115 protein-coding genes and 1 tRNA gene (2 of these 116 cut by a window edge) are annotated in these 115,343 nt (G+C 45.0%); 36 read left to right on the plus strand and 80 right to left on the minus strand.

Annotated features, from left to right (window positions below):
- Together LMH68_RS03610 and LMH68_RS03615 are read left to right on the plus strand one after the other, a co-directional pair.
- Positions 1-609 carry the final stretch of an outer membrane protein transport protein gene (locus tag LMH68_RS03610; RefSeq protein ID WP_069597167.1) on the plus strand. The gene continues 660 nt to the left of window position 1, outside the view, so only the last 609 of its 1,269 coding nucleotides appear in the window; its start codon lies beyond the left edge, outside the window; the stop codon is at positions 607-609.
- 296 nt (positions 610-905) lie between these two features.
- A complete protein-coding gene (locus LMH68_RS03615) occupies positions 906-2,198 on the plus strand; it encodes an outer membrane protein transport protein (RefSeq protein WP_229647697.1) in 1,293 nt (430 codons plus the stop codon).
- Positions 2,199-2,287: 89 nt separating this feature from the next.
- Here the strand turns inward: LMH68_RS03615 and LMH68_RS03620 are convergent, their stop codons facing one another.
- The 60 genes from LMH68_RS03620 to LMH68_RS03915 all read right to left on the minus strand — a co-directional run bounded on the left by LMH68_RS03620 (position 2,288) and on the right by LMH68_RS03915 (position 63,412).
- Entirely contained in the window at positions 2,288-3,073 is a 786-nt protein-coding gene (locus LMH68_RS03620; protein ID WP_229647696.1) for a VacJ family lipoprotein, read from the minus strand.
- 124 nt (positions 3,074-3,197) lie between these two features.
- Positions 3,198-4,418, minus strand: a complete 1,221-nt coding sequence (gene ccmI, locus LMH68_RS03625) for a c-type cytochrome biogenesis protein CcmI (RefSeq protein ID WP_017071950.1) — start codon at positions 4,416-4,418, stop codon at positions 3,198-3,200.
- Positions 4,418-4,909 carry a cytochrome c-type biogenesis protein gene (locus tag LMH68_RS03630; protein ID WP_229647695.1) on the minus strand — a complete coding sequence of 164 codons (492 nt, stop codon included), beginning with the start codon at positions 4,907-4,909 and terminating at the stop codon, positions 4,418-4,420. Before LMH68_RS03630 ends, ccmI begins: the two co-directional genes overlap by 1 nt.
- A complete protein-coding gene (locus tag LMH68_RS03635) occupies positions 4,906-5,457 on the minus strand; it encodes a DsbE family thiol:disulfide interchange protein (RefSeq protein WP_017060653.1) in 552 nt (183 codons plus the stop codon). The genes LMH68_RS03630 and LMH68_RS03635 overlap by 4 nt, the downstream gene beginning before the upstream one ends.
- A gap of 5 nt (positions 5,458-5,462) precedes the next feature.
- The gene (locus LMH68_RS03640) at positions 5,463-7,433 is read right to left on the minus strand and encodes a heme lyase CcmF/NrfE family subunit (RefSeq protein ID WP_136979573.1); all 1,971 of its coding nucleotides are present in this window, start codon (positions 7,431-7,433) and stop codon (positions 5,463-5,465) included.
- Positions 7,430-7,912 (minus strand): cytochrome c maturation protein CcmE, encoded by a 483-nt coding sequence (gene ccmE / locus LMH68_RS03645; RefSeq protein WP_017060655.1) that lies wholly within the window; start codon positions 7,910-7,912, stop codon positions 7,430-7,432. Before ccmE ends, LMH68_RS03640 begins: the two co-directional genes overlap by 4 nt.
- Positions 7,909-8,115: a heme exporter protein CcmD gene (ccmD, locus tag LMH68_RS03650; protein WP_017060656.1), complete on the minus strand. Its 207-nt coding sequence runs from the start codon at positions 8,113-8,115 to the stop codon at positions 7,909-7,911. Before ccmD ends, ccmE begins: the two co-directional genes overlap by 4 nt.
- Positions 8,116-8,129: 14 nt before the next feature.
- Entirely contained in the window at positions 8,130-8,870 is a 741-nt protein-coding gene (locus LMH68_RS03655; RefSeq protein ID WP_017068974.1) for a heme ABC transporter permease, read from the minus strand.
- A gap of 148 nt (positions 8,871-9,018) precedes the next feature.
- Positions 9,019-9,687 carry a heme exporter protein CcmB gene (ccmB, locus tag LMH68_RS03660; protein ID WP_017060658.1) on the minus strand — a complete coding sequence of 223 codons (669 nt, stop codon included), beginning with the start codon at positions 9,685-9,687 and terminating at the stop codon, positions 9,019-9,021.
- A gap of 1 nt (position 9,688) precedes the next feature.
- Positions 9,689-10,306 (minus strand): cytochrome c biogenesis heme-transporting ATPase CcmA, encoded by a 618-nt coding sequence (ccmA, locus tag LMH68_RS03665; protein WP_229647694.1) that lies wholly within the window; start codon positions 10,304-10,306, stop codon positions 9,689-9,691.
- A gap of 278 nt (positions 10,307-10,584) precedes the next feature.
- On the minus strand, positions 10,585-11,097 hold the full coding sequence (locus LMH68_RS03670; RefSeq protein ID WP_229647693.1) for a DUF2802 domain-containing protein: 513 nt from the start codon (positions 11,095-11,097) through the stop codon (positions 10,585-10,587).
- A complete protein-coding gene (locus LMH68_RS03675) occupies positions 11,097-11,591 on the minus strand; it encodes a chemotaxis protein CheW (RefSeq protein ID WP_017064109.1) in 495 nt (164 codons plus the stop codon). The genes LMH68_RS03670 and LMH68_RS03675 overlap by 1 nt, the downstream gene beginning before the upstream one ends.
- Positions 11,592-11,663: 72 nt before the next feature.
- The gene (locus LMH68_RS03680; RefSeq protein WP_413755528.1) at positions 11,664-12,866 is read right to left on the minus strand and encodes a chemotaxis protein CheW; all 1,203 of its coding nucleotides are present in this window, start codon (positions 12,864-12,866) and stop codon (positions 11,664-11,666) included.
- Positions 12,853-13,635, minus strand: coding sequence for a ParA family protein (locus LMH68_RS03685; protein WP_017064111.1), 783 nt, complete (start codon positions 13,633-13,635; stop codon positions 12,853-12,855). Before LMH68_RS03685 ends, LMH68_RS03680 begins: the two co-directional genes overlap by 14 nt.
- A gap of 10 nt (positions 13,636-13,645) precedes the next feature.
- Positions 13,646-14,770 (minus strand): protein-glutamate methylesterase/protein-glutamine glutaminase, encoded by a 1,125-nt coding sequence (locus tag LMH68_RS03690; RefSeq protein ID WP_229647691.1) that lies wholly within the window; start codon positions 14,768-14,770, stop codon positions 13,646-13,648.
- A 13-nt stretch (positions 14,771-14,783) separates the two neighbouring features.
- Entirely contained in the window at positions 14,784-16,976 is a 2,193-nt protein-coding gene (locus tag LMH68_RS03695) for a chemotaxis protein CheA (protein WP_017064112.1), read from the minus strand.
- A gap of 9 nt (positions 16,977-16,985) precedes the next feature.
- Positions 16,986-17,717, minus strand: a complete 732-nt coding sequence (locus tag LMH68_RS03700) for a protein phosphatase CheZ (RefSeq protein ID WP_017064113.1) — start codon at positions 17,715-17,717, stop codon at positions 16,986-16,988.
- Positions 17,718-17,822: 105 nt separating this feature from the next.
- Entirely contained in the window at positions 17,823-18,191 is a 369-nt protein-coding gene (gene cheY / locus LMH68_RS03705) for a chemotaxis response regulator CheY (RefSeq protein ID WP_016767062.1), read from the minus strand.
- Between the two features lie 42 nt (positions 18,192-18,233).
- Positions 18,234-18,968, minus strand: coding sequence for an RNA polymerase sigma factor FliA (locus tag LMH68_RS03710; RefSeq protein WP_017060667.1), 735 nt, complete (start codon positions 18,966-18,968; stop codon positions 18,234-18,236).
- Entirely contained in the window at positions 18,961-19,848 is an 888-nt protein-coding gene (locus tag LMH68_RS03715; protein WP_017060668.1) for a MinD/ParA family protein, read from the minus strand. The genes LMH68_RS03710 and LMH68_RS03715 overlap by 8 nt, the downstream gene beginning before the upstream one ends.
- Before the next feature lie 13 nt (positions 19,849-19,861).
- Positions 19,862-21,424, minus strand: a complete 1,563-nt coding sequence (flhF, locus tag LMH68_RS03720) for a flagellar biosynthesis protein FlhF (protein ID WP_029235190.1) — start codon at positions 21,422-21,424, stop codon at positions 19,862-19,864.
- Between the two features lie 27 nt (positions 21,425-21,451).
- Positions 21,452-23,551, minus strand: a complete 2,100-nt coding sequence (gene flhA, locus LMH68_RS03725; RefSeq protein ID WP_017064115.1) for a flagellar biosynthesis protein FlhA — start codon at positions 23,549-23,551, stop codon at positions 21,452-21,454.
- 210 nt (positions 23,552-23,761) lie between these two features.
- Positions 23,762-24,892 carry a flagellar biosynthesis protein FlhB gene (flhB, locus tag LMH68_RS03730; RefSeq protein ID WP_017064116.1) on the minus strand — a complete coding sequence of 377 codons (1,131 nt, stop codon included), beginning with the start codon at positions 24,890-24,892 and terminating at the stop codon, positions 23,762-23,764.
- Between the two features lie 9 nt (positions 24,893-24,901).
- Positions 24,902-25,684, minus strand: coding sequence for a flagellar biosynthetic protein FliR (fliR, locus tag LMH68_RS03735; RefSeq protein ID WP_017060672.1), 783 nt, complete (start codon positions 25,682-25,684; stop codon positions 24,902-24,904).
- A 6-nt stretch (positions 25,685-25,690) separates the two neighbouring features.
- On the minus strand, positions 25,691-25,960 hold the full coding sequence (gene fliQ, locus LMH68_RS03740) for a flagellar biosynthesis protein FliQ (protein WP_029235191.1): 270 nt from the start codon (positions 25,958-25,960) through the stop codon (positions 25,691-25,693).
- An 11-nt stretch (positions 25,961-25,971) separates the two neighbouring features.
- Positions 25,972-26,901 carry a flagellar type III secretion system pore protein FliP gene (gene fliP, locus LMH68_RS03745; RefSeq protein ID WP_017064117.1) on the minus strand — a complete coding sequence of 310 codons (930 nt, stop codon included), beginning with the start codon at positions 26,899-26,901 and terminating at the stop codon, positions 25,972-25,974.
- Positions 26,888-27,328, minus strand: coding sequence for a flagellar biosynthetic protein FliO (fliO, locus tag LMH68_RS03750; RefSeq protein WP_017060675.1), 441 nt, complete (start codon positions 27,326-27,328; stop codon positions 26,888-26,890). The genes fliP and fliO overlap by 14 nt, the downstream gene beginning before the upstream one ends.
- Positions 27,328-27,738, minus strand: coding sequence for a flagellar motor switch protein FliN (gene fliN / locus LMH68_RS03755; protein WP_004739851.1), 411 nt, complete (start codon positions 27,736-27,738; stop codon positions 27,328-27,330). Before fliN ends, fliO begins: the two co-directional genes overlap by 1 nt.
- A gap of 29 nt (positions 27,739-27,767) precedes the next feature.
- Positions 27,768-28,814 carry a flagellar motor switch protein FliM gene (fliM, locus tag LMH68_RS03760; protein ID WP_017060676.1) on the minus strand — a complete coding sequence of 349 codons (1,047 nt, stop codon included), beginning with the start codon at positions 28,812-28,814 and terminating at the stop codon, positions 27,768-27,770.
- 7 nt (positions 28,815-28,821) lie between these two features.
- Positions 28,822-29,310, minus strand: coding sequence for a flagellar basal body-associated protein FliL (gene fliL / locus LMH68_RS03765; RefSeq protein WP_229647690.1), 489 nt, complete (start codon positions 29,308-29,310; stop codon positions 28,822-28,824).
- A gap of 90 nt (positions 29,311-29,400) precedes the next feature.
- The gene (locus LMH68_RS03770; protein WP_229647689.1) at positions 29,401-31,530 is read right to left on the minus strand and encodes a flagellar hook-length control protein FliK; all 2,130 of its coding nucleotides are present in this window, start codon (positions 31,528-31,530) and stop codon (positions 29,401-29,403) included.
- Positions 31,531-31,712: 182 nt separating this feature from the next.
- Entirely contained in the window at positions 31,713-32,150 is a 438-nt protein-coding gene (fliJ, locus tag LMH68_RS03775; RefSeq protein WP_102321173.1) for a flagellar export protein FliJ, read from the minus strand.
- 19 nt (positions 32,151-32,169) lie between these two features.
- A complete protein-coding gene (gene fliI, locus LMH68_RS03780; RefSeq protein WP_017060680.1) occupies positions 32,170-33,489 on the minus strand; it encodes a flagellar protein export ATPase FliI in 1,320 nt (439 codons plus the stop codon).
- Positions 33,489-34,289 (minus strand): flagellar assembly protein FliH, encoded by an 801-nt coding sequence (gene fliH, locus LMH68_RS03785; RefSeq protein WP_017060681.1) that lies wholly within the window; start codon positions 34,287-34,289, stop codon positions 33,489-33,491. Before fliH ends, fliI begins: the two co-directional genes overlap by 1 nt.
- Positions 34,290-34,413: 124 nt before the next feature.
- Complete coding sequence (gene fliG / locus LMH68_RS03790; protein ID WP_017060682.1) at positions 34,414-35,475, minus strand: flagellar motor switch protein FliG; 1,062 nt, start codon at positions 35,473-35,475, stop codon at positions 34,414-34,416.
- Positions 35,468-37,210 carry a flagellar basal-body MS-ring/collar protein FliF gene (gene fliF, locus LMH68_RS03795; protein WP_229647688.1) on the minus strand — a complete coding sequence of 581 codons (1,743 nt, stop codon included), beginning with the start codon at positions 37,208-37,210 and terminating at the stop codon, positions 35,468-35,470. The genes fliG and fliF overlap by 8 nt, the downstream gene beginning before the upstream one ends.
- A gap of 16 nt (positions 37,211-37,226) precedes the next feature.
- Positions 37,227-37,538, minus strand: a complete 312-nt coding sequence (gene fliE / locus LMH68_RS03800) for a flagellar hook-basal body complex protein FliE (protein WP_017060684.1) — start codon at positions 37,536-37,538, stop codon at positions 37,227-37,229.
- A 132-nt stretch (positions 37,539-37,670) separates the two neighbouring features.
- Positions 37,671-39,080 (minus strand): sigma-54-dependent transcriptional regulator, encoded by a 1,410-nt coding sequence (locus LMH68_RS03805; RefSeq protein WP_017060685.1) that lies wholly within the window; start codon positions 39,078-39,080, stop codon positions 37,671-37,673.
- A gap of 33 nt (positions 39,081-39,113) precedes the next feature.
- Entirely contained in the window at positions 39,114-40,154 is a 1,041-nt protein-coding gene (locus tag LMH68_RS03810) for a sensor histidine kinase (protein WP_017060686.1), read from the minus strand.
- Positions 40,155-40,338: 184 nt separating this feature from the next.
- Positions 40,339-41,805, minus strand: a complete 1,467-nt coding sequence (locus LMH68_RS03815) for a sigma-54 dependent transcriptional regulator (RefSeq protein ID WP_076651677.1) — start codon at positions 41,803-41,805, stop codon at positions 40,339-40,341.
- Positions 41,806-42,033: 228 nt separating this feature from the next.
- Positions 42,034-42,444 carry a flagellar export chaperone FliS gene (gene fliS / locus LMH68_RS03820; protein WP_004736194.1) on the minus strand — a complete coding sequence of 137 codons (411 nt, stop codon included), beginning with the start codon at positions 42,442-42,444 and terminating at the stop codon, positions 42,034-42,036.
- A 12-nt stretch (positions 42,445-42,456) separates the two neighbouring features.
- Positions 42,457-42,762 (minus strand): flagellar protein FliT, encoded by a 306-nt coding sequence (locus tag LMH68_RS03825; RefSeq protein ID WP_048661524.1) that lies wholly within the window; start codon positions 42,760-42,762, stop codon positions 42,457-42,459.
- Positions 42,763-42,765: 3 nt separating this feature from the next.
- Entirely contained in the window at positions 42,766-44,793 is a 2,028-nt protein-coding gene (fliD, locus tag LMH68_RS03830; protein WP_229647687.1) for a flagellar filament capping protein FliD, read from the minus strand.
- Positions 44,794-44,815: 22 nt separating this feature from the next.
- Entirely contained in the window at positions 44,816-45,241 is a 426-nt protein-coding gene (gene flaG / locus LMH68_RS03835; RefSeq protein ID WP_017066380.1) for a flagellar protein FlaG, read from the minus strand.
- 81 nt (positions 45,242-45,322) lie between these two features.
- Complete coding sequence (locus LMH68_RS03840) at positions 45,323-46,453, minus strand: flagellin (RefSeq protein ID WP_102332840.1); 1,131 nt, start codon at positions 46,451-46,453, stop codon at positions 45,323-45,325.
- A 587-nt stretch (positions 46,454-47,040) separates the two neighbouring features.
- Positions 47,041-48,174, minus strand: a complete 1,134-nt coding sequence (locus LMH68_RS03845; protein ID WP_048616124.1) for a flagellin — start codon at positions 48,172-48,174, stop codon at positions 47,041-47,043.
- A 648-nt stretch (positions 48,175-48,822) separates the two neighbouring features.
- Positions 48,823-49,959 (minus strand): flagellin, encoded by a 1,137-nt coding sequence (locus tag LMH68_RS03850; protein ID WP_017064128.1) that lies wholly within the window; start codon positions 49,957-49,959, stop codon positions 48,823-48,825.
- Positions 49,960-50,377: 418 nt separating this feature from the next.
- On the minus strand, positions 50,378-51,568 hold the full coding sequence (flgL, locus tag LMH68_RS03855; RefSeq protein WP_017064129.1) for a flagellar hook-associated protein FlgL: 1,191 nt from the start codon (positions 51,566-51,568) through the stop codon (positions 50,378-50,380).
- 10 nt (positions 51,569-51,578) lie between these two features.
- Complete coding sequence (flgK, locus tag LMH68_RS03860; protein WP_229647686.1) at positions 51,579-53,459, minus strand: flagellar hook-associated protein FlgK; 1,881 nt, start codon at positions 53,457-53,459, stop codon at positions 51,579-51,581.
- A 220-nt stretch (positions 53,460-53,679) separates the two neighbouring features.
- Positions 53,680-54,597 (minus strand): flagellar assembly peptidoglycan hydrolase FlgJ, encoded by a 918-nt coding sequence (gene flgJ / locus LMH68_RS03865; protein WP_017064131.1) that lies wholly within the window; start codon positions 54,595-54,597, stop codon positions 53,680-53,682.
- A gap of 13 nt (positions 54,598-54,610) precedes the next feature.
- Positions 54,611-55,702: a flagellar basal body P-ring protein FlgI gene (locus tag LMH68_RS03870; RefSeq protein ID WP_017062257.1), complete on the minus strand. Its 1,092-nt coding sequence runs from the start codon at positions 55,700-55,702 to the stop codon at positions 54,611-54,613.
- A 94-nt stretch (positions 55,703-55,796) separates the two neighbouring features.
- Positions 55,797-56,573, minus strand: coding sequence for a flagellar basal body L-ring protein FlgH (flgH, locus tag LMH68_RS03875; RefSeq protein ID WP_017076829.1), 777 nt, complete (start codon positions 56,571-56,573; stop codon positions 55,797-55,799).
- 108 nt (positions 56,574-56,681) lie between these two features.
- On the minus strand, positions 56,682-57,470 hold the full coding sequence (gene flgG, locus LMH68_RS03880) for a flagellar basal-body rod protein FlgG (RefSeq protein ID WP_017062259.1): 789 nt from the start codon (positions 57,468-57,470) through the stop codon (positions 56,682-56,684).
- 21 nt (positions 57,471-57,491) lie between these two features.
- Positions 57,492-58,241, minus strand: coding sequence for a flagellar basal-body rod protein FlgF (gene flgF, locus LMH68_RS03885; protein ID WP_017056855.1), 750 nt, complete (start codon positions 58,239-58,241; stop codon positions 57,492-57,494).
- A 251-nt stretch (positions 58,242-58,492) separates the two neighbouring features.
- On the minus strand, positions 58,493-59,797 hold the full coding sequence (flgE, locus tag LMH68_RS03890; RefSeq protein WP_017062260.1) for a flagellar hook protein FlgE: 1,305 nt from the start codon (positions 59,795-59,797) through the stop codon (positions 58,493-58,495).
- A 49-nt stretch (positions 59,798-59,846) separates the two neighbouring features.
- Positions 59,847-60,560: a flagellar hook assembly protein FlgD gene (gene flgD, locus LMH68_RS03895; RefSeq protein ID WP_010439286.1), complete on the minus strand. Its 714-nt coding sequence runs from the start codon at positions 60,558-60,560 to the stop codon at positions 59,847-59,849.
- Between the two features lie 17 nt (positions 60,561-60,577).
- A complete protein-coding gene (gene flgC / locus LMH68_RS03900; RefSeq protein WP_004736176.1) occupies positions 60,578-60,991 on the minus strand; it encodes a flagellar basal body rod protein FlgC in 414 nt (137 codons plus the stop codon).
- 4 nt (positions 60,992-60,995) lie between these two features.
- Entirely contained in the window at positions 60,996-61,391 is a 396-nt protein-coding gene (flgB, locus tag LMH68_RS03905; RefSeq protein WP_004736175.1) for a flagellar basal body rod protein FlgB, read from the minus strand.
- Between the two features lie 255 nt (positions 61,392-61,646).
- Positions 61,647-62,474, minus strand: a complete 828-nt coding sequence (locus tag LMH68_RS03910) for a protein-glutamate O-methyltransferase (protein ID WP_229647685.1) — start codon at positions 62,472-62,474, stop codon at positions 61,647-61,649.
- Between the two features lie 11 nt (positions 62,475-62,485).
- Positions 62,486-63,412 (minus strand): chemotaxis protein CheV, encoded by a 927-nt coding sequence (locus LMH68_RS03915; protein WP_017066180.1) that lies wholly within the window; start codon positions 63,410-63,412, stop codon positions 62,486-62,488.
- Between the two features lie 77 nt (positions 63,413-63,489).
- On the opposite strand from LMH68_RS03915, the gene flgA reads away from it, so the two are divergent.
- The 3 genes from flgA to LMH68_RS03930 all read left to right on the plus strand — a co-directional run bounded on the left by flgA (position 63,490) and on the right by LMH68_RS03930 (position 65,224).
- Positions 63,490-64,236 carry a flagellar basal body P-ring formation chaperone FlgA gene (gene flgA, locus LMH68_RS03920; protein ID WP_017064135.1) on the plus strand — a complete coding sequence of 249 codons (747 nt, stop codon included), beginning with the start codon at positions 63,490-63,492 and terminating at the stop codon, positions 64,234-64,236.
- A 178-nt stretch (positions 64,237-64,414) separates the two neighbouring features.
- Positions 64,415-64,732, plus strand: coding sequence for a flagellar biosynthesis anti-sigma factor FlgM (gene flgM, locus LMH68_RS03925; RefSeq protein ID WP_017062263.1), 318 nt, complete (start codon positions 64,415-64,417; stop codon positions 64,730-64,732).
- A 66-nt stretch (positions 64,733-64,798) separates the two neighbouring features.
- Positions 64,799-65,224, plus strand: coding sequence for a flagella synthesis protein FlgN (locus LMH68_RS03930; protein ID WP_017064136.1), 426 nt, complete (start codon positions 64,799-64,801; stop codon positions 65,222-65,224).
- Between the two features lie 257 nt (positions 65,225-65,481).
- Here LMH68_RS03930 and flgP read toward each other — a convergent pair whose 3' ends face one another.
- The gene (gene flgP / locus LMH68_RS03935) at positions 65,482-65,913 is read right to left on the minus strand and encodes a flagellar assembly lipoprotein FlgP (protein WP_017062265.1); all 432 of its coding nucleotides are present in this window, start codon (positions 65,911-65,913) and stop codon (positions 65,482-65,484) included.
- Between the two features lie 9 nt (positions 65,914-65,922).
- Complete coding sequence (locus LMH68_RS03940; RefSeq protein ID WP_017064137.1) at positions 65,923-66,558, minus strand: FlgO family outer membrane protein; 636 nt, start codon at positions 66,556-66,558, stop codon at positions 65,923-65,925.
- Between the two features lie 192 nt (positions 66,559-66,750).
- Between LMH68_RS03940 and LMH68_RS03945 the strand changes: the two genes are divergently transcribed.
- Both LMH68_RS03945 and LMH68_RS03950 read left to right on the plus strand, forming a co-directional pair.
- Positions 66,751-67,884: a flagellar assembly protein FlgT gene (locus tag LMH68_RS03945; protein ID WP_017064138.1), complete on the plus strand. Its 1,134-nt coding sequence runs from the start codon at positions 66,751-66,753 to the stop codon at positions 67,882-67,884.
- A 139-nt stretch (positions 67,885-68,023) separates the two neighbouring features.
- Positions 68,024-68,530, plus strand: a complete 507-nt coding sequence (locus LMH68_RS03950) for a hypothetical protein (protein ID WP_017062268.1) — start codon at positions 68,024-68,026, stop codon at positions 68,528-68,530.
- 128 nt (positions 68,531-68,658) lie between these two features.
- Here LMH68_RS03950 and LMH68_RS03955 read toward each other — a convergent pair whose 3' ends face one another.
- Genes LMH68_RS03955 through LMH68_RS03965 form a run of 3 tightly spaced genes read right to left on the minus strand, consistent with a single transcriptional unit; the run spans position 68,659 to position 71,415 of the window.
- Positions 68,659-69,900, minus strand: a complete 1,242-nt coding sequence (locus tag LMH68_RS03955; RefSeq protein WP_229647684.1) for an NAD(P)/FAD-dependent oxidoreductase — start codon at positions 69,898-69,900, stop codon at positions 68,659-68,661.
- A gap of 23 nt (positions 69,901-69,923) precedes the next feature.
- Positions 69,924-70,997: a methyltransferase gene (locus LMH68_RS03960; protein WP_017062270.1), complete on the minus strand. Its 1,074-nt coding sequence runs from the start codon at positions 70,995-70,997 to the stop codon at positions 69,924-69,926.
- A gap of 28 nt (positions 70,998-71,025) precedes the next feature.
- Positions 71,026-71,415, minus strand: a complete 390-nt coding sequence (locus LMH68_RS03965) for a hypothetical protein (protein WP_017062271.1) — start codon at positions 71,413-71,415, stop codon at positions 71,026-71,028.
- Between the two features lie 72 nt (positions 71,416-71,487).
- Between LMH68_RS03965 and LMH68_RS03970 the strand changes: the two genes are divergently transcribed.
- From LMH68_RS03970 to LMH68_RS04050, 17 genes are all read left to right on the plus strand, one after another.
- Positions 71,488-72,237 (plus strand): beta-ketoacyl synthase chain length factor, encoded by a 750-nt coding sequence (locus tag LMH68_RS03970; protein WP_170962821.1) that lies wholly within the window; start codon positions 71,488-71,490, stop codon positions 72,235-72,237.
- Positions 72,234-73,004 carry a lysophospholipid acyltransferase family protein gene (locus tag LMH68_RS03975; RefSeq protein ID WP_017064140.1) on the plus strand — a complete coding sequence of 257 codons (771 nt, stop codon included), beginning with the start codon at positions 72,234-72,236 and terminating at the stop codon, positions 73,002-73,004. The genes LMH68_RS03970 and LMH68_RS03975 overlap by 4 nt, the downstream gene beginning before the upstream one ends.
- 105 nt (positions 73,005-73,109) lie before the next feature.
- Positions 73,110-73,370, plus strand: a complete 261-nt coding sequence (locus LMH68_RS03980) for a phosphopantetheine-binding protein (protein ID WP_004736154.1) — start codon at positions 73,110-73,112, stop codon at positions 73,368-73,370.
- A 10-nt stretch (positions 73,371-73,380) separates the two neighbouring features.
- Positions 73,381-73,638 (plus strand): acyl carrier protein, encoded by a 258-nt coding sequence (locus LMH68_RS03985; protein WP_004739745.1) that lies wholly within the window; start codon positions 73,381-73,383, stop codon positions 73,636-73,638.
- Positions 73,638-74,195, plus strand: a complete 558-nt coding sequence (locus LMH68_RS03990) for a septation protein IspZ (protein WP_017062274.1) — start codon at positions 73,638-73,640, stop codon at positions 74,193-74,195. Before LMH68_RS03985 ends, LMH68_RS03990 begins: the two co-directional genes overlap by 1 nt.
- A 6-nt stretch (positions 74,196-74,201) precedes the next feature.
- Positions 74,202-75,590, plus strand: a complete 1,389-nt coding sequence (locus LMH68_RS03995) for an AMP-binding protein (RefSeq protein ID WP_102393642.1) — start codon at positions 74,202-74,204, stop codon at positions 75,588-75,590.
- A gap of 88 nt (positions 75,591-75,678) precedes the next feature.
- On the plus strand, positions 75,679-76,041 hold the full coding sequence (locus LMH68_RS04000) for a 3-hydroxyacyl-ACP dehydratase (RefSeq protein WP_017062276.1): 363 nt from the start codon (positions 75,679-75,681) through the stop codon (positions 76,039-76,041).
- Entirely contained in the window at positions 76,034-77,833 is a 1,800-nt protein-coding gene (locus tag LMH68_RS04005; RefSeq protein ID WP_102428631.1) for a glycosyltransferase family 2 protein, read from the plus strand. Before LMH68_RS04000 ends, LMH68_RS04005 begins: the two co-directional genes overlap by 8 nt.
- A complete protein-coding gene (locus LMH68_RS04010; RefSeq protein ID WP_102428630.1) occupies positions 77,811-79,358 on the plus strand; it encodes an HAL/PAL/TAL family ammonia-lyase in 1,548 nt (515 codons plus the stop codon). Before LMH68_RS04005 ends, LMH68_RS04010 begins: the two co-directional genes overlap by 23 nt.
- 39 nt (positions 79,359-79,397) lie before the next feature.
- The gene (locus LMH68_RS04015) at positions 79,398-79,901 is read left to right on the plus strand and encodes an acyl-CoA thioesterase (protein WP_210473149.1); all 504 of its coding nucleotides are present in this window, start codon (positions 79,398-79,400) and stop codon (positions 79,899-79,901) included.
- On the plus strand, positions 79,888-80,568 hold the full coding sequence (locus LMH68_RS04020; protein ID WP_229647683.1) for a LolA family protein: 681 nt from the start codon (positions 79,888-79,890) through the stop codon (positions 80,566-80,568). The genes LMH68_RS04015 and LMH68_RS04020 overlap by 14 nt, the downstream gene beginning before the upstream one ends.
- Positions 80,540-82,912 carry an MMPL family transporter gene (locus LMH68_RS04025; RefSeq protein ID WP_048659798.1) on the plus strand — a complete coding sequence of 791 codons (2,373 nt, stop codon included), beginning with the start codon at positions 80,540-80,542 and terminating at the stop codon, positions 82,910-82,912. The genes LMH68_RS04020 and LMH68_RS04025 overlap by 29 nt, the downstream gene beginning before the upstream one ends.
- Positions 82,909-83,532: a DUF3261 domain-containing protein gene (locus LMH68_RS04030; protein ID WP_229647682.1), complete on the plus strand. Its 624-nt coding sequence runs from the start codon at positions 82,909-82,911 to the stop codon at positions 83,530-83,532. Before LMH68_RS04025 ends, LMH68_RS04030 begins: the two co-directional genes overlap by 4 nt.
- Before the next feature lie 5 nt (positions 83,533-83,537).
- Entirely contained in the window at positions 83,538-84,737 is a 1,200-nt protein-coding gene (locus LMH68_RS04035; protein ID WP_229647681.1) for a beta-ketoacyl-[acyl-carrier-protein] synthase family protein, read from the plus strand.
- Entirely contained in the window at positions 84,730-85,194 is a 465-nt protein-coding gene (locus LMH68_RS04040; RefSeq protein WP_017062284.1) for a hotdog family protein, read from the plus strand. The genes LMH68_RS04035 and LMH68_RS04040 overlap by 8 nt, the downstream gene beginning before the upstream one ends.
- Complete coding sequence (locus tag LMH68_RS04045; protein WP_017062285.1) at positions 85,191-85,916, plus strand: 3-ketoacyl-ACP reductase FabG2; 726 nt, start codon at positions 85,191-85,193, stop codon at positions 85,914-85,916. Before LMH68_RS04040 ends, LMH68_RS04045 begins: the two co-directional genes overlap by 4 nt.
- On the plus strand, positions 85,913-87,136 hold the full coding sequence (locus LMH68_RS04050) for a beta-ketoacyl-ACP synthase (RefSeq protein ID WP_017062286.1): 1,224 nt from the start codon (positions 85,913-85,915) through the stop codon (positions 87,134-87,136). Before LMH68_RS04045 ends, LMH68_RS04050 begins: the two co-directional genes overlap by 4 nt.
- An 84-nt stretch (positions 87,137-87,220) precedes the next feature.
- On the opposite strand, the gene gltX is transcribed toward LMH68_RS04050, so the two are convergent.
- Positions 87,221-88,648, minus strand: coding sequence for a glutamate--tRNA ligase (gene gltX / locus LMH68_RS04055; RefSeq protein ID WP_017069020.1), 1,428 nt, complete (start codon positions 88,646-88,648; stop codon positions 87,221-87,223).
- Between the two features lie 300 nt (positions 88,649-88,948).
- On the opposite strand from gltX, the gene LMH68_RS04060 reads away from it, so the two are divergent.
- Together LMH68_RS04060 and LMH68_RS04065 are read left to right on the plus strand one after the other, a co-directional pair.
- Complete coding sequence (locus tag LMH68_RS04060) at positions 88,949-91,753, plus strand: heavy metal translocating P-type ATPase (protein ID WP_229647680.1); 2,805 nt, start codon at positions 88,949-88,951, stop codon at positions 91,751-91,753.
- On the plus strand, positions 91,743-92,183 hold the full coding sequence (locus LMH68_RS04065) for a DUF411 domain-containing protein (RefSeq protein WP_017064149.1): 441 nt from the start codon (positions 91,743-91,745) through the stop codon (positions 92,181-92,183). The genes LMH68_RS04060 and LMH68_RS04065 overlap by 11 nt, the downstream gene beginning before the upstream one ends.
- 261 nt (positions 92,184-92,444) lie before the next feature.
- On the opposite strand, the gene LMH68_RS04070 is transcribed toward LMH68_RS04065, so the two are convergent.
- Positions 92,445-93,137, minus strand: a complete 693-nt coding sequence (locus LMH68_RS04070) for an oligogalacturonate-specific porin KdgM family protein (protein WP_017064150.1) — start codon at positions 93,135-93,137, stop codon at positions 92,445-92,447.
- A 533-nt stretch (positions 93,138-93,670) separates the two neighbouring features.
- Positions 93,671-96,322 (minus strand): beta-N-acetylhexosaminidase, encoded by a 2,652-nt coding sequence (locus LMH68_RS04075; RefSeq protein ID WP_017071188.1) that lies wholly within the window; start codon positions 96,320-96,322, stop codon positions 93,671-93,673.
- Between the two features lie 404 nt (positions 96,323-96,726).
- Between LMH68_RS04075 and LMH68_RS04080 the strand changes: the two genes are divergently transcribed.
- Positions 96,727-97,605 carry a TraB/GumN family protein gene (locus tag LMH68_RS04080; RefSeq protein WP_029235194.1) on the plus strand — a complete coding sequence of 293 codons (879 nt, stop codon included), beginning with the start codon at positions 96,727-96,729 and terminating at the stop codon, positions 97,603-97,605.
- Positions 97,606-97,736: 131 nt separating this feature from the next.
- Positions 97,737-98,159, plus strand: a complete 423-nt coding sequence (locus LMH68_RS04085) for a hypothetical protein (RefSeq protein WP_102321503.1) — start codon at positions 97,737-97,739, stop codon at positions 98,157-98,159.
- 84 nt (positions 98,160-98,243) lie between these two features.
- Here the strand turns inward: LMH68_RS04085 and LMH68_RS04090 are convergent, their stop codons facing one another.
- Genes LMH68_RS04090 through LMH68_RS04100 form a run of 3 tightly spaced genes read right to left on the minus strand, consistent with a single transcriptional unit; the run spans position 98,244 to position 99,994 of the window.
- Positions 98,244-99,080, minus strand: a complete 837-nt coding sequence (locus tag LMH68_RS04090) for a CsgG/HfaB family protein (protein WP_102428681.1) — start codon at positions 99,078-99,080, stop codon at positions 98,244-98,246.
- 16 nt (positions 99,081-99,096) lie between these two features.
- Positions 99,097-99,507 (minus strand): curli assembly protein CsgF, encoded by a 411-nt coding sequence (locus LMH68_RS04095; RefSeq protein ID WP_102333662.1) that lies wholly within the window; start codon positions 99,505-99,507, stop codon positions 99,097-99,099.
- 10 nt (positions 99,508-99,517) lie between these two features.
- Positions 99,518-99,994 carry a curli production assembly/transport protein CsgE gene (locus LMH68_RS04100; protein ID WP_017064155.1) on the minus strand — a complete coding sequence of 159 codons (477 nt, stop codon included), beginning with the start codon at positions 99,992-99,994 and terminating at the stop codon, positions 99,518-99,520.
- 313 nt (positions 99,995-100,307) lie between these two features.
- Between LMH68_RS04100 and LMH68_RS04105 the strand changes: the two genes are divergently transcribed.
- From LMH68_RS04105 to LMH68_RS04115, 3 genes are all read left to right on the plus strand, one after another.
- Positions 100,308-100,919 carry a hypothetical protein gene (locus LMH68_RS04105; protein ID WP_017064156.1) on the plus strand — a complete coding sequence of 204 codons (612 nt, stop codon included), beginning with the start codon at positions 100,308-100,310 and terminating at the stop codon, positions 100,917-100,919.
- Positions 100,920-101,004: 85 nt separating this feature from the next.
- Positions 101,005-101,862 (plus strand): curlin, encoded by an 858-nt coding sequence (locus LMH68_RS04110; RefSeq protein WP_102428680.1) that lies wholly within the window; start codon positions 101,005-101,007, stop codon positions 101,860-101,862.
- Positions 101,863-102,356: 494 nt separating this feature from the next.
- Complete coding sequence (locus LMH68_RS04115) at positions 102,357-103,025, plus strand: LuxR C-terminal-related transcriptional regulator (RefSeq protein ID WP_017064159.1); 669 nt, start codon at positions 102,357-102,359, stop codon at positions 103,023-103,025.
- A 102-nt stretch (positions 103,026-103,127) separates the two neighbouring features.
- Here LMH68_RS04115 and LMH68_RS04120 read toward each other — a convergent pair.
- Positions 103,128-103,204: transfer RNA gene (locus LMH68_RS04120), tRNA-Pro, on the minus strand.
- 255 nt (positions 103,205-103,459) lie between these two features.
- On the opposite strand from LMH68_RS04120, the gene LMH68_RS04125 reads away from it, so the two are divergent.
- The 3 genes from LMH68_RS04125 (at position 103,460) to rluF (ending at position 105,662) form a co-directional block, all read left to right on the plus strand.
- On the plus strand, positions 103,460-103,600 hold the full coding sequence (locus tag LMH68_RS04125; protein WP_017062321.1) for a DUF3149 domain-containing protein: 141 nt from the start codon (positions 103,460-103,462) through the stop codon (positions 103,598-103,600).
- A 170-nt stretch (positions 103,601-103,770) separates the two neighbouring features.
- Positions 103,771-104,352: a DNA endonuclease SmrA gene (smrA, locus tag LMH68_RS04130; RefSeq protein WP_017062320.1), complete on the plus strand. Its 582-nt coding sequence runs from the start codon at positions 103,771-103,773 to the stop codon at positions 104,350-104,352.
- 176 nt (positions 104,353-104,528) lie between these two features.
- Positions 104,529-105,662, plus strand: a complete 1,134-nt coding sequence (rluF, locus tag LMH68_RS04135) for a 23S rRNA pseudouridine(2604) synthase RluF (RefSeq protein WP_017064161.1) — start codon at positions 104,529-104,531, stop codon at positions 105,660-105,662.
- Positions 105,663-105,768: 106 nt separating this feature from the next.
- Here the strand turns inward: rluF and ybaK are convergent, their stop codons facing one another.
- The 8 genes from ybaK to hemA form a co-directional block, all read right to left on the minus strand.
- On the minus strand, positions 105,769-106,242 hold the full coding sequence (gene ybaK, locus LMH68_RS04140; RefSeq protein WP_017062318.1) for a Cys-tRNA(Pro) deacylase: 474 nt from the start codon (positions 106,240-106,242) through the stop codon (positions 105,769-105,771).
- Between the two features lie 104 nt (positions 106,243-106,346).
- The gene (gene ushA, locus LMH68_RS04145) at positions 106,347-108,008 is read right to left on the minus strand and encodes a bifunctional UDP-sugar hydrolase/5'-nucleotidase UshA (protein ID WP_229647678.1); all 1,662 of its coding nucleotides are present in this window, start codon (positions 108,006-108,008) and stop codon (positions 106,347-106,349) included.
- Between the two features lie 443 nt (positions 108,009-108,451).
- The gene (kdsA, locus tag LMH68_RS04150) at positions 108,452-109,306 is read right to left on the minus strand and encodes a 3-deoxy-8-phosphooctulonate synthase (RefSeq protein ID WP_017069619.1); all 855 of its coding nucleotides are present in this window, start codon (positions 109,304-109,306) and stop codon (positions 108,452-108,454) included.
- Positions 109,307-109,328: 22 nt separating this feature from the next.
- Positions 109,329-110,138 carry a SirB1 family protein gene (locus LMH68_RS04155; protein WP_017064164.1) on the minus strand — a complete coding sequence of 270 codons (810 nt, stop codon included), beginning with the start codon at positions 110,136-110,138 and terminating at the stop codon, positions 109,329-109,331.
- A 6-nt stretch (positions 110,139-110,144) separates the two neighbouring features.
- Positions 110,145-110,528: a SirB2 family protein gene (locus LMH68_RS04160; RefSeq protein WP_009848726.1), complete on the minus strand. Its 384-nt coding sequence runs from the start codon at positions 110,526-110,528 to the stop codon at positions 110,145-110,147.
- A 194-nt stretch (positions 110,529-110,722) separates the two neighbouring features.
- Entirely contained in the window at positions 110,723-111,583 is an 861-nt protein-coding gene (prmC, locus tag LMH68_RS04165) for a peptide chain release factor N(5)-glutamine methyltransferase (protein ID WP_065675631.1), read from the minus strand.
- Between the two features lie 5 nt (positions 111,584-111,588).
- Positions 111,589-112,677, minus strand: a complete 1,089-nt coding sequence (prfA, locus tag LMH68_RS04170; protein ID WP_017062313.1) for a peptide chain release factor 1 — start codon at positions 112,675-112,677, stop codon at positions 111,589-111,591.
- Positions 112,678-112,705: 28 nt separating this feature from the next.
- On the minus strand, positions 112,706-113,965 hold the full coding sequence (gene hemA, locus LMH68_RS04175) for a glutamyl-tRNA reductase (RefSeq protein ID WP_229647677.1): 1,260 nt from the start codon (positions 113,963-113,965) through the stop codon (positions 112,706-112,708).
- A gap of 160 nt (positions 113,966-114,125) precedes the next feature.
- Here hemA and lolB point away from each other — a divergent pair, with 160 nt between their 5' ends.
- Both lolB and ispE read left to right on the plus strand, forming a co-directional pair.
- Positions 114,126-114,773: a lipoprotein insertase outer membrane protein LolB gene (gene lolB / locus LMH68_RS04180; RefSeq protein WP_017067135.1), complete on the plus strand. Its 648-nt coding sequence runs from the start codon at positions 114,126-114,128 to the stop codon at positions 114,771-114,773.
- Positions 114,770-115,343: the 5' portion of a 4-(cytidine 5'-diphospho)-2-C-methyl-D-erythritol kinase gene (gene ispE / locus LMH68_RS04185; protein ID WP_170962373.1), read on the plus strand. It continues 302 nt past the right edge of the window; only the first 574 of its 876 coding nucleotides appear in the window; its start codon is at positions 114,770-114,772; its stop codon lies off the right edge, out of view. Before lolB ends, ispE begins: the two co-directional genes overlap by 4 nt.

Raw genomic sequence — 115,343 nt, forward strand, 5'->3', positions numbered from 1 at the left:
GGCTTCAATGTTGGTACTGTATATGAACTAGACGAAAACAACCGCTTCGGCTTAGCTTACCGCTACAGTCCAGAGATCACAGCTAAAGATGATAAAGGCCAAGAAATCACCTTACCTTTACCTGATATCGCTGAATTCTCGGGTTACCACAAAATCGAAGATACTAAATTCGCAGTTCACTACTCTGTACAATGGATTGGTTGGGGTGCATTCGATCAAATCGACTTTGAAAACTTACAAGGCTCACCTCTTGGCTCGTCGTATGCGAAACAATACCAATGGCAAGATGGCTGGCACTACGCTATTGGTGGTACATACTACCTAAACTCTGATTGGACTCTTCGTGCAGGTTACATGTACGACACAAGTGCACAGGATGAACTGACTTCAATTTCTGTTCCAGATTCTGATCGTCAATGGTTCTCTGCTGGTTTCACATACCACATTGACACAGTTTCTAATGTTGACTTCGGCTTCACATACCTAATGGGTGATGATGTAGATGTATCAGAAACTACGCCAGTCGCTCCTGGGCTTTCAACCGGTGTTAACGCAACAACACATGCTGATGCAATCCTGATGGGTCTGCAGTACAGCCGTAGCTTCTAATATAAGCTAATAATTTATCCCCAAAGGGTCGCATTATGCGACCCTTTTTTATTACCTAAACCACTGACCCACTTCAATTTAAGCTTACAACTGTAGCCTGCAAGGTCAATATATGACTACAAGTGTACGCTCAAACTTCGCAACACAGCCGAAACATTTAGATTATTTCTCTAATAATTAAACACATTTACTCATTAAATCCCTAAAACACTGTTTTATTCGAATTTCATTTTTAAAGTAATGACTCTAAAAGTAGAATCACGCCACTAAATACTTATGATTCAGCGAACATAATAATGAAAATGAATAAGACTCTTCTATCTGCTGCTGTGGCAGTTGGACTACTTTCGACTTCTACCGTCACTCACGCGGCAGGTTTTCAACTAGCAGAATACTCGGCAACAGGCCTAGGCCGCGCATACGCTGGTGAAGCAGCAATCGCAGACAACGCTGGTTCACAATGGCGTAACCCTGCCCTTCTTACTTATCTAGAAGGCACACAGGTCTCTGTTGGTGCTATCTATGTTGACCCGAACATTGATATCGATGGCACATCAACATCGATGCTAGGTAATAAAACATCATCTAGTTCCAGTGATTTTGCACATAGTGCTGTTATCCCAAATTTTTACATCTCTCATAAGTACAACGATAAGTTTGCATTAGGCTTTGCTGCTGGAACAAACTACGGAATGGAAACTAACTTAGGTACTGACTTTGGCGGTGCAAACCATGGTAATGAAGCTAGCGTTATCAGCATGGAATTAAACCTTAATGCTGCTTACCAAGTATTAGACAATGTGTCTGTTGGCGGCGGTATTCGCTATGTGATGGCGGAAGGTAGCTTTGGTGCTGTTTCTACTAAGAACTCATTAGTACCATCTGTGCCTGCAGGAACAACTTTGAAGTACATGGAAGGCGACGATACCGCCTTAGGTTGGCAGGTTGGTACCGCATGGCAAATTAATGAAAACCACCGCATAGGTTTTGCTTACAAATCTGAAGTGGATTTAACCCTAGAGGGTCATGCTAAAGGTGTGGCATTTGATCAAGAAGCAGCTGTTGTAAAACCTAAATATAAAGGTTCAATGGATCTTGCTCTTCCTGCAACTGCAGAAATTGCAAGCTTTCATAAATTAACAGATAAAGTTGCAGTGCATGCAAGTATCAACTGGACAAACTGGAGCAGCTTTAAAGAACTGGTAGCTGACATCCCTGAGTTTACCGATAGCTCCCAAGATATCAAAGAAGAAAACTGGGAAGATAACTACCGCTTTGCGATTGGTACGACTTACCAAATGACGCCTAAGTTAGCTCTACGCTCTGGTATCGCATACGATACTTCAGCGGTAAGCGATGAGCACCGTACGGCAACGATCCCAGAAACAGACCGCACTTGGTTAAGCATTGGTGCTGGATATCAATGGTCTGAGCAACTAACTCTAGATGCTGGCTTCACTTACATTCTAGCTAAAGACGCAAAAATGGTCGAAGATGACGCAAGTTCTGCGCCATTTGGTGGTGACTTCGAAGGTGAAGTAACTGGTAGCATCTGGCTAGTGGGTATCCAAGCGAACTACCGCTTCTAGTCTACCGCCCTAAAAGTAGAAAATATTAAAAAGGCTCGATGTTGCATCAACATCGAGCCTTTCTTTTATCGGTTCTCTAAATCGTGTTTCTAGTAATCTTCTAGATAACCATCGATGAAATCTTCCTCTTCAAGGTCGACCTCTTCAGGTTCTATCTCGGCTTTGAAATCACGACGTTGAATGTAAACATCACGCGTTAATGCATATGGATCAGGAGAGTTATCCAACAGCGCCTCTTGTGACACTAACTGAGCACGTGTTTCCATGCCTTCAAATGCCCACTTGCCTAAGCTTGCCCAGAAGTTCAAGAAAGACAGAGGCACATACATACCATCAACGGTTTCAGTCACTTCGCGCGTTGTTAGTGGACCATAACCCGGTACCATGAAGTACGGACCGTTCCCTACCCCGTAATGACCAATCGCATCAGAGAACGACTTATCATCGTACTTGGTGATCCCAGCTTCGCTAGCAATATCGATTAAGCCTAACAAACCAATCGTTGAGTTAATCCAAAAACGATTGAAATGGTCGAGTGCTTTTTCACCATTGCCCATAATAAGGTTATTCACCATGCTTGATGGTTCGTCTAAGTTGGCTAGGAAATTGGAGATACCAGAACGCACTGGCACAGGGGTGTAGTCAACATAAGCGAGGGAAACAGGGCGAACTAAGTAAGGATCTAGATATTCGTAGTTGATATTCCACATCGCTCGGTTGAAACCTTCAAAAGGATCATTGGAGTGGGACTCTTCGACGTATTCAGAGGTTTCGAGGTTATCATCGTCAACACTTTCGTCCGGCGCGCTTGAACACCCAACCGTTAAGCTTGCGATAAAAAGTAAACTCGAGAGTCTTAAAACACTGACAGACATATCACCTTTTCCATAAGGAATTCAAATAATAAAAAAGGCCAGCAATCGCTGGCCTCAATTGTTTGGCTAAGTCTATACCGTTTATCTGCAAATCGGAATAGATAACACCTATGCAAAGTGATGATTAATATTGCTTATTGATATCAATGGTAACTGGAGCGCCCAATTCAACCACTTCACTTTCACCGTACCAATCACCTTCGCGAGTTGAAACGTTGCCGTCTGTATCAAGCCTAGCTCTAACCATCAGTGTTTCAAGGCTAGACAGCTCTTGCCCTTCCAGCATGCTGTTGCCGTCATCTAGCACAACCGTACGAGGGAAAGTCCCTAGTGGGTAGCGTGCCGCTGCGATAGGCATTGGAGAACCATCAGCTCTGTGTACTGACACAATTAACACTGAGTTAGGGTCAGCATTCACGTCTGCAGATAGATCGAGCGTTACAGCAACAGTCTTACCTTGGTCGACACCCATAGTGTCGCCCATTTTCTTCTGAGCACTTTCAATACTGCGCGAAAGCATTTCATAGCGACTGTCTTGTGGACCAATCATCTGTTGCATGATGCTCCAGTACTTCACAGCACCCGGGTAGTCTTGACGCTCAAATGCATCGAACGCTAGCAGTGAGAACACACGAAGGTCGACGTAATCGTTTTGAATCAAACGGCTCAAAATCAAACGAGCTTGGTTTTGATCCGCTTCATCAGGTGAAAGCATCAGTGCTTGTGCGAAACCTAACTGAACATCTTCATTCTTAGGTTCAAGCTTGTAAGCTCGCTCCATAGAATCTTTTGCTGTTTCAGCATCACGGTTAGCCAGTGCAATACGACCGAGTAGTAACCAACCTGTTGAATCTTTTGGTTGGTAATGCAGACGAGTACGAAGCGCCAGAGTCAAATCTTCCAGTTCATCATCCGTTAGTGCACCACCTTCCGATGACATTAGCTTTTTAGACAACTCAGGAAGGTTCGAGCTCACTTCTTGCCAGTGTTGAACTTTGTCCAATGCACCGAACTTAAAGTACATACCATAAGTCACAGCCACGACAAGAATGATCGACGGTACAACCACACCAAGCGTAGAGATTTGAGTTTTCTTCATCTCTTCTTGTGCAGGAACATCATCAAGCAGAGACTGTTTCAAATCAGCGATCAGTTCTTGTTGGTTATCAACAAGACCTTCCTCTGCTTCTACTTCTAACTCGACAAGACGGTCTTTATAGAACGCTTTATTCAACTCGTCGCGAAGCATCTCGTCATTGTTTGCCTTCTTGTTAATGAAAGGCAGAACAATTAAGAAAATTGCCGCTAGCGAAAGGATAATGGTAGAAATCCAAAATAGAGTCATTACTTCTTATCTCCGTCGTTCTCTTCATCGAGTAACGCTTTTAAGCGAGCTTCTTTGTCTGCATCCCAGTCTTTCTCTGACTCTACTGCTGCTTTTGATTTTGACTTTCTGCTTCGCAAAATGATCAAGCCAAATCCAAACACAACCACCGCAAACGGACCAATCCAAAGGATCGATGTTGCTAGTGTCAGTGGTGGATTGTAAGTCACAAAGTTACCGTAGCGAGCAATCATGTAATCAATGATATCTTGCTTCGACTTACCGTCTTTTGTCATCTCGTACACTTTTTGACGTAAGTCGACCGCTAACTCAGCGTTCGAATCACCAATCGTGTTGTTCTGACATTTAGGGCAACGTAGCGTATTACTCAACTCTTTGAACTGCTGTTCTTGATCTACGGTATCAAATTCATGGAACTCGATAGGCGCAGCAGAAACAGTCGCTGAAATTGCGAACGTAGCGAATAGAGTAATAAGTGCCTTTCTAATCATTTCGATTCCTCCAACAACTCTTGATACATCGGCTCAAGCGTCGATGCCCAGTTGGTTGGGTTCACGTCACCAACATGGCGGTAGCGAACTACGCCATTAGCATCGATTAGGAAAGTTTCAGGCGCGCCATACACGCCAAGGTCAAGGCCTAGCATGCCATTACCATCAAACAGGCTAATTAGGTACGGGTTACCCAACTCTTTTAGCCAACCAACCGCTTTGTTGCGATCATCTTTGTAGTTAAGACCAATGATCTTAACGCCTTGATCCGCAAGCTTGTTCAGGTAAGAGTGCTCTGCATAACAAGTAGGACACCAAGTCGCCCACACGTTAAGAAGCAGTGGCTCGCCTTTAAAGATCGCTTGATCATGAAACTTACCTGGTTGTTCTAAGTCTTCTAGACCAAACTCAGGAACAGGCTTACCAATCAATACGGATTCTAGCTTAGTTGGGTCATCGCCCGACTGGTTGCGCATTAATTGCGTTGCAAAGATTCCAGCTAGAACCATGAACGCAATCAATGGAATGAATAAAATCTTCTTGTTCATTCGAATTAAGCCTCCTGCTCTTCAGCCGACTTTTTGATTGGCTTACGGAAACGGTAACGACGGTCACTGATAGCAATAGCGCCACCAATCGACATAATCAAAGAACCTGCCCAGATCCAACGTACAAATGGTTTGTAGTAGATACGTACAGCCCAAGATTTGTTGTCGTCTAAACGTTCACCCATTGCAATGTAAAGGTCGCGCGTTACGCCACGGTCAATCGCTGCTTCTGTCATCATAGACTTAGCTGTGGTGTAGAAACGTTTTTCAGCGTGAAGCGTGTTGATGTATTTGCCTTCTTTAGTAATTTCAAAGTCAGCAATGTAACCATCGTAGTTAGGACCATCTTTGTCACGAACCCCTGTAAACAGGAAGCTGTATTCTTCAAGCTGGTAGCTTTCACCTGGCGCCAGACGTACATCACGTTCGATGCTGTAGTTTTGCACCATCGCGATACCAATCACTGTCACGGCTAAACCTATGTGACCACACATCATTGCCCAGTGGCTACGAGGTAGCTTAGTTAGACCTTTCAAGAATGTATGACGGTGAGTCGCACGCTCATGCAGCTCAAAGCCGTGCATGAAGATGATCCAGAACGCCATTACCCAACCAGCAAACGCAGTACCACTGAAGCGGTCAGCCAGTAGAGCAACCATTAGCGCACTCAAGCCAAGTGAGAGTGCACCTGAAATCAGCATTGGTTTAACAAGCTTAGACAGGTTGTCACGTTTCCATCGGATCAGAGGACCGATACCAAGCAGGAACGAGAACGGGATCATTAACCAGAAGAACAACATATCAAAGAATGGTGCACCGATAGATACCGAGCCCAAGCCTAACTGTTTGTGAACTAATGGCAGTAGCGTACCTACTAACACAACGACAAGCGCTGCAATCAGTAAGATGTTGTTACCAAGCAGTGCGTTTTCACGAGAAACCAGATCGAAGTTACCGCGAACACGAACCGATGCGCCTTTAATAGCAAACAACAGCAGTGAACCACCGATAACAAAGACTAGGAAACCTAGAATAAACATACCACGAGCAGGATCCGACGCGAATGCGTGAACCGATACCAAGATGCCCGAACGAACTAAGAATGTCCCTAGTAAGCTTAGCGAGAATGCAGAGATAGCCAGCAGTACTGTCCAAGCTTTAAATGTGCCACGCTTCTCAGTTACCGCTAGTGAGTGCATTAGAGCAGTACCAGCCAACCAAGGCATGAATGAAGCGTTTTCTACTGGATCCCAGAACCACCAGCCACCCCAGCCAAGTTCGTAGTAAGCCCACCATGAACCTAGTGCGATACCTACCGTTAGGAATAACCAAGCTGCGATTGTCCAAGGACGCGACCAACGAGCCCATGCCGTATCAAGACGACCACTCATTAGAGAAGCGATTGCGAAAGAGAACGCAACAGAGAAACCTACATAACCCATGTAAAGCATTGGCGGGTGAATAATCAAACCCGGATCTTGCAGTAGTGGGTTCAGGTCACGGCCATCAACAGGGAAGAAAGGCAATGTACGTAAGAACGGGTTAGACGTCACGATAATGAACAGCAAGAAGCCGACAGTAATCAGACCCATGATAGCCAAAACGCGAGCCACAGACTCTTGAGGCATACCACGACTGAATGTCGCTACTGCTACAGTCCAACCCGCTTGGATGAGAACCCAAAGCAGTAATGAACCTTCGTGCGCACCCCAAACCGCCGTAATTCGGTAGTACCAAGGTAGTTGGCTGTTTGAGTTACTTGCTACGTATTGAATCGTAAAATCATTTGTGTAAAACGCGTAACACAAGATAAAGAACGAAATCGCTAAGAATCCGAACATACCCCACGACAACGGTCGTGCGCTGTTCATCAATAATGTGTTATTTCGAGCGGCTCCATACAATGGGAGCACGCTTAGCAGCAATGCAAGTCCCAAGGACAGGATCATCGCAAAATGGCCGATCTCGGCTATCATTGAGCATTTCCTTCTTTTTGTTCAGTCGTGTATTGCAAAGGCTCATGGGTTTTCTTCATTGCTTCCGCAACTTCAGAAGGCATGTACTCTTCATCGTGCTTTGCCAACACCTCAAACGCTTCGATTGTCGTTGCATTTTTAAGGACACCCTGAGCAACAATACCTTGGCCTTCACGGAAAAGATCAGGAAGGATACCATCGTATAGAATTGTTACTTTAGGGCCTACATCCGCCAAATCGAAGCTTACACGTAGTGATTCGTTGTCACGGCTTACAGAGCCTACGACAACCATGCCACCAATACGTAGGCGTTGGCCAACCTCAGGCTTTTTACCATCTTTGCCGTTGACCAGCTCAGTTGGTGTGTAGAACAGATCCATGTTCTGGTTAAGTGCGTAAACCATCAATCCAACAGTCGCACTGATACCAAAAAAGATCGCTAAGACAATGCCCAGCCTCTTTTTACGTCTTGGGTTCATAGAGTGTTCTCCATATTTTTTGCTGCATCGATACGAGCTTGACGATCAATCTTAGCTTGTACTTCATTTAGTAATTGCTTACCACGACGAACGCTTACGACCAGTAAAATGATCATCGCGAGGAATGTGATTCCAAATGCACTCCAGACATACGAGGCATAACCTCCCATGGCTAAGAAATCACTCAAAGATTCAAAATACATAATTACCTACCCTACTACGCTTTTTCAGCCGCAAGCTTGCGAACCCATGGACGGTGACTTTCTTTACTGATGATTTCGTTACGGAAACGAATCATGGTTAAAGCGCCAAAGAAGAAAGCGAAGCCGAAGATGTTAAGAAGAAGCGGCCATAGCATATCACTTGAGATCGAAGGTTTTGCGAACTTAGTAATGGTCGCGCCTTGATGAAGTGTATTCCACCACTCTACAGAGAAGTGAATGATAGGGAGGTTAATCACGCCAACGATAGCCAAAATGCCTGCCGCTTTCGCTGCTGTTTTTTGGTCGTCAAAAGCGTGGTGTAGTGCGATCACACCCAAGTATAGGAATAGAAGAATCAGCTCTGAGGTTAAACGCGCATCCCAAACCCACCAAGCACCCCACATTGGTTTACCCCAAACTGCGCCAGTTAGTAACGCAATGAAGGTAAACACAGCGCCAATCGGTGCCATCGCCAGTGCGGCCATGTCTGATAGCCTTACCTGCCATACCAAACCGATAAAGGCAGCAATCGCCATCGACATGTAAACGCCCATCGACCAGATTGCAGACGGAACATGGATGTAGATGATACGGAAGCTATCGCCTTGTTGGTAATCAGAAGGCGCAAATGCAAGCCCCCACACGGTACCGACGGATAGACACAATAGCGCTAGGATCGAAAACCATGGCAAAAGTTTACCAGCAAGCTGATAAGAGGTTTCTGCTTTGGCATAGGGATGGAGCCATTTCCACATGTTGTAATCTCACTCTTACTTCATATTGCTTACAGCTATTAAAGCTATAATTATAATAATTTTATTTGTCTTGCTTTCAGTTTTATTGACTCTATGAGTCCAATCGACACATTTGGTTCACATTGGCTATACGATAACGGAACCCCAATCAGTTCACACTTACTCTAAGTGCGGCACTGATCGCAAAAGGCGTCATAGTCATCGCACCCATTAACATTGCCCCAAGCACCGCCAATTGACCGTTGTATGCAACGCCCAAAGCCGCAGCGTCAATTGCTGACGTCGCGAAGATTAAAATGGGGATGTAAAGCGGCAAGATTAACAGGCTTAACAGGACTCCGCCCTTCTGTAACCCAACGGTTAACGCAACACCAATCGCACCAATAAAACTCAATGCGGGTGTTCCTACCAGCAAGGTCAACACAACTGAGAGCCATGTATCAAAATCTAAAGACAACAAAACAGCCAATAATGGGCTGATTAAAATCAATGGTAACCCGGTCAACAACCAGTGTGCTATGACTTTGGACAATACTACCAACTGCAACGGGATTGGCATCAGCATCATCTGTTCAAGGGCGCCATCTTGAAAATCATCACGGAAAAGACGCTCTAAAGAGAGCAATGCAGAGAGCAAAGCGGCCACCCAAACAATACCCGCAGCAATACGCGCAAGTAGGTTTGGCTCTGGACCAATACTCAAAGGGAAAAGCGTGATAACAATGATGAAGAACCACAAAGGGTTAAAGATATCCGCTTGACGTCGAAACGCGATAAGCAGTTCGCGTCGGATAATCGTGGTCATTGAAGAGATCATATTACTCACCCAACTTTATTTTTCTTAGTTTCGGGCTATCAGCAAACATATCTTGGTGTGTGGTTAACAACACAATGCCACCGTTGTCTGCATGCTGAGAAAAAAGAGATTCGAGAACTTTCACGCCCTGCTTATCAATGGCAGTCAGCGGCTCATCAAGAATCCACAACATTTGCTTGCTCAACCAAAGGCGAGCCAACGCAACTCGGCGTTGTTGGCCTGCTGAAAGTTGCCCCGCAGGTACGTCTTCTCTGCCCGCAAGCCCGACTTGAGCCAGCGCGTGATAAAGCTCTTCTTTGCTGGTACCGCCACTGTGAATCGACTGATAAAAGCTCAGATTCTCATAAGCACTAAGCTCGCGCTTTACGCCTGTTTGGTGACCAAGAAAAAGTAAATTTTGATGATAAACATCTCGACTCGATTCAATAGACTCACCGTTCCAAGAGATAGTGCCGTCATCGCGATCGCCTAAGCCAGTAATAATCCTAAGGAGTGTCGTTTTCCCGGTACCGTTACGACCTTCAACTTGAACCAGCTCACCTGGTTTCAATTGAAAAGACAACGATTCAAACAGAATCCTGTCGTCACGAATAGCAGTTAAATTTGAGACTTCTAGCATAGGTAAATTTAGTCGAGTAATGAGAGCGCTATAGTAGCACACCAACATGGTGACAAAACAGGACTAGGCGTTTTCGATAGAACAAAGTCGGTAAGAAACTGTTACCACCTCATCACAATTTACACATTTTCATCAACAAACAAGATATTGTCGTAGATACAAGCACTTATAAACATCGTTCTATATAGATCGGACAGGCATAAAAAAAGAAGCCGAAGCTTCTTTTAAGAGGAATACGTAATAAACATCAATTGCTCAATACGAATTAAGCGCTCAATTTAACGACGTCGAGGCGGGTCTCTGCGATCGCGAGAGGCATCGGGTTGCTGATCGTACGATGAAGGGTCGCTTCGTAATGAAGGAATTTTCTCTTTACCAGCAAGCTTGTTCTGCAGAGACATCATCAGCTCAGCTTCTGCTTTGGGTAATTCACATTCTTCAATTAACTCGTTAATCCCAGCGCCAAGCTGAACCATTTTCGTTGCACGTGTGTACAAACGTCCATCGGTATCCGCATGTTCCAGCTCAACAATACGTTCATTCAAATGTTTGATAAGATCTTGTTGTTCAGTCGCTTTCTGGCCAAGGCCAACCACAACAGAGCGAACCTCAAGTAATTGCTTACTCGATTTTTGAAGCTCTTTGTCCAAGTTACGAACTTGCAGGCGTGACTGATCGAGCTGCTTTTGAATCGCACGTTTTACTTTGCTAATCAAAATCAGGATAAATAACGTAAAAACCCCAACGCCTGATATCAGAGCGACAGGGCTTAAAGGAAGCGCTTCAAACATTACAGGTGAGCCATCTCATCCCATTCGTCTTCGCTTAGTAGTTTGTTTAGATCTACTAAGATAAGTAGCTTGCCATCTCGGTTACTTACACCTTGGATGAACTTAGCACTTTCATCAGTACCAACACTTGGCGTTGTGTCGATTTCAGAAGAACGCAGGTAAACCACTTCAGCAACGCTATCTACTAGAATGCCAATTACTTGACGCTCAGATTCAATAACGATGATACGAGTGTTGTCTGTGATTTCACCTTGCATCAAACCAAAGCGAGAACGAGTGTCGATAACAGTAACAACGTTACCACGTAGGTTAATAATACCTAGAACGTAATCTGGAGCACCCGGTACTGGAGCAATTTCGCTGTAACGTAGTACTTCACGTACTTGCATTACGTTGATGCCGTAAGTTTCTTCTTCTAGCTGGAAAGTCACCCATTGAAGTACTTCATCATTCGTTTGCTCTTTTCTTACTTCAACTTCACTCATATGAGACATAGATAATCCTCTTGCCGTCGTTACCGACCACTATTATTAACTTGATGCTTATTGTTAGCCCAATGCTTATTACTAGCTTAATGCTTTTACATCTAGCCCTGCGTTTAGCATGGCGATTAATGCTTCAACATGAATCAAAGCACACATTTTTTCTTTTACCATACCAGCGAGCCATGGGCGTTTCCCTGCCATTTCTCGCCAACGTACTTTGTCTGTATTAAGTAGCTCGGTGCCTTTGAGCTCTGTGCCCGCCAGGCCCCACAAGCTCTCTCCAAGCATCACTATATATTGATAGTTTTCTTTGTATTCGTCACCTGATAGTTTCTCAGACATCACCCATTTTGCGGTGTCGACCACATCTAGCTGACTATCACGGTTGGTTTGTAAACCCAAATACCAAGCTGGCTTACCAATGATATGACTTAACTCTTCAAGGCGATGGATGCCGCCAAGCTCATCAAGTGGCACCGCAAAGGTCACGCCGTTTACATCAAAATACAAGACTTGAAAGTCTTCTTTGCGAACCGTACTTTCCCAAGAGGTAAACTGGTCAGCACCTCCTGCTTGAGTTTCGGGTTCAATAACTGTCTCGGGATCAGGAACGTCAAGTTCAGGCTCAACAGCCTTAACTTCTACTTGTTCCGTCTCCAACGATTCAGCTTGTAACTCTTCAATTTGCTGCGATTCAACAGGTGGCTCTACAACAATTGATAAATCGGGTTCTGGAAGATTCCAATCCTGAATCTCTGGCTCTTCGAACACTTGAACAGACTCAACCGCGGCATCAAACATTTGCATGTCTGCTTGCTGGGCGATTTTCTGGGTGTTCTGATCCATCAACTCATCAAGGTTCAGTTCATCAACAACATTGGTCGCCTCTAAACGGCTGAGTAGTTTCTGAACATCTTCAAGGTTAGGAACCTCAAACTCAGCCGCGCGTATTTCTGCGTAGCTAGAGTGGTGACTCGAAAATTGGCGCTCTGGCTCTGGCTCTGGCTCTGGCTCTGGCTCTGGCTCTGGCTCTGGCTCTGGCTCTGGCTCTGGCTCTGGCTCTGGCTCTGGCTCTGGCTCTGGCTCTGGCTCTGGCTCTGGCTCTGGCTCTGGCTCTGGCTCTGGCTCTGGCTCTTCAGATTGTGATTCGTCGCTCGACTCGTCAACAAAAAAATCGTCAGATTCAAAGCTTTCATCACCTAACAGCGCAGTAAAATAATCATCCAGTGCTTGTTCACTGGAGAGACTTGGCTGCGCCAATGTTGATTCTTTATTCGCGCTCATTTATCGCCAACCTTTCGAGATAAATAAGCAACTGTTTATAAGCAAATACACCACGGCTACCCGATGCAAAATGAGAGGCTGGCAAGCGCTTTAGGCTCGCATCTCGAAACTTGGTATCAATCGGCACAGCAGACGTCCAAACTTGGTTTGGGTAATCATCTTTGAGCTGCGTTAATGTTTGCAGTGAGGCTTTGGTTCGCTTGTCGTACATCGTCGGGACAATCGTCACCTTAAACGGTGTTTTGCGCGACTTCTGCATAATGGTCAAAGTGCGAATCATGCGCTCTAAGCCCTTCATCGCCAAAAATTCCGTCTGTACCGGAATCAATATACGATCGCTTGCAGCCAATGCATTGACCATCATCACACCAAGAATTGGCGGGCAATCGATCAACACATAGTCGTAGTCATCTTTTAAAGCGGCCAAAGCACGCTTCAAGATCAACCCCATGCCGCTTCGATTTCCCATTACACGGTCTAATGTCGCCAAAGACATATGCGCAGGGATAATATCGATACCTTCGACTTCCGTTTGTAAAAGCAAAGGTCTTACCGTCTGCGCGTTAAATTCACGCAGCTGGAACAGATCAAACAGGCTCGATTCCACCGTATCTGAATCGTAACCCAGATAGGTGGTCAGTGATGCATGTGGGTCAGTATCAACCAACAGAACACGGTGCCCCTTCAACGCAAGTAAACCTGCTAGAGTCACGGTCGTGGTCGTTTTACCAACACCACCTTTTTGGTTTGCAACACTCCAAACAATCATTTCGATTTACCTAAGCTAACCCAACTTCGACCAAGATCCTTTCCGCGATACGGTCTAGAGGGAGGTCTTCAGTAGAAATGCCAGCTTTTGCTACAGCTTGAGGCATACCATATACAACACAGCTATCTTCGTCTTGTGCCCAAATTGTCGAGCCCGCAGTTTTCAACATACGCGAACCTTCTCGACCATCTGCGCCCATACCAGTCAGGATCATAGACAACACTTTGTCGCCGTAGATCTTCGCTGCAGAGCCGAATGTGACATCCACACAAGGCTTGTAGTTCATGCGGTCGCCGCCATCGATAATTCTTAGACGTGCAGACCCTGCGCGGCCATCAACCATCATCTGTTTACCACCTGGAGCAAGATACGCCACGCCAGGTTTTAACACATCACCGTCTTGCGCTTCGCGAACTTCAATCTTACACAAGGTGTTCAAGCGACTAGCAAAAGCCGCTGTGAATGTTGCTGGCATATGCTGAACTAACACAATTGGATGTGGGTAGTGTGCAGGGATGCGAGTCAAAATCTTCTGTAGAGCAACAGGGCCGCCAGTCGACGTACCAATTGCTGTTAATTGATACTTCTTACCTGACGCTCTGAATTTCGCCGTTGATGCAACCGCAGGCTTCGCTGTGGAAGTCGCAGCTGTTGTTGAAATTGGTTGGCGTAATGGCGTAGATGTTGAAGTCGTTGCTGTCGCTCTCGGCACAATAGGAGCACGACGCATAAATGCACGCTTTGCAGCAATCTGAATCACTCGCTGTTGAAGCAATGCAACTGCATCGTCGCGGTTACGTGCAATATCTTCAAACTTCTTAGGTAAGAAGTCGAGAGCACCTGCATCTAACGCATCTAACGTTGCTCTCGCTCCATCATGCGTTAACGATGAAAACATCAAAATAGGCGTTGGAGACGCGGCCATGATCTCACGAACGGCAGTGATACCGTCCATGACAGGCATTTCAATGTCCATAGTGATTACGTCAGGTCTTAGCTGTTTCGCTTTCTCAACGGCTTCTTTACCGTTTACTGCAACATCAATGACTTCTAGGCGAGCCTCTGAGTTGATGATCTCGCTAACGCGACGACGAAAAAAACTCGAATCATCAACGACTAATACTTTAATCGCCATATTTATCCTTAAATTAAATTCTTGACGCTGCTGCGTACTGCTTCAACAAGTCCGGCACATCTAGAATCAATGCAATGTGTCCGTCACTTGTAATTGTCGCGCCTGCCATTCCTGGCGTGCCTTGCAGAAGCTTATCAAGCGGCTTGATGACTACTTCTTCTTGACCGATCAGCGTATCGACAACAAAACCAACACGTTGGCTACCAAGTTGCACGATAACAACATGGCCGTGTCCTTTGCGCAGTTCAACAATACCCGCTTTAGGTGCAAGCCAGTTTTGCAAGTAGAACAACGGAATAGACTTATCGCGAACGATGATCGTCAGCTGACCATCAACCACGTTTGTGCGGCTTAAATCTAGGTGGAAAATCTCGTTAACCGATGCCAATGGCAATGCAAATGGGTGACCTGCAACACCGACCATCAAGGTTGGTAGAATCGCTAGGGTTAGTGGAACCTTGATGGTGATCTTGGTGCCCTGTCCCATTTCTGAATCAATATCAATAGAGCCGTTCAGTGTGTTGATCGCTGTTTTCACAACGTCCATACCCACACCACGACCAGAGATATCCGAGATCTGCTCTTTGCTTGAGAAGCCAGGAGCAAAAATCAGGTTAAAACACTCTTTATTTGATAAGCGAGACGCTGCATCTTCATCCATCAGGCCACGTTTAACCGCGATAGCACGAAGCTTATCAGGGTCCATACCGCCACCGTCATCAACGATAGCCAGTTCAATGTGGTCACCTTCTTGAGAGGCAGACAGAATCACTTTACCCGTTTGTGATTTACCCGCAGCAACACGGTCGTTTGGCATTTCAATACCATGATCGACAGAGTTTCTCACCAAGTGAATCAGGGGATCAGCAAGTGCTTCTACTAAGTTTTTATCAAGGTCCGTTTCTTCGCCACGCATTTCAAGAACGATGTCTTTCTTCAAGCTACGAGCAAGGTCACGGACAACTCGTGGGAAGCGACCAAATACTTTCTTGATCGGCTGCATACGAGTCTTCATTACCGCACCTTGAAGGTCTGCAGTAACAACATCTAAGTTAGAGACAGCTTTCGACATTTCTTCGTCGTTGCTGTTGAGGCCTAGGCTGACTAGTCGGTTACGCACCAATACCAGTTCACCCACCATGTTCATGATGGTGTCCAGTGTTGATGTATCAACACGAACTGTTGCTTCAGCTTGTTGCTTCTTAGCCGGCACTTTAACTTCAGCTTTTGCTGGAGCGCTCGGTTTTGGCTCAGCTTTAACGGCAACTGGCGCAGCAGGTTTAGGCGCAGCTTGAGGTGCTACTGCCTTAACTTCTGCTGGCTTAGTCGCAGCATCCAATTCTTCAATCGAAGGTCCATTACCTGAGCCATGTAGTTGGTCAAGTAACTTCTCGAACTCTTCGTCAGTCATCAGATCATCGCCTTCAGACATCGCCGAAACAGGTGCTGCTGGCGGCGTTGGCGGTGGAGGAGGCGTTGAACTTGCCGCTGTCGGGCTCTTACCCGCACCGTGCAATTCATCTAATAACTTTTCAAATTCGTCATCAGTAATATCACCACTGTCAGCAACAGACTGAGGTGCAGCGGGTGCTGGCGGCGGTGTTGGTGCAGAAGGCGCTGTTGGTGAACCACCTTTACCGTGAAGCTCATCAAGCAAGCGTTCAAACTCATCTTCAGAGATATCATCGACTGAAGATGCATTGATGTTTGAGCTTTCAGCAGTAGGTTCCGGAGCAATAACAGGCTCAGGCGCTGCAACAACAGGTTCAGGGATAATAGGTGCAGGCGCTTCTACTGGTGCCACTTCATCCGCAGACTCTGGTTTACAGAGACGGTGAAGTTCATCCAATAAAGATTGGTCGGCTGGCACTAAAGGTTCCTGATCTTGCACGGCGCGAAACTGTACATTGACTGTATCTAGCGCCTGCAGCATGGTATCCATCAAACCTGATGTTACGCTGCGTTGGCCGTTTCGCAGAATGTCGAACACATTCTCAGCACCATGACAAGTATCCACCAGCTCAGTTAATGCTAGGAAACCAGCACCACCTTTTACTGTATGGAAACCACGGAAAATAGCATTTAATAGGTCTTTGTCGTCAGGGTTATTCTCAAGCTCTACCAGTTGTTCTGATAGGAGTTCAAGGATCTCTCCTGCTTCGACTAAAAAGTCCTGAAGAATATCTTCGTCTAAATCGTAGCTCATACGTTACCTTTAAAATCCAAGACTGGATAACAAATCGTCGACTTCATCTTGAGATGCGACAGCGTCTTCGCGCTCTTCTGGGTTCATAATTGGACCTTCAGGCGCAATCGATGCTTTCTTCTCTGACTCTGGAGTTGGCTCTTTTTGATTCGCACCGAATACCGTGAGAATCTCGACCAAACGTCCTTCCACCTCATTCACCAAGGTAATAACTTTGCTGATTATCTGCCCAGTTAAATCTTGGAAATCCTGAGCCATCAAGATTTCAGTCAATTGTCCGCGTAGTTCAGTACTGTCGCCTTCTACTTGGACAAGCAATCCATCAATGCGGTGACATAAAGCTTTAAATTGTGCCAGCTCAATGCGGCCATGCATCAGTTCATTCCATTGAGGCCTTACTTGAAGTAAACACTCGTGTAGGTTGTCTGCGATTGGCATACAGCGATCGACAGCGTCCATCGTCTTATTTGCCGCAACTTCCGTTTTATCAATGACATACTGAAGGCGATCCCTTGCATCAGGGATTTCGTCATTTGCGATAACGCTGATGCGTTCATCGAAATTGAATTGAGTCAAAGAGTCGTGGAGGTCGCGTGTCAGACTTCCTATTTCTTGAAGCATTGGATTGTCTTGAAGACTAAAGTTATCTTCATAAATGCTTCTCACAAGAGAATCAGCATTTTGCTGCTCATCGTTCTCAAGCAGCTCTACTAATTTTTTTGCTTGTTCTAATGAAATCATCCTGAATTCGGCCTTACTCCGCATACTTTGTGCGCTTAGGCTATCGAGATAAACAGATAACTTATCAGTCAGTGTTTACCTAGAAGTGCCTAAATTTATTGATGCTTATAAGCGATCAAAAATCTTATCAAGTTTCTCTTTCAGCGTTGCAGCAGTGAAAGGCTTCACAATGTAACCATTAACACCCGCTTGCGCAGCTTCGATGATCTGCTCACGCTTCGCTTCAGCTGTGATCATAAGCACTGGAAGGTGCTTAAGTTCTGCGTCTGCGCGAATGTGTTTAAGCAGGTCAATCCCTTGCATGCCTGGCATGTTCCAGTCAGTTACCACGAAATCAAATTCGCCTTTTTTCAGCATAGGTAACGCGGTCAAGCCATCATCTGCTTCTTGAGTGTTGTTGAAACCTAAATCGCGAAGTAGGTTTTTAACAATTCGGCGCATCGTTGAAAAATCATCAACAATGAGAATTTTCATGTTTTTGTTCAAATTAGCCTCCACTGAATAGGATCAGTGTTGTTAGTCGTTCTGTGTCCAAGCACTTAACTTAGTGCGTAAACGCTGCATAGATTGGCTCAGTATTTGGCTGACACGAGATTCGCTGACACCTAACACTTCCCCAATCTCTTTTAAATTGAGTTCTTCGTCGTAATAAAGCGAAAGCACAAGGCCTTCCCTTTCCGGAAGTTGTTTTATCGAATCGATCAAAGCTTGGCGGAATGACTCATCAGCAACCCCTTGAAAAGGCGTATTATCTTGAGAGTCTTCATTCGGAGATATTACATCATCTGAGACGCCTAAATCTTCAATTCCAACCAGTCTTGAGCAATTAATGTCAGTTAAAGCACTGTGATACTGCTCTAAACTGAGCCCCATGTGTTTTGCCACTTCGGCATCACTCGGGTCGCGGTTGAGGATACCCTCTAATTCCGCAATTGCACTGCTGATTTCTCGATTGTTCTTATGAACCGATCTCGGCACCCAGTCCCCACGGCGAATGTCATCCAACATTGCCCCGCGAATCCGAATACCAGCATACGTCTCAAAGCTTGCGCCTTTGGTACCATCATAGTTTTGTTGCGCTTCAATCAAGCCGATCATGCCAGCTTGAATTAAGTCATCAACCAATACATTAGGCGGTAATCGCCCCAACAAGTGATGAGCGATACGTTTAACCAACACAGAGTACTTCTCAAAAAAAGCCTGTTGGCTATTGTGATTAGCGTGTTGGTCGTAAGTAAGCGCTTTATTCACCAAATGGTTCCTCTATAAATTCAGTACGATTCAGCAGCCTTTCAACAAAGAACTCCAAGTGTCCGCTCGGTGTTTTTGGTATTGGCCAGGTCAAGGCTTTGTTAGCCAAAGAGCTGATTGCCAATGCAGCTGGAGAGCGAGGAAACGCATCGACTACGATTTTCTGTCTCTTGACTGATTGACGTACTTTATCATCTAAAGGAATACATGCTACGAGTTCGAGGCTCACATTCAAGAAGCGCTCTGTGACCAAAGTCAACTTTGCAAATAATTCTCGGCCTTCGCGGTAGCTTCTGACCATATTTGCAACAACTTTGAATCGCTGAACTTGGTGTTCTCTGCTTAAAAGCTTAATCAAAGCATATGCATCCGTGATCGAGGTAGGTTCATCACATACCACGACAACCACGTCTTGCGCCGCTCTTGAGAAGCTGATCACCATGTCCGAAATACCGGCTGCGGTATCAACCAACAAGATATCCATCTCGTCTTCAAGCGAACCGAATGCGCGAATCAAACCAGCATGCTGTGCGTGTGAAAGTTCAGTCATGCTTTGAGTGCCCGATGTCGCTGGAATAATTTTAATTCCGTGCGGCCCTTCGACAATCGCATCCTTAAGTTCACATTCGCCAGCCAACACATGCCCAAGGTTTCGTTTAGAACGAATACCTAGCATGATATCGACGTTCGCTAGTCCTAAATCGGCATCTAGCACCATGACTTTTTTGCCTTGGCGCGCCATGCAAATAGCCATACCTAACGTCACATTAGATTTACCAACGCCTCCCTTACCACCGGTTACAGCGATAACTTTTGTGAGTGAAGGCTTGGTTAAGCGACGGAGGCCGCTAGCTTGGTCATGTATCATATTTTCATTCATATTTATCCGCCGCCTAGAGCCCTTCAGAATCGCTATTCCAGTAATGAGGTTCATTCTCTGTAGATTTTTCTAATAGCTCATTAGCCTTAGCAATCATGTACTTTGGCTGAGCTATAACGATATCTTCAGGAACTCGTTGACCATTTGCTATGTAAGCAACTGGTAATGCATTTTGTATTACGACACTGATGAATTCACCTAGACTTAGGGATTCATCCAGCTTAGTCATGATGCATCCCGACAACGGGATTCTTCTAAAGTGTTCAATTGTTTCTTGCAGCACTTTGCGTTGCGCGGTTGCAGGCAACACAAGGTAGCTATTGATAACGGAACCACTCTCTTGCATCAATGTGTCTAACTGCTCAGATAGGCGAACATCTCGTTGTCCCATGCCTGCAGTATCGACCAGAATCAGGCGACGATTACGTAACTGATATATTACATCGGCCAGTTCGCTAGAATCTTTAGCAACTCTTACAGGACAACCCATAATTCGGCCGTAGATCGATAACTGCTCATGTGCACCTATACGATATGTGTCAGTTGTCACTAGTGCGACGTTATCAGCGCCATATTCCATGGCAGCACGTGCAGCTAGCTTTGCAACAGTCGTTGTTTTACCCACGCCGGTTGGGCCAAGTAGAGCCACAATACCGCCGCGTTTTAAAATATCTTTTTGTGTAACGGAGATTTGGTCAGCAACCAGAGCTAACAGAGCCTTCCATGCACGTGCAGGTTTAGTATCTTCAGGAATGTAGCAAGCCATTTGATCGGCAAGCTCTGCAGATACACCCATACGTTCAAGGCGCTTAATAAGCATGGCTCTCAGTGGTTCACGGCGCTCAACTTCTTGCCACATCAACCCAGAAACTTGATGCTCTAACAGACGACGAATTGAGGTCATCTCTTCGCGCATCGTTTCCATTTCAGTATCAGAACCTTTGGACTGAGTGTTCTCTCGACCACGATCATAACGGGTAGGATCCAAGCGAGGTGTCGGGCGCTCTACTCTGCGGTCTTCAGCAATCAACTTAGACAAACCCGTTTCACGAGCAAATGCAGAATCAAGATTTCCGTGAGACTGTTGGTTACCGTGAGATTGCTGATGGCCATGAGACTGCAAATTGCTTTGAGTCTGATGACTATGAGGCTTATGGCCCGTGCTTGATTGGCGATTGAGCAATGCTGACAATGAATCTTCATTTTCTGCACGATGCTGTGGCTCATCATCGGCGCCATGACTGTATTGCTTAAGCATATTCGCAAAGCGCTTAGTCATTGAGCGTCCACCTTCAACATTCGACTGTAGGCTAACCTTGTCATCGTCTAGTTGACGTCGCCCAGCAGGAGCTGCGGGCGCGGCCATTTGCGTATATTGGCTTTGTGCAGGCTGCTGAGGTTTATTTAATCTCTGGCTCGCTGTCGACGGGCTGGATTCGCCATCAATAGCGGCAACAATTTCCACGCCACCTGCGACCTTTTTGTTAGACATGATCACCGCTTCTGAACCAAGTTCTTCTTTAACTTGGAGCAGAGCCGTTCGCATATCTTTTGCAAAAAATCGTTTAATTTTCAATTCGATTGTCCGTTCTAATTAGGCGGCTTAATTACCAACAGCTTGTACTATACGTATCTGCTTTTCGTCCGGTATTTCTTGGTAAGACAAGACTCGCAAGCTTGGGATCGTGTTCTTCACGAACTTAGCCAGAGTCGAACGCAACACGCCAGAGGTCAATAGTACCGCGGGCTCACCTTTCAGCTCTTGCTCTTGTGTAGCGTGGCTGAGAGAGGTCTGTAAACGTTCGGCTAAACCAGGTTCAATACCAGCAGATTCTCCGCCGGATGCCTGCATGGTTTGATGCAAGATTTGTTCCAGCTCAGGAATCAAGGTTATCACTGGTAACTCGGGCTCTATACCATTGATTTCCTGAACAATTAATCGTTTCAATGAGATGCGAACCGCCGCAGTAAGTATGTCAGGTTCTTGACTCTTACCTGAATACTCCGACAAAGTTTGGACTATGGTTCGAATGTCACGAATTGGAATCGCTTCATTCAGCAGGTTCTGTAGCACTTTCACAACCACACCCAACTGCAATTGATCCGGTACAAAACCTTCCACCAGCTTAGGTGTTGAGCGGCTGAGCATCTCAAGTAAGTTCTGAACTTCTTCGTGGCCAATGAGCTGCGATGCGTTGTTGGTTAGCAGCTGGCTAAGGTGTGTCGCCAGTACTGTAGAAGAATCTACAACGGTATAACCTAGAGCTTGTGCGTGTTCACGCTGCTCTTCACGAATCCAAACCGCTTCAAGGCCAAAGGCAGGGTCAATCGTCGGCTCGCCATCGATCATGCCATAGACTTGGCCCGGGTTAATCGCGAGCTCCATGTCTGGCTTAATCTCAGCTTCACCCACAGCAACACCCATCAGGGTAATACGGTAGCTGTTTGGTGTCAGTTCTAGGTTATCGCGAATGTGTACCGCTGGGATCAAGAAACCAAAGTCTTGAGACAGCTTTTTACGCACACCTTTAACGCGTTCAAGCAATTCACCACCTTGGTCTCTATCAACCAAAGGAATTAAACGGTAACCCACTTCTAAACCAATAATATCGACAGGTTGAACATCATCCCAAGAGAGCTCCTTCTGAGAGCCTACTTCTCCATTCGCTTCAACTGTCGCCGGAAGGTTAGGCTCTTCCGCCTTCTTCTTGTTCTTTTTATCGATGTAATACGCCCCCGCGCCTGCAACGATGGCAAGGCTCAAGAACGAGAAATGTGGCATACCCGGAACAATACCCATGATGCCAAGGATGGCGGCGGTGATCATCAAGGCTTTTGGATTGTCGAACATCTGGAAGACAAGTTGCTCACCCATATCTTCATCAGTATTTTGGCGCGTTACCATCATCGCAGCTGCAATAGACAGTAATAGAGATGGAATTTGTGCAACCAGACCATCACCGATAGTCAGTAGCGTGTAGATTTCGATTGCTTCACCAAAACCAAGATCAAACTGAGCCATACCAATGCTCAAGCCACCAATGATGTTGATGAATAAGATTAAGATACCAGCGATCGCATCGCCTTTAACAAACTTAGAAGCACCGTCCATGGAACCGTAGAAGTCAGCTTCTTTGGTGACTTCAAAACGTCTCAGACGCGCTTGGTCTTGGTCGATCAAACCTGCGTTCAAGTCGGCATCGATTGCCATCTGTTTACCCGGTAAGGCGTCTAACGTGAAACGCGCGCTTACTTCCGAGATACGACCCGCACCTTTGGTTACAACCATGAAGTTGATGATCATAAGAATCAAGAACACCACTAAACCAACCGCGTAGTTACCACCGATAACCACGTTACCGAAGGCTTCAATCACGTTACCTGCCGCGTCGCCACCTTCGTGACCATGGAGCAATACCACACGTGTCGAAGCAACGTTCAAGGCCAATCGAAGTAGAGTCGCAATCAGCAGGACGGTCGGGAATGCAGCGAAATCTAAAGGCCTGCGGGTATAAACCGATACCAATAGCACAACCATAGACAGTGCAATATTGAAGGTGAAGAACATATCCAACAAGAAAGCTGGAATGGGCAACACCACCATAGCAAGCGTTGCAAGTACCATAACAGGTGCACCAATCGCAGGCATGGCACGGTTAGGGATTTTAGGTAGCTTGTCCACAAAAGGCAGGGAGAATTTCATAAATCTAGACAGTTTCGCTATGTTGTAGCTCTCTGAACAAGTGGATTAGGTCTTAGTCAGGGCTGTTTGCTATGGGCTTATAATGTTCAGGCTACTACAGCAAACACTGTACCAACATCTCACGTCAAATTATCGCCATCACCTCTATAAAAGGAAGATTAGCTAGCTCGCTATTATCAGGGTTCATCACGCAGAGCTCAAGCAATTGATCTAATGACGTAAATCAGGTGGGATCGGCATATTAGAATCTTGCAGCTTTGGTCGCTCACCACCTCGTTTTCGGTACTGTTTAAGCTGGAAAACATATGCAAGCACTTGTGCAACTGCTGTAAACAGACCGTCAGGAATTTGTTGTTCTAGCTCAGTGGTATGATAAAGCGCCCTCGCCAATGGCGGCGCTGGAACGATATAGATGTCATTTTCACGCGCAATCTCTCGGATCTTCATCGCCATGTGGTCGACACCTTTAGCAACCACAATTGGTGCTTTGTCTTGATTCTGCTTATAGCGCAGCGCCACTGAAAAGTGTTCCGGGTTGGTCACAATCACATCCGCTTGAGGGACATCAGCCATCATGCGACGCTGAGCCGCTTCCCTTTGAAGCATACGAATTCGGCCTTTCACTTCCGGCTTACCTTCAGTGTCTTTGAATTCGTCTTTGACTTCTTGTTTGGTCATCTTCAGCTGATCAGCGTGTTGCCAAATCTGGAATGGGATATCAATCGCCACAACAATCAACAAAGAACAACTGATCAACAGAATAAAGTTGAGCAAGATATCCAAGGCATGGAAGATGTTTTGTGGATAGACGTCCATGCTCAGCTGCATTAAATCATGCTGAGAGGCTTGAATCAGATAAATCGCCATCCCCGATACGAGCGCTACTTTAAGAATAGACTTGAGCAGTTCAACCCAACTTTGCAGGCCAAACATACGCTTGATACCACTGAGTGGGTTGAGCTTAGACGCCTTTGGCATCGCCGCTTGCATTGAGAAGTTAATCCCACCGACACCCGCAGCGCCGATGACGGCAGCAACAAACAAAGTTATCAGTATCAAAAACAGCGGGAACAGCAGGTTCACCAGTGCACCACCAGCGATTTCTAGGAGTTTGTTAGTGTCAAAGATCTCGTCGCGACTCAAAGAGAACAGGCGTTGCATCGCCTCGAACAAAGCCTTCGCCATCGATTCGCCAAACCACATTAAAGCAATCGCACCGACAATTAATACCGATGCTGACGCTAGCTCTTTTGACCTTGCAACCTGCCCTTTCTCTTTGGCCTGTTGCAAGCGTTTGGGCGTGGCGTCTTCTGTGCGTTCTTGACCGTCTGACTCTGCCATTTCAGTCTCCTAGCAATCTAACCGGATTAGACGACATATCTGTTGTTCGCCCTGCATCCAGAATAGCTCATAGTGACTATACAAGCCGCCAAGGATGTACCAACAAAGTAACAGACCCACGAGTAGCGCAAATGCAAAACCCAAAGAAAAGATGTTTAATTGAGGTGCCGCACGCGTCATTACACCAAAAGAAAGGTTAATCGTTAGCAGCGCGATAATCCCCGATAAGGACATCGCCAGTGCTGTTTTGAACATGATACCGAGCCACAATGCGAGCTCTCGAAAATCCACAGAGGTTAGAGAGCCACTGCCAATCGGCAAGGTCTTAAAACTAAACACCACCAGCTGCAGCATTTTCAAGTGACCATCGGTCGCCAAAAAAAACATGGTCGCTAGCAGCATGAACAGCTGACCAAGTACCGGCGTATTTTGCCCGTTAGCCGGGTCGACCATTGATGCAAAACCCAAGCTCGATTGCATACCGAGGATCTGACCCAGCATAACAAAGGTTTGAATCATGAACTGGGTAACAAAACCCATGGCCACGCCAATCACAATTTGCTCGAAGACAGTCAGGAAGCCTTGAAAGGACAGAAGTTCAATCTCTTTGGGAACGGCCGGAATCGCAGGCATCACCGCAAAAGTGATCGCCAAGCCTAAATACAGACGAATACGCGGCGACACGAAGCGTGCCCCTGTTACCGTCATCACCATCAGCATCGCTGAGATGCGAGTGTATGGCCAAAAATAATTGGCTAACCACTCTAGTACAAGGCTCGTTGGGTATTCCATATCGGTTTAATACAGAACTTGCGGCAAGCGTTCGATGAGCTCAAAAAAGAACTCCATCATCATCTGGGTCATCCAGTGTGCGAATAGCATCAACGCCAACAAAGTTACGATCAAACGCGGCAGGAAACTCAGGGTTTGTTCGTTGATTGAGGTCGCAGCTTGGAAAACAGCCACAACCAAACCGATCAGCAGGCTAGGAATAATGATGGCGCAAACCATGATTAATACCATCCAAAGGGCATCTCGGAACAACTCTACGAATATTTCAGGATTCATTATTCCCCCAGCTACAAGGCAAAACTGCCGGCGAGTGTGGAGAGTATCAAGTTCCAGCCATCAACAAGAACAAACAGCATCAACTTAAACGGCAGCGATACAATCATCGGTGACAACATCATCATACCCATAGCCATCAATACCGATGCCACCACCAAGTCGATGATTAGGAAAGGCAAGAACAGCATAAATCCGATTTGGAAAGCCGTTTTTAATTCCGATGTGATAAATGCTGGAATCAGAACCGCCATCGAAACATCTTCAGGGTTAGTCACTTCCGCGCCAGAAATCTCAACAAAGGTTTCAAGATCTTTGATTCGAGTCTGCTTGAGCATGAAGGATTTAATCGGTTTTTGGGCAACATCAAATGCCTGTCGTGCCGATATCTGTTCATTAAGATAAGGCTGAACTGCTTGTTCGTTAACTTGATTAATCACTGGCGACATGATGAAGAAGGTCAAGAATATCGCGATACCAATAATGACTTGGTTAGACGGTGTTTGTTGTAGACCCATCGCCTGACGCAAGATAGACATCACAACCACAATACGAGTGAACGATGTCATCAAAATCACCATCGCCGGCAAGAAGCCAAGCATGGTCATTAACGCGAGAATTTGCAGGTTAATCGAGTAGTCTTCACCGCCATTGGCATTGGTTGTCATGGTAAAGGCAGGTATGCCGCCACCATTGCCAGTCAAGCTGCCCGTGGTCATGGTTGTCGATTTGGCTTGGTCTTGTTCCATCGTGCTGATAGTGACCGATTCCGAGCCAGCGGTATTCGCAGGAATGACGGTGCCGTCTTCAGCTTGTGCAAATACCGACACACTGAATACGATTGAGCATAGGAGAATAAGCTGAACCAACCACACTTTCACCGCTCGGAAAGCTCCGGCTTGGTGAAAGTAAGAGGAGTTCAAAAGTCCGTTACTTGTTTGCATCTTTTTTTATTAGCTGGGAAAGCTGACTTGAAAATGTACTTTTTTCCAGCATCTCCTGAGTAAGAGGTTTATCGAGCTTAGAGATCAGCTGAATCGATTGTGTGGTAATCCCTACCAAGAACTGTTCATCACCCGCTTGCACAATAGCGATACGCTCTTTAGTACCAACAGGGATTTGCCTAACAATCGCCAAACCTTGTTGATTCGACATCGCAGGTACTTGCATTCGCTTGAGTAGCCAAGCAATAAATAAAATGAAGGCTATAACGAAAATTAGCGACCCAAAGGTGGTCGCTAAATCGAGAGAAGGCGGTGTTGCTGCAAAGGCAATGGAAGGAGCCGTTAATAGCCCTACTCCCAAGATTCCTCGTAACAAACCTGTCATTCCGAGAAAAGAGCCCGCAAGTCTTTGAGACAAAAAGCTCATTAACGCAGCTTCTTAATTCGTTCTGTCTGGCTAATAACGTCAGTCAAGCGAATACCAAACTTGTCGTTTACTACAACCACTTCACCGTGAGCAATCAAGGTACCGTTTACCATCACATCCAGTGACTCACCAGCAATTCTATCTAGCTCAACAACCGAACCTTGGTTCAACTGAAGTAAATTACGGATACTGATCTGAGAGCGACCAACTTCCATCGAAATAGTCACTGGAATATCCATAATGGTATCCAGCTTACGACGCTCATCTTCAGAAATCGGAGATGATGAATCGGTTAGCTCATCAAGTGGTGCCGCAAGCACATCATCAACATCAATTGACGGCGCTGAAGGATCTTCACCAAGTGCTGCAGCCCATTCGTCTGCTAGCTTTTGATCTTCACTAGGTTCCATTACCAATTCCTATACTTTTATCTATTTTACTATTCGTCGTCATCATCACTGTTTTCGAGCTCAGACAATAAGTCTTTACCTAGAAAAGCGAGATCAGTTTTAACCACATGTGGTCTTTGAATTTTTTCCGAAATCTGTACTGCAAGCTTCTCACCAGAACGGCCCATTTTCACACGATAAGTCGGCAGTTCTTCGACAAACATGGTTGCGTGCTCAGGCATGTTCATTGGGATAACATCACCAGGGCGCAGCTCCATCAGATCACGAAGGGAAATATCTTGCTCTAGCAAATTCACGCGGAAATTGACGGGCACATCCATGATCTCATCACGCAGTGCGGTACTCCAACGAACATCGGTTTCCATCTTGTCTGATTGAACACCCGCATCAAGCAGTTCACGGATCGGCTCAACCATGGAGTAAGGCATGACAACGTGGAAGTCACCACCACCGCCATCCACTTCAATGTGGAACGAACTCACAACAATCACTTCGGTTGGGCTCACAATGTTCGCCATACTTGGGTTCACTTCGGAATCCAAGTATTCAAACTCAACCCCCATCACTGGCGACCAAGCTTCTTTGTAATCTTCAAAAACAATTTTCAGCAGTAACTGAATGATTCGTCTTTCAGTAGGCGTGAATTCACGACCTTCAATCTTGGCGTGGAAACGACCATCACCGCCAAAAAAGTTCTCTACGAGAATGAAAACCAGACGAGCTTCCATGGTGATGAGTGCCGTACCTTTCAATGGACGGAAACGAACCATGTTTAAACTGGTGGGTACATACAATGTGTTTTGGTACTCACCAAACTTCATCATCTGTACGCCGTTGATCGACACTTCAGCCGTTTTACGTAACATATTAAACAAGCTGATACGCATATGACGTGCGAAGCGCTCGTTAATAAGTTCAAGGGTCGGCATTCGACCACGGACGATTCGATCTTGAGATGAGAAGTCGAAATTGACCGCATTGTCATTTTCGGTTTCTAAGACATCTTCAACTTCTTCAACATCATCAACGCCATGTAACAGCGCATCAATTTCGTCTTGGCTTAATAAATCGGTCACAAATTACCTATTGAATTACGAAGTCAGTGAATAACACTTTTTCAATCACAGGCTGGCCAACAGCTTGAGCCAGGCTTGCTTTAATATCTTCTGTTGCCTTATTACGCAGTTCCACGCGGCCTGTTGGTGAGCGCAATTGATCAACCGTTGCCGAAGCGAACGTGGCCAGTAGCGTACTTTCTACAAGTGGAGAGTGGTAACGAGCCAGGTCTTCATTCTTACTGCCACGTACCATGAGCTGTGCTTTTATCTGAACTAGGCGATCTTTTTTGTCACCTGTCACATTAAACAAGAAGGGCTGAGGAATATTAACATACATAACCGGCTCTGCAGCGACCACAGCCGTTGCTGGCTGAGACTGAGATTCAGAGGCGCTATCGTCAGAACCTAAGAAAAAGTACAGCGCACCACCTATACCAAGCAGTAACACAGCTACGGCAATAATAATTATAAGGAGCTTGCTCTTCCCTTTAGGTGCATCTTGTTCTTCGGCCATATCTTACTCTAACTTCCTGTTCTTGCGATTAACTGATGGTTCTTTTTATTAACTGGTTTTTTCTATTAACCAAGCGTTCTTAGCCTGATATTAGGCATAATAACTAATTCCATCACGCTTTGATGCGACATTCAATTCAAGATTGCTGTCACTATCAAGGTTTTCATCACCTTGCGTATCATTTGTGCGGTTAGCGCCGGATTGTTGCTCACCATTGTTGTATCTATCTTGTCCCTGACCGGAGTTCTGTTGTTGAACAGACGAATCGGCAAGCTGCAGACCTTGCTGAGCAAGCATCTCTCTCAAGCGAGGTAAGGTTTGTTCAATCACATCTCTCGCTTGCTGATTACTCACCGTAAAGTGCACGTTTGCCACGTCATTATTCATGGTCATGCGGATTTTCATTTGGCCCAATTCTGGTGGGTCGAGACGAATGTCCAAGTTCTTAAGGTTCTTAGACATCATCATTTGTACTTTTTCAGCCACTTGCTCATTGGCTAGCTCTTTGGTGAGCTGTAAGGGCGCTTGTTGAGCAGCTTGAATTTCAGCTCGCGTAGGTGCTGAACCCACCGTTGCCGTACCTTGTGCACCAGCCGCAGAAGCGATCTGCTGAGCAAAGGTCGAATCTTTAGAATCTTCTTTAGCACCCGCTTTACCCAAACCAGACAGTGCTGCTGCACCGGCGCCCGCTTTAAGAAGCGTATCAGTCGAGCCTGCTTTTGTGGCAGCTGGCGTTGCATTCATCGCCATTCCTTGCGCGGTTAAAGCTGGATCCAACGTTGCTTGCTGCTGAGGTGAAGCCACATTAGCTTGTTGAGCTGCGGCCTGTTGGGCTGCATGTGCATTATTGGCGTGCAGCATTGCCGCCTTGTCCGTAAGAGCATTGTTTGCTGATTGAGAAGCGGCCTGCGCTGACACTTGTTGTGTAGCCGTCGCTACAGCTGCTGTTGATGCTGCCGCAGCTAAGGCTTTAGTTTCGCTTGAATCCGTATTATCCCAATCGATAGCAGTGGGTTCACCAGACGCACTGTTCGCAGCCGGAGCTTGACTTAGCAAAGCTGTTACTTGTTGTTGAACGTTAGCGAGCTGTTGATTCAACAGGTCTAGGTTAGAGGTCGCTTTAGCCAAAGCGGCTTGCTCATCAACCGTCAACTTAGCGCCACTTTGTTGCTTATCAAGCAAGCTATCGACAACAGACTGCTCTGATTCGATTTGTCCATTCAATTGGTTTAGCGCTTTGGTATGGGCATCTACTTGCTTTGCCAGTTCAATATCCACGGCTGACAATGCTTGGCTCTGCTCGGCAGCAACCGCACTAGCTGCATTCTTTTGGCTCAGCTCTCGGCTCATACTGGCTTCAATTTGTTCTGGAGTGACGCCTTTATCCATCAACTGTCGAATTTCAGTATCAGTTAGCTGAGAAACACCCTTACCTCCGGTAAGTACAGCGATTTCAGAATCGACTTCAAGGCTCTTCTCCTGATTTGCAGCCTTAGCTTGTTGTGTCGCCTTATCCGTAACGGAAACTCCTGCAACAGAAGCACCGGTGATATTACCTTGGGCTTGTTCTACCTGACCTTGCTGAGGCAAGCCTTTGCCGTTTGGCGCTTGATTTAGGGTTTTGTTTGCCTCATCCAATTGACCAAGCAATTTATTGCCTTCGCTCATCGCTGCATTGGCTTGCGATGCCTGCGTAGCACCATCTACCGCTGATGGACCCTGAGTTTGGGATTGAGCAATATGTTCTTTAGATTCGTTAGTCGTATCCTGCGCATCTTTACCATCTGCCTTATCTGCAACAGTCTTATCAGCGACAGTGCTATCAGTGCCCGAATTGGCTTTGAGCTGAGCCTCAGATCCAGACGCAGCCTCTGCTGATGTTTTATCAGCAGCTTTCTCGCCTTCTACTTCTGAAGCTGCTTGCTTGCTTTGCGCTTCGCTCACTTCGTCAGTAGCCTTTGATTCAGCGGAATCACCTTTGTTCGCTTCGGCTGACGCTTCACCTTCGGTAGATGTCTGTTTAGTATCAGGTTTCGCAGTGCTTTCTGTATCTTTTGCTGCGGCTTTACTGCCACTTTCTTCAAAGCCAAGCGCTTCTTTAAAGGACTCAAAGAAACCTTTAGAGTCGCCGGTTTCTTCTACCTTGGAAGAGGCAGAACCGGAGTCCAACAACGATGACGTTTTGTTGGTCGCTGAATTTGAGGAAAGGCTAACATTCATATATACAAGCTCTATCTACTAGCTTTGCTGCCATGAATCAGGCAACAAAAAGAAAGTCGGATGCTTTTCATGCCTTTGGTGGGCATAACGCGCAATTTTATATAAAACGGAGCAAGAAACATGCCTATAAGTTCGGTTCTCACAATATCAAGAACAGCACCTACGTCGTTCGTGGCTTAGGATCACATCTTCTTTCGGCTGTATAACAGAGTCGAGAACTCATCCATTTGCTTTTGTTCTCTTCGATCTTGCAGCTTTGCTTTCTCTTTCTGCTTTTTCTCCATCAACCACTCGTAGGATTTACGTTTTTTGCGTAACTCCATCCAGTAGTTTTGGCAGTTGTCGACTTGATTTTTAAAGTGGTGCTCGGCTTCTCTCTGCTTGGATAATGTCTCATCCAACTGAGTTAAGAAGCGATTCAAGTGACCATATTGGCTCGCCGTTAAGCCAGCCTTACCGCGGTCAACGAGCTGCTGACAATAATCCAGTCGATACTTTTCAATCTGCGCAACTTGCTCATAGTAACCTTGCAGCTCAGAGTTCGCTTTGTTGAGCGCAAGTACCGCTTGGTTCTCTTGATCTTTGGCTTGATCGAGCAAAAATTCTAATGCGTTATCCATGACTAACCTTATTCACCCGTTAGCCACCCAATACATGTTTCAACATATTGACGCACATATCGTATGGAACGGTCTCTTTCATCTTCTGCTGCAAATACTCATCCAGTTTTGGCTTCAACGTGAAGGCACTATCGATTGCTGGATCCGTTCCTGGTTTGTAAGCTCCAATCGACACCAAATCTTGGTTTTTACGGCAGATAGACAGCACTTGCCTTACCGCTTTCGACATCAAGACATGTTCTTCAGTGGTGATTTGCGGCATAACACGACTGACGGATTTCTCAACGTCAATCGCTGGGTAGTGACCGGCATCGGCCATCTCACGAGATAACACAACGTGACCATCGAGAATTGCTCGCGACGCATCCGCAATCGGATCTTGTAAGTCATCGCCTTCGGTTAACACGGTAAAGAAAGCCGTGATAGAACCTTGTTCATCATTGCCGTTACCTGCTCGTTCCACCAGCGCAGGAAGCTTAGCGAAGACTGATGGCGGATAGCCCTTGGTTGCTGGCGGCTCACCCACAGACAGAGCAATTTCACGCTGAGCTTGAGCAAAACGGGTCAATGAATCCATGAGTAGCAGAACATCTAAGCCTTGGTCGCGGAAGTACTCGGCGACAGCCAACGCGGTTTGACAGCCTTTTAAGCGCATCAATGGTGATGAGTCGGCAGGAGCGGCAACAACAACCGAACGCTTACGGCCATCTTCACCAAGAATCTCTTCAATAAATTCTTTAACTTCTCGTCCACGCTCACCGATTAGGCCTACGACCACTACTTGCGCAGTTGTGCCTCGAGTCATCATGCCCAGAGTTACGGATTTACCGACACCAGAGCCAGCAAACAGACCGATACGTTGCCCTTTACCCACGGTTAGCAAACCATTAATGGCTTTCAAGCCGACATCGAGTGGTTCAGAAATCGGTTTACGAGCTAACGGGTTGATTGGCTCCGCATTAAATGAAGCGCGTTGCTCTGTATAGATTGGACCTAAACCGTCGAGTGGATTACCTACGCCGTCGATCACTCGACCGAGCAGTTCCATTCCAACAGGGATACCACTTTCGGTAGTCATTGGCGTGACGCGAGCGCCAGGTAAGATCCCGGTGATTTGCTCACTCGGCATCAAAAATAGGTTATCGCCAGAGAAACCGACGACTTCGGCTTCCATCTGACCAGACATGGTTTCGACTAAACACAAACTGCCGATTGGCGCTTTACAGCCGGTCGCTTCAAGCGTTAAGCCAACAACGCGTACTAATTTACCAGAGGCAATTGGTCGCGATTTTAGCCCCTCGACTTTGTACTGACTGAGACGATTCGCTAACTCAAGCATTACTCATGACCTTGGTGACGATTTGCGCCGCAGAAATTTTGAATAACGTTCTTTACACGATCTTCCATGCGGTAGTTAACGCTCGACTCACCCGCTTCAATTTGTACATCACCACGGTTGAGTGCTGGCTCTGCGACCAGCGTCCAATTACGGCAGTCCAATTCAGTCTCGCCATACGCGGAGCGAATGATCGCCACATCTTCCGGATTGAGTTTCAATGTGATTGCGTGACCAGAAATCGGCAACGACTCTACCGATTCTTTAACGGTATCTAATATGATTTGTGGGTTGGTTTGCACTTCAACATGAACCACTTCTTTGACCATGGTAAGCACCATGTCGACCAATTGCTTCTCCACCTGAGCGTTCATCAACTCTAATGGTTGAGCGAACTGGTTTGCCAGCCCCATGAAGACGGCCACCTGCTGTTGAATGTACTCTTGACCCGCGGTTACGCCTTCAAGCTTGCCGGCTTCGTTGCCTTCTTCGTGACCGGCAGCAAAACCTTCTTCTTTGCCTTTTTCATAGCCTTGCTTAAAGCCCGCCTCTTGGCCTTGATGCAGCCCTTCCTGATAAGCGCCTTGTTTAATCAGCTCGATTTGCTCTTCAGTCAGAACCAGCTCTTCATCTTCAATGGCTTCTTCAACCGTTGGCATCCAACTAGGGTCGTAGTTAAAAGCGGTTTCTTTGGCTTGTTTGCTCACGTCAGAGGTGTAGTCAGGCAGCCCCCATTTCTGAGGTTGGGCAACCGTATTATCTTCTTCAGGGCGAAGGAAGCCGCGTTTTCTATCACCTGACATATCAGTACCTATCTATGAGTGGCTTAACTGTATTGTGAATTCAAGCAGTTAAACTGAGTTAATCTGTGGTTCGAGATTGGATAAAGAAAAGCCCCAACAGTGTGGGGCTTTTGAGATTTCTGTATTAAAGGAACTCGTCGGCGCCACCAGACAGCATAATTTCGCCACTGTCTGCCATCTTCCTCGCGATACCCAAAATCTCTTTCTGAGCCGCTTCAACATCAGAGACTTTGACTGGCGGCATCGCCTCAATATCGTCTCTCATCATATCGGCAGCACGTTTAGACATGTTCTTGAAGATCTTCTCACGTAGACCTTCATCTGCACCTTTAAGTGCTTTCTGTAGAATATCTTGTGGAACATCACGTAGTAGTCGTTGAACACCTTGGTCATCAACTTCAATAAGGTTTTCAAAGACAAACATCAGATCTTGAATCTGTGTTGCCATGTCTTCGTCTTGGTCACGGATTTGATCCATCAAGACGCCTTCCACGTTGTTATCCATGTAGTTCATGATCTCAGCCGCGGCTTTCAGGCCACCAATTTTGGCAGCTTGAGCACCCGCTTGACCCGCGAACTGTTTCTCCATGATTTCATTCAGTTCAGCAAGCGCCGAAGGTTGAACTTCTTCAAGGTTGGCAATACGCATCATCAGATCCAGACGAACTCGCTCTGGGAACTGAGACAGGATCTCAGCCGATTGATCGGCATCGAGGTACGACAACACAATAGTTTGAATTTGAGGGTGCTCGTTGATGATAATGCTCGCCACCTGACGAGGATCCATCCACTTAAGCGAATCCAAACCTTTCGAACCTGTGCCGAGAAGGATTTGGTCAACAAGGTTATTCGCCTTGTCTTCACCCAGAGCAGCAACTAACGCATTACGCATGAAGTCTTCGCTGCCCATACCAATGTTGGTGTACTTCTGAATATCATCTAAGAAAGCACGGTGCACAGCGCCTACTTTCTCTTGGGATAGGTCTGTAGCTCGCGCCATCGCACTACCCACACGCTGAACCTGCTTTGGCTCTAGGTGACGAATAATACCAGCAGCATCTTCTTCATTTAAACTGAGCAACAAGATCGCAGCGCGCTCATCGCCTGAGATAGAGCCGATATCCACGCTAGAGACATCAAGCACTTCACCGCCTTCAGTTTGTTGTGGAACTATTTCGTTAGCCATCTACCATCCAATTCTTAACTACTTGAGCTGCTAGCTCTGGTTCATTCGCTACAAGTGCACGTACTGCTTTCAGCACGTCCTCGTCTTTATGAAGGTTTGGTAAGTCGATACTTGAACCAAATTCAAACAGCTCACCACCTTCAATATCACCACCAATTAAGCTGGTTTCGCCGTCGGCACCAATTGGCATGCCATCAGGTCCGTACATCTGTTCATCGTTGTCTGCTGCTGGGTTAAGCAGTTTCTTCATTGCAGGGCGAACAAGTACCAACACCACCACAATGATAACCAAGGCACTTGCAAACCAACGAACCCAATCATTGAAGTTTGGATGCTCCCAGATTGGCACATCAGCAACAACATCTGTTACTTGAGGTGCAAACTGCATGCTTAATACGTTGAGCAAATCACCACGAGTTTCATCAAAGCCCACCGTACCAATCAGTACTTGGCGAATCGCATTGATTTCGCTCGCCGGGATTGGCGTATGAACCACTTCACCCGTATCTGGGTTCAAGGATTGGCGGTCTTTGATCGCAACAGAAACCGTCTGACGATTAACCGTGCCGCTCTGTTTACGTTCATGACTGATGGTGGTGTCTAGCTCAAAGTTTCGAGTCGCTTCTTTGTGAACAGAGCCTTGACCTGTCATCGCGCCGTCTTTCATCTGAGCCACATCTTGTGGAATTGAGGCATCCGCTGGAGGCTGGTTACTCAACGCACCCGGAATACCCGCCACCGTATTTCCATTGTTGTAATCTTCTAAGGTGTATTCACTTCGAGTCGCCGGTGTATTCGGATCAAAACGTTTTCTGGTTTGCTCCACAGCACTGAAATCGAGCTGGATATCAACCTGAGCGGTGTAGTTACCAAACCCAAGAATAGGAATCAGGATGGAGTCAATTTTTTCACGCAGCGCTTGTTCTTGATTGCGCTCTAACTCGTGTTCTTTACGACGCGCCGCTGACATAGGGTCTTGAGAGCCTGAGCTCAACAATCGGCCATGCTGATCGGTCACCGTAATACGTGAGGTTTTCATTCCCGGAACGGCACTTGCCACCATATCCACAACAGAATCAATTTCTTGCTGCTTGAGGTTAGTACCTGTTTTTAGAGTTAGGAATACAGAAGCAGAGGCTTCTTGATTATGACGTACAAAAACACTCTGCTTCGGCAGGGCCAATAAAACCTGAGCTTTACGCACCTGTTTCATCTGCTCAATGGCTTTGGCAAGTTGTCTTTCGCGGCTTAATTTAAGGCGTTCTTGTTCTAAACGTTGTGATACACCAAAACCCATGTCTTGCATGAGGATGTCATCACCCGCGTTTCGCTCTTGATTCAAACCCGCTCGTACCATATTAAGCTTTAATGAGTTGTACTCACTCGCCGGTACTGAGATGGTATTGCCTTCAAGCGTGTAATCGATCTTTTGCAGATCTAAGTAATCAAGAACGGGGATCAATTCTTCTGTTTCGTAAGCCCCTAATGGACGCATTTCTGGCTCTTTTACCCAGAAAAACAGCATCACAATCAGCGCTACACAGATAGAGATAGAAAGGACTAAGACGACCTGACGAAGTAAATCAAGATCACCGACAGCCATATCGAACTTCGATGAACTGCGTTCACCTAGATCGGGATTTTGCCCTTCTCCGTCTAGCTCAGAGCCTGCAATAAGTGCATGGTCGTTGCTATCGCTTACGGTTAAATCTGTTGTTTGACTATTATCTGCCACTATTTAACTACCCAACTTATACCGGCATATTCATCAGCTCTTTGTACGATTCGACCAATTTATTTCTAATTTGGATCGTCGCCTCAAAAGCCACACTAGATTTATTACGAGCAATCATCACGTCCGATAGGGATACGCTTTGGTCGCCACTATCAAAACGAGCTTGAAGATCACCTGAGGTCTTTTGTAATGAGTTCACATTATTGATGGCATTAGTCAGCATGTTGCCAAAATCTGCACCGACCGCTTGCCCCGTTGCTGCGGGACGCGCGCTGGCAGCTTCGACCATCATTGCCTGCATTTCGCCTTGTAAACCATCTATTCTCATCTACTACCTCAGGAGTCAAAATTATGACCATCTATTTAGCTATATTATTGACAGAGCAATTAGCGTGCCACACATTTAATTGACTAGATATCGTATTACACTAGTCAGAAAGCTGACACTACTAATCTATCCTCAGTTTGGGATATCTATTCCAGCATCGCGCATTTTAGCCAACTTGTAACGCAGTGTACGAGGGCTAATGCCCAGTTTTTCAGCCATATCTTTGCGTCGGCCATTACATGCAATCAGGGTTTCAAGAATGATCGCATACTCTTGATCTCTAAGCTCATTACCTAACCCTTCGCTGCTAGCCGCGATTTTATTGATTGGGTTTGCTTCGGCAATAGGCTTAATTTCTGGCGCAGCTACGTCACTGCCTTCGACGATTTGTTGTAGGCTGCTTGCGTCTTGCCAATCGACACCTTCAAGAAGGATATGCTCACCAGAGATGTTCTCTTGTTCGCTCAATATTAGAGCACGCTGTACCACATTGTCTAATTCGCGAACATTGCCCGGCCACGGATAATTGACGAGTTTGCTGATCGCTTGTGCTGACATAACGGGTACAGGCATACCAAGTTTGGTGCAGTGGCGCTCAACTAAGTGCTTGGCTAAAGGCTCAATATCGCCTTTACGCTCGCACAATGGAGGCCAAGAAATTGGGAATACATTCAGGCGGTAGTATAAATCCTCACGGAAATTCCCTTCAGAAACATACTGTTTAAGGTCTCGGTTACTGGTCGCTAATACACGAACATCCAATTTGATGCTCTTACGACTACCTAATCGCTCAACTTCGCGCTCTTGCAAAACACGCAGTAGTTTGGCTTGTAGGCTAAGATCCATTTCACTGATCTCATCCAACAGAATTGTACCGCCCTGCGCTTGCTCGAATTTCCCCGGGCAAGCTTGAATAGCGCCAGTAAATGCGCCTTTTTCATAACCAAACAGGGTCGCTTCTAACATGTTGTCTGGGATCGCCGCGCAGTTAATCGCGACAAACGGGCCATCTTTTCGGCTAGAAGCATTGTGAATGTAGCGAGACATCACCTCTTTACCAGAACCACTCGGGCCCAACACCATGACGTTGGCATCGGTTTTCGCAACTTTATCAGCCAGCATCATTAGCTTGATACTTTTTTCATCAGCAACGATAGCGTCGCCGTTGTCATCCGACTTTACAGGCGCATAACGGCTGACCATGTTGAGCAGCACTTCTGGCGCAAATGGCTTTGCCATATAGTCGATAGCGCCCTCTTTCATTGCAGCAACGGCATCTTCGATGTTGGCGTACGCTGTCATTAGCAATACCGGCAAATTTGGCCAATGCTGCTTAATGTTTCTCAATAGTGCCAAGCCACCCATGCCCGCCATCTGCACGTCAGATACGACAATATCAACGGAGTTCGATTTTAATTTGACCAGAGCATCTTCCGCACAATCCGCTTCCAGCCATTCATAGCCAGCAAGCGCGAGTGTGTCGACAAGGGCTTCGCGTAGACCTTCATCATCTTCGACGATTAACACTTTGCTTTGAGCCATAGGATTCTCCAGTGTAAATTCAGTTAAAACTTATTAGTCTTCAGAAGAAGCACTTCTTTCAAGCGGTAGACACATGGTAAAGCATGCGCCGTCGCCTTCTTCTGATATCAATTCCAGTCGGCCTTCATGTGCTCGACATACCATTTGTACAACCGCTAAGCCTAGACCTGTACCTTGTGAACGAGTGGTAAAGAAGGGTTCCATTATTTTACCTTGAAGCTCTTTCGGTACGCCGGGGCCACTGTCTTGCACTGATATCTTAAGCTCGCCATTTACGGGCCTAAAAAACACATCGATCTGCGATTCCTTACCCGCAATTTGAACCGCGTTCAACACTAGGTTGCTTAACGCTGAGGCGATAGCATTGGCGTTGCCGAACATTTGAGTCTGTTCGCCCTCAACTTCTTGGCAATAATCAATCTGGTTAGTTTTCAATGCCGCTTCCACCATAGGGTGAAATTCAGTGATCAATTCAGCCACAGTAAATGGCTTAACGACTTTGTTGTCACCACCTTTGGCAAACAACAGCATGTCGTTCACTTGCTTCTCTAAGTCATGCAATCTATCCATAAGCTTAGATTGAAAACGCGTTTTTGTTGCCGGCGGCAGATTTGGCGCGGCAAGGTTTGATGCATACAGCATCGCACTTGAAAGCGGCGTTCGCACTTGATGGGCAAGCGAGGCCACCATTCTACCTAATGAAGACAAACGCTGAAGATCACTCACGCGAGACTGCAATAGTCGGGTCTCGGTCAGATCGGTAATCAAAATCAGCTGACCCGTGGTAGAGGCTGAAATCGCCAAACGCACTTTTCGCCCGTTCTTCAATGAGATCTCATGACCGTCATCGTCTTTTGGGTCAAAGGCACTTTGAATCACTGAAAACCACTTCTCGCCAACCAACTCAACACCAAGAATACGATGCGCTTCAGGGTTCGCTTCTCTCACTTCGCCGTGTGTATCTAACAAGATAACCCCAGCTGGCATCACGTCGAGTACTTGCTTATAGCGCTCAACCTGCTGTTCAACAGAATCTAGGTGTGATTGATTTTCTGGTTCGTTAGATACGCGCATGTCAAAAATTTGCCTCAAATACTAAAACAGCCTGAGACGTACAACACGAGTCAGGCTATTTACTATATTTATCACATAGTTAAGCAAGCAACAACTCGACTATGGTTTATCTGTTCATTTAGCTAGAGTTACCAAATAGCTAAAAAGTGTGTGCTAGTTTTTCGTTTTCATCGAAAACTGGACACTATCGCTGCAAGTTATATTTACGCATTTTTTCAACCAGAGTGGTTCTACGCATTCCAAGCATGTCAGCAGCACGAGCAACAATGCCGCCCTGCGCTTCCAACGCTTGATTGATCATATTCACTTCCATATCCGCGAGTAGCTCTTTCAAGTTAACCCCTTCTGGCGGTAACTCTTGAGGCGCATTAGCATTGTCGGCAATATCATCTTGCTGATCAAAACTGAAATCTTCTGAGAATAAGTCAGCAAGTGCATCACGCTCTTGCTCCTCTTCAGATCCAAAGCTATTAAACTCTGGCTGGAACTCAGGGATATCGCTGTATCGATATTTAGTTGGCAGGTGATTCACATCAACCAAGCTGTTTGGATACAAGATAACCATTCGTTCAACCAGGTTCGCTAGTTCACGAACGTTACCTGGCCAGTAATGCTCCATCAAAGAGTTGATAGCACGAGCCGTGAAACAGATAGGCATGCTGCCTTCCGCTTCCATTCGAGTCATCAGCTCTTGAAGCAACAGTGGAATATCTTCTTTACGATCTTGAAGCGCCGGCATTTCAATCGGGAATACATTTAAGCGGTAGTAAAGATCTTCACGGAACGAATCATCGTCGATCATATCTTCAAGGTTGCGGTGGGTTGCCGCAATCACTCTAACATCAGCTTGTATGGTGCTATTGCCACCTACACGCTCAAAGCATCGCTCTTGCAGCACTCGTAGCAGCTTAACTTGCATCGCCATCGGCATATCGCCAATTTCATCAAGAAACAGTGTGCCACCTTCAGCCAATTCAAAACGGCCTTTACGTGCGGTAATCGCCCCAGTAAATGCGCCCTTCTCATGACCAAACAGTTCACTTTCAAGCAAATCAGGTGGAATCGCGCCACAGTTTACAGGAACAAAAGGCCCTGAACGACGTTTAGAGTGATAGTGAATGTTACGCGCTACGACTTCTTTGCCTGTACCAGATTCACCAAGAATCAGCACGTTCGCTTCCGTAGAAGAGACTTGTTCAATTAAGTGACGTACTTCTTGAATGCCAGCACTTTGTCCTACTAGGCTGCGAAACAGGGTGTTCTTGCGTGCCGAAGACACAACTTGAACACCTTTGCGGCCTAAGAAGTCTTTACAGTGTCTTAATGCATCACTTAATTGCGGGTAGTTAAGAGGAAGTTCAAGCTCACCAACATAGTTAGTCAACTCGTCAACCGGGTGATTGTTTTTGCCAATCACCAGTAAAGGGATGTGATTGGCGTGAACAAGCTTTTCATTCAGTAATGCGTTGAAGCCTTTACCTTTAATGGTACCAATAATGCAGCCGGCCCACTGTAGTGACCAGTCAACTTTACGTGCTTGTTCAGAGCTGATTACTTCGCAGCTCTCTCCTACAAACTCTAATATTGTGCTTAAATTGTGACGATCTTGAGCGCTATCGTCGACGACAAGCAGTTTTGCCAAACCTTGCATAAGTAGGAATTATTGCCTTTATTTTGGTGCGATGCGGAAAAACGGTGAGCGACGTAGTCTATAAAACAATGAAAAGTATCAATGATTATGGTCTACGTGGACAAATTTAGGAAATCAGCAACGAAAAAAGCCATTAGGCTATCTAATGGCTTCTATTTTATTTGATTAAAAAAATAAGGCAACCAACCAATTAAGGGATATGAGATTGGTTAAAACTGCAATTTTTCTTTAAATACCTACGTCAGCAGACGTCAAGTTGTGATATTCGTTCGGAATTTGGTCCCAAGCGCTCTTAATTTCGCGAATAATATCGATAACATCATCAATAGGCTGTGGGTCATTTTTGTGATTTGCCGCAGAAATTTGCGTGATCATGAACTCATAAAGTTGATCTAGGTTTTTCGCAATATCGCCACCATCGTCCATAGATAGGCAACTGCGTAGGCTAATAATGATATCTAGAGCCTTACCAAGTCGCTCACCTTTCACCGGGATGTTACCCGCTTGCATTGCCGCTTTACCTTGAATCAAACGCTCGATAGCACCTGCCATTAGCATCTGTACAATCTTATGCGGTGAGGCAGCCGTTAGCTGACTATCCACTGATACCTTTTTATATGCCTGTAAAGAACCGCGCATAGTAAACCTCTTCTATAAAAACTTTTTGTATTGTTGAACTGATTTAGCACCGTGACGATATTTGTGTAGGGCCTTACCTACTCGACTCGTCTCAGACTGCATCAATTCGACTAATTTTCTGGTTCTGATAATGGCTTCAAACCATTCAGAACTTTGCTTAACGTCGGGGTGTGAGTCGATTATTTGAAGCACGTTTTGCAATAACTGTTCTCTGTTATCGACAAGCAGCGTTATTTCTTCAGCATTAATTTCACTAAATTCAAGCTTAGAGAGAATTAATTGATCGAGTTCACAAAGCTCTTTTAGCTGGCTATTCATCTATTAGCCCAACGCATTCATCATACTGCCCAACTGAGATTGCATCTTACTGGTCGCATCTTGCATGGCCGTGAACTTAGAGTGGGTACGGCTCTCAAGGCTGTCCATGCGGCGGTCAAGCGCGCTTTGGTCATCTGCTAGGCGGTAATTTTGCTCGACCAAGCTCTTTTCTCGAGTACGGATTGAACCCGTGATACCTGTAATGCCTTGAATCGCGTCTTCCACTTTTTTGGCGAAGCCGTTGTTGCCACCAAAGAACTCACCCAACTTATCAAAGTTATTGTTAAGTTGACGGTCAAGCATGTCGTAGTTGATTTCTAACGAGCCTTGTCTTGTGGTCGTGATACCAAACTCGGTCAAAGATTTTAGGTTATCAGGCGCGCCTTCAATGCTTGATGAGAACACACCTTTTAATCGTGAGTCGGCGTTACGCACGGTACTGTCACCAGACAGCGGGCCTTTTTGGCCAGTCGTTGGGTCAACACCCGCCAAGTTTTTAGACACTTGGTAAAACTGATTATAAGAATTAACAAAAGCTTCAATGTCTTGGCGAACACTATTACGGTCGTACTCCACACCAATTTCTGCCGGCGGCTTATCTTTTGGCGTTTTTCCTTTCACCGTAATATCAATACCTTCAATGGCATCTTCAATCACATTGTTATTACTAGAGAGTTGAGCAACACCATCTAGGACAACCATAGAATCTTGGCCAGCCTGAACTTCAGTCATTCCACTATAGGTATCAAAAGATTGCTGTGCTTGTTCAAGGTCTGCTTGCGCTTTATCGACCTTCTCTAAGAGCTCGCGCTCTTCGGGTTCTAATTTGGCACGCTCAATTTTCTTGGCTTGCTCTGCGGTGAGTTCGCCTTTTTGAACTTTCTCAGCCAACTCCGCTTTTTTTTGTGAAATCTTCTCTTCGATACGCGCTTGCTCAGCCTCAAGCTTTTGTTGGGCTTCTTTCGGTGTCACGTATGAATCGGTCAGAGTACCTGAGGCAGCATTTGACCACCCCGGCACATCGGGTGCCTTCTTTATCGCTTTTTCATCAAGCTCAAGTTCTGGTGTGTAGTAAGAATCTAAAAGCGTACCTGACGCGGTTTCAGTCCAGCCAGGGATATTATCTTCAGGCATCACAGACTTTGCCGCTTGAGCTGCGTCTAGGGCGGCTTGGCCGTCGGCGGCTGCTTGCTCACCGTAGCTGAGACTTTTAGAGTCTCCGTCAACATCTGAAGTAGAATCGGTTTGGGCTGCTGGGATGATATTGCCATCTTTATCGAGTGTTTCATTCGCATTTGGGTCATCGCTAGCGATCACTTCATCGATGAGTTCAACGGCTTTTCCTGCAGGGGTTAGAGCTAGAATATCTTGAGCAGCAACGCGCGCTTTCTCTAGCGCTTTAACACGTTCTTCAAGCGTTTTGTATTCGAGTTTTTTTAAGGGATTGGCAGCATCTGACTCAACATTAATGCTGATCTGCTGATCTGAACCAGACTGGTTCGAGGCAATAATAAGTCTTGGACCTTCGACATCGTTGATAATAGATGCACGAACGCCTGGGTTGCTATCTGCACCGTTGATACCACGAACAACTTCGATAAGTCTCGATCTGTCGCCAACTTGCACGTCAAAGCTGTCATCACCAAGCGAAACCTGCAGCTTACCTGGGCCAAATTTCATGTCCTCTGACAGTACATCAGAAGCCACTTTATGGCTTTGGGCAAGCTGCAACACATCGATGGCATATTTGCCAGCGATCGCTTCGGTAGTCGCGGTTGCAGAGACAAGCGCTTCATCGGTACTTTCCACTGTTCGCACAGCAAAAGCTTTTTCCTGACGAAAGTTTGTCATCAGGTTTTTCATCGAATCAAGGGATTCTCTGAGTCTTCCATAGGCACTAATGCTGGTATCGATTCGCGTTCGTTCATTGTCGATTCGTTGCTGTTTAGGTACACGCTCCGAATCAACAATTTTGCTGACCATGGAATTGATATCCATGCCAGACGAAATCCCCATTGGGCCAAAACTCATTAAATCACCTCAATAATACGACTTAAACCTTCACCTCAAATATTCGACTATTCGAGTTTTGGGCTGCTAGGCGTCTTAGAATTTCAAGCATTTCTTCATCAGGGATCTGGCGAATAATATCACCGGTTGTGGTCTCATAAATGGTAACCACATCTCTCCCAGATTCTTCATCGACCTTAAAAGCCACACCTTTATTGAGAGAGGAGATAAACTCGTTTACCTTCTCCACCATTTTGACTCGCTCTTCATCATTTAACTCTTGTCTATGTTGAGCTAATTGAATCGCCGCTTCGGTAGCTTCCTCTTTCGATTTCTCTACCTTGTCATAAGATGTTGCTTCTTTTAGTCGCGAAAGACTCGACGCACTACTACCTTCATCGCTTGCAATTTTAATGCCATTAGGTGAGCCATAAGGCTGGATGTTCGATGCGTTGGATGATATTTCCATAACACTCTCCCTCCCTCCTTTATGAGCCAAACAGTAAAACTCTACCCAGAGTAGAGTTTACCGCTACTTACCGAGGTAAGTTTAGCCCAATAAGCTTAGAGCTGCTGATGGTGACTGTTTTGCTTGAGCTAGGATAGAAGTACTCGCCTGCTGTAGGATTTGAGACTTCGTCATAGCTGTTGTTTCTTTCGCGTAATCGGTATCTTTGATACGGCTCTTAGACGCATTAACGTTTTCGTTGATGTTGTCTAAGTTGCTGATTGCATGGTCAAAACGGTTTTGGAAAGCACCTAGAGAAGCACGTTGGCTATCAACAGATTTTAGAGCACCATCAATGATAGATACTGCTTCGTTTGCACCTGCAACAGAAGTTACGTCGATATCGTTAACGGTAACGTCTTTACCAGCACCGATACCTAGTTCGCCCGCAAGGCTGCCGCCAAACTCAACATCACCTTCAACTTTTTGGCTTGAAGCGAAAAGTTGCAGTTTACCGCCTTCACCCACAGACGCTTTAACGTCTTGGCTTTGACCATTGATGTAAGTTGCTAGCTCTTCGATATCGTTGCCTTCTTTAGCAGAAATAGATAGCTCTTGCGCTTCACCAAACTTATCGTTGTATTTGATTGTTAAATCAGCACCCGCACCTACACGCCAAGAAGCATCTTTGCCTTCTGTAACGCCGTAGCTCTTACCACCCATGTCTTGAGTGTCAGTACGCATGTTGCTCATAGATAGCATTACTGCTTCACCTGAGTCAGCACCGATTTGGAAAGATTGGCTGCCGTAAGTACCGTTCAGAAGCTTGTTACCACCAAAAGAGGTCGTTTCAGCGATACGGTTAAGTTCTGTGTTTAGAGCAGAGACTTCTTCTTGGATCGCAACACGTTCAGATTTGCTGTTCGAACCGTTTGAAGATTGAAGAGAAAGGTCACGCATACGTTGCAGAATGTTGGTTGACTCATTCATTGCACCTTCAGCTGTCTGTGCAATAGAGATACCGTCATTCGCGTTTTTCACAGCCATATCTAGGCCACGACTTTGCGACGTTAAGCGGTTAGAGATTTGTAGGCCTGCAGCATCATCTTTTGCGCTATTGATTTTATAGCCAGAAGACAAACGCTCCATTGATTTTTGAGTACCTTCAGCCGCGCTATTCAGGTAGCGCTGAGCCGTCATTGCAGACACATTAGTGTTTACATTAATCGCCATAGTTGATCTCCTTTAGGCATTTTTTAATGCACTTATGTGACTCTCACCTCACACAAATACATGTCAATTTGTTTATGCACCAGTGTCTCTCTCACCTTACATTGGTACATATCATTTCTCTCAATCCCTTTAACGGCGCCTTAATTAGAAGCTTTAATAAAAAATGCGCTTTTTTTCATATTCTTTTCAACAACAAAGGAAAGTGTGATCGGGCTTCAATTAATAGGGCGACATTCGCTAAAGTTGCCCCATTATTTAAGTTAATGAGCGTAGTGTTGAATATAAAGTCAGAAGAGATCCCTGATATCTCGTTCTACTCGATTCTGGGGTGACGAAAGACTGCTTCGATGTAGTAAGCGAGGAAACCATCATTTCCCAATTCCCGTCACTCCCTACAGTGAGGAGCGAGCGTGATAGGGAATCTCGCTTTCCAATCAACGACCAACACCAAAACTCCCCCCTTCTCCAAATTGCAGGCAATAAAAAACCCAGCCGAAGCTGGGTCTGTTTAGCGCTCATCTCTCACCACGAGCTAATTTGTGGAAGCCTAACGTTGACGCTTATAGTCAACGTGGCTTTTTAATCGATTAACCTAGTAGGCTAAGTGCCGAGTTCGGAGCTTGCTTCGCTTGAGCAAGAATCGAGCTTGAAGCTTGAGAAAGGATCTGAGACTTAGTCATCTGAGTCGTTTCTTTCGCGAAATCGGTATCTTTAATACGGCTCTTAGATGCGTTAACGTTCTCGTTAATGTTGTCTAAGTTGCTGATAGCGTGGTCGAAACGGTTTTGGAAAGCACCTAGCTCAGCACGGTGGCTATCTACATACTTAAGTGCCGCATCGATAATAGCTACAGACTCTTGTGCGCCGCCAACTGATGTTACGTCGATAGTATCAACCGTTACGTCTTTGCCAGGTTGCATGCCTAGTTCGCCAGCCAGGCTGCCAGAGAATGCCACTTCGCCTTCAACCTTGTTGTTACCAGTAAACATTTGTAGCTTACCGTCTTCAGTTACAGACGCTTTAACAGAGTCTTGTTGACCGTTGATGTACGTTGCTAGCTCTTCGATGTCGTCACCCGCTTTTGCGCTGATGTCGATTTCTTGTGCTTGACCGAAGTTATCAGTGAACGACATTTTTAGGTCGTTAGAGCCTGCTTGAACGTTCCAATCTTTATCTTTCGCGTTCTCAGTTTGGTAGCTCTTACCACCCATCTGAGCGTTATCAGAGCGCATGTCTTTCAGTTGAAGCATTACCGCTTCACCGTTGTCTGCACCGATTTGGAATGATTTAGTACCGTGAGTACCGTTAAGCAACTTGTTGCCACCAAAAGACGTCGTTTCCGCGATACGGTTCAGTTCGTCGTTCAGCGCTGTTACTTCTTCTTGAATCGCTACACGCTCAGATTTTGAGTTTGAGCCGTTTGAAGATTGTAGAGACAAATCACGCATACGTTGCAGGATGTTAGTCGTCTCATTCATTGCACCTTCAGCTGTTTGTGCAATTGAGATACCGTCGTTCGCGTTACGTACAGCAACATCAAGACCACGACTTTGAACGTTCAAACGGTTCGAGATTTGTAGACCCGCAGCGTCATCTTTTGCGCTGTTGATTTTTGAGCCAGAAGCTAGACGCTCCATTGATGTTTGTTGTGCGCTGTTTGCGTTGTTTAGGTAACGTTGCGCTGTCATCGCTGAAACGTTTGTATTTACATTCACTGCCATGGTGATTTCTCCAATTGATTTTCCGGTATAGCGGTTTCCGACGTCTCGGAAAACCAAGTAGTTCTCTCAAAGTTACTTTTAATAACGGCGCGAAAATCAGAAGCTTTAGAAAAACTTTCAAAAAACCACAAAAAAAATATTAATCTAATATTTATCAAAAACTTAATTTTCATCATTTTCTAATACAGCGATAGATTTCAATTGGAAAAAGATCTTAATCTGTTCAGAAAGCGTACGAACCGCCGTCTAAATGGCTCAAGGTCGAGAAATGATCAATCGCCAAAGATCTCTGACTTACGCAAATCTTGTGTAATAGATGACATTATTTGTCGTGAAGAAGAACCATCAAATAGAGATTTGGAAAAGGTAGTGCGAGAAAGTTCACAGGAAAATAAATAGCAAAAACAAGAAATACAGAAAGGAAAAAGCCCCTTTTCCTTTGAGAGAACCGGGGCTAGTTGGCGCGTCAGAGCCTGTGTGGAGATCATCGAGAAATGAACACATTTCCGACTTGCCGTTGCATTCTTACTGCAAAAATGGATAGCAGGTGAGAGATGAGAGAGCTAAACATTCAATAGTAAGTATGCTTGCCAGTTTCCCTTGCTGCATGGCTCACGTCTGAACACGAGCAGCAAGTTCAACCAATAACTATTGCAATAATGACATTGCAGAGTTAGGCAACTGTTTTGCTTGAGCAAGTATTGAAGTACCTGCTTGTTGCAGAATTTGTGATTTGGTCATTTGCGTCGTCTCTTTCGCAAAGTCCGTATCTTTGATTCGGCTGTTTGAAGCGTCTACGTTCTCTTGTACGTTTGCCAAGTTATTAATACTGTGGCTTAGACGGTTCTGTTTTGCACCCAAATCAGCACGCTGTGAATCCACGTACTTCATTGCAGAATCAATCACGCTGATCGCGTTCTGTGAACCCGCAACGCTGGTTAAGCTAACATCTTGAACCGAGGTTGCGCGGCCTTCACTCTTAATACCTAGCTCAGACGCTAGACCACCAGAGATAGACATTGGGCCGTCAAGGTCAGGTTCAGCAACGAACAGTTGAATGCGACCATCATCAGTAACCGATGCGTTCACAAGATCAGACTGACCATTAATGTAAGTCGCAAGCTCTTCGATATCATCGCCCGCTTTGGTATTGATATCTAAAACGATGTCTTCACCCGCTTTGGTTTTGAATTCGAACTTAAGATCGCTCGCTGTTGGCGGCACTTCCCAGTTCTTATCTTTCGCGTTTTCTGAATCGAACGTAGTACCACCCATACGGTAGTCATCTGCACGGATACTTGTCAGAGCCATGATCATTGCTTCACCAGAGTTAGAACCGATCTGGAATGAAGCTTCACCGAATGAACCGTTCAGTAGACGACGACCACCAAACGATGTGGTTTCCGCAATACGGTTAAGCTCATCTTGAAGTGCCATTGACTCTTCGTTCAGTGCAGTACGCTCTGCCGGCGAGTTAGTGCCGTTTGATGATTGAATCGCTAGATCACGCATACGTTGTAGTACGTTAGTCGATTCGTTCATCGCGCCTTCTGCTGTTTGAGCAATCGAAATACCGTCGTTGGCATTACGCATTGCCACATCAAGACCACGAGACTGAGCGGTTAGACGGTTCGAGATTTGCAGACCTGCCGCATCATCTTTCGCGCTGTTGATCTTGTGACCAGATGACAAACGCTCCATAGAAGTCGCTAAGTCATTAGATGCTTTATTCAGGTAACGCTGTGCTGTCATAGCAGATACGTTAGTGCTTACATTGATAGCCATTTTGCTCTCCTTATGAGTTCGCAAAGTTTCTGCGAAGCGGCCAGCTTTACTCTCATATGGATAAGCACTGACCGTGTATTACTCGATAAACCCTATACAAGGTTTAAGATCTGTATTAATCATTTATAACCAACACAGATACAAGTTGTATGCCAAGTTTAATATCATATAAATAATTTTTTAATTATTTAAAAATCAGAAGCTTACAAACAACACTGCGCAATTATGATTTTCTACTATTAGAAGATGAAAAACATTCACCTTCCTTATTGCCGTTTTTTGCCGCTATTCTAGAAACATCATGCTTCGTACAAAAAAGCGGCAAACTGTGGCGTCATTCGCACGTATGGCATAGCACATACGGCAAGGAATCAACGCCATGGTGATCGACAAGCCACCATTAAATACCGATTGATCATTAAATATAGTTAAACAAGGTCAGGTCTTTGGTTTTGCCAAACGCTTGTTGAGAAGCTTGTAGTGCTCGAGAGTTTTCATTGAACTCAATGATCGCTTTCGAGTAATCCAAGTCTTCAAAGTTGCTTTTTGCTTTTGCTAAAGACAACTTGAAATCTTCATGTTGTTGCTCTTGAATATCCAAAGTACTCAAGCGTGCACCAACATCGGTTCTTGCCTTGGTCAAATGGATAAACGCAGCGTGGAACTCTTCAGTTACTTGGTGCAGTTTCGCTGTTGCTGATGCATCCGATACCGGGTTTTCAGCCTGCTCAGCAGCCTCTTTGAACGTATCAAAGATAGAGAAAGTCTCTCGTGGTTCTAAGGTGATCGAATCACCTTTAGTGATTTGGCCTTTGATTTGAATATTCAGCCCTTCATAAACAATGCCTGTCGAAGGATCAAAATCTTCTGCCGCAACCACTGCGCCGTCTTTTTCAAGCTGATAAGCGAAATTGCCCGTCTGCATGTCGACAAACGTCACTTTATAAGTAGACCCATCTTCATCGCTGTTGGTCGCACGCCCGAGCAATAACTCAGACGCAGGTTCAAGCTCGTACTGAGGTTCGTAGTCACCGAACGGGTTGTCTATTTCCATAAACATCTTGCTGCCCGGATCATTCATTGCCATTTCAAAGCTGCTTGCCACACGCATCTTGCGTTGGTAGTCATCACCTTGATATGTCACATTCCCTTCGTTATCTCGAAAGAAAGGCTGATTTTTCGGCTTAGTGCCTGCAAACGTGTAGTTACCCGACTCATCTTGAGAGTTGGCTAAATGCAGGAAGTTATTCGCCAGTTCTTGAATTTCACGCTTCTTAGCTAAACGGTCTTCCGGAGAAAGCGCACCGTTGATCATTTCCATAACGGTTCGTTTTGCTTCATCAGCAAAGCCTTCAGTGTTAGAAACCAATACTTCATGATGCTCAAGACGGTTTCTGACTAGAGTAATCGCATCGACATACTGTTTAAGCTGTTCTGACTGCTGACCAATGTTCTGTAAATAGTGCGTCGCTAATGGGTCATCACTTGGCGACTGTAACTTCTTACCCGAAGCAAGTTGTGCTTGGTTGTGATGCACCTTGTTCTCTTGACGGCGCAAGTCGTTTTGTACTGACTGATAATTATGGAAGCTAGAGATACGATTCAACATTTATACCTTCCTATCTCAGAGCCAAAATAGTGTTAAACGTATCATTGGCTGCTTGCATGATACGTGAAGAAGCCATATACGCTTGCTGAAATTTCATCATATTTGCCGCTTCTTCATCGAGGTTTACTCCCGAGATAGAAGCTATACGTTCTTGAGCCGACTGTTTTTCTAACGTCGCAATATCACTCAGGCGATTTGCCGTTGAAGACTTCAAGCCCGTATTAGTATTCAAGTTATGGTAAAGGTCTAAAATCGTAGACTCACCCTCATTCAACAGCTTTCCTGTTTGAAGGTCTTGCAGCTTACGCAGGTTACCGTTGTCACCTTCTGATGGGACAAGGTTTGCCGTAAACTTATCGTTTGCCACCGCGCCGGGTGTGAGCTCAAACGTTGTGCCGTTGATAGTCACTGGCCCTTGTGGCGGATACGGTTGCGGCTGCATTAAAATGTTGCCCTTCGGATCCGTCACAGCAAACTGCTCACCTTTTGGTGAGACAATCACTTCAAACTCACGCAGTTGACCAGCTTCTAGAATTTTGAAACCAGCAGTACCCTTAGCAAACGTGGTCGATGCCTCATAACTTTGCGCAGCAATGTCTTTCGGGTCTTTGGTTTCCATATGAATCTGCGCAGCAAAATTACGCGTTGGACGCAGTAACAGTTTCTCTCCTAGTTCAGGAGGGTTACGTACTTCCACTCGCATGCCATCAAGATAAAAAGCACTACCGCTAGAGTCGGTCGCCATCTTAACGGTCTCACCGTTCGGCTTAGTCACGACATAATCACTGCCATCGTATTTCAGTCCATACTCACCGCCTTTTAAGGCAGAAGTATCATCAATGTATACCGCAACATCGGCTTTCGATTGCCCGCTAGCCGTGACACGAGATTTTGCCACCAGCTCTGAGTTCACGTCGGTAAACAAGTCCTTACCTACGTTGCCGTTAAGATCCAAACCTTGTTCTTGAAGACTATTGACCTCATATGAAAACGCGGTCGCCAAACGACCAAGCTCATCCATGATTGCTGGGATATGTTCGTCACGCATGTCTAGCATGGCGCCGATTTTTCCGTCGATATCACTGCTGGTGATCGGTTTTAAAGACTTACCTTCAACAATCGCTAGGCGGCGCTGATGTGCATCGGGTAAGCCATCAACCATCTTCAGCTGACTCGCTTCACTACCAGAGACCAAGGTATGGCCATTACCAATATGGACATTAAACCCTTCGGCATTTGAGCGTGGTGTCACCGTAACTTTGGTGTAACCAGAAAGCTCATTAATCAACTTTTCATGCTGATCTCGTAGGTCATTATGAGGCCCAGGAGTTCGCATCATTAAACGCTGAACATCACGGATCTCGTACGCAAGTTGGTTAACTCGCTCGATACCCATATCTAATTTTTTATTCGTAGAATCAGACTGTTGACGAACTGTTTCATGAAATTCATTCAAGGTTTTAGTTACAAGCCCTGCTTTCTCTAACACGACCTTACGCGCACCCACATCATTTGGGGTATCGGCGAGAGTCTTAACGGAATCAAACCATTCGTTGAGGTTTTCTGGAATCTTCTTTGAAGCGACCGACGACAACATGCTCGACAGCATATCGAGGTTGGCTTCGGTATCGCCTTTGTTGGCGGCATTGGTTGTCGATAAGTTAAGTTCTTTGACGGCAAACTGATCCCAAGAGCGGCGAACATTTTCCACATGTACCCCCATACCGTAGGATTGCCCACCGTACTGGCGCGGGTCATTCACACCTTGAATCACAGACTGGCGGCTATAGCCCTCTGTGTTAGCGTTAGAAATGTTATGACCTGTGGTGTTGAGCTGTCTCTGAGCCGTAAGAACACTTTGTGCCCCTACATTCAGAAGATCCGACGCCATAATGCCCCCAAAAAACTTAACAAAACCAGAATGAACTGATTAACTACAACCGTATATTACTAAGATAAAAGCAATATATGTGCCAACACAAACAATAGGAAATTAAAAGACGATAATTTATTGAAGTGTAAGGAGATAACTATGGATTACGCGTAAGAACTGAAGGGGCGGAGAAGAAAAGAGCCTGCCAGTAGCAAGCTCTCTATGTTGATTTATGACGCTAGTTCATCTCATCAATCTTGGCTTTAACTCGTAAAACCTTGTCTGCATAGTTAGGGTCAGTTGCGTAACCAGCCTGATGAATACCTTTGATGAAATTCTCTGAATTGCCTTGATGCTGTAGCGCCGTTTCGTATCTTGGATTTTCGTTCAAGAACTTCACGTAATCATTAAAGCTATCTTCGAAATTAGAGTAAGAACGGAAGGAAGCTGACTCTTTAACGGCGGTTTTGCCATGGAACTCAAGAGTTTGAGTCGCGACCTTATCGCCCTTCCAACTTCTATCTGCTTTGATGTTAAATAAGTTATTGCTGTTGCCCAAAGAGTTCTTAACCATTTTAGAACCCCAACCCGTTTCAAGGGCAGCTTGTGCCAATAGAAGAGACGAGTCCACACCAAGCGCACTTGCCGCTTTTTCCGCGTAAGGCTTCATTGAGGTCACAAACGATTCTGGAGAATCAAAGGATACTGGCTGTTTTGCTGCTTGCGCAGGTTGAACGTCTGACGCTCGCTCTTCCGAACGGCCTGAATATTGCGGTCTTTGCAATGAAGCATCAAAGCCTTCACTGCGAACCTTCTCTTCAGACGTATCGCTTGCTTGGCCAGCGCTTAGTTGAGCCACGATCATATCTGCAAGACCTAATGAACCTGAAGCGCTTAACTCACTCGCCATTTGGTCATCTTGCATCTGACGATAGAACTGCTCGTTCTGGCTGTTCAACATATCCGACTTAAAGCTCGAGTTAGCATCGCGCATTGACTTAAACAACATCGAGGTGAAAATCGATTCAAACTGTTTTGCCGCCGCGGTTAATGCTTCTTTCTCGCTACCTTCTTCACCGTTTACCGCTTGTTGACGAAGACGGTCTAAACTACCGATGTCGTGAATAAAGCCGATGTCATTGTTATTTTTAATCATGCTTTACCCCTTCTTAGATAATGATCAATTGGCCTTCAATCGCACCCGCTTGTTTCAGTGCTTGAAGGATTGCCATTAAATCAGAAGGTGCAGCGCCCACTTCATTGACTGCGCGTACCAAATCGTCCAGCGTTAGGCCAGGTTCAAATTTGAACATCTTACCATCGCCTTCCGTGATTTCGATATCAGAATCAGGGACCACTACCGTTTGGCCACCAGAGAATGCATTCGGTTGGCTTACGTTTAGATTTTCTTTAATTGCAACCGTCATACCACCGTGGGTGACCGCCGCCGCTTTTAGGCGAACGTGCTTACCAACCACAATCGTACCTGTACGAGAGTTGACGATGATTTTTGCAGAGCCTTCAGCAGGGTCGAACTCGATGTTTTCGATAGCCGACAAGAATGCTACACGCTGGCTGATTTCACGCGGTGCACGAACTTTTACTGAAGTTGCGTCTACCGCTGAAGCCATTTGTGGGCCTAGGAAATTATTAACCGCATCAGCCATACGCTGAGCCGTTGTGAAATCTGATTGGATTAGGTTGAAGGTGATGTAGTCACCACGACCGAATGGCGTTGGGATCTCTTGTTCAACCGTCGCACCGCTAGAGATGATACCAACGTTAGGGTTGTTACCGACAATCTTAGAACCGTCGTTACCTTGTGCACTAAAGCCACTTACCACCAAGTTACCCTGCGCGACCGCATACACTTGACCGTCTAGACCTTTCAAGAAGGTCTGTAGCAAGGTACCACCACGAAGGCTTTTTGCTGAACCGATAGAAGAAACGGTTACGTCAACTTCTTGGCCTTGCTTAGAGAATGCTGGCAGTTCAGCAGTCACAATAACAGCCGCGACGTTTTTGGTTTTTGGCTTAGTGCCGGGCGGCAATTGGATGCCAAAATTTTGCAGCATTGCGTTAAATGTTTGATCGGTAAAGGGAGTTGTCTCACCAGTACCCGGCAAGCCCGTGACCAAACCATAACCGACAAGTTGGTTACTACGAACACCCGCCACTTTTGCCACGTCTTTGATTCGCGCAGCATGGGCACTGGTGGCAAGAAATAGCATGCCGAATAGTACGAGTGTCAGTTTTTTCATTGAGTAACCTGTCTGTATTGCTTTAATTTATAATAGCTTAGCTAAATGTGGCTCAGTGATAGAGGCTGTCAGTATGTCGTCGTCCTATCAAGCTCTACAGAGATACATTAAAGAATCGTGCCAAGAATCCAGGCTCTTGCATATCTTTCTGCACGCCCGTGCCCGAGTACTGAATTCGTGCGTTAGAAACACGGTTTGAAGCGATGGTATTTTCGAAGTCTATATCATCAGGACGGATGGTGCCGCTTAGGCGGATATACTCATCGCCTGTGTTCAGTGTCATCCACTTTTCACCACGGACCACTAGGTTACCATTGGCTAAGACTTCGATAACTTCAACGGTAATGTAGCCGCTGATGCTGTTACTCTGGTTGGCTGACGCGTCACCCGCAAAGGTGTTGGTGTTGCTCAGATCATAAGAAAAGTTGTACTTGTCGATCGTCAACTCTTGACCACCAACTGCCAGCGGCTCCATCGTTGCATCATTCGACTTAGACATGTCTGCGTTGGCTTTCTTGGTCGCTCGAGTATTCTCGTCTAGCGCTACAGTGATGATGTCACCAATACCACGAGGTTTTGAGTCGTCATACATGCTGCCAATGTGATTAACATTGAACAGTGAGCCCGTTGCTGCTGCGTAGTGTTCTGGTTTTTCTTTTGGATTGATTGGCGCCCATGCTGGGTCACCAGCAACTGGATCGGTTCGACCACGAAGTGTATCAATAATGCCTGAGCTCTCTTGAGCCGACTTATCACCTTCCACGGCATCAACCACTGTGGTTGCGTTTTCTTCTGCCGGAGTCTCAATAGGATCCAAAACAGAACACCCCGTCATAGACATAAACAGAGCTAAACAAAAAATACGTTTCATGGCGATATACTCTCAGCAGGCAATGGTAAATAGAACAATGAGTAGAAACACGTCAATTAATTGGAAATAATCTATTAATTATCAATAATTAAACGGCTAATAAATCAGTTACAGCTGTTGGTTAACAAAGCTCATCATTTTGTCTACCGACGAGATAACTTTCGAATTCATTTCGTAGACACGTTGAGCCTCAATCATATTCACCAGCTCTTCGGTTACGTTGACGTTCGATGTTTCAAGCATCGACTGACGAATATTACCTAAGCCATCAAAGCCAGGAACACCCTCTTGCGGGTCGCCACTAGCACCGGTTGGTAAGTAAAGGTTTTGACCTACAGGCTCTAAACCACCTGGGTTTACGAAGTCAGTGATGGTGATTTGGCCAACCACGACGTTGTTTTGCTCGCCACGTAGACGAACCGATACTTCACCGTCGTTACCAACCGTTACCGAGATCGCGTCTTCAGGAATCACAATTTCTGGTTGTAGAGGATAACCTTGGCCCGACGTTACGATCGCGCCTTCACCGTTCAGTGTGAACTGACCATTGCGGCTGTAACCTGTTTCACCGTCTGGCATTTCAACTTGGAAGAAACCGTCGCCTTCAATCATCATGTCTAGGCTGTTAGATGTCGTTTGTGCGTTACCGTGAGTGTGCACTTTTTGAGTCGCGACGACCTTAGAACCGGCACCCAGCATCAAACCACTTGGCAGCTCAGTATTCTGAGACGATTGACCACCCGGTTGATTAATATTCTGGTAGAACAGATCTTCAAATACCGCGCGGCTCTTTTTAAAACCAATAGTTGAGGCGTTGGCAAGGTTGTTCGAAATCGTTGAGATATTGGTTTGTTGGGCGTCTAAACCCGTTTTACTTACCCATAATGCTGGATGCATAGCAATGTCCTTTAAATTCTATTAGCTCATACGAAGCAGTGAATCAGACGACTTGTCCATTTCCTCTGCTGTGCTCATCATTTTGACCTGCATTTCAAACTGACGTTGTAAGTCAATTAGGCTGGTCATTTCACCTACGGCATTTACGTTACTGCCTTCGATAGCACCTTTTAGCAACGTTACCGCTGCATCTGCTTCGTATGCCTGATCTGGGTTTTTCGAACGGAATAGACCATTCGTGTCTTTAAACAAACTTTGGTTGTCTGGACGTACAAGCTTAATACGATCAACCACGGCCAATTCTTCAGCTGGAGCGCCTTGAGGAATGACAGAGATCGTACCGTCTGTACCAATTTCTACTTTGCTGATTGGGATTGGCAGCGTGATTGGTGCATCGTTTTCACCAAGCACTAAGTGACCGCTTGCGTTGGTTAGTAAACCGTTTTGGTCAACCCTTAGGTTACCGTTACGTGTTAAACCTTCACGGCCAGTATTGTCCATCACTGAAATCCAACCATCACCTTGAATGGTAACGTCTAGATCTCGGCCAGTAGTAACCACACTACCCTGAGCGAAATTATGACCCGGACGCTCTGTCATGCTGAAAACACGAGTAGGCATGCCTTCGCCATACGCTTGCATTGAACGTGCCTGTGCTAAATCAGCACGGAAACCCGTTGTACTTACGTTGGCAAGGTTGTTTGCACGTAGCTGCAAAGCTTGCATATTTTGCTTAGCGCCACTCATGGCAAGAAACAGTGCGCGATCCATAATTTTGCTCCAAAAATCATCTTCTGGGGCTAATAAAGCAAACACTGTGCCAATATTTTTAACTGTTATTTATCAATAATTTAAATAGAAAACGAACAAGAAGGGTGATCATCAAAGGATCATTGAGGAAGAATTGTTGCCAGTGGCATTACCGGGCGGCAATAGGGGCGGCAAATAAAAAGACAAACAACAATACCCAATTCAATAACATTGAATTGGGTATTCGCAGATGATTCAAACGCTTTAAACGATTAACGAATCTGAAGAATATTCTGTTGTAGCTGGTTGTGTACTTCTAGAGAACGCGAGTTCGCCTGGAAGTTACGTTGAGCAGAAATCAAATCAACCAGTTCTTGAGTCATATCGATGTTCGACTGCTCTAGTGAGCCGTTGTTGATGCTACCAAATGAACCTTTGTTCGATTCACCCCAGATCTTGTCACCAGAGTCGTTGGTAGAATCCCATTGAGTACCGCCTTTCTTATCCAGACCTTGCTCATTTGGTACACGAACCAAGCCTACACGGCCAAGCATCACGTTTTCACCATTTGAGTAAGTACCTAGAACACTGCCGTACTCATCGAAATCGATTTTTGTTAAGAAACCTGTTGTCGCGCCATCTTCATCAAACTTAGTCAATTCAAACGGAGCGGCAAACTGAGTTGACGAATCTAGACCAAACTTAAGCACTTGAGTTGGATCAGCACCGTTCAAGTCAATTGGGTTCGCGCCAGCACCCAGTGGTTCCGAGTTAATCGGCTGACCATTGTTTAGGCTTGCTAACGTACCGTCATTGTTGAACTTCATTGTGTGACCAACATGACCTTGTGCATTCGTCGCATCACCACCAGTAATGTTGACCGGCTTTTCACCGTTCTCATCTGACATGGTGTAGTACGTTTGCCAAGTGTTTGGTTGAGTCTGATCTTTGAGGTAGTAAGTCGTTAACTTGTAAGACTGACCCATAGAATCGTATACCGTCGAAGACGTTGCACGGTTATAAGTATCAGCATCTTTGAAGTTAAATGCAGCCGGGTCTTTAAGATCACCGTTTGCAGGAAGGTTAACCCCTACTTCAATGTTTTCTGTCTGTTTTGGCTTACCAAACTCAGCAGGAATGTCGAGAGGCTTTGGCGCGTAAGAAAGAACTTCACCCGAGTTTGGATCAACATCGTAACCTAAAAGAAACTCATCGTTAGCGGTAACCATGTAGTTGTCTTTGTTTAGGTGAAATGCACCATTACGCGTTAATTCGTTAATCTCTGGCACCATGCGGTCTTTCGATACTGCAAAGAAACCTGTACCACTTACACGTAAGTCCATTGGGTTGTTCGTATAAATACTTGAACCTTCGTGGAACTGTTGCGCCACTTGGCTAGCTTGCGCACCGCCACCTGCCGTCGTTTTTGCGTTAGTGAACAACGAGCTTGAATAAACATCACCGAACTCGGCACGAGACTCTTTAAAGCCAAATGTGTTTGCGTTCGCAATGTTGTTACTGGTTGTATTAAGGTCTAATTGTGCAGCGGATAGGCCGCTTAAAGCTACATATGACATTCCATTATTCTCCTAATCTATCTAGCTAGCATAGTCACTCAATAAAGAGCTACGCTTTACCAACTTCTAGTACTTCAGCAAGTCGTACTGGCGATGTGAAACCAGCCAGATTGAGTAGTACGTTGCCATCGCCCTTACCAAGAAGCACACTGTTCACGTTCGCATAACTGGAAACTTGGAACTCTGTGTTCTCGCCATCCAGCAAACCCGACGCTTTCACGTTGTATTTACCGGCCGGCAATGGGTTACCGTCTTCGTCTTTTCCGTCCCATTCAACACGTGTATCACCAGATGGTTTAGAGCCGATATCAAATGTGCGAACCAATTGGCCAACTTCGTTCTCAACACGGACCATTACATTGTCCATTGCCTGAGGAAGCTTAACCATTGCCGCCATACCGCCATCACCGGGTTTTACACCTGCCGCACCAGGAACCAATACATCACGCCCAACTAAAGAGGAGGCCTGAAGAGCTTGGTTAGAGGTCATTGATGAATTCAAGCTTTCAAACTGTGTATTCATTTTGCCAATGCCATCTACGGTCGCAAATGAAGCCATTTGCGCAATCATCTGGTCATTGCTAACCGGCTTGAAAGGGTCTTGTTGTGCTAGTTGCTTAGTCAACAAAGATAAGAAGTCTTCTTGTTTAAGATCCTGCTTACCTGTTGTTTCGTCGGGCTTTTTAGCGCCATCTTGAAGACTCTTCAGCTGGTCAACATAGGACAAGCCGCTTTGACCAACATTGTTGTTGATTCCAGCCATGTGCTACCTCCTTATCCTTATTGACCCATCTGCAGCGTACGCAGCAGCATTTGTTTACTCGAGTCAGCAACCTGTACGTTTGTTTGGTACGCACGTGATGCCGAAATCATGTTTGCCATTTCTTCCATAACGTTGACATTAGGCTTGTAGATATAGCCTTCGTTGTTCGCTAATGGGTGATCCGGGTTGTACTCCGCGCTTAGCGGCTTATCGCTTTCCACAATACCTAATACTTTCACAGGCACAGTGTGACCACTGTTGCGTGCTTTATTTAACTCAGCGCCGAACACTGCGTGACGAGCCTTGTAAGTTTCTTCAGCAGAACTACTTACACTGTCCGCGTTCGCAAGGTTGCTCGAGGTCGTATTTAGACGAACAGATTCAGCACTCATCGCAGAACCAGTCACATTGAATACATTGAATAAACTCATCTAATTATTCCCCTTTAATCGCTTTAGTTAAATTCTTGAACTTACTTCCTAAGAAGTCGAGAGAGGCTTGATGCCTAATTTGGTTTTGCATGAAAAGGTTTCTTTCCAAATCCAAATCAACCGTGTTGCCATCTCCTGTATCAGGTTGGGTAGGAATGCGATACTTCGTTTCCCCGTTCACCGTTGTTGAGGCAGAAATGTGCCGACCATCTGTACGGCTAAGACCAATGCTTGCCCCAGAACTTGCCGCTTGCAGTGATTTCTTAAAGTCTAATCCCTTTGCTTTATACCCAGGCGTGTTTGCTTGCGCGATATTGGTGGAAAGCACCTCAGCGTTACGCTCACGTACACCAACTGTGTGCTGGTGAATGCCCAAAGCATTGTCAAAAGAAATAGCCATGTAAACCTCAACTCAAGAACTGACTGTTATGAAATAACCAAAGCAATATATATACCAACTTTTAAAACAAAGCGGTCTATCAATACTTTTACAGGTTACTCGTGGGTAAACTTGCAATATACAAGCCAAAAAATAGAGTAAATTGGAATGTCACTCTGACTTAAAGATATAGGTTAAGCAGGAAAAAGAAAACCCAGCACTTGGCTGGGTTTTGAAATTAGACAGTAACGCCGCACCTGATTCTGGTGCCAACCATTACTTTAATTTGTAGATGATGCCTGGATTACAGCGAACCATTTCAAAACGATCCGTTAAGCCTGTTAGTGATTCCGACGCACCTAATAGCAGGTAACCACCTGGGTTGAGGCTATTTGCCATCTGGTTAAGTACCTTTGACTTCATATCAGGCGAGAAGTAAATCAGCACGTTACGACAGAAAATAATGTCGAACTTGCCTAACAATGCATAGCTGTCCATCAGGTTCTGAGGGCGGAAGTTCACCATGCGCTTGACGTTATCTTTCACTTTCATACGGCCATCGCCCGCATCTTCAAAGAAAGTACGACGGCGCTCTGGAGAAAGTCCACGTCCCAATGCAAGGTTGTCGTAAGCGCCAGTGCGGCACATATCCAACATACTTGCTGAGATGTCAGTTGCGGTAATCGATACATTTGGCAGCATACCTGGCTTACGAGCTTGAGTTTCAAGAATCGTCATTGCCATTGAGTATGCTTCTTGGCCTGAAGAGCTTGCCGCAGACCAAATCTTAATAGGACGTTTATTTGCCGCTATTTCCGGTAGAAGCTTATCCGCAAGCACAACAAACGGGTAAGTATCACGGAACCAAAGTGTCTCGTTCGTCGTCATGGCATCGACAGCAGCCACACGCAGCTCACGGTTTCGACCTGTTACTACATCTCTCAACAAATCAGACAAAGAAGCTAACTTAAACTTCGTTACTAATGGGCTTAGACGACTGCGCACTAAATACTGCTTGCTGTCACCTAATACAATGCCACATTGAGATTCTAAGAAACGGCTGAAATCGCGATACTCTTGATCACTTATTGTTATAGCAGTCATTAATGTCTCTTTTAGTTAGTTAACGCAGCTTTTACAGCTGCACCAAGCTCATCTGGGTTGAATTTAGCGATGAAGGAGTTAGCTCCAACACGCTCAACCATGGCTTGGTTAAATACACCACTCAAAGATGAGTGTAAAATTACGTATAAATCTTTAAGTTCGGCGTGACGACGAATCTCAGCAGTCAGCGTGTATCCATCCATTTCTGGCATTTCGATATCAGAAATCACCAATGAAATCTGATCGTAAATACTGCCTTCTGATGACATCTGTATCAGCTTCTCGTAGGCTTCTTTACCATCCTTCACCGAGATAACTTCAAAACCAATCGACTCAATAGCACGTTGAACCTGCTTACGAGCAACGGTCGAGTCATCAGCAATCAAGATGCGGCGAACCAGTTCTTTCTCTTGTTCTACTTTCGCAATATCTTCAGCAATCTTGCTGTCCATTGTTTCATCAACAGGAGAAATTTCTGCAAGGATCTTCTCAACATCAAGAATTTCTACCAATTCATTATCAATGTTGGTTACCGCTGTCAGGTAGTTAGCTCTACCTGCGCCATCTGGCGGCGGAAGAATCGATTCCCAGTGCATGTTAATAATGCGCTCAACTGAACTTACCAAGAAACCTTGAATGGTTCGGTTAAACTCAGAGATAACCACAAAACACTTTTCAATATCCGTTGTAGGACGGCCACCAATCGCTAAGCTCAAGTCGATCACAGAGATCGTTTGGCCACGAATGTGTGCTACACCTTTAACCAGTGGGTTCAAGTTTGGCATCTTTGTCAGCTTAGGGCATTGCAGCACTTCTTTTACTTTAAAGACATTAATGCCGTAACGCTGACGCCCCATTAGGCGAAAGGTTAGTAATTCTAATCGGTTTTGACCGACGAGTTGCGTACGCTGATTCACCGAATCAAGAATACCCGTCATGAGCTCATCTCCATATCAAACTTTTTTGTATAAAAAGTGTTAGTCTACTGCAGGCTACGAACCACCAGAGAAACGGAATGACGTATTATAAAACAAATTTGCCACCTCTTTCCATAGCAATGTGTAGAGCTACTTTTAAAACTGTCGCTAAGTTTATCGGCATTTTATCAATATTGTTTAGTTTTTTTGTACAAGCTGCGACCCCAGAACAAATTGAGATGATTCAGTCTGCAGCGGAGCAACATATCCTTGATACAGTTGAGCAGCCACAAGGTGGCGAACTCTTTGTTAATTCAGCAAATGTTGACTCAAGAATCAAAGCGACAGACTGCCCAGTGCCTTTAGAGACCAGCGCTTCAACGACCACCAATACCCGCAGCAGTATTACGGTTTTAGTTCAATGTGTTCCTGATGAGTGGCGAGTTTATGTACCGGTGCGCCTTTCGATGTCGGTGCCTCTTGTCACCACCACTCGCTCACTCGCGAGAGGCGAAATCGTCGGTCAATACGATGTCACCACCGCTATGATTTCTCTTAACAAGTTTCGTCGCCAAGGTTTCACAGCTCCACATCAGGTCATCGGCGCTAAGGTAAAAAAGAACCTAAGACCGGGCGATGTTGTAGAAAGAGGTGATATCTGTGTCGTGTGCCGAAACGAGAAGGTTATCATACAGGCAGTAAAAGGTGGCATGACCATTACCACCAAAGGAACTGCGCTTACCGATGGCTCTATGGGTGATCAAGTAAGAGTGAAAAATGATAAATCACAGCGTATAATTGAAGGGATTGTTACCAGCATGTCTGAAGTCACGGTTTACTTTTAACTCTTTACTTCTAAATTGACGGTATCGTTAGCGATTTCACCCTCAACTCTAACGCCAAATATAACGGCTGCGGTGTTTTGTCCCTTTTCGACTATTGAGCTAAAAATTGCTAAAGTATTCGAACCCTTGGTCGATATTGACTGTACAGGTTCCCATTTTTGAAGAAAAAGGCTTAACTATGGCAGGCATTGATAATATTCGTTCAGGGCAAACCCTAACGACCACTAACCGATCAGCAGTACGCTCTGATTCTAGTTCTGAGGCATCACGCTCTGATGTATCAACTAAATCACCAGCAAGCAAAGATGCGGTTTCACTGAGCCAACAAGGCAAAGCGATTGGTCAGCTCCACCAAGATATGGCAGCACAGCCAAGCTTTGATTCTGTGAAAGTAGCAGCGATCAAAGAAGCAATTGCGAATGGTTCATACACTGTCGATCCAGAGAAACTGGCTGACAACATGATCAAGTTCGAAGATGAATTAAAAGGCCTTTAAGAAAACACTAACTTTTCATTGAAGTTATTGTCTTAAAGTACACGAGGTTATGAATAGGTTTACGTTATGGCGGCACTAGCAGATTTAGTTAATTTTCAACTTCAAAATGCCAAAGCCTTATCTGAATTACTAAGTTCAGAGAAAACCGCTATTACGAGCCGACAATCAAACGATATTGAGCGAATCGCCAAAGAAAAAGTGGTCCTAGTTGAACAACTAAGATCAACCGATCAGCGAATCGCAGCCCATACCAATATCTCAGAACTGACCGAGAACCCTGAACTTGCTCAGTTAGTCACTAAGATCCAGTCCATAGTGCACGATTGCCAGCAAGCGAACCTTGTGAATGGCGAAGCCTTAAATCGAGCGCACCTTAGCTTCAAAAAACTCAGCAATATGATGCAGCAAAGTCACGGAAAAATTGGCATGACCTACAATGCCGGTGGTCAAACGCATACTATCTCTACGCTGGGAACCAACGTAAAAGCCTAGTTAAGTTAACTCTTCCTCTTCAGTAATACCCCTTGTTAACCGTTTATCTGTATCTCAGACTATTCCTGTCGTTATCTTTTATTAAAACACCTAATCAGCCTTTGAACGCCCTGACAAAATCGATAAACAAAAAAGCGGCAAGTATTTTCATACTTGCCGCTTTTACATTCATATTAGTTATTGGTTGCCGATACGCCATCTGGAAAACGAAAGCAGCCAATATAACTGGATAGTCCTATCGCTAGACGCCCCTTGGGCTAGAACAGCGTTTGTTGTCTCTTTTCAGGTACAGGTTGAACTTCACCGTAATTACGTAACTGTTCCATCTTACGGATATCAAGCTGAAGCTCAGTAACATAGCTATCGCCCACAGGGTAGCTGCGTACAACTTCTGCACCGCGGATTACGCCATCAACCGCACCAGAAGTACGTTCCGTACCAAGGCGTTGATCTTCAAGCTCTGCCCGACCACTCACTCGCATACCGTAAACTTGTTCTGCAAGTTCACGATAGGCGTCGATCTTAGAAGCTCTCATCGCACGGATACGTCTTTCTTCATCGTTACGTCCTTTCTGCTCACTGATACTCGCGTAGCCAACGGCAACTAAGTAGTCGTCTGGCCTCATGTTTTGCAGTGGCTGACAGCCAACAAGCAGTAAAGCGGCAACAACAAATATTAACTTCTTCATCTCGAACTCCTAAGGGCGAAGAATAACAGTATAAGGCTGGCTGATCGTTGGGTCAGAACGAATGATAACGCCATCTTGAGTTCGAATACTGTTTAGAGTATCTAGGTCACGACCAATACGGTCTGCAGGCAAGAAGCCTTGTGCCGTCGCCACGACAATGCGAGTTTGCATGCCAACAACACGAGCATTGACTAACACACCACCTTCTTGGCGAAGCATAGTGCCTGTCAGTACGTACTGTACGTCTTGTTCTTGAGCTAAGTCTTTCCAATCGCGGCTTAACGCAAAGTCACCTTGATGAGTCACTTGAATAGAACCTGTTGTTTTGAAATCAACAACCTTGAAGCCACGACGCTGAAACTGATGAATGAAACCTTCTGATACCGAGTTTCCTAGCCAGTTCGTTGTGTCCATGTGTTGCAGGTCAACAAACGACGTAATCGCTATCGGAGTTCTTGCTGAGATACTCGTATTCGAAATGATCAGATCTTCGGTCATACTTTCCACGAAGAAATCCATGGTATGACGAGGGCTATCCATCAACATAAACTGACTGCCTGAATATTCAGACTTGCCGTTATAGATTGGCGAATAAGCGCATGAGGTCAACAACATGACACTCATTACTACGAGCCATTTTTTCATTCTCTTATCTCCAGATAGGTTTAGTGCTCCCTGTTCCAATATGTTCTCACCATTATTCTTTTCAATGGATTACAATGTTGGAACAGTCTTTGCTTTTCATTAATGGTTCAGATTAAGAAAAACGCACTTAAGTCAGCTTCAAGCTTATAGTTATTTGTTAAGCAATATTTATACCCAACTGGTAACGAATAGATGAAAAAAATAATTTCTTACTTATTTTCAATAAGTTCACTGATAACCATAAGCTTCAGTGCTCATGCCTCTTGGTATGAAGTTACCGGTACCGCAGCCATCGTATCCTCAGAGGAAACGGCAAGGGTTCATGCTCTGGAAGACGCGGTATATAAAGCGATCCAGTTCTCAGGTGCTGATATTGGTAGTATCTCCAACCTCACGCCGTACCTCGACGCAAACAAGAAAGAGTTTCAATTTACCAATCATGAAGTGCGCTACATCTTGGTAGAGAAAGAGAAAAAACGCAGTGGCAATATAATGATCACCGCAAGGATCGATATCTATCCTTCGGCAAATGCTTGCCATGAGAGCCAATACAAGAAGACATTTTTAGTCGGCAACATTGATGTGACCTCCCCTCAGCAAGCTGTAATGGGCAGAATCTATAACATTGGTGATGATTTTGGTCATGTCGTAGATCGACAGCTGGCGCAAGAGTCTCGCAGCTTTGTTTCCGTTGGCACGACCAATTACGACATCGACAAACGTCGACCTGAAGTGATCAAGATGATCGCCCAAGACACTGGCGCACAATACATCATTGGTGGCGACATTACCGATTTAACCGCGACCATCGAGTCCAAACTGTTGAAAGACGACATCATCAATCGCCAGTTTGCGTTAGAGATGCAAGTCTTCGATGGTAAAACAGGACATCAGGTTTACAACCGTAGCTATCGTGAAGTGGCAAAGTGGCCATTTGCTAAGACCAGTGAAGTCGACACCCGCAGTGCCCGTTTCTGGGCATCAACCTACGGCAGCATGATGCTGCGTGTTAGCCGTAATATTATGTTGGACTTAGAATCGGAAGTGTCATGTAAGATCACCCTTCCAGAGGTTGCAGCGGTATTTGGTAACACTGTGACCATTGATTTAGGTCGAATGCATGGCGTACAACAAGGTGACAAGTTGCAACTGTGGCACACAGGTTCGTTTATCGACCAACGCGGTTTGCCACGCAACAAGGTTTCTCAAAGCGACATCACCCTAACGGTTTCTCGCGTTTACGAAAACGAAGCGGAACTCACGATTGATCAGCCAAGCCTTGCGGGAAGCATTCAAATTGGTGATGTGATGCAGAAAATCATGTAGTTAGCGACACTCTCGTCTCAGAGTTTCTAATAAAGCCTTAGCAAAGATGCTAAGGCTTTATTTTTTTCATGGGTATTAGTTTCGGTTTTGCAGTATTTGGCGTAATCTTATTAATAACATAATCATCACTTAGCAAACTATGAGTCAGAATAATCTAATTGGTGCTACCGGTTACCGCTTTATCTCGAAAGGTAAAACCGCTTTTAAGATCCACATCCATACTCCCGAAGATACGGTGCTGCATCGGTCGGTCGGTTTTGTTCGTATGGGTGAAGACAAAGCACTGAAGAAAACCATTAAATTAAGAGATGAACTGGGCAGACAGCTATGGGGCAAATTTTGGCCCAAAGTCCTCAAAGAGCCCTACCTGATGACGCGCCTGCCTCATAGTCTAGAACCCAAAATTGTATTCAAGCCAAATCCAACTCAGAGTGATCCTGAGCACCGCGACGAGTGCTACATCGCTAAGTGGCGCGTCTTCTCTGAGAATGGTGACTACAAGTACAAAACCAAGGTATGTTCAATCAGAAAGCACGGCCGACTTGCAGCTTATAGCCAAACCAAACGTGCGCTGCTTGATGCTCACAAAGACGTAATTGATCTACTTATATTTATGGGACGATTGAACAGCATCGACTTAAAATAGGCTTAAATCCGATTAAGCTGACCGCCCATATTTTTCAGATACAAAAACAGCCGCACATTGCGGCTGTTTTTAATTTATGACGATCCATCGTGGCAATTTAGAGTATTGCTACATACAAAATCGATTACCTAGTTTCGGCATATCTCAGCCAGTGTCGCCAATCGGCGCTTAGACTCTTTCACATAAGGGTTGGCTTGATCCCATGCGTAACCCGCCAGAATTGAGCACACCATCTGCTTAATCTTTGGATTTGGATCTTGATAGAAAATCACATCCTGCAAAGTACCTGAGTACCACCCCTCAACATACGTTCTAAAGGTGTTTACACCAACCATCAAAGGAGCGGCATAATCGCGTTCCCAATCTACCTTCTCACCGTTAAGTTGCTTTTCGACACACTCAACCGCAAACTGTGCCGACTTCATCGCAATCGTCACGCCTGACGAGAACACCGGGTCAAGGAACTCGCCGGCATTGCCAAGCAACGCGTACTTATCCGTCGCCAAATGTTTTACATTGGCAGAATAGCCACCAATTTCACCCGCAGGGTTTGGATACTCGGCGCTTGCCAGTATCTCAGCCAAGCCCGGCTCTTCCGCTGCCAGCTGTTTAATTGCAGCAATCTTGTCTTCTGGATAGGACTCAAAGAACTTAGGCTCTCCTACGACACCAAACGAAGAGACACCGTTACTAAACGGGATCAACCAATACCAAACATCAGGGTTGATTGGATGCACAGAGATAAGAATTTTATTTCGGTCATATTCAAGATCGGTATCCACCTCTGCAATATGATCGTTAATGTGCGTAAAAATAGCTTTGCGTGGAGGGAGCGATGACGGCTCTGCCAAGTTAAGCATTTTTGGTAGCACTCGACCAAAACCACTGCCATCCAGAACGTATTGCGCTTCTATCTGATAACGCTCTCCACCCAGCACTTGTACATCTAAAATGGTGCTGTCGTCGGTGAAATTAATGCCCATTAACTCATGTTGGTAATCAATGCAGACACCCTGCGCCTCAGCCGTATCTGCCAAAACCTTATCAAAGGCACCTCGCTGAACCTGAAACGTAGTTCCAGGGCCAGAAGAGAACTTGTCTTCAAAATTAAACGCCGTATAAACACCATTTTTGCGAAAGGCAGCGCCATCTTTGTATTGGAAGTTAGCGTTGATCACTGCGTCAGTCATCCCAGCCTGTTCAATCATTTCCATACAAGCTGGTAATAGGCTTTCACCAATAGAAAAGCGAGGGAATACGCTCTTTTCAATCACTCGAACATCGATGCCTTTTTTATGAAGTAAAGACGCAGCAATAGACCCTGATGGCCCAGCTCCGATGATCACCACTTGAGTTGATAGTTTTTTCATTATTTAAGCCATGTTTGTTATTTTTATTGCGCGCCAGCTTTCAATTCTAGAAGCGTGTGACCAAGACCGATATCGTCGGTACGCGTTACCACTTCAAAGCCCGCTTCTTCAACAATCTCTAAGAAATCTTCACTGCGGTAAAAACGACTGTTGCCATTGGCCAAGCAGGTAAAGTAGAGAGACGTCGCGTTTAAGCTATAAGAAGCCGCATCGTATTTCTGTGAATCCCAAAACAGTTCAAGGATATAGACAGTCGCATCTTCTGACATATGAGAGCGAACGCGCTTTAATATGCTCAGAATCTCCATTGGCGAGAAACAATCAAGGAACTGACTCATCCACCAAACATCCGCGCCCGTTGGCAGAGTTTGCTGTTTATCGAGCATATTCGCTGGGAATGGCGTGACTCGCTCTTGATGACCATGCTTTGCCGCGTTTGCCATTGCCATTTCTAGCTGCTGTGGCAAATCAACAATCGTCACCTCAACGTCCGCATCATGGTTGCAGCATTGCATCGCCCACTTACCCGTGTTGCCGCCGATATCCACCAGCGACTTAGGTTTCTTGCTGAAGACTTTTTCAAGTAACACAGGGAACGAGCGATCCGAATAGAAGTGATCAAACTTGAACCAACTCTCTTTTGCTTTTTCTGGCAATTGAGACAAGCCTTGGTAAATGGTTTCCCAATCACCCAACTCTTTCAAGCCTGCAGGTGTGCCTTCTTCAATCGCTTCTGTTAGATGCATCATCGCGGCATAACAAACATCGGCTGTGAAATCCATGTTTGCGTTAGTCATACCATCATGCAGAAGGTAGAAACCAAGGTTAGCCATTTTGTAGTTAGGCTTTTCCCAAGTCACAATATGAGCACTTAACGCCATATCGAGCAGGACTTTCACGCCGTACTCAGAGACACCGGTCGATTCAGAGATAGACTCTGCTGGTAAACCCTCGTTGCCCGCGTCATCTAACGCTTTCAAAATGCCTAAATCACGAAGTGTACGAGCAGTATGAAAAACAATCGGAGCGAAAGACAATTTCTGCGCTTCTGTTTTTGCTTCTAATGCGTTGAATGGATCTAATTTATATTCCGACACGAAAAACCTAACTTTAAATAATAGAGAGTTACTCAGCTGCCATTTGCGCAAGCTTACGTTTAATATCAACGTTTAAGTTATTAACCCAACGGTTGTAATTACGGTGTATTTCACCATCGTCGTACTTCAAATTCTCTGATTCAACGTAAAGAATAGAGTAAAACTTATCACTATAAGGAATTTCAACCACAGCGTGGTGCGAACGAACATACAATTCAGCGCGGATCAAACCAGGCTTTATTTCTGAAACCAACCAGCCTCGATTTTCAGCAGATTCAGAAATAGCTGATTTAACCTGTTTACTTTGAAGATTCAGTGCAACTGGAGTATCCTCAACATTCATTACAGGTTGGACGCGTCCACATCCTGCAAGAACGAATATGAATAACATTGAAACTGCTATTTTTAGTAATTTCATTTAAATTCCTTATCTGTGTTTATTTATAAGCGCGCATAGTATTTAGTTAGACTCAAAGCAAATCAATACTCTATGTCAAATCAATCCCAATTAATGTCGTTTAATATTGAGAAATGGTCTGCAAATTCGGCTGGTCTCAATTCTGTTGCCCAATGGCAAGCGTGGAGCACTAATTTAGATTGGCCACAAGATGGCTCAACTGAATTTAAAGCGATCCCACCGATGATGCGCCGCCGAATGAGCCTACAAAGTAAATTGGCCGTTCAAACTGCATTGACACTCTTAAAAGACAACTCGATTGATTATCTGGTTTTTGCCAGTCGACATGGTGAACTGCACCGAACCGCAACCTTGATCCAGTCGATATTGGAAGGTGATGATGCCTCGCCAATGGCGTTTTCACAGTCGGTGCATAATACAGCTGCAGGGTTAACTACCATCGCAGCGAAAGCACCAATCCCTCTGACCTCTATTGCGGCCGGCCAAGATACTTTCCACAACGCTCTGATCGAAGCTTATCTTTACCTACATCAGTACCCGTCACATCGTGTACTCGTCATTGACTTCGACCAGCCTTTGCCTGAGCTTTACCAAGAATACGAAACACAAGACTATACGGATTATGCTCTGGGCTTAGTGCTCAGCGTTGGCAGTGAATATTCTATTACTAGAACAGTAGAAGCCAACCAAGCACCTTCCGTGTTACCACAAGGGCTACAAACGCTCCAACATATCTTATTGGGCGCAAATAAGTGGGCTATTGCTGGCAAGCACCAAACTTGGTCTTGGGTAAATAACACCGAGACAGGTCCACAATCATGAGCAAAATCGACCAATATTGGCGAGTATTCGCGACAGGGCTGTGCTTTACCATCTTTGGTCTAGGTGGCTTAGTATTAAGCTTCTTAATCTTACCCACTATCGCGCTAACGACTTCCAACACCATTAAAAGAGAGCTTAAAGCACAGCGATTGATTCGTTTCTCATTCAACGCCTTTTGCCAAATCATGAAGTTCACCGGAGCAATCGATTACCGAATTGATGGTGCAGAACTACTGCGTAACGACCGTAACTGCATTATCGTCGCCAACCACCCAAGTTTGATTGACTATGTGCTGATCGCCTCTCAACTTCCTCAATGTGATTGCCTCGTCAAAGCGGCCATTTGGGAAAACCCTTTTATGAAAAGGATTGTCAAAGCGGCAGGTTATATACCGAACCAAGCCCCTGACGATCTTTTAGAGCGCTGTGAAGAACGCTTCTCACGTGGCAATGTCATGCTGATTTTTCCCGAAGGAACTCGCACAACGCCAGGAATTGAACCATCCTTACAGCGTGGGGCGGCACAAATCGCGACTCGAACACAAACCGATTTACGCGTGATTCATATTACGGTTTCTCCGACATTCTTAACGAAAGAGAAAAAATGGTATCAAGTTCCTGCGTCGAAGCCCTTTTTTCATGTCGCGGTGAAAGGTAAAATAGAAGTCGAACCATTTATTGAAGGCTCAAATAATTTAACTTCGGCAGCAAGGCGCCTTAATCATCATCTTGCACAAACAATTTTCCCTTCCGAAGAAAACATTTAGCGTATCAATAACATAACAGGCGATATCGGCATTTCGAAAATACCTCATATAATGTAGAATCGCCCCCTTAAAGCAGCATTCAGATAAAGCATTAAGTAGGCCAAAGTGGAAACATTACACAACGAACTGAAACAACTGATCATCGACGCATTGAACCTTGAAGACATGAGCATTGATGAGATTGAAACGGAAGCTCCACTATTTGGTGATGGACTTGGACTAGACTCTATCGATGCCCTTGAGCTTGGCCTTGCTATCAAGAAAAAGTACAACATTGTTATCGATGCAGATGATTCAAACACTCGACAGCACTTTGCGTCAGTTGAAAATCTAGCGAACTACATCTCTTCTCAAACGAATAACTAGACAGATCTTTATGACACAAGCTAACCAACAAGAAGTATACAACCAGGTTAAAGATGCGCTTATTGAGCTGTTCGAGCTTGACGCTGAAGATATCACCCCTGAAGCTCATCTCTATCTTGATCTAGACCTAGACAGCATTGATGCCGTTGATTTGGTCGTTCACCTACAGAACGTCACAGGTAAGAAGATAAAACCTGAAGAGTTCAAAGCAGTGCGCACCGTTAATGACGTTGTCGAATCTGTGGTTGAACTATTGAAGGACGCCTAATGCGTCCTCTGCTGACTTTACTGTCGGCAATTATACTTTTCACTTATCCAATAGCGGTTTACTTTGGACTCAACAAGTTTGGCTTACAAACCGTTGGTATTGCCTTAGCCGCTATCTTTGCTGTACGCATTTTCACCGGCGGTCAGGCTAAAATCAAAGAGCTAAAACACCTAGCTTGGATCAGTGGAAGTGCCGGTATTGTTCTGCTGGCTTTAGGCTTAGCCTTTAAGCAACACGGCTGGCTAACCTATTATCCCGTTATCGTTAATGTTTGTATGCTGGTTGTATTCGCTTCGAGCCTATGGCAACCACAAACGATTATCGAACGTCTTGCTCGCCTTCAAGAGCCTGAACTTCCGCAAAGTGGCGTTGATTACACACGAAAAGTCACCAAAGTGTGGTGCTTGTTCTTTGTTATCAATGGCTCTATTGCCCTTTACACCTGCTTCCAACCGCTAGAAGTATGGACCCTATACAATGGCTTACTCAGCTATCTGTTTGCAGGGTTACTCTTTGCAGGAGAGTGGGTAGTAAGACAGCGCATTCGTCAGAGTTAAATTGTTATGACCCAAACCGTATCTTACACCTCGTTGTCTGAGCTTCTTAGCCAGGACAGAGCCCCTGAATCTATTGTCTGCTTTGACGACAATAGCGAGATTACGTGGCAAACATTTAACGACGACTTATCTCAACTCGTACAATTTTTGTCTTTATCCCCTTTTCAACGAATCGCGATTTGTACCCAAGACAGCTACCTATTTTCGGTGGCCTTTTTGGCATGTACAGCAGCCAACAAACACATCATCTTACCGGGCAACTACCAGCCATGTGCGCTTGCTGAGTTAAGTAAGCAGTTTGATTGCCTGCTAGTTGATAACTCGATTGGCGAAGTTGAGGTGAATGACGTTCGTAATATCCAAACCTTATTGGATTCAAACACTGAAGCACAAAAACCTCTAACCGAGAATCTTACGACCATTGATTTGGCAACAGTCCCATTAACTCTGTTCACTTCAGGTTCAAGTGGCACGCCAAAAGCGATAGATAAAACGTTAGAGCACCTCGATATTGAGACCGCTCAGTTACACAAGAACTGGGGTGAGTTACTCAAGGGAAACCAAATCCAAAGCACAGTTTCTCATCAACATATCTATGGTTTGCTGTTTAGAATCTTATGGCCACTATGCTCTGGTGTTCCATTTGCTCGACACAACCTTGAATACCCAGAACAGATCTTATCTCACGCAAATCAAAACTGTGTACTGATCAGCAGCCCAGCGCTACTTAAACGATTAAAGCATGAGACCAACAAGGTACAACTTGCAGGAATCTTCTCTTCGGGTGGTCCATTGCCTACCGAGTCGGCTCACCAGTCACGAGATCTGCTTGGTCATTTACCGATTGAAGTCTTTGGTAGCACAGAAACCGGTGGCATCGCATTTCGTCAGCAAGAGAGCGCTCAAACGCCTTGGCAGCTTTTTGCCTGTATTGAGGCTAGTCTCAACAGTGAGAATTGCATTAAGTTATTGTCGCCGTACATCGATAAGAATAACTGGTATCAAACCTCTGATGAGTGCGAGATGGTCTCGGAGAATCAATTCATATTGAAGGGCCGAACGGACCGAGTGATCAAGATAGAAGAAAAGCGAGTATCACTGGTTGAAGTGGAAAAGCGACTGGAGCAACTGCCTTGGATAAGTGAGTGCGTGGTTATTCCATTTGAGGAGCCTGAGCGATTAATATTAGCCTCTGTTTTGGTATTATCAGATGAAGGCCAAGCCGCTCTATCGACCATGAGCAAAGGTAAATTCTGGTTGATGCTGCGTACAGAACTCAGAAAGTGGTTAGAGCCAATCGCAATCCCGAGAAAATACCGTGTTGTCGATGAGATCCCCCTCAACAGCCAAGGTAAGCGATTAACATCTCACATAGAACAGCTAATAAAATCATAGAAACCGCTGATCGTATTTTACACTGAGATTATCTTTTTATATTTTTGTCAAAGAACCAATATTTGCCCAAGGATTCTAAGCACGCCCTATGGATAAAAGAAAACCAAACATCATTGCTGTAGACACGGTAGAAAATGAATCGACCCTGACACTTCATGTTAGCGGAGATATCACCGACTTTAATGGGCACTTCAAGAGCTTCCCTATTCTACCTGGCGTCACGCAAATTGATTGGGCACTTCACTACGCAGTCCAAGAGTTAGGCGTTCCTGGTTTCTTTAAAGGAATGGAAGTCATTAAGTTCCAAGAGCCTATCCTGCCTGACGCTACAATCCAGCTATCACTCAAATGGGATGCTGACAAAGACAAGCTGAGCTTTAGTTACACATCAAACAACGGTGAACAGACCCACTCTTCAGGCAAAATGAAGCTGGGAGAAAAAAGTGAATAGCGCTCCCGTCGAGGCTACTTCTCAACACCACACAAAAGAAAGCAGCTACAAGGCTTGCTTCCTTATCCCGTGCTTTAACCATGGCGCAACCATGCCGGCTGTGGTGTCGTCACTTCATCATTTTGAGTTACCGATCATCATCGTTGACGATGGCAGTGAACTCACAACAAAACAGTTTCTGTCTCCCCTAGCAGAGAATTCAAACGTAACCTTGGTGACGCTTGAACAGAACCAAGGTAAAGGCGGCGCAGTAAAAGCCGGAATCAAAAAAGCGCAGCAACTAGGCTTTAGCCACGCTATTCAGATAGATGCTGATGGGCAACACGACCTGGAAGCCTTGCCAACATTGATTGAGGCCTCACAAGCTAAGCCACAACGTCTGATATCAGGCCAGCCTATCTACGACGACAGCGTACCCAAAGCAAGGCTCTATGGGCGCTACGCGACACATATCTGGGTATGGATAGAAACCCTTTCTTTATCAATTAAAGACAGCATGTGTGGCTTTAGAGCGTATCCTATCAACCAAACTCAAACTGTGTTGAATAAGTACGATGTTGGTTCGAGAATGGACTTCGATATCGAGATTTTGGTTCGCCTGTATTGGGAAGGTTGCGACATAGACTTCGTTGAAACGCGCGTTATCTATCCTGAGAACGGCATCTCTCATTTCGATGCGTTGTGGGATAACGTCAAAATCAGTTGGATGCATACACGTCTATTCTTCAGCATGCTGCCAAGAGCACCAAAACTGATTGCTCGCCATTTCAAATCCGATTCAGCTGATAATAACCCAAATTTATCGACTGATTCAGAGCCGCAAGCTTCTGAACAACCACACTGGTCCCGCACTCAAGAACGCGGCACAGTATTAGGCATTAAGCTGTTATTAGCCATTTATACCTTGTTAGGTCGCGGTGTGTTCAACCTCATTCTGCGTGGTGTGATGCGTTACTACCACTTGACGGGCCAGCGTGCGCGAAACGCTTCCGAACAATATCTATTCCAATTAAAAGCCTATGCGGAACAGCAAAATATTGAGCTCCCCGGAGAACTAACCAGTTACAACCATCTGCTTTCATTTGGCCATACGATGCTCGACAAGCTCGCGGCATGGAAAGGTGATTTCTCGGCAGATAACCTGACTATTCATGGCCAAGACCAGTTCGAGAGCATGGTGGCAAATAAGCAAGGTGTGCTAATCCTTGGATCTCACCTTGGCAATATTGAGCTGTGCCGAGCTTTAGGTCGCAGACACTCGAACATCAAAATCAACGCCCTGGTTTTTACAGAACACGCCGAACGTTTTAATTCCGTGATGAAAGCGGTTAACCCGCAGTCTGATTTAAATCTGATTCAGGTGACATCGATGGGGCCTGATACCGCTATCTTGTTACAACAGAAACTAGAGCAAGGCGAATGGATCGTGATTGTTGGCGATCGAACTTCCACCAGCAAAGAGAGCCGCTCAGTATGGGCTGAGTTCTTAGGTAAGGAAGCTCCATTCCCTCAAGGTCCATTTATGTTAGCCTCGGTTCTCAAAGCACCCGTATTTTTGCTGTTTGGGTTACGTGACGACTCACAATCTAAGCCGCATTTTAATGTCTATTTCGAGCATTTTAGCAACAAGATCGAGCTACCAAGAAAGACTCGCGAACAATCTTTACAGCAAGTCGTGCAAAAATACGCAAATCGACTTCAGCACTACACACTGCAAGCACCGCTTCAGTGGTACAACTTTTTTAATTTTTGGACATTGAGCAAGCACCATGACGAAAAAGAATTCAAATAGCATCACCTTTGGTGCCGAGCGCCTCACGATTGAGGATGTTGTCGCTATCTCACAAGGCGCAAAAGCCTCGATGAACACAAGTGAAGCATTCACATCTAAGATCGACCGTGGTGTCGCTTTCTTAGAACGCCTATTGAAAGAAGAAGGTGTGATTTACGGTGTAACGACGGGTTACGGTGACTCATGTACGGTTGCGATTCCGCCAAACCTAGTTGACGAGCTACCACTGCATTTAACACGTTTTCACGGCTGTGGTTTAGGTGAAATATTGTCTCACGAACAAGCTCGTGCAGTCCTTGCAACTCGTCTTTGTTCGTTATCACAAGGTGTCTCTGGTGTGACTCACGATCTACTCAACCAGATCGTTACCCTAATCAACCAAGACATCTCACCACGCATTCCTCAAGAAGGATCGGTGGGTGCCAGTGGCGACTTAACACCTCTGTCTTACTTAGCCGCAGCACTGATTGGTGAGCGTGATGTAATCTACAAAGGTGAAGTGCGCCCAACCAGTGACGTCTACAAAGAGTTAGGAATTAGCCCTATCAAACTTAAGCCAAAAGAAGGCTTGGCGTTGATGAATGGTACGTCTGTAATGACGGCATTAGCTTGTATCGCTTACAAGCGTGCGGAATATCTAGCTCAGCTATCAACTAAGATCACCGCTATGGTATCAGTCGGTATGCACGGCAATGACTTCCATTTCGATGAAGCGCTGTTTGCAGTCAAACCTCATCCTGGTCAACAACAAGTTGCTGCATGGCTGCGTGATGATCTGCAAGCGGATCGCCCGCCACGTAACAGTGATCGCCTCCAAGATCGTTACTCTCTGCGCTGTGCTCCACATGTTATCGGCGTGGTTCAAGACTCTCTGCCTTGGCTACGCCAAATGATCGAGAACGAGCTAAACAGTGCCAACGACAACCCAATTATCGATGGTGATAATGAGCGCGTACTGCACGGTGGACACTTCTACGGTGGACACATTGCAATGGCGATGGATACGTTAAAAACTGCAGTTGCGAACCTTGCTGATCTGCTTGACCGTCAAATGGCTCAGCTGATGGACTACAAGTTCAACAACGGTTTGCCATTCAACCTAACGGGTGCTGAAGGCGAACGTAAGCCAATCAACCACGGCTTTAAAGCAGTACAGATTGGCGTTTCAGCTTGGACAGCAGAAGCATTGAAACACACCATGCCAGCAAGCGTATTCTCTCGCTCAACTGAGTGTCACAACCAAGATAAAGTGAGTATGGGCACCATCGCAGCTCGTGACTGTTTACGCGTTCTAGAGCTAACCGAACAAGTGGCAGCAGCGTCACTACTGGCGGGGACACAAGCACTCGAACTTCGTAAGCGCCACAATGAGCTTGATGAGCACCACATGAGTGAGAACCTCAAGCACATTCGCGACGAAGTGCTTAAGGAGTTTGAATTTATCGTAGAAGATCGACCACTTGAAGGCGATCTACGCCACTTCATTGCTCGTATTCAAAGTCAGCACTGGTCACTTTACTCATAAAGTAGCCAACCCTTTACGCAATATTGTTGAGAGCGATTTATGTCTGAAACCCTTCACCCATTACAATCTGAGGTGACGCTTATCACCTCATTCCAAGATGCCGACCCAATGGGCGTGATCTATCACGGCAACTACTTCCGATTCTTTGAAGAAGTTAGGCGCATCATGATGGATAAGATTGAGTACAACTACCATGAGATGAAGGATTCTGGCTACATGTGGCCTATCATCGATACCCGCGTGAAATACATTAAGGCGATACCGTTTAATCACAAGATTAAGGTAACGGCGAAACTCACCGAGTGGGAAAATCGCCTGCGCGTCGATTATGAAATTCATGATGCTCTAACCGGTGCTCGAATGACACGTGCTCACACCATGCAGGTTGCCGTCACCATCGAAGAACAAGAGATGTGCTTTGCCTCACCCAAAGTGTTTACTGACAAAGTCGAACACTGGCACCAATTTGGTTGCTTACCTCTAGCAACTGAACATCAAACACAAACCTCTAACCCACAGCAGGTGAACCATGAATCTGTTTAAACGCAGTCGCAAATACATCAATATCGCGCTAATTGGACTTACTGCGATGATGGCAAGCGGCCTTGTAAGCGCCAAAGAAAACTCTGCTGCTGTCAATTCTATTTCAGAGCTGCAGACGGTGCTCAGCGAAAATAGTATTGTGCGTGGTGAGTTCACTCAAACACGCAATATGGAGATGTTCGCCCAGCCTTTAACGTCACAAGGTACATTTCTGTTAGACAAATCAAGTGGCTTACTCTGGACACAAACCACTCCGTTTCCCGTGAACTTAGTGCTCACCGATAACAAACTGAGCCAAAGGTTTGCCGATCAACCCGCAAAAATCATCACCGACAAAGAAAATCCAATGGCGTTTTATTTCAGCCATATCTTCTTGTCAGTGTTTCATGGGGACACGCAAAAACTTCAGGAACAGTTCGCACTCAATTTTGAGCCCGCAACTAACACCAGCTCTGATGAAAATGTACAAGCATGGACACTGACTCTAAAGCCCAAAACTGCACCGATGAATGCGGTGTTTGAGGCTATCACGCTGCAAGGCAACAGCGATATTGAACGTATTGAGTTGAAAGAGATTCGTGGAGATAGCACAGTGATCGAATTCAGTCAGTTAAGCCATCTACCGGAAGTATTATCAGATGCTGAAGCGAAACAATTCCAACTCTAGTCTTGCCCTTGTTTGGCTTGTTGTTGTAATGCTGTTTAGCGGGTTGTTGACCAAACAATTCGCTTTTTCTTCGTCGGTACCGATTGAAAGCAACATTCTAAAGTTACTGCCCGAAAACCAGCAAGACCCAATGGTAGAGCAAGCCTTTCAGCAGATATCCAGCTCGATGAGCGAGCAAGTGGTATTTATCATAAGCGCTCCCGATATCGAACAAACCATGGTTGCGACCGACGCTTTTGAAAAAGCTCTCAACCAAAGAACTTTTTCAAGTCAGCCAACTCTGTTTAAGCAAGTTCAAGGTAAAATCAACGCCAGCACTCAAAGCCAGTGGAGCGATTTCTATTTTCGTCACCGATCTCAACTGCTGACCCAACAACAAAAAGAGACGCTGACACACTCGCCTGATTCGCGAGCTCAATATGTCATTCAGTCTCTGTACAATCCATTCTCAGGCGTCACTGCAGCAGAGTTATCTCTCGACCCATTCTTGTTATTTCGCGACTACATCAGTGCTATTGGCGTCCAATCAAGTAACTTTGTTCTGAAAGAGGGCTATCTCACGGCCCAGTCGAATGAGCAAACTCATATTTTAGTCACGGCTACTCTGGCGGACTCACCTTATAGCTTGGCGATTCAAGAACAACTTCCAGATCTTGATTCAATTGAGCGCGAGGTCGAAAAACAATTTGGCGTCAAGGTGCAGCATACTGGTGTGGTGTTCTACGCCAATTACGGTACCGAAAGCGCGAAATCAGAAATCAGTACCATTGGTTTGGGCTCATTGGCAGGCGTTATTTTATTGGTGTGGCTGACATTTCGTAGTGCGCTACCACTTGCCTTATCTTTACTCTCAATCAGTACAGGATTATTGGTTGCACTGGCAAGCACTGTCGCTATCTTTGGTAAGGTGCATCTATTCAGCTTGGTGTTTGGCGCTAGCTTGATTGGCGTATCCATCGATTACTCTTTTCACTATCTCACTGACCGTTTGGCCGCAGGAAGCCACTGGCAGAGCGATAAAGGCCTAAAGCATATTTTCATTGCCATCACTCTAGGTTTAATCACCAGCTTAATCGGATACTTAGGGCTACTGGTTGCGCCATTCCCAGGCTTGCAGCAACTGGCTCTGTTTTCGTCGATTGGACTGATCGCAGCTTACGCCAGTGTGGTGTGCTGGTACCCCGTTTTAGCGGTAAAACCAGGCCAAGAGCGCCCTCTTCCCCTGTCGAAACTTTGGCATACTTGGTTAAGCCTTTGGAGCAACCAAAAATTTAGAATTGGCTTACCGTTAACAGTGACTGTCGTTAGCTTGATGTCACTCAGTCAAATTCGTTACGACGACGATATTCGCCAGCTTCAGGCTATGCCCGAACAACTCAAACAACAAGAGCAAGCCATTACTGAGATATCAGGGTTAGGCAGTGGTCAAAATATGCTTTTGGTCACAGCTCAGAGCGACCAAAAGCTACTCAAAAAATTGACAGAAATCACCACAAGCTTAGATTCGCTGGTCAATAGCCAAGGTATCTCCGGGTATCGCAGCATCAATCAACACTTGTTAAGTAAACAAGAACAGCATGATAACTATCAGTTGGTTGAACAACTCTATAGTCAACAAAGCCATATATTACAAAGCTCTCTCGGTTGGTCTACGTTTCCAGAACTACCAAAATTCGAACCAATCACGGTATCTGGATTTTTGGAGTCTCCAGTCTCAGAGCCTGTTCGACCACTTTGGTTAAAACCTATCGACGGGCAAGCAGCGTCGGTCATTTTGATAAAAGACGTCACTGATGCTGAGCTGTTCTCACAGTGGTTGGAGTCAGATTTTGCTCAGAAGCAAGGTGTGAAACACCTCAATAAAGCGGATGAAATCTCCTCTCTTTTTGCTGAGTACCGCGTCAAGATTACCGAGCTGTTATTGATAGCATTGGCAGCTATTGGCATGCTGTTAGGCTGGCGCTATGGTGTGAAGCAAAGCCTGTTAATGCTGTTGCCTTCATTGATTGCAGGCGTAGCAGGTTTGGCGGTCACGGGCATTTTAGGCTCGACACTGAACCTATTTAACCTGCTTGGTTTGATTCTGATTTTAGGGATTGGCATAGACTACACCCTGTTCTTTGCTGAGCAAAAGAAATCGCTGAGCACCTTATTAGCGATCACCTTGTCAGGTCTCACAACACTACTTTCATTCGGCTTACTGTCGCTGAGCCAGACTCATGCTATTCATAGCTTCGGGGTGACGGTTCTGACAGGGATCTTTGTCGCTTGGCTGCTTTCTCCACTCGCGATCAACAGTAGTAAAAACGTAGAAGGACCAATTACTCGAGAGGCTTTTAGATGATCCAGACATTAAAGGTAACCTTCGCCATACTAGTGGGCATTCTAATGAGTGCCTGCTCGATGGTTTCTCAGCAGCCAAGTGGTGCGAGCGTGTCTATCGATCAAGACACCGATCTAGCACTACCACTGCCAGCTGAACTGGGATACTCATTAACAGCCAGTCAGTTGATTAGCGCTACGTGGGAAAATGATACACAGCAGCTTCCGGTTCAAGTCGAAGTCACACCAGGTAAAGTGGTTTTGGCGGGGTTCTCCTCTTGGGGTACTCGCATTCTATCGCTGCAATACCAGAATCAAGTAATTGATACGCAGGTTTTGTCTGGGCTTGGCGCAACTTTGCCACAACCTGAACAGGTGCTATTTAATTTAATGCTTACCTTATGGCCGGCTGAAGCATGGGCTCAGCCTTTACAAAGCATAGGTTGGCACCTAGTCGATACCGACAAAACAAGAACCGTATTTGATGAAAACCAACAGGCAATCATTCAAATTGATTACCAAACAGATCCTAGTACACACAAAACGGCAGGCGACATTGTTTTCAAACATTTGACCCTGGGCTACAACATCACCATACAAACGTTGAACTCAACGATTGTCGACAATCCAAGTAAGAGTTGAACACTATGCCTATTTACATCCAAGACTGTGGTTTCCACTCAGCGCTAGGCTCAGAGATTGCCGATATTCATGGCTGTCTAAAAGACGAGCGTGAATCAAATATGGTCGAAGTGCACGATATGCTGAACGATGGTAAACACACTGTCGTTGGTCAGATCGCGGGTGAACTACCACCGATTCCTTCAGATCTTACGCAATACGCCACTCGCAACAATCAACTGGCGCTGTCGGCTCTTCACCAAATTGAAGATTCTATCGAGCAAGCCAAATCTCAGTTTGGCGCAGATAGAATTGCTGTTGTTATTGGCACCAGCACATCTGGGATCTCCGATGGTGAAGCAGTCTTCAAACAAAAATTGGCAAACGGCGAGTTTCCAGCAGATTACCATTACTCAAAACAAGAGCTTGGTGATACCTCAGAGTTCGTTAGCCAGTATTGCGCATTAACGGGGCCAAACTACGTCATATCTACGGCTTGCTCATCCAGTGGTCGTGTGTTTCTCACTGCACAACGTTTGCTAGATTCAGGCATGGCTGATGCTGTATTAGTCGGTGGTGTGGACACCTTATGTAAGCTGACACTCAACGGTTTTCATGGCCTAGAAGCACTCTCAACAACACATTGTAAGCCGTTTAGCGCCTCTCGTGATGGTATCAATATCGGCGAAGCGGCGGCATTTATGTTGCTCAGCAGAACAAAACTAGCCAGTGTTAATGCAGCACAAGACACGTCAAACATTGCCTTATTGGGCTGTGGTGACAGCTCTGATGCACACCACATTTCAGCGCCTCACCCTGAAGGCAATGGTGCTGAACAAGCAATGAAAAAAGCGTTACATTCTGCACAGTTAAACGCAGAAGACATTGGTTATATCAATGCACATGGTACAGCAACGCCACTCAATGACTCGATGGAAAGTAAAGCCATTCATCGTATTTTTGCAAACAAGGTTCCCGTCAGTTCTACCAAACCGCTGACCGGGCATACTCTAGGCGCAGCAAGTGCGATTGAGGCTGCAATTGCGTGGCATATTTTGAAATATGACTTACCGCTTCCCTTACAAAAATGTCAGGATAAAGCTGAAGATATTGAGATTGATTTGGTAAACTGTTCACAGAAACTTAAAGCAAAGAACATCTTAAGCAACTCGTTTGCTTTTGGTGGCAACAACATTAGCCTGATTTTTGGTGTAGTAAATGACTGATATCCCTTCTGTAGACCAACTTCTCCCTCACGATGATCCGATGATATTAATCGATCGTGCTATCAGCGTAGAGGCGTTGTCGATCCACTGTCAGGTCGATATTGGTGACCATAATCTGTTCTTTGACGCCGAATCTCAAACGGTACCAGCATATGTTGGAATCGAGTTTATGGCGCAGTCTGTAGCGGCATGGTCTGGATATCACGCACTTAAAAACGGCACCACGCCCCCAATCGGATTCTTACTCGGCTCTCGTCGCTATAAATCACTGTGTGATGAGTTTACTCAAGGTCAGACCCTTGATATCTACGCCGAACAGATGATGGAAGACAGCGGTATGGCTGTGTTTACCGCAAGAGTCGAAGACCGAGGTGAGTTAGTGGCTCAATGCCAACTCAACGTCTACGTGCCGACCGAACAAAAATTACAAGAAATGAAAACTAGGAGCCCATCATGAGCCGTCAGGTTTTAGTCACTGGTGCCAGTAAAGGTATTGGTAAAGCGATCGCTATTCAACTCGCGAAAGACGGGTTTGAAATCGCCGTTCATTACATGGGTGACAAGCAAGGTGCTGAAGAGACGCTAAAGTCGATCACCGAACTGGGTGGCGCTGGACGTCTTATTCAATTTGATATCAGCAAACGAAGCGAGTGTCGCGAAAAGCTTGAGTCTGATATCGCTGAACATGGTGCTTACTATGGTGTAGTGAACAACGCGGGCATTACTCGTGACACTGCATTCCCCGCGATGACGGAAGAAGAGTGGGATGGTGTGATCCATACCAACCTAGATAGCTTCTACAACGTACTTCACCCTTGTGTAATGCCTATGGTTCAAAAGCGTAAAGGTGGCCGTATCGTCACTCTAGCGTCGGTATCCGGCATTATGGGTAACCGTGGTCAAACTAACTATGCTGCAGCAAAAGCGGGGGTGATTGGCGCAACTAAGTCTCTTGCTCTAGAACTCGCAAAACGCAAGATCACGGTAAACTGTGTCGCTCCTGGCTTAATTGACACAGGTATGGTTGACGAGCACGTGAAAGATCATGCACTTCCTCAAGTACCACTGCGCCGTATGGGTGAGCCGGAAGAAGTAGCCGGCCTAGTCAGCTACCTAATGTCTGATATTGCAGGCTACGTAACTCGCCAAGTGATTTCAGTAAATGGAGGCTTAGTATGACCCGCCGCGTTGTTGTAACTGGAATGTCTGGTGTTACTGCTTTTGGTAACGACTGGCAACAGATAGAGCCTAAGCTAAAGGCCTGTGAAAATGCGACTCAATATATGCCAAGCTTCGAGCAATATGATGGTCTCAACACAAAACTTGCCGCGCCTATTGATGACTTCCAACTGCCTAAACACTACAAGCGTAAGCAAGTGCGTGGCATGGGCCGTGTATCACGCCTAGCTACCGTTGCGACTGAGAATGCATTGGAGCAAGCCGGCTTAATTGGTCACGATGTATTGACCAATGGCGAAACTGGTATCGCTTACGGCTCTTCAACTGGCAGTACCGATGCGGTTGGTGCTTTCGGAGTAATGCTGAACGAGAAGTCGACACGAGCAATCACAGCAACCACTTACGTTCAAATGATGCCACACACAGCCGCGGTAAACGTAGGTCTGTTCTTTGGTCTGCGTGGCCGCGTGATTCCCACCAGCAGCGCCTGTACTTCAGGAAGCCAAGCCATTGGTTACGCCTATGAAGCGATCAAGCATGGTTACCAAACCGTAATGGTTGCCGGTGGTGGTGAAGAGTTATGCCCAACTGAGTCTGCCGTTTTCGATACCCTTTTCGCTACCAGTTTAAAAAACGACACACCCAAGAAATCCCCTAGCCCATACGACAGCGAGCGTGATGGCTTGGTTATCGGCGAAGGCGCTGGAACCCTGATCCTTGAAGAGTACGAACATGCTGTTGCTCGTGGCGCAAAGATCTACGCAGAAATCATAGGTTTTGCGAGCAACTGTGATGCGGCTCATGTGACTCAACCTCAGATGGAAACCATGCAAATCTGTATGGAGAAAGCATTGAGAGACGCACAACTTCCAGCTGAGAAGATTGGCTATGTTTCTGCGCACGGTACTGCGACTGAAAAAGGTGATATTGCAGAGAGTAACGCGACAGCGAATATCTTTGGTGAAGTACCAATCAGCTCTCTTAAGAGTTACTTTGGCCATACGCTTGGTGCGTGTGGTGCAATTGAAGCGTGGCTCAGCCTAGAGATGATGCATAGCGGTTGGTTCAGCCCAACCCTAAACCTTAAGAATGTCGATGAACAGTGCGGCAAGCTCGATTACATCACGGGCTCAGGTCGCGAATTGGATGTTGAATACTTGATGAGCAACAACTTTGCTTTTGGTGGAATCAACACCTCTATCATCTTCAAGAAAGTCTAAGCTTAGCTACATAAAACGCTAAGTAAATAAAAAGGGCCAGTAACCAAGTTACTGACCCTTTTTTGATTCTATCAATCGCTCAAATTAAGCGTTAGCTTCACGCTCAGCGATGAACTCAAGAGCCATCTTGATACGAGCGATTACGCGCTCTTTACCAACAAGCTCCATCACTGCATCAACAGAAGGAGACTGACCGCCGCCTGTTACTGCTACGCGAAGTGGCATACCGATTTTACCCATGCCGATCTCTAGCTCTTCACATACTGCTGCGATAACACCGTCTTTGATGTTTGCAGTCGTGAAATCTTCAAGCGCTTCAACCTTAGCAAGCGCAAGCTCTAGTGGGCCTTTAGCAACACCACGTAGGTGCTTCTTCGCTGCGCCAGCTTCAAACTCAGAGAAATCTTCGTAGAAGTAACGAGATTGCTCAGCAAGTTCGATAAGCGTGTTACAACGCTCGCCAACTAGCTTGATCACTTCAGTGATAGCTGGACCGTTTGTTGTATCGATCTTCTGTGCGTCTAGGTGCCATTGCAGGTATTTTGCAACGTACTCAGGCTCAGATGTCTTGATGTAGTGGTTGTTCAACCAAAGTAGCTTATCAGTGTTGAATGCAGAAGCAGACTTGCTGATAGCGTTCAGGCTGAAGAATTCAATCATCTCTTCTTGAGAGAAGATCTCTTGGTCACCGTGAGACCAGCCTAAACGAACTAGATAGTTGTTTAATGCATTTGGTAGGTAACCTTCATCGCGGTATTGCATTACAGAAACAGCACCGTGACGCTTAGAAAGTTTCGCACCGTCATCACCAAGAATCATTGCACAGTGAGCGAACGTTGGAACTGGCGCGCCTAGTGCTTCATAGATGTTGATTTGACGAGGTGTGTTGTTGATGTGGTCTTCACCACGAACAACGTGTGTGATACCCATGTCCCAGTCATCCACTACTACTACGAAGTTGTAAGTTGGTGCACCGTCTGTACGACGAATGATCAGGTCATCAAGTTGGCTGTTTGCGATTTCAATGCGACCACGGATTTGGTCATCAAATACTACGCTGCCTTCTTTAGGGTTACGGAAACGGATAACGCACGCATCGCCTTCTTTTGCTGCTTCGTTTGCTGCAACAATTTTAGGGTGGTTAGCATCGTAGCGAGCCATTTCTTTGTTTTCTTCTTGCTCTGCACGAATTTCATCAAGCAGCTCTTTAGACGCGTAGCATTTGAATGCTTTGTCTTCAGCAAGTAGCTTATCAACCATTTCGTTGTAACGGTCAAAACGCTTAGATTGGTAGTAAGGACCTTCATCCCATTCCATACCCATCCATTGCATGCCTTCTAGAATTGCATCAACCGCTTCTTGAGAGTTACGCTCAAGGTCTGTGTCTTCGATACGTAGAACGAATTCACCGCCTTGGTTTTTAGCGAATAGCCAAGAGTAAAGTGCAGTACGTGCACCACCAACGTGAAGATAGCCAGTTGGGCTAGGAGCAAAACGAGTTTTAACCGTCATTTAAATACCTTGATTATGTAGGTGATTCTTTTAGTGCTCGCCATTACAAAGCCTGTAACAGAAAAATATCACTAAATTTTGGGCGCTATTTTATCACCACCGCTTAAATCTACAATCAGTAGTGAATGATTAATGCGCTGTTGTTGTACGAAAGCCGTTATTGAAAGGCCAATTACGCCCTTAAAGTCGTAAATAGATAGTCTTAGCAAGTAGATTATAGCCGCACATTCTTAATTTCCCTCTTCCATTCCAAACTGAAACCACCAGCTAGCACTCCACCAAGATCAAATTCTTGAATTTATGTTTGACCTTACCCTTACGGGAAGGTTTATGTTAGGCGTAGATGAGAATTGGAGTATCGATATGAACTACTACACAACGGCGCTCAACGGCCTAAATTGCATGGGTTGCGCGAAGAAAGTTCGCACACTGTTTAGCGATCTCGACAGCACGATGATTAATGACATATCGCCGACCTACATCGATATTTCGACTCCATTTAGTTACATTCAGCTCAACGAACAGTTAGCAACGCTTGGCTATTCTATGGGTAATCAGCTGCACCTTTCGCTATCCGGTCTGAGTTGCGGCAAGTGTGTGAGCAAACTGACTAAAGCGCTTGAACAAACTGAGCAAGCCTTAAACCTAGAAGTCAGCAAACAGGAATTATCACTGGTTACTCTGCTTTCTGAGTCTGAGGTGATTAAGCTGGTCGAAAGCCTGGGTTACCACGCAGCTCCCTACTCAGAAACGAATGACCTTTCATCGAGTTCAGATTTAGAAGACGAACAAGCAGATAAAAAGAGTGAAGATAAAACCGCAGCTAGCCAATATACCTATCACCTTGTTCTTGAGGGGATGACTTGTGCGAGTTGTGTCTCTTCGGTAGAGAAAGCACTGAAAAAGAATGAGTTTGTCAACCAAGCTCAGATCAACCTTGCCGAACAAACTGCCTTGGTTTTCACCTCTCAAACAAGAGACATCATTGAAAACGCTCTAATAGAATCGGTGAAAGCTGCTGGTTATGGCGCTGAGTTTGTCGACGATGCAGCGACTCAACAGCAAAAACAACAAGAACAGCAACTTCGTACTCAACAAGCCTTCCTTAGAAACTCAGTAAGCGCGTTGGTAATCGGTGCGCCGCTGATGGCATGGGGCGTGTTCGGCGGCAGCATGACCATTGCCACATTTAACGATCAACTGGCTTGGGGCTTAATCGGTGTCGTCTGTTTGGTACTGCTAGCCACTTCAGGTCGTAGCTTCTTCACCAATGCTTGGCAATCACTGATGCACAAGCGCGCGACCATGGATACGTTAGTTGCTTTGGGTACAGGCGCAGCATGGTTCTACTCCATGCTAGTTGTGTTGATTCCGTCATGGTTCCCTGAGGCCTCTCGCCATGTCTACTTTGAGGCGAGTGCGATGATCGTTGGTCTAATTTCTTTGGGCCACTACATTGAAGCCAAAGCCAAAGCTCGCACCACAAAATCACTACAAGCTTTGATTAACCTACAACCTCAAAAAGCGGTGGTGATTGTCGATGGCAAAGAACAAACTATTGCTGTAGAAGCTATCCAAGTAGGCATGCAAGTACGCGTCAAACCGGGTGAGAAAGTGCCAGTTGATGGTGTTGTGGTATCGGGTGAGTCTTACATCGATGAATCCATGTTGACCGGTGAACCACTTCCCAACGTTAAATCGATGAGTGATGGCGTTTCAGCGGGCACTATCAATGGTGATGGCAGCTTAGTTATTGAAGCGACAGGAATTGGCTCAAGCACTATGTTGGCACGCATCATTCAAATGGTTCGCCAAGCGCAAAGCAGTAAACCAGCAATCGCCAAGCTTGCCGACTCTATCTCAGCCGTTTTTGTTCCGGTTGTGGTCGCAATCGCAGTTGCTGCCGCCTTAGTTTGGTTTTTTGTTGGCCCACAACCAAGCGCCAGTTACATGTTAGTGGTATCAACCACAGTGCTGATCATCGCTTGTCCATGTGCCTTAGGCCTTGCGACACCACTTTCAATTACTGTCGGCGTTGGCAAAGCCGCTGAGTTTGGCGTTCTGATCAAAGATGCCGATGTGTTGCAATCTGCAAGCAAAATTGATGCTGTCGTGTTTGATAAAACAGGCACCCTAACCCAAGGTAAGCCAACCGTTCAGCAAGCCTTTTATGGCGATTTATCAGAACAAGAATTACTGGCTTGTGCTTATTCAGTAGAAGTAGGATCTGAGCACCCACTTGCCAAAGCCGTTTGCCAATATGCAGAGAGCTTGGAAGTTTCAGTACTCCCACACAGCGAATTTGAAAACCAACGAGGGCTTGGGGTTCAAGCAACAATTAACGGCAAGAAAGTGCAAGTTGGCTCGCTTAAGTACCTCACCCAATTAGGTATCAATACAGAGGTTGGCGCGGATTTCATCGAGCTTTGCCGCTCGCAAGCGTGGACGCCTATTTTCATTGCGATTGACCAAAAACTGGAAGGCATATTGGGCATTTCAGACGCGTTAAAAATAGATAGCAAACAGGCGATAGCTCAACTAAAATCCGCCGGAATTCACACTGTGCTATTAACGGGCGACAACGACTCTGTAGCTCAAGCGATAGGTAAAAACGTCGGTATCGACGAAGTGATTTCAGAAGTGCTTCCAGAGCAGAAAGCTCAACACATTGTTCAGCTGCAACAGCAATATAAGAGTGTTGCCATGGTCGGAGACGGTATTAACGACGCGCCTGCACTTGCTCAAGCAGATATAGGCATAGCAATGGGCAGTGGCAGTGATGTCGCGATTGAAAGTGCGCAAATGACGCTACTCAACTCGTCGCCACTGTCTGTCAGTAACGCGATTGAGCTTTCCCAAGCGACCGTGAGAAACATGAAGCAAAACCTGTTTGGTGCCTTTATCTATAATTCACTTGGTATTCCAATTGCGGCTGGTGTGCTCTACCCATTCTTTGGATTTTTACTTAGCCCTGTCGTTGCAGGCGCTGCGATGGCGATGTCATCAATCACCGTAGTCAGCAATGCCAACAGATTAAGACTGTTCAAACCCACTCATTCTAATATCAACAAAAACCATATTCATGAGGTTAACCATGATTCGTAAAATTATGACTCTTACTGCACTCGCTGCAATCTCAGGACAAGCTTTAGCTACTGATGTTCTAAACCACAAATCTCCATACTGCGGCTGCTGCACAGAATGGACTGAACATATGCGAGATGCTGGGTTCGATGTTACTGAGAAGCTCCACGATGATATGAACCCAATCAAGCAAAAACTAGGGATAACACAAGAGCTAGCCTCTTGCCACACTGCAGAGATCGACGGATACGTATTTGAAGGACACATTCCAGCAGATGACATTAAAGCCTTTCTAGAAAACCCACCACGTAATGCGATTGGTTTAGCGGTTCCGGGTATGCCAATGGGTTCGCCAGGCATGGAATATGGCGATAAGAAAGACGAGTATTCTGTGTATGCGTTTAATGAAAAAGGTCAGGTGTTTGAATACCGTCACTACAACGGGAAATAGAACCTAAACAGACCAACACACAGCAATAAAAAGAAGTCATAAAAATAGAGCCTAGCATTCAGTAATCCCAAGACTGTGGTTTACTTGCTAGGCTCTTTGCTTTTGGACAGTAAAGCAAATCTTGTCGCGGCACCAACCGGGCTGTTAGTACCGCTATGTTCCCCTCGCTAATTAGCTAGCAAGCTATTTAGCAAAAAGCTATTTAGCGAAGAAGCTCACTCGGCTAATAATCTAATAGACTAAGCAACCAAGCGAATCAGCTTAGAAGCCGTAAGAAGCACCGAATACGAATGCGTTGTTCTGCTTAGAATCGCCGTTTGCGAAATCTACACCGTTAGCTTGGCTACGGAACTCAAAGTAAGGTTGAACGCCTTGACGAGTCCATGTTGCACGTAACTCGTGGTCCATCGCTTCAGCATCAATCATGTATACGTTGTTGTAGCTAAGCGCTAGGTCAGCATTCACTGTGTAAGCAATGCGGTTATCCATGCGGTAGTCTGTGTCAGCATTAGCTGAAGTATCATCGATGTGTGCACGAGTACGGTTACTAATAGAGATGCCGTTGTCGAAGTTGTAACCGATCTTAACTAGTGGACGGAACTGAATGCTTTCGCCTGCAGAGAATAGGTGTTGGTAACCCGCAGCAACCCATAGGTTGTCAGTGATGTTGAAAGATTGCTCACCACCTACAGTGATGCCTGGAGTAGTATTACCTGCACCGCCATTTTCAGATTCAAGTTTGCCCAGTTGGATACCATCAAACTCAGAATAAACTGTGAAGCCGCCTAGAGAGTTGTCAAACGTGTGACCAGCTTCTAGCGTAGAAGTCATGTCAGAACCGTGGATACGGCCATCGTCATGAATTTGGATGTTACCCGTTACGTAAGAAGAACCAGCAAAAGCACTAGAAGCGAAAGCAAGAGAAAGAGCACTTAGAGCGATAATTTTTTTCATAGTAAACTGCCTTAGTTTAATTTTTTCAGCGGCACATCTTCGGTACATCATTCACCTTCACCGCTTGAGTAGTTGGTAGCCTCCCTGGCATGAAATCTATGTTGCTCGAATTAATTCGCGTTTAAAAATAAAAGGGACAGCAGAGTGATCCCTCTCACTATCAAAAAAAGACAAGTTATTTAAAACTTTAAAATCAACAACTTAAAAACATAAAAATTGATAAAAAACTTAAGATGGAAAAATATACAGATCGGGATCACGTTATTTCACGAAGAAAAATTAGATCTAGATAGTTGAATCACATCTGATTTAGAGTTTTTTACAGGGAGCTTATTTTTTGAAGAGAATAATGAGAAGCGCGTCACTTTTGGGATTAAAGTCACCTTATGTGCATTGTTGATGATATTACCAAAGGCGATTTCTATATGTTTCAGTTTTGGATATGCACCTAATTCGCAGTAAACAAAAAGAGCTCCCGTTTTATCTTGAATAAGATAAAGGTCAGGAGCTCTTCTACTAATAGTGCTTATCGATTATTTAACTGAGGTCACTCGACTTACTTTCTCACCACTTTCTGAAATAGAGCGGATGTAAGTCTCACCAGAAACTGATGGACGTTGTTGCTCATCGTATGTTAGCCAGTTTTCGCCATCAGCAGAGTATTGCAGCTCTACACCTGGGAATTGAACGTTCATCGCTAGCTTACCGTCAACAACCTTCGCACCTGGAACTGGTAGTCGGTAATCAATACCCGCTTTTTCTAGCTTAGCTAGCTCACGTTGACCAAGAATATTCGCGAAGCGATTAAAGTCGCTGTTCAACGCTTGCTTATTCACTAAGTTAGTTTCTTGAGAGTATTCAACACCAACCTTGTAGTCGTTTTCCCAATCTGCTCGGTGCCATGCGCGCTCTGCTGCTGCCAATACGCGAGGGAACACCATGTATTCATATTGCTCGTCAGTACGTACTGTTTCTGACCAAAGTTGAGCTGACAGACCGTAGAAAGGTTTCGCTTCAACCTCACCTTTACCAGTAAAACCATTGCCATCACGGTCTAATGATGTTTCTGCGTTTTGTGGCATGTTTTCTGGTGCGAAGCCAAACATCTTACGAGTATCGGTTGCACGTGTTGCCCAGTAGTAACCACGCTCAGCTGCATCAACTTCGTATGGCATATCCATGTATACGTAGTCTGGGTTAGAGACAATCACGTCATACCCTTTTGCTGACCAATCGTATACTGATGAAGTTCCGCCCCAGTAAAGAACGTCCCAGAAGTTCACGCGTGTACTTTCGGTCGCAAATGCTTCCTCGCCTTCGCTGTATTTCAGACCATCTTGCCATGCTTGGAAGTGGGGAATACCCTTCTCAGCAACAATCTTAGAAACCTGTTCTGCGAAGTGGCTTGGTAGATGACCGAAATCGCTTACAGTACCATCAGCGATCAATGACTGACATTGTGGTGATTGTTGGAACGGCTTATCTTGCTTAGACAAATCGATGTTGCCTTTCCAAGCCACTTTATCTTCTGCATTAATATCTTGTAAGCCTGCGCCTAACTTGATGTTTTTCGCTTCATCGCCGCCGAAGTGCCAAGTCGTTAGCGGTACGCCCGCTTCTTGGTGCATTGCCGCCACTTCAGAGATTACTTTATCGACGAAGTGAGTTGATGACTCCATACATGGGTTAATGAAGCTTTGCTTATCGTAGAACTGAACCGTGGTTACATTCGATGTATCTTGCGGATCCATCAAGCGGTATTCGTTCGCTTCTGCTTCTTTGCCTTCCGCCATGAGACGAGTGTAACGCGCTTCCATTGATACCACAGCTGAACGAGCGTGTGCTGGCATATCAATTTCAGGGATAACTTCGATGCTGCGCGCTTTAGCGTAGCTTAGGATCTCGACGTAATCCGCTTTACTAAAGAAACCAGAGCCAAAGTTGTCTGTTGTTGGACCAGAACCTAGCTGAGGCAGTAAGCAGCTTTGTTCATCCAAATCAAAACAACGATTAGACCCTACATCCGTTAGCTCTGGTAAACCTGGAATTTCTAAACGCCAACCTTCATCATCCGTTAGGTGAAGGTGCAGTTTATTCATCTTGTATGCCGCCATTTGATCTAGCGTTGCTAGGATGGCATCTTTTGAGTGGAAGTTTCGAGCAACGTCCACCATCACACCACGATAATCAAAGCGCGGCGCATCTTTAATTGACAGTTGTGGTAATGATTCAGCGTTCTGACTATCTATTAGGCCAAAAATAGACTGAACTGCGTAGAAAGCACCCGTTTTATCAAACGCTTTAATTGCAATCCCCTCTTCCGAGATGCTTAGTTCATAAGCGCCAGATTTCGCTAAATCACCCGTAAACTGAGTAGGAACAACAGCGACACTCACAGGTAGGTCGCCACTCACATCTACGTTTACCACATCTGCACGTTCTTCAATTGCTGCGAATTGCTCAGCGTCGAATGCGTCTTTAGGTAGGGCAATACCACCAGCAATGCTAACTGAACCTTCACCGGCTTCTACCGACATTGGCGTTGGTAGTAAAGTAGTTGATACATCTTGCGTTGCTAGATCAGCATTCTTTTCAAAACGCGTCACCGCTGTCGCCATTACGTTATTATCATCAGGCGTACGCTTAAGGTTATTACCCTCTAGACCAGTTACGAACGATGCAACATCTTCTGTATTCAATGATGCAATCATCTTAGGTTCTGCGTTTGGCGCCGTCACGAATGCACCTGGCATAAAGTCAGTTTCAAACAGTTGCCAGTATTCACTCGTTAACGGAAGAACCACTTCTTCACCAGCCGCAAAGCCGTCAAATTTTTCAGTAGGTTCTAGCTTGTGAAGATCACCAGTAACGCGAGTGATCTTAAATTGCTCATTATCAACATCTAAAATAAGACGAATACTGTGGAAGTAGATGCTCCAATCTTTAGAGTCAATCGCTTCACCGTCATTGGTTAGCGTCATGTTCACTTTATTACATGACGCCCATTCAGCACCTAGGTCCTGACAAGCCAAGCCTTCATTCGCACCATGATTAGTTAGAATTTCGTACTGAACATCAAGATTATCAGCCAGTGCATTCACTACTTTTTGTTCTGGTGCTTGCGTTACTGCACAACCTGTTAGGCCAGCCAATACCGCTACAGATAGTAAGTTTCTCTTCAACATCGTATTCACCCATAAATTAAAAATTGAGTAAGAAGCAAAATGGAGCGCTTCGAAAGTTAGATAAACTATATGGGCTTATTTTTTACCGTGAATTAAATCGAGCTAATAAAGTGATCGGCTTCAAATCTCAAAAATATTGATAAATTTAATTTAAATAAAATCATCAAGTTACAAGCAACGGCACTTCCGTCATTTTAATTTTGACGTAAAATTTGAGAAATGAATCACAATCTTTTTTACCGATTTCATAAAATCGTGTCATTGGTAGTCAGAAAGGATTTAGAGTTTCAGCGTATTGTTATACTTTTCGTACAAACAACGTGACATTGTTCTCAAAAAAAACCGTTAAAAAACATCGTCAAAATCGATTTTAACGAGTTTAATACTTCCTTAAGGAGCTCCCTTTGCGTCCACTCTGGTACATGGTTTTATTCGTTCTCGCTTTTTCAGCTAGGCAAGCGGTCGCCGAGCCCCTTTATTGGCAAGCACAAAAGGATGATCTGACACTCACTATCTTAGGTTCAGTGCACGTTGGAGACGAGAGTATGTACCCCCTTCCTTCGGCGATCACCGACGCGCTAAAAAACAGTGATGGCTTAATTATCGAAACGGATATCAGAAAGTCTGATGGCGTTGTATATCCCCGCAACAAACTCACGACTGCCGATGTACTCAATACAGAACAGCTGCAATTATTAACCGACATATCAAAATCATTGGGCATGCCGACGCAACAACTGCTTCGCTCACCGCCTTGGGCAACTTCTCTCTCCATACAAATGCAGCAGTTAAAAAACCTTGGTTATGGCTCCGCCAGCGGCGTTGATGCGACGCTAGCGAACAAAGCGACTACCCAAGATGTTCCGGTTATCAGTTTGGAGCCTCTGCAATTCCAAATAGACCTGATGACAAAACAAAAGGACGACGGTAAAGAGTGGTTAGTCAGTAGCCTTGAAGAATTTGACCAAACTGATCGCGTGGTTCATTGCCTGATTGAAAGCTGGAAAGCGGGTGATTTAGCGAAGCTGGAAGCCTTCTCAGAACTGTCAGAGATGTCGCCTGAACTTGAGAAAGCATTCTTAACCGATCGCAACATAGACTGGGCAAACAAACTATCCTCCAATGATTGGAAGCTTAAGACTAAAGGGAACTACATGATAGTAGTTGGTACCTTGCACCTAATTGGAGAAGGTAACCTTATACAGTTATTAGAAAAGAAAGGCTTCAGTGTCATTCAGCAATCACAAAGCCAATCAGCCCAATGTCAATTTGAGACTAGCTAAAAAAGCTAACGATGCTCAACCTCATTTTGTTTTCGTTATAAAAGCATTTCCTTAATAACAGAATCTTTACATTTAATAGCACCATTGCAGTGCTATTATCTTTCGCTCTTTTTACCTATGGCGTTGTTCTAATGAAACCAGTACTTTTTGCTTTCCCTTTAGCCCTCACGATGCTGATGCCCTCAATAGCCTCAGCCAAAGAAACATGCACCATCGAACAGTTTCAGGCGATAGACATACAACCGGATACCAAAGGCGGTGTATTAGATAAAGAAAGCGGACAGTTTTTGATTACAGAGAAACCACCGATGCGCTGCGCCAATATTACGTTCACAACATCTACAACACGAAACCGTATCGCAAGCCAAATGAACAACAATTTTGAAGCAAACTTTTACGACAACCAAACGGGAAGCTCTCACTCGGTGACGTTTGATGAAGATGAAATAAAGGCAGGTTACATTCGAATAGGCCCGAATAAGCCAGCGGAAGCGTATGTTTGTTTTGTTACCTCGGAAACACCGATAAAAGATATTACGTGCGATGTGAATTGATCATTGAGTTGCTTGAAGAAAAAAACAGGGCTAAGGGAAAGGTCCGTTTTCCGCATAGCCCTATTTTACTGCTTACTCGGTTGCTTACAATATGTCGGCGCTCTCTTCGGAATAACGAGCAATAATTGGATTTTGTAGTGCATTAGGATCGCCCGGCGACCACATTCCACGCTTCATGCCTTTTACAATAAGATGTATTACCGCAGCATCAATCGCTGACATCACAGCGATATTAACGGGTTCATTTTGGCTGTAGCCCATTTCAACTTCTAATAGTTCTTTGTAGTCAACAAACCTGAATGCGCCGAATCCTATCTCATGTGATGAAATGGTTTTTGTCGTAGTCACACTCAACAGAACTTGCCCTGTTCTTACATCAACGGCTCTTAAGTTAACTGTCACTTGATCGGTTCTATACTGCCCTGAGCCACCAATGCCAAGATACTTCGCACCAGCCCCACCTGTAACAATATTAGAGTCATAAGCAACAATACCGCCTTCAATAACGATATTCGCAGAGCTCAACGATGTTAAGTCGGCTCCGTGATTGTTCACTACCTTGTCTTTTTTCTGAGCAGCACGAATGATCTTACGTTCCGTCAACAAGTTCTGGAGCCCTTCACGCTCTAGAGGAACAAACCACTGGGAATCTATCAATGCCGTGGTCAGTAAAGACGTTCCACCCTGTGGTACCGCTGTCGAAAAGTTACTGTTTGGCTGAGGTTTATACTGTCCCGTTTGATCTCTAAAATCATAAACCGAAACAAGTATTTTACCGCGAGGCTGAGGTAATGAGATCAGGTCCGTATAAGTCGATCCTCTCGGCATCAACTTTGGCGTTTCAGAAGTCTCTGGAATTTGCATAGAGTAAGTGCACCCTCCCAACACAAAGGTCAAGAAGACGATAATGATCGATTTCATAACACAATCCTTGTGATTAGAGGTCGGGGTTTAATCCAGAGACACTGATTTCTGTCGATTCCCCAGTCTCTTTATCGACGATTTGAACCAACAAAGTCCCGGAATCATCCACAATATTCAGGAAAAAATCATCAGTTTCCAACTGCCCCGTGTTTCCATTACCCACGTCAGCAAGCAATTGGCTAATTAAACGGGACTCTAAACTAGACGCTAAACGATCTAAGGCTGATTCTTGCTCATCAAAGATATCCCTTGCACTTGGGTCTTCATAATCATTGATAGCATTAGCGTGATTAAAAAGGTGAGAACTGTTTAAAGCGTTTCCGCCAAAACTTGGATTTACGGGCGTATAAACTAATTCGCTTGAGTAAACCGAAGGCGAAACTATCAGCGCAATGAGCGCGGCCTTTCTGAAAAATATCGACATCCTTGGCTCCTTAAAATTCATCATGGTCTAGATCGTAAGTGTCCTGAAAGATCCGTTCCGCTTGCCATCGGATGATGTAATTCCCAACCACTCGTGTTGCATCGGCAGCGCGTTCTTTCGCTTGTCTACGACCAGGGGACAACGCCGTACGGAAGATCGGTTTTCTAGAGTGTTGAACCTCTATGATGCTTCCTGATAACGCCGTTGGCCTTTCTTTTACCGTCAAATTTTCCTTAAGGTCGGGATAACTATCATTGAGCGATTGCGAGAAGAAAAAATAGAAATCCTCTCCCAACCGCGTAATGGTTCTGTCCACAATGATTCCATCGACTTCACTGAAGTCATTGAATTTTTCCTTAAGATTATTTGTCGAGTCCTCAAGTTTTTGTCCATTTTCTAAAGGAGCAGCATTTTCAAGACCATGACTCTTTTCTTCTGCATGAAGAGCAAAGGAAAGCAGAGTTATTGTAAGCAGCTTGATTTTCATATGTGCTCCCATTCAAAGTCTATTTACAAAATGAGAATGTGATTCGTTGAAACTGAATAAAGCGTAATTCATGCTTACAGTGGCATATATAAACTTTCGAATTAATTACTGAAGGGAATTGATTAACTAAGGTTGGTAGGATTCGGTCAAATACTAATTAAATTTCATATGAACAACTAAATATTTTCAACTTTAAGTTTATAGCTGTTCGTAAATTCAAGGCCTAGGATTTCGATAAGACAAAGGTTCACTCATTCCCTACGCAGTTTATTTTCGTAGGGATCATAATCACGAACACTTTAAGGTAAAGATGATGGTAATTGGGAAAGCATCACTTATCAGCTTAACTTGTTTATATTTTTTATCAGGAGGTTTTAATAATGCTATCGCGTCAGATATAGAAGGGGATTTTTTACATAATGTTAATCAAGATATAGTCAATGATTATAATTATTTAGAAAGCTTCTCTTCTGGAGATTTAGATAATTATTCAGAATTAAATATATCTAATGCTACTGATTCAATAGCAATAATAAAGCAACGCAGTCCTGGTATTACCGCGAACAACAGAGCGAAGATAACGCAAAGCGGAAGTTCTAACTCCGCATACATTGGTCAAACAGGGCGCAATAATACCGCCTTAATAGACCAGAATGGTTCAAATAACGATGCCGCAATTGGGCAACTCGGAGTAAATTCTGAAGCGCTTATTTCCCAAGACGGGAATAACAATTTAGCAGTTATCGGACAAGCTAACTTCTCAAGACAGAGTAGTCAGCTGAGCATTGACCAAAAAGGCAATGGCAATACTGCTTATTTGGTTGGTTCTGGAAGAAGTAATTTAGGAATTTCTCAAGACGGCAACGACTTTGCTTTAGTGAAAGCGTCTAGCTCAATGAGAATTCACATCAATCAAGCCAATTAGCGCGCAGTATGGAAAGCTTGATTCACCGTTGCTTCTCGATGAAGTAACAACATAGTCGACATGGAAATGTATAAGGATACAACTTATGAAAGTTACACAAATTGGAATTATAGTCGGTGCTATTCTGGGCTTTAATGCAGCATACGCAGATAATTTACCTGCTCCTTTTCCAGCCTCTGAGCCAGCGTTGGGGACAATAGAAGGAACAACCGATCTTGGCATATCATCGACAGTAGCCGGTATTCAACCTTTAGCGATGGATAATACTGCCGTTTGGCAAATGGGTAGTGGCGATAATGCCAATGTCACCATTAACCAGAACACGTCTGGTGTTACTGATGGGCATGTTGCACTAGTTGACACACATGCTAGCTATAACTCTGACGTAGTGGTTCAACAAGATGGCAATCTCAATGAAGCTCACGTTAAGTTACGCTATGTAAACAACAACGCCTGGGTTGATCAAGATGGTGTTAGTAACCAAGCCCAAATTACAGTTCAACCTTATGGTCGAAGCAATGATTTACGAGTTACACAAGTGGGTAACGAGAACATCTCTGTCGTCAATGCTCTAGGTGGTGCTGACTACAATGAAGCTGATGTGAATGTCTCTGGTAACTCCAATACAACCTATACCGAGTTTAGTAACGCGAGTGTTGATAATAATGATGTAGACATCGATATCAGCGGCGATAATAACTATGTTCAAACGATAGTCAACACCGATGTTGGTGGTGGCGACGATAACTATGTCGATATCGATCTCGTGAGCAGTAGCGATAACCGAGTATTCACGTTACAAACAGGATCTCATTCAGATGCCATTGTTAGCTTAACAAACAGCAGTTCAAACCAATTTATGATTGAACAAACCTCTTATGATACTGCTCTCGTTTCAGGTAATGGCGCAAGTGGTAATGTCGGTATAATTTATCAGAATTAATATGATAAATAGTGCATATATTAAAACGGCGTTGATCGCCGTTTTATTTATTTCTTTCCATTTTAATGGATTTTCTTCTGATTTAAATTCAGTACAGTGCCTGATAAAAAATAAAAGTCTTATTCTGACCATAAATAACAGTGTGGCATCTTCATTAACGTTGAGTACGAACACCAACTCTAATTTCAACCAGAATACGAATAGTGGTATTACAACGTTGATTATTAATATAAATCAGTTTCCTGCCACTGTAAAACTTCACCCAAACAAGGGGATCTGGAAAATTCATAAAGACTGTACAATCAATAAAATAAAACCATAAATCTCGGTAATTCCCTCTTTCTACTTAAGTATTATTTTACCTTCGACAATACTATTAAATTAATTTCATAGATTTGATGAATAATTAGCTTTAAAAATTAGCAAAATAACAATACGTGCTTTAAACTAAAACACCTAAAGTTCAAGTAATGAGTTAAGAAAAGGAGTTCCACATGGCTAAACTGGAGGCTCATAACGCCATTTTACTTGCGGAGAACAATTTACAATCGATACTACTAAAAGAGTCTATAGAACAGAAAGTTAACCTGAACATAAAACTCATATCACCGGAAAGGCTCAGTGCTAAATCCCTAAAAAACGATGACTTAGTTCTGATTATTATTGATTTCCCGACAATGAGTAAGCAATACATTGAGAAATACCAGGAGCTCAGAGATGACGTAGCAAGTGATGTCCATGAAGTGCTACTCAATACACCAGGCGATTTCCCGCACTCTGAAATGCTTAAATGGCAGTATCTTGTCGGCATTTTTTATACGTCGGACACGCTTGAAAAGCTCGTGGCCGGCTTTAACTGCATTTTGCAAGGCGAGATGTGGATGAGTAGAAAGCTCATTTACCAGTACATTAGCTTCTACAGAGAGAGGCAGTGCGCGAAAACCAGTCCTTATTACCTCAAGCTCACCAAACGCGAGCAGCAGATCATTAAGTTACTCGGTGATGGAGCATCTAACACTCAGATAGCAGATACCCTCTATGTCAGTGAGAATACGGTCAAAGCACACCTTCACAACACGTTTAAAAAAATCAAGGTGAAGAATCGCTTACAAGCTTTGATCTGGGTTAAGAACAACGTTGCGACAAATGAGTTTGTCCAATAGACCTAACTCTCTGCCCTCAACCATAAACAGTCAATGCAGTTAGAATGTAGAAATCCCAAATACAAAAAAGCCGTAGCATTTCTGCTACGGCTTTTTCTAATGTGGTCGGTGAAGAGGGATTCGAACCCCCGACCCTCTGGTCCCAAACCAGATGCGCTACCAAGCTGCGCTATTCACCGAGATATCTAACTGGCTCATTGCCTGTCGATGGAGCGTATAATACGGGTTCTGAATTTATCCGCAAGGGCTTTTTCTCATATTTATTGCGATTTTGAATCGTTCGAACAAAAGACATACAACAACGAGCATGATGTGACGAAAAACACACAGTTACCAACAAGTATTTAACTTATGAAACAGGATTGATCCAGATCAGTGAATTGATAATGCTTGTTAATACACTAAGCCATGTCATATAACTTTGAGGTATGCACATGGACTTTTGGCTAGATCTCCTATTTGGTAATGCGGTGGGACTATCTTCAATGATAGTAATCTTCGGGGCTCTGGGTCTCATGATGTTTTATGGAGGCTTCTTCATATACAAAGTTATGACTGAAAAATCTCCTCACTAGAATCGCTCTGCCTAAATCATTTACTTTTAAGTATTCTTTTACTTTATAAGTAAATGTCAAAACGCTTTGCACCGGAGCAGACTTATTGTCTTCTCCGGTTTTTTCATTTTTAAACCTAACCTCAACTTAGGTATACTTACCCTATCCTTCTCCAACTTGAGATACACACTATGTCTCATGATGATGACTTAGATCTATTCCAAGAAATGATGGGCGATGTTAAACGTATCGACCATGACACCGCTGAACACCAGAAAGTACACCGAGTCACCGAATCTCACCTTGCTAAGCGTGAAGCCGCTATGTGGCTGTCTGACGACGAGAAAGACTACTTATCATTAGACTATTCGCCAATGATCAAGCCAGACGATGTTGTTGCTTATAAAAAAGACGGTGTACAAGAAGGCGTATACAAAAAGCTGCGCCTAGGAAAATACCCTATTCAAGCCAAGCTCGACCTTCATAGGAAAACACTGAAAGACGCACGTAACGAAGTGCTTTCATTTTTGCGTCAGTGTTTAAGAATGGATGTTCGTACCGTCATCATTGTTCATGGTAAGGGTGAGCGTTCGAATCCACCTGCAATGATGAAAAGCTACGTGGCAAATTGGCTAACACAAATCAACGACGTTCAATGTGTTCATTCTGCTCAGCAATTTCATGGTGGTACGGGCGCAGTCTACGTAATGCTCAGAAAGAGTAATGAGAAAAAGCTAGAGAACAGAGAGCGCCATCAAAAACGCACCAGTTAATAGGTTGAGATAGATAAATGGACTAGTAACGATTTTGCATCAAGATCGATATTTCGTGCCTAGACTCACACCAAGTGCTAAAATTACCTCAGTTAACGAATTTCAACTCAAAGCAACTATCCAAAGGTTGCTTTTTGTTTATCTACATTTCCGTTGTGAAACGCTAAGAGAATATCATGTCACAAGAATCCCAAGCTAAACGCCTTAATAAATACATCAGTGAAACTGGTTTTTGCTCACGCCGCGAAGCCGATAAACTGATTGATGCAGGCCGAGTTACTATTAACGGTAAGATCCCTGAAATGGGTACTAAAGTCTTGCCAGGTGATGATGTTGAGATCGACAATAAGCCTGTTCGCTCAAAAGAGAAGCCGATTTACATTGCTCTCAATAAACCAACAGGTATCACCTGTACGACTGAGCGTGATATTCCTGGCAACATCGTCGACTTTATTGGCCACCACAAGCGCATTTTCCCGATTGGTCGTCTAGATAAGCCTTCTGATGGCCTTATCTTCCTAACCAATGACGGCGACATCGTAAACAAGATCCTACGTGCAGGTAACAACCACGAGAAAGAATACGTGGTGCGTGTAGATAAGCCGATTACGACGGAATTCTTGAAGCAAATGGGCGCTGGCGTTCACATTCTCGATACAGTCACTTTGCCATGTAAAGTAGAGAAAGAGACTAAGTTCTCATTCCGAATTACGCTAACACAAGGCCTTAACCGCCAAATTCGCCGTATGTGTGAAGCGCTCGGTTATGAAGTATTTAAACTGCGTCGTGTTCGTATTATGAATATCTCACTAGACGGTATTCCTAACGGCAAATGGCGCTACCTGAGCGACGAAGAGATCACTGAAATTTTAGCGATGTGTGAAGGCTCAGTAAGTACGGAAGATGCGTCAAAAATGAACGCGAAAGGTCAACGCATTCGCAAAGCGACTGACGCGAAACTTTTTGATAGCCGTGAAGAGAACCAAGCTTCAACAGCGCGCCGTAATCAAAACGAGAACCGTACACGCACCTACCGCGGTAACAATGCGGATGAATTCCGTCATGCACCTAATTCAAAGCGTGGCCGCAATTCATCGAATGGTGAAAGCGGTGGTAATACCGAGAACTGGAAATCGAACTCTCGTTCAGAGCGTTCTAATTCAGATAGAAATCGTTCGGATCGCAATCGCACAGATCGCGATAATACCGATCGTAGAAGCGGGAAGCCGGCAAATCGCAGCCAAGATTCAAACAGACCGAACAAACCTGCACCAAAGCGTGTTGGTGGTACTTTAGGTCTGAAGAAGTAGTCTGAATCAGTAAGACGAGACTCTCGATATAAAAACGCCCGCTAGATTAGTCTAGCGGGCGTTTTTGTTGGTCATTCGATAGTTTTATCATCATGACGACGACAATCTATAAACATAAATCAGCAAACTGGCCGCGAGTCAGAAATGTTAAGTCTTTTGGGTCTAATTCAATCTCTAGCCCACGCTTACCTGCACTCACACATATCGTTTCAAAATCTGTCGCACTGGAATGAACGAAGGTAGGCAGTGCTTTCTTCTGTCCAAGCGGACTAATGCCACCAACAACATAACCCGTGGTTTTCTGAGCAATCTCAGGATCGGCCATCTCTGCTTTTTTGCCTTTCGCTGCTTTAGCGGCAAGCTTTAGATTTAGCTTCTGGTCGACAGGAATAACGGCAACCGCCAAATCTTTCGCCACACCATTCAAGCAGAACAACAGCGTTTTGAATACACGTTTGGGATCTTGACCAAGCGCTTCAACGGCTTCTAAACCATAGTTCGTATTATTCGCATCATGATGATACTGGTGCACACTATGAGCGATTTTCTTTTTCTTGGCGAGATTGATTGCAGGGGTCATAACAAATCCAAACGATAGATAAACAAAAAGCGACGCCAAGGCGTCGCTTTAGTTAAATTTATCATGGTGCTAGAGTCAATCTAATTTAGCACCTATTGATACAATTACTTGTAAACCATTTGGCCTGAAGGCGCGTACTTGTTCACGTCAACCGGGCTGTTTGCTTCTAGGTACTCTTTCAGTACTTCAGCATCAACAAAACCAGTATTTACGTAACCTGGGTGATCAGACAGTTTAGGGTAACCGTCACCACCAGCAGCGTTAAAGCTTGGTACTGTGAAACGGTAAGTTTCGTCTAGACGAAGCTGTTTGCCACCGATGAATACATTCGATACTTCACCGTTCGCTACTGTCATAGAGATTCCAGCAAACTGAGCGTAAGCACCAGAATCGATTGGTTTAGTCGCTACTACATTTAGGTAATCCAGAACTTCTTTACCCGTCATGTCTGTGTAAGTCAGGATGTTTGCAAAAGGCTGTACCTTCAGTACATCTTTGTAAGTAACATTACCGGCTTCAATTGAGTCACGAACGCCACCAGAGTTCATCACAGCGAAGTCTGCTTTTGCACGCTCCATGTGAGAAGTCGCAATCAAACGACCTAGGTTGGTCTGTTGGAAGCGAACGACGTTACGATCGCCTTCAAGCTTGCCATTTGTCTCTGCGATTTGAACTTCTAGCTGTGCTTGACCTTGCTCTTGGAAAGGACGTAGGAATTCAAGTAGCTCTGGGTCTTGTGCGATTTCATCTTGAATAAGAACACGTTGCTTCTTACCGTCAATCTTAACTTTCTTCTTAAGGTTAACTGGAATCAGGTCGTAGCTCACCATTTCTAGTTCGCCGTTACGGAATTCGTAATCAGCACGACCTACGTACTTGCCCCACTCATGAGCTTGAACGATGTAAGTACCATTCTGTACGTCAGGCTTACACTCATCACCCGGCTTGAAGTTTTTCTTCGCAACGTTAGGGCCTTCCATACATACAGGCTCTTGAGAGTGACCACCAACGATCATGTCTAGATCGCCTTCGTTTAGGTAACGAGCAAGTGCGACGTCACCCGGAGCATTAACACCACGTTGACCGTTCTCGTAGTGACCCATATGAGTCACAGCAAAGATTAGATCAGGTTTTTCTGTTTCTTTAAGTTCAGCGATTAGCTTCTTCGCTTCTTCTTTAGGATCACGGAAGTCGATGCCTGCGATAAATTCAGGGTTACCAATCTTTTGAGTATCTTCAGTTGTTAAACCAATAACCGCAATCTTGATGCCTTGCTTTTCGAACATCTCGTAAGCTTGGAACTTACGTTCACCTGTCGCTTTATCGTAGATGTTTGCAGATAGCATTGGGAAATTAGCCCAGTCAATCTGCTTTTCTAGTACGTCTAAAGAGTTATCAAACTCGTGGTTACCCAATGCCATTGCATCGTAACCAATTTTGTTCATACCTTTAAAATCAGGTTCTGCGTCCTGAAGGTCTGACTCTGGAACACCCGTGTTGATGTCACCGCCAGATAGAAGCAACACGCTACCGCCTTCTGCTTCAACTTCTGAACGAAGTTGGTCAACTAGCGTTTTACGTGCAGACATGCCGTATTCGCCATATTTATTCTGCCAGAAACGACCATGGTTATCGTTTGTGTGAAGAATCGTTAGCTTGTAAGTTTCGTCTTGGTTCCAATCATGAGCTGATTGAGACGCACACCCAGCTAGAGTAGCTAGGATTGCAGCACTTAGTGCTGTCTTTAGAATAAGGCGTTGCTTCATTGTCATACCTTTGAACTTTTTAGGGGAATCCACTGCTTTTTTATCACTCAAACTCAACAAATGTCCGCTAAGGAAACATCGTTAGAATTTAGTAAAACATGAAGTAGTTTAAATTAAGACGGTAAACCTAACAGAGTGATTTCATATTTATGTAGGATAGATCACCTTAATCTCCTATCGAGTGTGTAACAAAGCGGCAAAGTTGCATTTGAGCAAATAAGTGATCACAGGCAAACGTTTTCATAATTTTTTAGATTATTTGTGATTGGCTCAATTCAACATCCCCGAAAAGTGACCTTCGTTAAATTTATTCTATTTATCAAAGCCTTAATTGATACGTTATAACATAGCAACTTGTAAGCTAACTGGTTTGAAAGTATCAACTTAACCGCAACTCGCTTACCGATAGGTACAAAAAAGCCGGCGTTTGCGCCGGCTGTTAATTATTTAATATCGATGTGCTCAAAGCCTTTGATAAGGTCATCAAGTGCTTTCATCTGCTTCAAGAACGGCTCTAGTTTGTCTAGAGGTAGCGCAGATGGGCCATCACAACGAGCTTGGTCTGGGTTTGGGTGAGCTTCAATGAACAGACCCGCAATACCCGTAGCAAGACCCGCTTTAGCAAGTTCAACCGTTTGCTCACGACGACCGCCAGATGCAGCACCTGATGGGTCACGCATTTGTAGAGAGTGCGTCACGTCGAAGATGATTGGGCTACCGTTTGAAGACTTCTTCATTACGCCAAAGCCAAGCATATCCACAACAAGGTTATCGTAACCCATGCAAGCGCCACGCTCACAAAGGATGATGTTGTCATTACCGCACTCAGCGAACTTATCAACGATGTTGCCAACTTGATTCGGGCTCATGAACTGAGGCTTCTTCACGTTGATTACCGCGCCAGTCTTAGCCATTGCTTCAACAAGATCAGTTTGACGAGCTAGGAATGCAGGTAGTTGGATTACATCAACCACATCCGCAACAGGCTGAGCTTGAGCTTCTGTGTGGATATCAGTAATGATCTTCACGCCGAAAGTATCTTTCAGCTCTTGGAAGATTTTAAGACCTTCTTCCATTCCTGGACCACGGTATGAATGAACTGAGCTGCGGTTCGCTTTATCAAAAGACGCCTTAAATACGTAAGGGATGCCTAGCTTTTCGGTTACTTTTACATAGTGCTCACAGATCTGCATAGCAAGATCGCGAGATTCAAGAACGTTCATGCCTGCAAATAGCGTAAATGGCTTGTCGTTTGCAATTGGCATATCGCCAATGTGAACTGTTTTTTGTTCCATCATATTCTCTCTAAGTAATTATTAATTAGTGAACTACCACTGTCTTTTCGTTCATGACGTTCACTTGAGATTTCAGTAACTCAGATGCAGGGTCATCTGGGCATTGGTCGATAAAATATTGATAATCGGTTGCGGCTACTTGGTGACAGTCTAGCTGCTGATAGATAAAACCGCGGTCACGGATTTCATATGGGTCATCAGGTACAAACGTCAAAGCAAGGTCAGTACACTTCAATGCAAGCGTATAACGCTCTTCTCGCAGCAGTGCACTCTTGAGCAGGGCTAACCACTTACCAATAATTGTTGGGTGGTCGGCGACTTCTAGGTGCTCAGGTTTCACCTTAGCTAATGGGCCGTCATGTCCAATTAACCATGCTCGCAGCGTTTGTTCGCCAACATACTCACCGTTATAAGGGTTAATATAGGCTGCAGCTTGCCCGTACCAACTTACTTTAAGTAAGAATTGAGTCGGGAAAGAGACGCCCTCTACAGGAAAGCCTAGCTTGCGACCTAGAAAAAGAAAGATCGCCCCCAGACTCACTGGAATGCCTTTCTTTCTCTCAAGCACTTTATCGATGAACGCGTTTTCCGAAGAGAAATACGCATCTTTATCGCCAGCAAAACCCCATTCATAAAAGAATAGTCGAATAAAAGATTCAAACTTCTGCTGTTCATCGGTTTCATTAACCAAAGCAAACTCGGCGTCTTTTAACAATCTCGCCAGCTCTTGCTCTGCCCAACTGTCTTGAGTTTCTGGGTTAATCGCTTTATTTAAGATCAATGCACCTTCAGCTAACTCTAGCTGGTCAAAGTCTTCATCAAAAAATTCGTACATAGATAGTTAACCGAAAAATGTTGGTGTCTTGGTCATTGCGATTTTGCCTGCCATCGCTAACCAGCCAAGCGCACCAAAGAAAGAGAATACTCTCAGTAGCTTGTTTTTACCTAGCTTAAGCGCAAAGAAACCTAATGCGATGTAAGCCATAACACAAGTTAGTTTTTCGGTTAACCATGGTGCTGCTGGTGTAAATGGAATAAAGCCAGTGATGAAAATCAAACCAATACCCGATAGCAATAGCAACGAGTCATTGATATGAGGGAAACGCTGCAAGAAAGGATGCTTAAGCTTAGGTGAGTTAGCCATCATAAGAGCGAAACGAATCGAGAGAAGTAGCGCACTTATAGCAATCGTTAATAGGTGAAAATGTTTTAGACCTTCGTACATGGTATTCCTTTATATTTTTATATGTGCTTTCGTTAACACGAGCCTCACAATACCCGTTAATGCTCTGTAGTTCTGCATAAAATCTCTGTATTTCTGCGTTAAATGCATTATCGGGTTAAATGTATTGTCGAGTTAAAGGTATCAATTTAGCAAGTTCATCATCCATTGCTCACAAGACGATTAACAATCACTAACTATGAACAGTAACGACCCAATGTCACTCGGTCATTACCACCGTAATCTTTCTCTGTGACAACATCGAGATAACCGAGCGCCTGCATAATCTCACGAACTGCCAAACCTTGGTCATAGCCGTGTTCAAATGCTAACCAACCTTCATTTTCCAAAAAGCCACGTGCGTTTTCAGAAATGTATCGAATATCTGCAAGCCCTTTCTCTTCAGCAACCAGTGCTGTGATCGGCTCAAAACGCACATCGCCTTGAGATAAATGAGGATCATTCTTCTCAATGTATGGCGGGTTAGAAACAATCAGAGAGAACTTCACAGTTTCTTCAGAGCTCAAAGGCTCAAACCAACTGCCGTGCAAAAAAGTCGCATTGGTGATATTGAGACGTTGTGCATTCTCTGTAGCAAGCTGCTGTGCTTCAGGGCGAAGATCAATACCCGTTACCTGTCGATTCGGCATCTCAGACGCCAATGCTAACGCGATAGCACCTGTACCAGTCCCTAAATCGAGAATCGCGCCTTGCTTGCCGTACGTTTTATCCAAAGCTACCTCAACCAAACGCTCGGTATCTGGGCGTGGGATTAATGTAGAAGGGGAAACTTTTAACGGCAGTGACCAAAACTCACGCTCACCGATAATGTAAGCCACAGGCTCACCGGTTAAGCGACGTTTTAGAAGGGCATTGAATTCAGACTCTTGCTCAGAGGTGAGATGCTTCTCAGGCCAAGTCAGTAGGTAAGATCTTGGTTTATCTAAGGCGTGACAAAGCAGTACCGCGGCATCAATAGAGGGTGATGTGTTATCACCCTCTTGAAGCTTTACGATTGCTGCTTTTAAAGCACTTTCAACCGTATATGCTGACTGCATACTGGTTAGTTGTTCTCTGCAAGTGCAGCAAGCTGATCGGCTTGGTGCTCTTGAAGTACAGGATCAAGCAAGCTTTGCATGTCACCTTCAAGTACTTCGTTAAGACGGTAAATTGTAAGGTTGATACGGTGATCCGAAACACGGCCTTGTGGGTAGTTGTACGTACGAATACGGTCACTACGGTCACCCGAACCTAGTAGGTTACGACGTGTATCAGAAACCGCTGCCGCGCGGCGCTCTTCTTCTGCTTGAACAATACGAGCAGCAAGAACAGCCATCGCTTTCGCTTTGTTTTTATGCTGAGAACGCTCGTCCTGACACTCTACTACTGTACCCGTTGGTAAGTGAGTAATACGGATTGCTGAATCCGTGGTGTTAACGTGCTGACCACCCGCGCCTGATGCACGGAAAGTATCAATTTTAAGGTCGCCCGCTTTGATTTCTGGAAGATCCGCTTCTGGGATCTCAGGCATAACCGCAACCGTACATGCTGACGTGTGAACACGGCCTTGAGATTCGGTTTCAGGTACACGTTGTACACGGTGACCGCCTGACTCAAACTTCATGGTGCCGTAAACAGCGTCGCCACTAACCTTAGCGATCATCTCTTTGTAGCCGCCTTGCTCAGAAGCATTGCTGCTCATGATTTCAACACGCCAACCTTTCTTCTCAGCAAACTTAGAGTACATACGGAACAGGTTGCCCGCGAAGATACCTGCTTCATCACCACCCGCACCTGCGCGGATTTCTAGGAAACAGTTACGCTCATCGTTTGGATCTTTTGGAATAAGAAGAATCTGTAGCTCATCAGTCAGACGCTCAATTGCTGCTTTCGCATCTTTGATTTCATCTTGAGCCATTTCACGCATTTCTGCGTCGTCTTCGTTTGCCATCTCTTCAGCAGCTTCTAGATCTTCTTTCGCTTGCTGGTATGACTGGAAGCAAGCTGTCACTTCTTCAAGTTGAGAGTATTCTTTCGAAAGTGCACGGAATTTGTCTTGATTCCCGATTACATCTGGATCACCAAGTAGATGTTGAACTTCTTCATAGCGTTCAACAAGTGTTTCAAGCTTTACTAGAATCGAGGCTTTCATAATGTCTTATCTTGTTGGAGGTCTAATATTATTGAGGGTTTTCTAAGCCCAAACTCTGTCTAATGACCATTAATTTTGCAGGTTCTCCTTGCTCAGCTGCACTTTGAAGTGCGCGCGTTGGAGCATGGATCAATTTGTTTGTGAGCTTATTGCTGAGCTCGAGTAAAACTTTTTCAGGGTCACCGCCAGCGGCAAGCGATTGTAAACTTTTACTTAATAATTCTTCGCGGATTTCGTTAGCCGATTTACGGTAATCTCGAATACTGTCTACCGCTTGTAAAGAGCGCATCCAACTCATGAACGCGGCACTTTCTTCACTGACGATCGCTTCAGCTTGAATCGCTTCAACTTTACGTTGTTCGATATTGCCATCAACAATCGACTGCAAATCATCAACCGAATAAAGGTAGGCATCATTTAGATCACCAACCTGCGATTCCACATCACGTGGAACGGCAATATCAACCAATAACATCGGCTGATGCTTTCTTGTTTTTAGAGCAGTCTCAACCATACCCTTACCGATAATAGGCAATGGACTTGCGGTTGAGCTAATTACGATGTCCGCTCGATGAAGATGATCAGGGATCTCATTCAAGCTGATCACTTCAGCACCAAATTCTTCTGCTAGCCCTAGAGCACGTTCTCGAGTTCGGTTCGCCACAATCATTTTTGTACAGCCATTCGCCGAAAGGTGCTTAGCCACCAGCTCAATGGTTTCACCCGCACCAACCAGTAACACGGTTGAATCTGCGATGGATTCAAAAATATGCTTGGCTAAGGTACAGGCTGCGTAAGCTACAGAAACCGCGCTTCCGCCGATTTCAGTTTCAGTTCGAACACGCTTCGCAACAGAAAATGATTTCTGGAATAGTTTTTCCATTGAAGCATCAACGGATTTGTTCTCTCGCGAGTCCGTATACGCTTGCTTCACCTGACCTAAGATCTGCGGTTCACCCAAGACTAAAGAGTCCAAACCACAAGCAACGCGCATTAAGTGTTTAATCGCCGCCTGCTCTTCATGGATATAAAGGCTTGGCTTTAGCTCTTCTGGGCTAACTTGATGGAAAACCGACAACCAATCGATGAGTTTGTTTTTAGCCACGCCTTTAACGTCGCAATACAATTCAGTTCGATTACAGGTAGAAAGTATGACACTTCCATTCACGTGTGCATTTGCGTTAAGTTGCTTGAGTGCCTCAGATAATTTATCTGGACCAAAAGCGACTTTTTCTCGCAATTCAACCGACGCTGTATTGTGATTGATACCTACGGCAAGCAAAGACATGTATCAGAAGTTCTCGATCAGGGAATGGAAACAAGGGGCGAATTTTACTTGATGCATGGCTCTATTTAAAGAGCAAGCGGGATTTGTTTTCCTGAGTTCGTGAATTCAATGCTATAGTTGAAGCGTTTTTTAGATAAATTTGAACAAGTTGTGAGCAAACATGAGCAAGCTTCTCAAAATCGCGTCTCTTATTTTTATGGCCATAACTATGGTGGGTTGCTCGTCTATCCCAGAACAACCAACCAGCGTTGAATGGCAAAGTCATCAAGATCGGCTTTTACAGATAGACAACTATCAAGCCTCAGGCAAGCTCGCTTACATTTCCCCAGAGCAACGTCAAAGCCTAAATTTCATTTGGAAACATTCACCAAATCAAAGTCAATTAAGGCTCACTACTTTTCTCGGTCAAACTGCACTGAACCTAACCATAGATCCATCGGGTGCAAAAGTCGTGACCTATGGCGATCAAGTATTTACTCATGCGAGCGCTTCAGTCTTGGTTGAGCAGCTGACAGGTTTACAGATCCCTATTGATCACCTGCCACAATGGTTCCTTGGCATTCCAGACCAAGCCGATAGCTACCAATTGAACACGACCAACACGCTTGAATCTCTCACCAAACAAGTCAGCAACCAATTATGGACACTGAGTTTTGCTAACTATCGCAATACAGAGATGCCGAATAAGCAACTATCGGGTGAAGACAACACTAAGGTAGAGATAATCCCACTCCCTACTCGATTGTCATTCAAGCAAGACAATAACAAAATCAACATTGTAGTTTCGAAGTGGACACTGAAAAGATGATAACAACGCCAACCCATTGGCCTTCTCCGGCTAAACTGAATTTATTTCTCTATATCACTGGTCGACGTGACAATGGCTATCACGAACTTCAAACTTTATTTCAGTTTGTCGATTTTGGTGATGAACTGACGGTTACCGCAAACTCAGAAACTAGCTCGATAACAATCACACCAGAAATCCCTGGGGTAGCACTTGAAGACAACCTGATCTGGAAAGCCGCTACTGCGCTACAGCAATATACCTCAACCTGTTTCGGTGCCGATATTGAACTCAAGAAAGTACTGCCTATGGGTGGCGGTATTGGCGGAGGCTCTTCAAATGCAGCAACCGTGTTGGTCGCTCTGAATTATTTATGGCAACTCAACCTGTCAGACGATCAACTCGCCGAGATCGGTTTGAAGCTTGGTGCTGACGTTCCTGTCTTCGTTCGAGGCCACGCCGCCTTTGCTGAAGGGGTTGGAGAACAATTGTCACCAGCTAATCCGGATGAAAAATGGTATCTAGTCGCCAAACCTCAAGTGAGCATAGCAACTGCAGACATATTCAAACATTCAGAATTAACTCGAAATA

Source organism: Vibrio sp. F13 (assembly GCF_020806305.2).
In the GTDB taxonomy this organism is placed as follows: Bacteria; Pseudomonadota; Gammaproteobacteria; order Enterobacterales; family Vibrionaceae; genus Vibrio; species Vibrio crassostreae_C.

Coding starts and splice junctions, on each gene's coding strand:
- LMH68_RS03615 (WP_229647697.1), top strand. CDS start 906: ATGAAAATGAATAAGACTCTTCTATCTGCTGCTGTGGCAGTTGGACTA.
- LMH68_RS03620 (WP_229647696.1), bottom strand. CDS start 3,073: ATGTCTGTCAGTGTTTTAAGACTCTCGAGTTTACTTTTTATCGCAAGC.
- ccmI (WP_017071950.1), bottom strand. CDS start 4,418: ATGACTCTATTTTGGATTTCTACCATTATCCTTTCGCTAGCGGCAATT.
- LMH68_RS03630 (WP_229647695.1), bottom strand. CDS start 4,909: ATGATTAGAAAGGCACTTATTACTCTATTCGCTACGTTCGCAATTTCA.
- LMH68_RS03635 (WP_017060653.1), bottom strand. CDS start 5,457: ATGAACAAGAAGATTTTATTCATTCCATTGATTGCGTTCATGGTTCTA.
- LMH68_RS03640 (WP_136979573.1), bottom strand. CDS start 7,433: ATGATAGCCGAGATCGGCCATTTTGCGATGATCCTGTCCTTGGGACTT.
- ccmE (WP_017060655.1), bottom strand. CDS start 7,912: ATGAACCCAAGACGTAAAAAGAGGCTGGGCATTGTCTTAGCGATCTTT.
- ccmD (WP_017060656.1), bottom strand. CDS start 8,115: ATGTATTTTGAATCTTTGAGTGATTTCTTAGCCATGGGAGGTTATGCC.
- LMH68_RS03655 (WP_017068974.1), bottom strand. CDS start 8,870: ATGTGGAAATGGCTCCATCCCTATGCCAAAGCAGAAACCTCTTATCAG.
- ccmB (WP_017060658.1), bottom strand. CDS start 9,687: ATGATCTCTTCAATGACCACGATTATCCGACGCGAACTGCTTATCGCG.
- ccmA (WP_229647694.1), bottom strand. CDS start 10,306: ATGCTAGAAGTCTCAAATTTAACTGCTATTCGTGACGACAGGATTCTG.
- LMH68_RS03670 (WP_229647693.1), bottom strand. CDS start 11,097: ATGTTTGAAGCGCTTCCTTTAAGCCCTGTCGCTCTGATATCAGGCGTT.
- LMH68_RS03675 (WP_017064109.1), bottom strand. CDS start 11,591: ATGTCTCATATGAGTGAAGTTGAAGTAAGAAAAGAGCAAACGAATGAT.
- LMH68_RS03680 (WP_413755528.1), bottom strand. CDS start 12,866: ATGAGCGCGAATAAAGAATCAACATTGGCGCAGCCAAGTCTCTCCAGT.
- LMH68_RS03685 (WP_017064111.1), bottom strand. CDS start 13,635: ATGATTGTTTGGAGTGTTGCAAACCAAAAAGGTGGTGTTGGTAAAACG.
- LMH68_RS03690 (WP_229647691.1), bottom strand. CDS start 14,770: ATGGCGATTAAAGTATTAGTCGTTGATGATTCGAGTTTTTTTCGTCGT.
- LMH68_RS03695 (WP_017064112.1), bottom strand. CDS start 16,976: ATGAGCTACGATTTAGACGAAGATATTCTTCAGGACTTTTTAGTCGAA.
- LMH68_RS03700 (WP_017064113.1), bottom strand. CDS start 17,717: ATGATTTCATTAGAACAAGCAAAAAAATTAGTAGAGCTGCTTGAGAAC.
- cheY (WP_016767062.1), bottom strand. CDS start 18,191: ATGAAAATTCTCATTGTTGATGATTTTTCAACGATGCGCCGAATTGTT.
- LMH68_RS03715 (WP_017060668.1), bottom strand. CDS start 19,848: ATGAATGAAAATATGATACATGACCAAGCTAGCGGCCTCCGTCGCTTA.
- flhA (WP_017064115.1), bottom strand. CDS start 23,551: ATGAAATTCTCCCTGCCTTTTGTGGACAAGCTACCTAAAATCCCTAAC.
- flhB (WP_017064116.1), bottom strand. CDS start 24,892: ATGGCAGAGTCAGACGGTCAAGAACGCACAGAAGACGCCACGCCCAAA.
- fliR (WP_017060672.1), bottom strand. CDS start 25,684: ATGGAATACCCAACGAGCCTTGTACTAGAGTGGTTAGCCAATTATTTT.
- fliQ (WP_029235191.1), bottom strand. CDS start 25,960: ATGAATCCTGAAATATTCGTAGAGTTGTTCCGAGATGCCCTTTGGATG.
- fliP (WP_017064117.1), bottom strand. CDS start 26,901: ATGCAAACAAGTAACGGACTTTTGAACTCCTCTTACTTTCACCAAGCC.
- fliO (WP_017060675.1), bottom strand. CDS start 27,328: ATGAGCTTTTTGTCTCAAAGACTTGCGGGCTCTTTTCTCGGAATGACA.
- fliN (WP_004739851.1), bottom strand. CDS start 27,738: ATGGAACCTAGTGAAGATCAAAAGCTAGCAGACGAATGGGCTGCAGCA.
- fliL (WP_229647690.1), bottom strand. CDS start 29,310: ATGGCCGAAGAACAAGATGCACCTAAAGGGAAGAGCAAGCTCCTTATA.
- LMH68_RS03770 (WP_229647689.1), bottom strand. CDS start 31,530: ATGAATGTTAGCCTTTCCTCAAATTCAGCGACCAACAAAACGTCATCG.
- fliJ (WP_102321173.1), bottom strand. CDS start 32,150: ATGGATAACGCATTAGAATTTTTGCTCGATCAAGCCAAAGATCAAGAG.
- fliI (WP_017060680.1), bottom strand. CDS start 33,489: ATGCTTGAGTTAGCGAATCGTCTCAGTCAGTACAAAGTCGAGGGGCTA.
- fliH (WP_017060681.1), bottom strand. CDS start 34,289: ATGTCAGGTGATAGAAAACGCGGCTTCCTTCGCCCTGAAGAAGATAAT.
- fliG (WP_017060682.1), bottom strand. CDS start 35,475: ATGGCTAACGAAATAGTTCCACAACAAACTGAAGGCGGTGAAGTGCTT.
- fliE (WP_017060684.1), bottom strand. CDS start 37,538: ATGAGAATAGATGGTTTACAAGGCGAAATGCAGGCAATGATGGTCGAA.
- LMH68_RS03805 (WP_017060685.1), bottom strand. CDS start 39,080: ATGGCTCAAAGCAAAGTGTTAATCGTCGAAGATGATGAAGGTCTACGC.
- LMH68_RS03810 (WP_017060686.1), bottom strand. CDS start 40,154: ATGCGCGTATCTAACGAACCAGAAAATCAATCACACCTAGATTCTGTT.
- LMH68_RS03815 (WP_076651677.1), bottom strand. CDS start 41,805: ATGCAAGGTTTGGCAAAACTGCTTGTCGTCGACGATAGCGCTCAAGAT.
- fliS (WP_004736194.1), bottom strand. CDS start 42,444: ATGCGCGGTTCTTTACAGGCATATAAAAAGGTATCAGTGGATAGTCAG.
- LMH68_RS03825 (WP_048661524.1), bottom strand. CDS start 42,762: ATGAATAGCCAGCTAAAAGAGCTTTGTGAACTCGATCAATTAATTCTC.
- fliD (WP_229647687.1), bottom strand. CDS start 44,793: ATGAGTTTTGGCCCAATGGGGATTTCGTCTGGCATGGATATCAATTCC.
- flaG (WP_017066380.1), bottom strand. CDS start 45,241: ATGGAAATATCATCCAACGCATCGAACATCCAGCCTTATGGCTCACCT.
- LMH68_RS03840 (WP_102332840.1), bottom strand. CDS start 46,453: ATGGCGATTAATGTAAACACTAATGTGTCTGCAATGACGGCTCAGCGC.
- LMH68_RS03845 (WP_048616124.1), bottom strand. CDS start 48,174: ATGGCAGTGAATGTAAATACAAACGTTTCAGCGATGACAGCGCAACGT.
- LMH68_RS03850 (WP_017064128.1), bottom strand. CDS start 49,959: ATGGCTATCAATGTAAGCACTAACGTATCTGCTATGACAGCACAGCGT.
- flgL (WP_017064129.1), bottom strand. CDS start 51,568: ATGTTGAATCGTATCTCTAGCTTCCATAATTATCAGTCAGTACAAAAC.
- flgK (WP_229647686.1), bottom strand. CDS start 53,459: ATGGCGTCGGATCTTCTGAATGTAGGGGCACAAAGTGTTCTTACGGCT.
- flgJ (WP_017064131.1), bottom strand. CDS start 54,597: ATGATTAAAAATAACAATGACATCGGCTTTATTCACGACATCGGTAGT.
- LMH68_RS03870 (WP_017062257.1), bottom strand. CDS start 55,702: ATGAAAAAACTGACACTCGTACTATTCGGCATGCTATTTCTTGCCACC.
- flgH (WP_017076829.1), bottom strand. CDS start 56,573: ATGAAACGTATTTTTTGTTTAGCTCTGTTTATGTCTATGACGGGGTGT.
- flgG (WP_017062259.1), bottom strand. CDS start 57,470: ATGCATCCAGCATTATGGGTAAGTAAAACGGGTTTAGACGCCCAACAA.
- flgF (WP_017056855.1), bottom strand. CDS start 58,241: ATGGATCGCGCACTGTTTCTTGCCATGAGTGGCGCTAAGCAAAATATG.
- flgE (WP_017062260.1), bottom strand. CDS start 59,797: ATGTCATATGTAGCTTTAAGCGGCCTATCCGCTGCACAATTAGACCTT.
- flgD (WP_010439286.1), bottom strand. CDS start 60,560: ATGGCTGGAATCAACAACAATGTTGGTCAAAGCGGCTTGTCCTATGTT.
- flgC (WP_004736176.1), bottom strand. CDS start 60,991: ATGAGTTTATTCAATGTATTCAATGTGACTGGTTCTGCGATGAGTGCT.
- flgB (WP_004736175.1), bottom strand. CDS start 61,391: ATGGCTATTTCTTTTGACAATGCTTTGGGCATTCACCAGCACACAGTT.
- LMH68_RS03910 (WP_229647685.1), bottom strand. CDS start 62,474: ATGACTGCTATAACAATAAGTGATCAAGAGTATCGCGATTTCAGCCGT.
- LMH68_RS03915 (WP_017066180.1), bottom strand. CDS start 63,412: ATGACGGGTATTCTTGATTCGGTGAATCAGCGTACGCAACTCGTCGGT.
- flgA (WP_017064135.1), top strand. CDS start 63,490: ATGACGTATTATAAAACAAATTTGCCACCTCTTTCCATAGCAATGTGT.
- flgM (WP_017062263.1), top strand. CDS start 64,415: ATGGCAGGCATTGATAATATTCGTTCAGGGCAAACCCTAACGACCACT.
- LMH68_RS03930 (WP_017064136.1), top strand. CDS start 64,799: ATGGCGGCACTAGCAGATTTAGTTAATTTTCAACTTCAAAATGCCAAA.
- flgP (WP_017062265.1), bottom strand. CDS start 65,913: ATGAAGAAGTTAATATTTGTTGTTGCCGCTTTACTGCTTGTTGGCTGT.
- LMH68_RS03940 (WP_017064137.1), bottom strand. CDS start 66,558: ATGAAAAAATGGCTCGTAGTAATGAGTGTCATGTTGTTGACCTCATGC.
- LMH68_RS03945 (WP_017064138.1), top strand. CDS start 66,751: ATGAAAAAAATAATTTCTTACTTATTTTCAATAAGTTCACTGATAACC.
- LMH68_RS03950 (WP_017062268.1), top strand. CDS start 68,024: ATGAGTCAGAATAATCTAATTGGTGCTACCGGTTACCGCTTTATCTCG.
- LMH68_RS03955 (WP_229647684.1), bottom strand. CDS start 69,900: ATGAAAAAACTATCAACTCAAGTGGTGATCATCGGAGCTGGGCCATCA.
- LMH68_RS03965 (WP_017062271.1), bottom strand. CDS start 71,415: ATGAAATTACTAAAAATAGCAGTTTCAATGTTATTCATATTCGTTCTT.
- LMH68_RS03970 (WP_170962821.1), top strand. CDS start 71,488: ATGTCAAATCAATCCCAATTAATGTCGTTTAATATTGAGAAATGGTCT.
- LMH68_RS03975 (WP_017064140.1), top strand. CDS start 72,234: ATGAGCAAAATCGACCAATATTGGCGAGTATTCGCGACAGGGCTGTGC.
- LMH68_RS03985 (WP_004739745.1), top strand. CDS start 73,381: ATGACACAAGCTAACCAACAAGAAGTATACAACCAGGTTAAAGATGCG.
- LMH68_RS03990 (WP_017062274.1), top strand. CDS start 73,638: ATGCGTCCTCTGCTGACTTTACTGTCGGCAATTATACTTTTCACTTAT.
- LMH68_RS03995 (WP_102393642.1), top strand. CDS start 74,202: ATGACCCAAACCGTATCTTACACCTCGTTGTCTGAGCTTCTTAGCCAG.
- LMH68_RS04000 (WP_017062276.1), top strand. CDS start 75,679: ATGGATAAAAGAAAACCAAACATCATTGCTGTAGACACGGTAGAAAAT.
- LMH68_RS04010 (WP_102428630.1), top strand. CDS start 77,811: ATGACGAAAAAGAATTCAAATAGCATCACCTTTGGTGCCGAGCGCCTC.
- LMH68_RS04015 (WP_210473149.1), top strand. CDS start 79,398: ATGTCTGAAACCCTTCACCCATTACAATCTGAGGTGACGCTTATCACC.
- LMH68_RS04020 (WP_229647683.1), top strand. CDS start 79,888: ATGAATCTGTTTAAACGCAGTCGCAAATACATCAATATCGCGCTAATT.
- LMH68_RS04025 (WP_048659798.1), top strand. CDS start 80,540: ATGCTGAAGCGAAACAATTCCAACTCTAGTCTTGCCCTTGTTTGGCTT.
- LMH68_RS04030 (WP_229647682.1), top strand. CDS start 82,909: ATGATCCAGACATTAAAGGTAACCTTCGCCATACTAGTGGGCATTCTA.
- LMH68_RS04035 (WP_229647681.1), top strand. CDS start 83,538: ATGCCTATTTACATCCAAGACTGTGGTTTCCACTCAGCGCTAGGCTCA.
- LMH68_RS04040 (WP_017062284.1), top strand. CDS start 84,730: ATGACTGATATCCCTTCTGTAGACCAACTTCTCCCTCACGATGATCCG.
- LMH68_RS04045 (WP_017062285.1), top strand. CDS start 85,191: ATGAGCCGTCAGGTTTTAGTCACTGGTGCCAGTAAAGGTATTGGTAAA.
- LMH68_RS04050 (WP_017062286.1), top strand. CDS start 85,913: ATGACCCGCCGCGTTGTTGTAACTGGAATGTCTGGTGTTACTGCTTTT.
- gltX (WP_017069020.1), bottom strand. CDS start 88,648: ATGACGGTTAAAACTCGTTTTGCTCCTAGCCCAACTGGCTATCTTCAC.
- LMH68_RS04060 (WP_229647680.1), top strand. CDS start 88,949: ATGTTTGACCTTACCCTTACGGGAAGGTTTATGTTAGGCGTAGATGAG.
- LMH68_RS04065 (WP_017064149.1), top strand. CDS start 91,743: ATGATTCGTAAAATTATGACTCTTACTGCACTCGCTGCAATCTCAGGA.
- LMH68_RS04070 (WP_017064150.1), bottom strand. CDS start 93,137: ATGAAAAAAATTATCGCTCTAAGTGCTCTTTCTCTTGCTTTCGCTTCT.
- LMH68_RS04075 (WP_017071188.1), bottom strand. CDS start 96,322: ATGTTGAAGAGAAACTTACTATCTGTAGCGGTATTGGCTGGCCTAACA.
- LMH68_RS04085 (WP_102321503.1), top strand. CDS start 97,737: ATGAAACCAGTACTTTTTGCTTTCCCTTTAGCCCTCACGATGCTGATG.
- LMH68_RS04090 (WP_102428681.1), bottom strand. CDS start 99,080: ATGAAATCGATCATTATCGTCTTCTTGACCTTTGTGTTGGGAGGGTGC.
- LMH68_RS04095 (WP_102333662.1), bottom strand. CDS start 99,507: ATGTCGATATTTTTCAGAAAGGCCGCGCTCATTGCGCTGATAGTTTCG.
- LMH68_RS04100 (WP_017064155.1), bottom strand. CDS start 99,994: ATGAAAATCAAGCTGCTTACAATAACTCTGCTTTCCTTTGCTCTTCAT.
- LMH68_RS04105 (WP_017064156.1), top strand. CDS start 100,308: ATGGTAATTGGGAAAGCATCACTTATCAGCTTAACTTGTTTATATTTT.
- LMH68_RS04110 (WP_102428680.1), top strand. CDS start 101,005: ATGAAAGTTACACAAATTGGAATTATAGTCGGTGCTATTCTGGGCTTT.
- LMH68_RS04115 (WP_017064159.1), top strand. CDS start 102,357: ATGGCTAAACTGGAGGCTCATAACGCCATTTTACTTGCGGAGAACAAT.
- LMH68_RS04125 (WP_017062321.1), top strand. CDS start 103,460: ATGGACTTTTGGCTAGATCTCCTATTTGGTAATGCGGTGGGACTATCT.
- smrA (WP_017062320.1), top strand. CDS start 103,771: ATGTCTCATGATGATGACTTAGATCTATTCCAAGAAATGATGGGCGAT.
- rluF (WP_017064161.1), top strand. CDS start 104,529: ATGTCACAAGAATCCCAAGCTAAACGCCTTAATAAATACATCAGTGAA.
- ybaK (WP_017062318.1), bottom strand. CDS start 106,242: ATGACCCCTGCAATCAATCTCGCCAAGAAAAAGAAAATCGCTCATAGT.
- ushA (WP_229647678.1), bottom strand. CDS start 108,008: ATGAAGCAACGCCTTATTCTAAAGACAGCACTAAGTGCTGCAATCCTA.
- kdsA (WP_017069619.1), bottom strand. CDS start 109,306: ATGATGGAACAAAAAACAGTTCACATTGGCGATATGCCAATTGCAAAC.
- LMH68_RS04155 (WP_017064164.1), bottom strand. CDS start 110,138: ATGTACGAATTTTTTGATGAAGACTTTGACCAGCTAGAGTTAGCTGAA.
- LMH68_RS04160 (WP_009848726.1), bottom strand. CDS start 110,528: ATGTACGAAGGTCTAAAACATTTTCACCTATTAACGATTGCTATAAGT.
- prmC (WP_065675631.1), bottom strand. CDS start 111,583: ATGCAGTCAGCATATACGGTTGAAAGTGCTTTAAAAGCAGCAATCGTA.
- prfA (WP_017062313.1), bottom strand. CDS start 112,677: ATGAAAGCCTCGATTCTAGTAAAGCTTGAAACACTTGTTGAACGCTAT.
- hemA (WP_229647677.1), bottom strand. CDS start 113,965: ATGTCTTTGCTTGCCGTAGGTATCAATCACAATACAGCGTCGGTTGAA.
- lolB (WP_017067135.1), top strand. CDS start 114,126: ATGAGCAAGCTTCTCAAAATCGCGTCTCTTATTTTTATGGCCATAACT.